Raw genomic sequence first — 115343 nt, forward strand, 5'->3', positions numbered from 1 at the left:
GTCGTTCCCTTTCGTTGCGTCTGTTTTTGGGTGACCGTTGCGCTTTCCTCCCCCCCCCACCGCCCCTCCCCCCCCCCTCCCCCCCCTCCCCCGCCGTTGGGGCGCGGCTCGGCAGAGTCAGCCATCGTGAACTACCTGATTTCCTCGTCTCGCGTGAATCTGCCGAACCGGCAGGCCGCCCGGGGCCTACTTCGCGGCGTTGACGATCGCGGCGGACATGTCCGCCGCGGCCTGGTCGACCGTCACCTTGCCGGTCAGCGCGGCGGTCGCGTTGTCCTGGATCGCCTTCGAAATCTGGCTGTAGTACGGCGTCACCGGGCGCGGCTGCGCGTTCTCCAGCGCCGCCTTCAGCGCGGGCAGGTACGGGTACTTCGCGATCAGCGCCGGATCGTCGTACACCGAGGCCAGGACCGGCGGGAACGAGGCGTCAGCGAACGACATCTGGTTCTCCGGGTTCTGGATGAACGCGACGAAGTCCCGCGCGGTGGCCTTGCTCTTCGAGAAGACGTTGATGCCGTCGTTGTAGCCGCCGAGGGTGGAGGCACCGGCGCCTGCCGGGCCGACGATCGGGGCGACGGCAACCTTGCCCTGCACCGCGGACCCGTCCTTCTCCGCGTTGGTGTACATGTACGGCCAGTTGTATGCGTACAGCGACTCGCCGCCGACGAACGCGAGGTTGGTCTCCTCCTCGGTGAACGAGGTGGACCGCTTCGCGATCTGCCCTGCGGTGTACGCGTCGACCATCGCCTGCAGACCGGCCTTCGACTCCGACGACTCGACCTCGGGGGTCTTGCCGTCGTCGGCGACGACCGAGCCGCCCCACGAGTTGATGAACTGGGTGCTGTTGACGGTCAGGCCCTCGTACTGCTTGAGCTGGGTGACCAGGCAGTCGACGGACTTCTCCGTCGCGACGGCGCAGCTGTCGGTGAGCGCCTTCCAGTCCGCGGGGGCGGCGGGCACCAGGTCGGTGCGGTAGTACAGCAGCTGGGCGTTGGTGTTCTGCGGCGCGGCGAACAGGGTGCCGCGGTAGGTGGCGCTGTCGACGGTCGCGGGCAGCAGCGCCGCCGTGTCGATTGCCAGCTCGCCCTCCAGCGGCTGCAGCCAGCCGTTCGCGGCGAACTCCGCGGTCCAGGTGACGTCGAGTGCCATCACGTCGTAGTCGGCGTTGCCCGCCTGCAGGGACTGCACCAGCTGGTTGCGCTGGTCGTCGGCCTCACCCGCGAGTTCCTTGAGGGTGACCTGCTCGTCGGGGTGCGCGGCGTTCCACTTCTCGATCACCGGCTGCAGCTTGTCGACGTCGTTCTTGCCCATCGCGAACGTGATCGCGCCGCGGCCGTCGAGGTTCTGGCCGACGGCCTCGTCGACGCTGCCGCCGCCGCTCGACCCGTTGTCACTGGAACAGCCGGCGAGCGCGAGCAGCAGGGCGGCCGATGCCGCCACCGCGATCCGCGACCGCGTGTTGAAAGAACGCATGGTCCACCTTTCGAAAGGGACGTGTCTCCGGCCTCGGGCCGGGGCGTGTGTCGTCGCCTACTGTGGCACGACACGCGGGCGATTTCGGCGATTACCCCCGCACTGGATCGGTGCGGTCACCCGAGCCGTCGGCCGTCGGCGACGGAGAACAGGTGGATCTCGGCCGGGTCGAGATGCAACCGCACCCGGGCGCCCGGCCGCGGCGGCCGCCGCCAGTCCGCGCGGGCGACGATGGTCTGGCTCGCCCCCGCCCCGGCCGCGCGACCGTAGACGTAGGCGTCGGACCCGAGTTCCTCGACCACGTCGACCTCCATCTCGACGCCGGTGTCGGTGCCGCCGTCGGTCGGCTCCAGGTGTTCGGGCCGCACCCCGAGGATCACCTCGGCCGCGCGGGCCCGACCGAGGGTGTCGCGGGGCACCGGCACCACGATCTCCCCGAACCGGACGCCGCCGTCGGCGACGGGCAGGGTGAACAGGTTCATCGACGGCGACCCCATGAACCCGGCGACGAAGACGTTCGCCGGCCGGGAGTACAGCTCCCGCGGCGAGGCGCACTGCTGCAGCACCCCGTCCTTGAGGACCGCGACCCGATCGCCCATCGTCATCGCCTCCACCTGGTCGTGGGTGACGTAGACGGTGGTGGTGCCGAGACGACGCTGCAGCTGCGCGATCTGGGTGCGGGTCTGCACCCGGAGCTTCGCGTCGAGGTTGGACAGCGGCTCGTCCATCAGGAACACCTGCGGTTGCCGGACGATCGCCCGACCCATCGCGACCCGCTGCCGCTGGCCACCGGAGAGGGCCTTCGGCTTGCGGTCCAGGTACGGCTCGAGGTCGAGCATCGTCGCCGCCTCCTTGACGCGGCGCGCGATCTCGTCCTTCGGGGTCTTCGCCAGCTTGAGCGCGAAGCCCATGTTCTCCGCGACCGACATGTGCGGGTACAGGGCGTAGTTCTGGAACACCATCGCGATGTCCCGGTCCTTCGGTTCCGCGCCGGTGACGTCCCGGTCGCCGATCAGGATCCGCCCGGAGTGCACGTCCTCGAGGCCGGCGAGCATCCGCAGCGAGGTGGACTTGCCGCAGCCAGACGGCCCGACCAGGACGAGGAACTCGCCGTCCGCGATGTCGAGTTGCAGGCGGTCCACGGCCGGAGTGTCGGAGCCGGGGAACAGGCAGGTGGTCGAGTCGTAGGTGACTGTCGCCATCGGGTGCGTCGTTCCCTTCACCGGCGGCGTACGCGCCGGACGATCCATGGTCGTGGTGCTGCGCCGGACAGTATCGCAGGGCAGCGCCGCGGCGCAGTCGGTCCCGTGCGCGGGGTTCACGCGGGACGTTCCGCGACGGACAATGGACATGGCCGGATCGGCCCGCGGGCGCGGGCCGCAGCACAGGAGGCAACGACCATGAAACCGGACCTCGACGCCCCCGCGGACACCCGGGTAATGGGGATCGTCCACTCCGCCCTTCGGCGGGACCTGCTCCGCCTGCAGATTGTTCTCGGTTCCGGACCTCCGGACGACGATCGCCGCGTCGAGTTGGCCGATCACGCGCTGTGGATGATGGAGTTCCTGCGACACCACCACGAGGGGGAGGACACCGTCCTCTACCCGAGGGTCGTCGAGCACAACCCCGAGTCGGCGGACCTGGTCGCCCAGATGCAGCGCGATCACGCCCTCATCGATCCGGCGATCGACGACGTGGACGCGGCCGCGCACGACCTCCGCGACGGTGTCCCGGGGGCGCAGGACGTCCTGGAGGCGGCCCTCACCCGGCTGTCGGCGGTGCTGCTCCCGCACCTGGACCGCGAGGAACGCCAAATGATGCCGGTCGTGTCGGCCAGCATCACCGACGGCGAGTGGCGCGCGTGGGACGACGAATGCAACATCAAGCCCAAGTCGATCCGGCAACTGGGCCGGGAGGGGGTGTGGATCCTCGACGGGTTGGACGCGGTGGGCAGCGACCACCTCGTCCACCTGGTCGGTCCGGTGCCGCGCTTTGTGATGCTGCACGTGCTCGGGCCGCACAACCGGCACCACTTCGCGGACCTGTGGAAGGGCACCGCCGCCGCCGACGTTCCGTCGCAGCAGCTCGACTCGGGGCGCTGACCGAAAACGGCGGCGCGGCGGCGCCGCCCGGGGTCAGCCGCGGATCACCTCCCGCAACTCCCCGGCCAGCTCCGGGGTCGCGGCGACGATGCCGCTCCAGCGGCGCGTGAGGTCAGTGTCGAACTCGATCGGCCTGTCGAACGCGTCGAGGACCGCGCCGCCGGAGGCGCCGACGAGGACGGTCGCGGCGGCGATGTCCATCAGGCGGTGCGTGTCGCTGCCCGCGTCGACGAACGCGTCCACCGCACCGGTTGCGACGAACGCCGCGTCGATGGTGCTGCAGCTCAGAATCCGGATCCGCTTCGCGGCATCCGCGACCCGCGTCCAGGCCTGCCAGTTGCGCGCGTGCGGCCGCAGCACCGACACCGCGGCGCCGCGCAGATCCCGGCAACCGCTGGTGGTGAACTCGGACCGGTTCCGCGCCGCCCACCACTGCTGGCCGGTGTGCAGCCACACGGTGAGCGCTTCGGTGAACTCGCCGTCGACGACCACGGCCGCGCTGAAGCAGGACAGCGGGACCCCCGCCGCCGCGTTCGCGGAGCCGTCGACGGGATCGACGACGAGGGAGACGGCCGATCCGACGTCCACCCAGCCACGCTCCTCGGAGAGCACGTTGACGCCCGCCGCGGTCGCCGCGGCGATGATCGCGTCCTCGACGAGGACGTCGACGAACATGGTGGGGGTGCCGTCGGCGCCGTCCATCGCGACGGCGGCGAGCGTGGCAGGCGGATAGCTGGCGACCGCGTCATGATAGGCGCGAACCGCTGCTGCGGCGGCGGAACGGAGCGCCGGGTTCGCTTCCGCGGGAAGCATTTCCGTGTGGATCATCGAAACTCTCCGGGTCGGGGTTCGGTCAGGATAGGGCGCGCCGCATCCACATCGCGATGCCCTCGACGACCATCACCACGGCGAAGACCATCAGGACGATCATGGTGACGACGTCGAACTGCATCACCCGGGCGGCGTTCATCAGGTAGAACCCGATGCCTCCCGCGCCGACGACGCCGAGCAGGGTTGCGGCGCGGATGTTCACGTCGAGTTGGTAGAACAGGTGCGTCACCAGGGGCGGTGCACACTGCCGCAGGGTGGCGGCCCCGAACACCTGGATCCGGGTCGCACCGCCGGCGGACACCGCCTGCTGCACCCGCACGTCGGATTCCTCGAGCGAATCCGCGATCAGCTTGCCGAGCAGGCCGACCGCGCCAACGGACAGCGCGAGAGCGCCTGCGGTGGCGCCGAGGCCGGTGATGACGATGAAGATGATCGCGAAGATCAGGTCCGGGATGCCCCGCACCAGCACGATGACGATTCGGAAGAATCGCGCAACACCGGGGGTGGGGGCCACATTCCGGGCCGCGAGCACCCCGATCGGCAGCGCGAGTACCAAACCGAGAAACGTTGCGGCGAACGCGATCTGGACGGTGACGAGAAGCTGCGCGAGCAACTCGTCACCGATTCCGCCGGTAGACGGGGGCACGAACAGGCCGAGGATCGACCACAGCGAGGAGAAGCCCTCCGACATCCGGGAGAGGTCGATGCCCGCACCGACCGTTGCGGCAACCAGCACGGTCGCGGTGACAACGAGGTACGCGGTGCGGCGGATCCGCTCCGCGGTCCACGGCGGGCTGATTCGGTAGCCCCCGGTCGGGGTCCGCAGCGCCTGCCCGGACACCGATCCGGGTCGGGCATCCACCCAGCCACCGCCCGCGCCGGTGACCCGCGCCGCGATCCTGACCCGCAACCCCGCGCGGACCGGGGTCGCCGGGCCGAGCAGCGACCTCCGCGCGGCGCCGGAGATCATCTCGACGATGATGCACAGCGCCATCACGAAGAGCGCAAGCGCCATACCTCGTTGGTAGTCGAGGGTTTTCATGGCCAGCGACAGTTCCATGCCGATGCCGCCAACACCGACATAGCCGAGGATCACCGAGGCCCGCAGGTTGATGTCGAAGCGGTGCAACGCCGTTGCGACGAACGCGGGCATCGCCTGCGGGACCACGGCGCCGGTGACCTGTTGGGACCAGCTGGCTCCCGCCGCGCGCAGCGCGTCCCTGGGGCCAGCGTCGGTGTCCTCGATCGCATCGGCGTACAGCTTGCCGACCATCCCGACCGAGTGGATCCCCAACGCGAGAATACCGGCGACCGGGCCGAGCCCGAACAGCCGCAGGAACAGGATGGCGAGCACGATCTCGGGGATGGCGCGGGTGATCACGATGACCGCGCGGGCGGCCCAGCGCAGGGCGGGGGACCGGCTGGTGTTGCGGGCGGCGGCGAGGGACACCGGCGCGCTCAGCACGACGCTGAGCACCGTGGCGCAGGTGACGATCGCCAGGGTCTGCCCCGTCATCCGCATCAGATCAGCGAAGGGTGGAAAGTCCAGCGGCAGCGTTCTGGACACGAAATCGACTGCGTTGCCGATACTGTCGGCAAAGGTGGCGAGGTTGATCCGCAGCGACGCGATCGACCACAGTGAGGCTCCCAGCCATCCGGCCAGCACGAGGGCCACCCCGATTGCCGTCGGGGACGGCCGGTTCAGGGTCCGTCGCAGCCGACGATCGCCGGCGTGCCGGGGAGTGGGGGAGGTCAGGACGGCCACGGCGGTCAGACCAGCTGCGGTGCGGCGTCGGCCGAGGCAACGGACGCGTAGATCGACATGGTCTCGTCCCTGCCGATCGTCGACACCGGCTTGTCGAGCACCACCCTCCCGGACCGCAACCCCACCACGCGGTGCCCCCAGGACAGCGCCAGCTCCACCTGGTGCAGGCTGCACACGACGGTGAGGTTGTCCTCGGCGGCGACCCGGGAGATCAGCGCCATCACCTGCGCCGCCGACTCCGGGTCCAGTGAGGCGACCGGCTCGTCGGCGAGCAGGATCCGGGGCCGCTGCACCAGTGCCCGCGCCACCGCGACCCGCTGCTGCTGCCCGCCGGAGAGCGTGTCGGCCCGCTGAAAGGGACGGTCCGCCAAACCGACCCGATCCAACTGCTCCATCGCGGCCCGGCGCACCGACCTCGGGTACATGAACAGGCCAGCGCGGGGACCGCGCAGCGTGCCGAGTGCGCCGGTGCACACGTTCTCCAGCACCGACATGCTGCCGATCAGGTGAAACTGCTGGAACACGAACCCGACCTGACGGCGCAGCGCCCGCAGTCGCGCGCCCCGCGCCGTCTCCACGTCCCGTCCGAGCACCGTAACGGTGCCCGAGGTCGGCAGGTTGAGCCCGTCGAGCATCCGCAGCAGGGTGGACTTGCCCGACCCGGACAGTCCGAGCAGCGCCACCACCTCACCCGGGTACACCTGGAGGGACACGTCGTCGAGGGCTCGTACCGCTGGCCCGAACTCCTTGGTCACCCGGTCGAGGGTGATCGTCGGGGTGAGGATGCGGTCGATGGTCGCGCCGAGGGTGGAATGGGCGGGGTCGGGCATGGTGATCTCCCTGGATGGGTGGGGTGGGGGTGCCTGCTCGTCAGTTGTTGCAGGCCGCGGCGCGGGTGATGTCGCAGACCTTGCGGACCCCGTCGTAGAGCGAGTCCTCCACCGCCACATAGCCGTACTCGGCGTCCTCGGGCAGCGCGCAGGACGCCTCGTCGGCGCACAATCCGGCCTGCACCAGCGCCGGGCGGGTCAGCTGCTCACGAAAGATGGTGGTCAGCTTTGCCTGCAGCTCCGGCGAAAGGGTGGCGCTGATTGCGATGGGGCTGGCGGCGATGGTCTCCGACTTCCACACGACGGTGACGTCGCCGGGCTCGATCTGGTCCTTCTCGATGAGTGTCCGGTCGACGATGGTGTCGTATGCGAATCCGGCGTCGCACTGACCGCTGTTGACGGCGAGCACCGATGCGTCGTGGCCGCCCGCGAAGACCGGCGTGATGTCCTTCTCCGGGTCGATGCCCGCCTCCTTCAGCCCGGCGGACGGGTAGAGGTATCCGGACGTCGAGGAGGGGTCGACGAAGCAGACGGTCTTGCCGCGGAAGTCGGCGAGGGAGGTGATGTCCGATCCGGCCTTGGTGATCGCGTAGGACGTGTAGCCGGGTTCGGCATCGGCCGCGTCGACGGGGGCGGCGACGGGGATGGTCTCGACCCCGCTGTCCCGTGCGGTGATGTAGGAGAAGGGGCCGTAGCCGGCGATCTGTACCTTGCCCGCCCGCTGGCCCTCGATGACCGCGGCGTAGTCGGTGGCGTTCTGGAACTCGACGGCGTGCCCGGTCTCCTGCTCGATGACCTCGGCGACCAACCGGTACTGCTGCTGCAGGCTCTCGGAGTCCTCGGAGGGGATGGCGGCGAGCACCAGCGTCTGCGGGTCACCCGCGGCGGCCGCAGCGTCGTCGGCGCTGGCACTCGATCCGCATCCGGCAAGACCGAGGACGGCGACCGCGGCGGCCGCGGCGACACCGAGTGAACGGCGCATGTTGCTACCCATGGGAAGTCGTCTCCTTCTGTTCCCGCGCTGGCGGGCTGTCGTACGGTCGCGTGCTGACTCGGGTAGAGCGTCCGCGACGGCCGTGACCGCGGCTCCAACCTCAGATGAACCCCGGCGAAACGGGCAAGGGCGGGGAAGACGGCTTGTTCACCTGCCGGCTCGTCGCACTGCCGGGTGGTCGCACTGCCGGGTGGTCGCACTGCCGGGTGGTCGCACTGCCGGGTGAAGGGCACATTCGCCCGGTCTACCGGGGCAAAGGTGCCCTTCACCCGGTCGGGTGGCGGGTGCTCAGTGTGCGCGCAACACTGCCCGCACGACCGGACAGGTGTGCTCGAGGCCGACGAGCACTAGGTCCGCGCGGTGTCCGGGTTCGAGGGCACCGCGGTCGGCCAGGCCGACCGCCGTGGCAGGCCCGCTGGTGACCAGCGCCGCGGCGTCGGGCAGCGACATCACCTGCGCCCCGGCGAGCGTGAAGACAGCGCCGAGCAGCGACGACGGTAGGTAGTCCGACGCCAACGCCGTGACCAGCCCCCGTTCGGCGAGTTCCCGCCCGGACACATTCCCGGAATGCGACCTGCCGCGCAGGATGTTCGGCCCGCCCATCACCACCGACATGCCCCGCGACCGCGCCTCCCGCGCCGCCTCGACGGTGGTCGGGAACTCGGCGACGTCGCCGCCGCGGCGCGCCAGATCCGCGATCTCCACTGCCGACTCCGGGTCATGGCCGAAGATCCGGACCCGCCCGGTGCCGGACTGCCGCGCGAGCCAGTCCATCGACTCCTCACGGACCGGCAGGTTGCCCTCCCGTTCGATGAGCAGCGCGTCCACCCGTGCACGCGCCTCGTCCTGCGAGATTCCCGAAGTTCCAGCCACATACGTCTCATAGAAGGTGCGGTCCGCGTACTGCCCGATCCCCGGGGTGTGGTCCTCGTGGGAGATCACCGCGGGGCGCTCCGCGCTGATCGTGCCTGCCGCAGCCAACGCGTCGAGATGCCGTTGCAGGGCGACCAGACCCGGCCTGGACCGGACATCGAGCCGGTGCAGCACCCGATGGTCGACGAGTTGGCCGTCGACCGCACGCGCATTCCAGTCCGCGACCGCGCCACACATCTGCATCGCGGAATGCACGCTGCGCCCGTCCTTGGCGGCCTGACGGTCCGAGAACGACGCCCCGTGAAAGACGGTCGTGACTCCCGCCGCGCGGAGCTTGCCCTCGAACGACATCATCGAGAACATCCACGGCAGCTCGGCTCCCGGTCGGGGCAGGCGCTCCCGCTCGAGGCCGTCGGAGTGCACGTCCACCAGGCCGGGCAGGCAGAACAGCCCGCCGCCGTCAACGTCGACGCGGGTGCCGGGGCGCCCGACCCCGATCTCCGCGATCCGGCCGTCGCGCACCACGATCCGGGCGTCGTCGAGCACCCGGTCCGGGAGGACGGCGCGAACGTGGCCGAGAACGTAGTCCCGCGGCGAGTGCGGCAGGGACCAGGCCCTTGGCTGTTCCAGCGTGGTCGTCTCGCTCATGCCGCCACCCCAAGGACCTCGGTCGCGGTGCCCTGCTGGGCGATGCGGCCGTCACTGAAACGGATCACCCGGGTGGCCAACCGGTGCATCGCGTCCAGGTCGTGGAACACCGCAAGCACGGCCACCCCCTGAGCGGTCAGCGATGCGATCAACTCAAGGGCCCGTTCCCGATTGGCCGGGTCGAGCGCGGAGACCGGTTCGTCGAGGAGCAACAACCGGGGCGGGTGTACGGTGCCCGCGGCAAGGTTGACGCGCTGCCGCTCACCACCGGAGAGCACGCTGCAGTCGACATCCCACAGCGCCTCGTCCAGCGCCAGCCTGCGCAGCGAGTCGACGGCCGCATCCTGGGCCTCGTCCCGGTCGAGTCCCCGTCGACGACCCGTTGCCGCAACCACTTCCAGCGGTCCGGTCCGCGGCGGCGCGGACAGGAACTGGGAGACGTAGCCGAGTTCCCTGCCGCGCAGCCGGGCCATCTCCCGGTCCGGCAGCGAGGTGAGCTCCACCGGCCCGGCGTCGGTGCCGAGGGTGATGGTGCCGCCGTCCGGCAGGTAGCTGCGGTGCACGCACCGCAGCAGACTCGACTTGCCAGCGCCGCTGGGCCCGGCGAGCGCGACGTGTTCGCCTGTCGCGACGTCGAGGTCGACCCCATGCAGGGATGTCACGGTGCGCCCGTCGATCGTGTGCAGGGTGAAGGTCTTGCGCAGGTTGCGTACGGACAGAACGGTAGTCGTCATCGTGCTCTCACCTTCGTGCGGCCGCGACGAGCCGCTGGGTGTAGGGGTGGTGCGGGTCCTGGAACAGCTGATCGGTCAGGCCGGCCTCGACCACCCGGCCAACGTTCATCACCAGACAGCGATCGGTCAGCGTCTCGATGACGGCGAAGTCGTGGCTGACCACCACCGCGGCGGTGTCTCGTTCGGCGAGAAGCCTGCGCAGCAGGTCGAGCACCCCGGCGGCAACGGACGCGTCGAGACCGGTGGTCGGCTCGTCGAGCAGCAGCACCCGGGGGTCGGTGGCGAGGGCCTTGGCGATCTGCACGCGCTGGCGCATCCCGCCGGAGAAGGTGTGCACGGGGTCGTCCATCCGATCCAGGGGCACCTCCACCTTCTCCAGCAGGTGCGCCGCGCGGTCCCGGATCTCGCGGTAGTTCCGCCAGCCTGCTGCGGTGAGCCGCTCGGCGATGTTGCCGCCGGCGGACACCGTCAGGGTGAGTCCGTCGGCGGGGTTCTGGTGCACCAGGCCGATGGTGTCGACACGCAACGCCCGGCGGGCGGCGGCGTCCAACCCGAACACGTCCGTCCGGCCGCCCCCGACGGTGGTCAGGTACATCGACCCGGCGGTGGCGTTCTCCTCCCCGACGAGGCAGCGCAGCACCGTTGACTTACCGGAACCCGATTCCCCGATCAGGCCGAGCGCCTCCCCGGGTGCCACATCGAAGCCGACGTCCCAGGCCGCGACGACGGCGCCGGTGCGGGGGCTGATCGCGGTGCCGGTATCGGGGCCGGTGCCCGGTACGGCGTCCGCCCCGCCCGGGCCGTGTACCTTGCCGACGCCGCGGACGGCAAGCGTCCACCCCGCATCGGACGCCGGGACCGGGCGGGCCTGCTGGTCGGCGGGGTCACGCCTCCCTGCCGGCGCCGTTCCGCGCACCCGGCGGGTCGGGTCGGGGAGGAACCGCAGCGGCGCGTGCCCGCGGTGCCACGCCGCGTCCACGTCACCGTCCCTGGTGCGGGTGCACCATTCGATGTCACTGCACGCGGTGCGGCCGCCGGGCGCCTCGACCAGGAACGTGTCAACGGAACCACAACGGTGGCAACTCTGTTCGGCAGCGCCTTCCACCTCGAACGGGACGTCGTCGAAGGTGAGTGGGCGCACATCGGTGTACGGGGGGACCGCGAAGATGCGCTTCTCCCGGCCCGCGCCAAACAGCGACAGGTGCGGCGCGTCGTTCAGCCGCGGCACGTCCCAGCGCGGGATCGGGGTGGTGATCATGACGTAGCGACCGTTCACCAGGACGGGGTAGCCGGTGGTCTTGGTGATCACACCGTTGCGGACCAGGTCCTCGTACAGGCTCACCCAGATCATCGAGTAGTCGGCCTCGGCGTGCATCCGGGCGCACTCACGAACCGACTTCTCCACGCCGCGAAGCGGTTCCGCAACCGGAACTTGCAGCACCAGGGTCTGTCCCTCGACGAGGGGCTCCTCGGGGATCCGGTGCCTGCTCTGCACGACCGTGCAGTCGCGGCTGTCCTGGGTCTGCTCGCAGCGTTCACTGGTCACGATCAGGCGGCGCAGATTGGTGGCGTTGACGCCGTCGTCGTCACCCTGGTCGATGACCTTGACGGTGTCGGACGCACCGAGCAACCCGAGGGTGACCTGTAGTCCGCCGGAACCCCAGCCGCGGGCGACGGGCATCTCCCGGGACCCGAACGGCACCTGGTAGCCGGGGACGCACACGGCGGTCAGGGTCGCGCGGCGGATCTCCCGCTTGGAGCCCTCGTCGAGGATGCCGCGGCGGAAGGTCGCGGCGTCGAGGGAGTCGAGCACCGCCGCGGTGGTGACGGTGCGGCGGGTGTCGGTGATGGTCATCAGCAGGTCCTTCCGATGGGGTCGGCGTGACGACCGGTGATCTCGTCACCGTCGACGGCGCCGCGTACGGCCCGTTTCCGGTCGATCATCGACCGGAAGGTCACGTAGTGCGGCAGCTTGAGATGCTCGAGGAAGCCGCAGGAGTCGAGGCCGTCGGTGGTCAGCAGCAGCACCTGCTCGAGGCCGTCTGCGTCGCCGAAGCGTCGGCAGGCGATGTCGAGATTCGCCATCGCGATGGCCTTACGTTCGTTGTGTCCGAAGCACAGTCCGTACCCGACGTCGAACCGGCTGCGGTCCTCGTCGGGGCCGTTCAGGTCCTCGATCGCCTCACACTCTGAGGCCCGAATGTGGCCGAGCTGCACCGGGTTCCCGGTGTGCGGGTGAGCCACCCGCAGCGGCAACCGACCGTGCCGAACCTCGCCGAGGGTGACCTCGTGGATGTTGCCCTCGGGGCCGCGGATCGAGCGGTACCAGGTGCCGATCAACGATCCGGTCTCGGCGCGAGCCATGCTGGCCAGAATCGCCGACCGGGGAGCTGGCGGCCCGGCGGGATGCCGCGCGATGTCGAACGGCTCCGTCGGGGCCGCATCGGCAGCGGGACGGCTGTCCACCATCAGGTCCAGCTCGCGCAGCATCTCCGAGAACCTCCGCGGGCGGCGTTGCGGCTCGGTGCGTTCGGCAGCGGACGCCGTCACATCCGCATCGACGACCGACTCCGGGCGCGGGTCCCGGTCCAGTATCCGTCCGGTGTAGTCGCTGGTCCTGCCGAGCAGCTGCGGGCCGTCCGGGGTGCGATGCGCGGGCACGATGCGGCGCAGCACCACCATCTCGTCGGGGTCGATCGGCTCGCTGATCGCCAGCCGCGGCAGGGTCGACTGGTGCGCGCGGACCAGATGAGTGGCCTCGATGACGTCCCCCTCGGCCTGGCGCAGCGCGTCCGCGGCGGTGTCCTCGTGGTACAGGCTGCCCTCGCCCATCACCCGGTCGACCGCGAGGCGCATGCGACCGGTGATCTGCTGCGTGGTCAGCCACGGCGCCGGGTCGTCGTTCCTGGCATCACGCACCAGGGACTCGGCGGCGAGGATCGCGTCGAGTCCGCCGCGTGCTCCCGAATAACCCATCTCAGTTGTCCCTTTCGATCTCGATGACGGTGGTGCGCGGGATCCCCACCGCGGCGCCGTCGGGTGCGACGAGGAGCAGGTCGATTCCTGCGGGGAACCCGGAGACGAGCCGACCTCGAACCGACCAGAGGGCGGTGTCGAACCCGATCGGTGCGCATTCGACAACGTGCCGGACACCGGGTCCGGTCAGCCGGACCACCTCGCCGCCGGTGAGAGCCTCGACCGCGCAGACCACTGTTGCACCCGACTCGGGTCGCAATGCCATTCCGGCCGTGACGGACCCGAGTTCTAGCTCGGTCGGGCAGCGCAACGAGGTGACGAGCCGGGCGTCACCGAGCGCGGTGATCGGCGCACCCGTCGCGACCGCGACGACGGCCGCCCAATCCTCGGCGCCGAGCAGGTGCGCCGACGTCTCGAGGTCGGCCAATGCAAGCATCGGCAACAGCGCCGCGGGAAACGCGGTGTCGGGCAGGGACACCGGAAGCCCAGGGCGAGCGAAGGCGTCGAGCATGGCTCGGTACACCTGCTGCGACTGGTCGGGATTCAGGCCACCGCACAGCGTTGCGGCGGTGAGGGTCTCGCTCATCTAGGTCAGCTCCTCAAACTGGACGATGGTGGGGGCCAGCCGTGCCCACTCGTCGGCATCGGCCTGGCGGCGGGCGTCCTCGATCCGGGCGCAGAGCTCGAGAACCCGCTGCGTCTGCGGGCGCCGGGCCTGGACCTCGGCGTCGCACACCGCGGCGGCAAGGGTGGCGGTCCGGTTGTCGCCCAACCGCATCGCCCATCCCCGCGCACCGTCGAGGCTGACCTCTGCACGGCACGCGAGGACGTCGCCGAGGAAGAAGTGGTCGTGCGCGATCGGTTCTTTAACCTGCGCGGCGACCGACCCGACCTCCGGCGCGGTGAGCACCGCGAGCTCGGCGCCGTCGGCGAGGCAGGCATCGGCCAGGTCGACGAGATCACGCTCCGGCGCCGACGCGAGGAGTTCGGCGATCCTCTCGCGCCTCGACTCGTTGGGAATCACAGTGGTTCGACCTCTTTCGTGTTGGGGGCACCCGTCGGGTGGGGGGCTGGGGTATCGCCGATCTCCATCACGACCCGGACGGCGTCGCCGCGCATCCAGGCCTTGCTGTAGGTGAGTGCCGCGCCGGTGTCGGCGTCCCGGTTGACCGACTCCACCACCCACACCGGAACGGCGGTGGTCAGTTCGAGCCGATCCTGCACGTCGGGCGGCGGGATATCGGATGCGGTGCGGCACCAGGACCGGACGGACCGGACGTGCCCCATCTGCCGCAGCACCTCGTCGAGGGACTCCTCGACCCGCAGGCCGGCGGCCAGGTCGGGCACCGCCGGGTGCGCGATCCACTCGGACGTCAGGCCGGCGACCGCGTCGTTGATGAAGCTGAGCCGGAGCAGGCGGTGCGCGAGGGTACCCGCAGGCACCTCGAGGTGGCGGGCCCCGTCCGGGGGGAGCGGGGCGAGCGCGTGATCGAGAACCACCGCGCGCGGCACCGCGCCCGCGTCCCGAACGGTGCGGTGCCAGGACGGGCGCCGGTCCAGGGAGATGACGTAGTCGATTCGATTGCTCACGAAGGTTCCCGACCCCTGGACGCGGCGGACCCGCTGTCTACGTTCGAGTTCCTGAACCGCTCCGCGGGCGGCGGACCGCCCGACACCGAACCGCCGCATCAGGGTGTGTTCGCTGTCCAACCGGGCGCCGGGACGCAGGTGGGCGATCTCGGACTCCAGCTCGTCCGCGATGGCGCGGTAGCGGGGTTCGGTCATGCCACGACTGTGAGGGCACGGGTTGTACGGACAACTGCACCGCAGGTAACCGCGGGGGAAACGCCCGTGAACGGGTGCGAAAGTTGTCGGGAATCAGGGCGCGGCGGGCACCAGCCGCACGAACGGGATCAGCCGTCCCGCTGCGGCGAAGTCAGCGGGCGTGCCGTCCACCTCGAACCCCATCAGCCGGCACAGCGCCCGCCCCGCGCGGGGATGGCGGGTCGCATAGCGCGCCATCAGGTCGGCGCCGGTGTCCGGGTCGATCGTCGCCGCGTGCACCGCGAGGGTGCGGCGGCCGACCTGGATGGTGGTGTCCGGGGCGGCGAGCAGATTGCGATACCAGTCCGACCCCTTCCCGAATCCCGATGCGATGACGTAGCTGCCGTCCGGGGAGTGCTCGACCACCTCGAGCACCACCTCACGGGGCAGTCCGCTCTTCCTGCCGCGGTGGTGCAGCAGCAGGAATCGGCCGCCGAGCAGCCACCCCAGGCGGGCGCGATACAGCCGGATCGGGGTTCGGAACAGCAGCCTGCGGACACCGGTCGGGGGCCCGGGTTGCGCGACGACCTTCATGGCTGCACCTCTTCCTGGGTTGGACACGAACCACCATCGACGGTAGACCGCAGCGACCCCTGCGGCAGGTGACGCGCGGGGCTACCGTGAGAGGTCCCCGGAGTTCACCGTCCAGCCGCGGTCCTCACCACCAGGAGTGCCCATGCCCCGACCCGTCCGCATCGGTGTCCAACTCCAACCCCAGCACGCCCCGGAGTATCAGCTGCTCCGGGATGCGGTGCTCCGGGCCGAGGACCTCGGCGTGGACATCGTCTTCACCTGGGACCACTTCTATCCCCTCACCGGCGACCCCGACGGCGCGCACTTCGAATGCTGGACGATGCTCGGCGCGTGGGCCGAGCAGACCGAGCGGGTCGAGATCGGGGCGCTCGTCTCGGGCGGCGGCTACCGCAACCCGGACCTGCTCGCCGACATGGCCCGCACCGTCGACCACATCAGCCGCGGCAGGCTGATCCTCGGCATCGGCGGCGGCTGGTTCGAACGGGACTACACCGAGTACGGCTACGACTTCGGCACCGCGGGCAGCCGCCTGCGGCTGCTCGGGGAGTACCTGGCCCGGATCCGGGCCCGCATAGGGAAGCTGAATCCCGCCCCGACACGCCACATTCCGGTCCTGATCGGGGGCGGAGGGGAACGCAAGACGCTGCGGCTGGTCGCCGAGTACGCCGACATCTGGCACAGCTTCGCCGACCTCGACGCGCTGCGGCACAAGTCGCGGGTGCTCGCCGGGCATGCGGGCGACGTCGGGCGGGACGCCGAACACATCGAGCGGTCCGTCCCGTGGCCGGGTGCCGCCGAGGCCCAGGCCTTCGTCGACGCGGGCGTCACCCTGTTCACGGTCGGGACCGGCGGGCCCGGCTACGACCTGAGCGTCGTCGCGGAGGCCGTGCGCTGGCGCGACGACCGGTTTCCGCAGGCTCTCGCCGGGCTGGCGTGAGCGCCGCGCCCCGAAGCCGAGCAACGTGAGGCGCGACCCGGTGCCCGTCGACCGACTCGAAGCGGACCTGCGCAGCGCCATCGCGGGCGAGGTGGACTTCTCCGCCCGGCGTCGCGCCGAATACTCCACCGACGCCTCGAACTACCGCGTGGTCCCGCGCGGGGTGGTCGCCCCCCGCGACGCCGCGGACGTGCTCGCGGTCCGCGAGATCTGCGCGGCCCACCGGATCCCGCTGACCGGCCGGGGCGCGGGCACCTCCGTCGCCGGGAACGCGATCGGGCCTGGGCTGGTGCTCGACTTCAGTCGCCACATGAACGGGATCCTCGACGTCGACCCGGTGGCCCGCACCGCCCGCGTGCAGCCGGGCGTCGTCCTGGCTCGGCTCGCGGCGGCCGCCGCCCCGCACGGCCTCCGGTTCGGGCCCGACCCGTCCACCCACACCCGGTGCACGGTCGGTGGAACGTTGGGCAACAACGCCTGCGGCCCCCACGCCCTCGCCTACGGCCGGACCTCCGACAATGTCGTCGAGATGGACTGGCTGACCGGTGACGGCCGCCGGTTCGTCGCGGCCGACGACCCGTCCGTCGTCGACGGGCTGGACCGGTTCACCACGGCCAACCTCGCGGTGTTGCGCACCGAGCTGGGCCGGTTCTCCCGGCAGGTGTCCGGATACTCGCTCGAGCACCTGCTGCCCGAGCGCGGGCACCACCTGGCCCGCGCGTTGGTCGGCACCGAGGGCACCTGCGGCCTCGCGCTGGAGGCGACGGTGCGGCTGCACCCCGCCTCGGCGGCACCCGCCCTGGCGGTGCTCGGCTACGACAGCATGCCCGATGCCGCCGACGACGTGCCGAACCTGTTGCCGTTCAAGCCGCTTGCGATGGAGGGCATGGATTCCCGGCTGGTGGACGTGGTGCGCCGCGTGCACGGCAACGGCGCGGTCCCTGCGCTGCCGCGTGGCCGCGGCTGGTTGTTCGTCGAGATGGCGGGCGACACCGTGGCGGACGGGCTGGACGCGGGACGCCTGCTGATCGCGGCGAGCAACGCCGTCGACGCGGCGGTGCTCCCCCCGGGCCCGGACGCCGCGCGGCTGTGGAAGATCCGCGCCGACGGCGCCGGGCTCGCCGGTCGCACCGCGTCGGGCGGTCAGGCGTGGCCCGGCTGGGAGGATGCCGCGGTCCCGCCGGAACGGCTCGGCCGGTACCTGCGCGAGTTCGACGACCTGATGACCGATCACGGCGTCGAGGGGCTCGTCTACGGGCACTTCGGGGACGGGTGCGTGCACGTGCGGATCGACCTGCCGCTCGAGGACCGTCCGGAGGAGATGCGGCCGTTCATCCGGGCCGCCTCGCATCTCGTCCTCGGGCACGGCGGGTCGCCGTCCGGGGAGCACGGCGATGGCCGCGCCCGCGGCGAGCTGCTCGCCGACATGTACTCCCCGGCAGCGCTGGCGGCGTTCCGCGCGTTCAAGGCCCTGTTCGACCCCGACAATCTGTGCAACCCCGGCGTCATCGTCGACCCGGAACCGTTCGGCCACAACCTGCGCAGGCCAGCGGCACTTCCCCTGCCCGCGACGGGCGGGTTCGGGTTCACATCCGACGGGGGTGACCTGTCGAGGGCGGTGCACCGCTGCGTCGGTGTCGGGAAGTGCCGCGCCGACGACGGGTTCATGTGCCCGTCGTACCGGGCCACCCGCGACGAGAAGGACTCCACCCGCGGCCGCGCCCGGGTGCTGCAGGACATGGCGAACGGCAGCCTGATCCGCGGCTGGAACGCCACCGAGGTCCGCGACTCGCTGGACCTGTGCCTGTCCTGCAAGGCGTGCGGCAGCGAGTGCCCGACCGGCATCGACATGGCCAGCTACAAGTCCGAGACCCTGTACCGCGCCTACCGGGGCAGGGTCCGGCCGATCAGCCACTACACGCTGGGCCGGCTGCCGACCTGGGCGAGACTGGCGTCACCGGTCGCGGCCCTGGTCAACGCCGCGACCCGGCGCCGGGCGGTCGCGAGGCCGATGCTGGCGCTGGCGGGCGTCGACACCCGCCGGTCGATGGTCGAGCTCGCCCGCCGCCGGTTCACGGCGTCGACGGCCGACCCTCGCCGAGACGGCCCAGCTCCCCTTGGTTCCATTGTGCTGTGGTCGGATTCGTTCACCGAGTACTTCCGTCCCGGACCCGGACACGCGGCCGTCCGGCTGCTTGAGGACGCGGGCTACGGCGTCGAGATCGCCGCTCCCGGCGCCTGCTGCGGACTGACACTGATCACCACCGGGCAGCTCGACGCCGCGAAACGCAGGCTGCGGGATACCGTGCACCGGCTCGGCGGCCACGTCGCGGCGGGCCGGGCCATCGTCGGGGTGGAACCGTCGTGCACCGCGGTGCTGCGGTCGGACCTGACCGAACTGCTGCCCGGCGACCCGCGGGCCGCCGCCGTGGCGGAATCGGTCCGCACCCTCGGCGAGCTGCTCGACGCCGCGATGCGGGCCGGTTGGCGCCCGCCCCGCCTGGACGGGCTGCCGGTGGTCGTGCAGCCGCACTGCCATCAGCACGCGGTGATGGGCTACGACGCCGACCTCCGGGTCCTGCGCGCCGCGGGCGCGGACGTCGTCACCGTGGCGGGCTGCTGCGGGCTGGCCGGCAACTTCGGCATGGAGAAGGGTCACTACGAGATTTCCGTCCGCATCGCCGAAGCGGGTGTCCTGCAGCAGATCCGGGACCACCCCGGCGCGACGGTGCTGGCCGACGGATTTTCCTGCAGTACTCAGATCCGGGACCTCGCCGGGATCCGCAGCCTGCACCTGGCCGAACTGCTGGACGGCGCGGGCGGGTCGGGCGCTGCCACCCGGTGAGACGGCGCCGATGCGATTAGGCTCACGCCATGACCCGATCGGTCAGGCTGTGGGTACTCGCGCTGCTGATGGTGCTGGTGGCGGGGGCCGTCACCGCGTGCGGCGCGGGATCGGGTGGCTCGACCACCGACCTGTGCTCGCCGCCCGGGGTCGGTGCGGCTGCGGCGGCCCCGACGAACCTGGACGCCGCTGCCGCCGCGGCGGGGGAGGACCGGTACACCACCGCGACGACGACGCCCCTCGACCGGATCGACACCGCCGCGCTTGGGCTGATCGTGCCGGGAACGATCAGCGTCGGGACCCTCTCCGACGCGCCGCCGAGCATCTGCGTCAACTCCGCGGGCACCTTCACCGGTTTCGACAACGAGCTGCTGCGGGCGATCGCCGCGAAGCTCGGCCTGCAGATCCAGTTCTCGGGCACCGAATTCGCCGGTCTGCTCTCCCAGGTCGCGAACCGCCGGTTCGACGTCGGCTCGTCGTCGATCACCACCACCGACGACCGCCGCAGGACCGTCGGCTTCACCAACGGCTACGATTTCGGCTACTTCTCCCTGGTCGCCCCGAACGGCGGGCCGGTCCGATCGTTCTCGGACCTGAACGCGGGCACCAGGATCGGGGTGGTGCAGGGCACCGTGCAGGACGACTACGTCGTCAACACGCTGAAGCTGGACCCGGTGAAATTCCCGGATTACAACACCGCGTACGCGAACCTCAAGTCCGGGCAGATCGACGCCTGGGTGGCCCCGTCGCAGCAGGCGGAGGGCGCGATCAAACCCGGCGACGCCACCTCGATCGTGCAGAACACCTTCAGCCTCAACAACTTCGTCGGGTGGGCGGTGGCGCCGGGCAACCAGCCCCTGATCGACGCGCTGAACTCCGGCCTCGATGCAGTCATCGCCGACGGCACCTGGTCGCGGCTGTACTCGGAGTGGGTGCCGCGTCAGCTGCCGCCCGGCTGGAAGCCCGGCAGTCGGGCAGCACCGGAGCCGGTGCTGCCCGACTTCGCGGCGTTGGCCGCCGAACACGCGCAGGATCCCGCCGCCGAGCAGACCGCCCCGAAATCGACGGCCGCGCAGCTCCGGGACACGTTCTTCAACTGGGAGTTGTACCGCAAGGCGATCCCCGACCTGCTCACGACCGGGCTCCCGAACACGGTGATCCTCGCCCTCACCTCCGGCATCGTCGGCACCATCCTCGGGATGCTGCTCGCGATGGCAGGCATCTCCCGGACCCGGTGGCTGCGGTGGCCTGCCCGCGTCTACACCGACGTCTTCCGCGGCCTGCCCGCGGTGGTGATCATCCTGATCGTCGGTCTCGGGGTCGGCCCCCTGGTCAAGAACCTCACCGGGAACAACCCCTACTGGCTCGGCGCCGCGGCGCTGGCGCTGCTGGCCGCCGCCTACATCGGGGAGATCTTCCGGTCCGGGATCCAGAGCGTCGAACCGGGACAGATGGAGGCCGCGCGGGCCATCGGATTCGGCTACCGCAGGGCGATGACCCTGGTGGTGATCCCGCAGGGGGTGCGCCGGGTGCTGCCCGCGTTGATGAACCAGTTCATCGCGCTGATCAAGGACTCGTCACTGATCTACTTCCTCGGCCTGCTCGCCACCCAGCGGGAACTGTTCGCCGTCGGCCGGGATCTGAACGCGCAGACCGGGAACCTGTCGCCGCTCGTCGCGGCCGGCCTGTTCTACCTGGTGTTGACGATTCCGCTCACGCACCTGGTGAACCACATCGACAAGCGGCTGCGAACCGGGAAGGCCGACACCTCCGGCACCCTCGACGAGCTCGACCAGGCGATCGTCGTGGAGAGGGGATAGGACGTTGACCGCACCCACCGCCGACACCCGCTCCGGAAACCTGACCGGGACCGGACTGCACCTCGCGTTCGGCAGCAACAAGATCCTGCGCGGCGTGGACGTCCATGTCGACGCCGGGGCAACCACGTCGGTCATCGGCCCGTCCGGGTCCGGGAAGTCGACGCTGCTGCGGGTGCTCAACCGGCTCCACGAACCCGACGCCGGCGACATCCTCCTCGACGGCCGCTCGGTGCTGCGCGACGACCCCGACGCGCTGCGGCAGCGGATCGGCATGGTGTTCCAACAGTTCAACCTGTTCCCGCACCGCACCGTCGCCGACAACGTCGCCCTCGGACCCAGGAAGCTGCGGGGCCTGACCAGGGACGCGGCGCGCGAACTGGCCCTCGAACAGCTCGACCTAGTCGGGCTGCGCGCGAAGGCGGATTCGCGGCCGGCGAACCTGTCCGGTGGGCAGCAGCAGCGGGTCGCGATCGCGCGGGCGCTGGCGATGCGGCCGGAGATCATGTTCTTCGACGAGGCCACCTCCGCACTCGACCCCGAACTCGTCAAGGGGGTCCTCGCGCTGATGAGCGACCTGGCCGCGGGCGGCATGTCGATGATCGTCGTCACCCACGAAATGGGTTTCGCGCGAACGGTGTCCGATACCGTCCTGTTCATGGACGGCGGCGTCGCGGTGGAGACGGGTGCACCCGACGCACTGTTCGACGATCCGCAGACCGAACGGCTGCAGAACTTCCTCTCGCAGGTGCTGTAACCGCGGTCCCCGGCAGTCGGACCCACGTTGGGTGCGCGTTCACCCGGACGTTCCCATTCCATTACTTGCGCCTTCTACGGTCGCCGGGTCGTCGCCCTTCTGCCAGGAGTACCTGTGAAGCTCAAGCCCCTTGCCCTTTTCGTGACTCACGACGGCCAGTCCTCGCGGTCGAACGTGACCTGCCGCTACAAGTGCGGCGACGCCTGTTCCCACGACGTGCCCAACACCTCGGGCGGCGAGTATTTCGGCGACATCGTGCGCACCGTCCTGTCGCGGCGCGGGGCACTCAAGGCGGGCGCGACCACCGTCCTTGCGGTCGGGGCGGGTGGTGTCCTCGCCGGGTGCTCGAACGACGCGACGGCGCAGACCGGTTCGCTGGGCGGTGGCTCACTCGAAGGCGGCAGCTCCGCGCCGGGAATGGGGTTCGCCGCGGTCGCGCCGAACACCCTCGACGAGGTCGTCGTCCCCGCCGGATACGAGCAGGCCGTCGTCATCCGCTGGGGTGACCCGGTGCTGCCGGACGCGCCCGCCTTCGACTTCGCGAACCAGACTGCCGCGGCACAGGAGCGGCAGTTCGGCTTCAACAACGACTTCGCCGGCCTGCTCCCGATCCCCGGGGAGCCGCTCGCCTACCTGCTCGTCGTCAATCACGAGTACAGCACCGAGCCGTTCATGTTCCACGGCTACGACCCCGAGAACCCGACCGACGAGCAGATCCGGATCGGGCTCGCCGCGCACGGCCTGTCGGTCGTCAAGGTCCGCGGCGACTTTCAGTCCGGCCGTCTCACCCCGGAATTCGGCCCGCAGAACCGCCGCATCACCGCGACCACCGAATTCCACGTCACCGGTCCGGCGGCCGGCTCGGCACTGCTCAGGACGTCCGCCGACCCGACCGGAACCAAGGTCCTCGGCACCCTGAACAACTGCGCGGGCGGGCTCACCCCGTGGGGCACCGTGCTGTCCGGCGAGGAGAACTTCAACCAGTATTTCGCGAACGCCGCACAGGTCACCGACGCCACCGCGGCCGCGCGCCTCAAGCGGTACGGCCTGTCCGGCGACGCCAGCGAACGCAAGTGGGAACGCCTCGACCACCGCTTCGACCTCACGCAGGAACCCAACGAGGCCAACCGGTTCGGCTATGTCGTCGAGGTCAACCCGTGGGATCCGGCGTCGACGCCGATCAAGCACACCGCCCTAGGACGGTTCAAGCACGAGGCGGCGACCATCCACGTCACCGGTGACGGCACCGTCGTCGCGTACAGCGGCGACGACGAGCGGTTCGACTACATGTACAAGTTTGTCTCCAGCCGCAAGATGGTGCCCGGCGGCGGACAGGCCAGCATGCGGCACAACCTGACGATCCTCGATGCGGGCACCCTGTACGTCGCGAAGCTCAGCGGTGACTCACCCGACGAGGTCGACGGTTCTGGGAAGCTGCCGTCCGACGGCCGGTTCTCCGGCAAGGGAGAGTGGATCCCGATCCTGCGCACCGGGGAGGACGGCCGCGGCGAGTCCCTCGTCGACGACATGTCGGCCGAGGAAGTGGCGGTCTTCACCCGGATCGCCGGGGACAAGGTCGGCGCAACCAAGATGGACCGGCCCGAGGACTTCGAGCCCAACCCGAAGACCGGCAAGGTGTACGTCGCCCTGACGAACAACAGCCAGCGCGGCACCGACGGGAAGGCGCAGGCGGACGAGGCGAACCCGCGCAGCAACAACAAGAACGGCCAGGTGCTCGAGATCGAGGACGACCACGCGGGCACCGACTTCGTGTGGAACCTGCTGCTGGTGTGTGGTGACCCGGCCGCCGCCGACACCTACTTCGGCGGCTTCGACAAGACACAGGTCAGCCCGATCTCCTGCCCGGACAACCTGGCGTTCGACCCGCACGGCAACCTGTGGATCTCCACCGACGGCAACGCACTCAAGTCGAACGATGGCCTGTTCGCGGTCGCGTTGGAGGGGGAGCGGCGCGGCGAGACCAAGCAGTTCCTCACCGTCCCGAAGGGCGGCGAAACGTGCGGCCCCATCGTCGACGGCCGGCGGGTCGTGTTGTGTGTGCAGCATCCTGGCGAGGTCGACGGAGCAAGCGCCGACAGGCCTCAGTCACACTGGCCCGACGGCGGCGCCGCGCAGCCGCGACCGTCCGTGGTCGCCGTGTGGCGCGGCGCGGGCGGCGCGGTCGGGTCGTAGCGCACCTGAGTTACGAGCCGAACGGGTTCGAGAACCGGTTGATGTCGCCGAGGCCGCCGCCGTAGATGTTCAGGTCGATCGCGGCGTTGACGCCGGGAATGCGGCCGGAGTCGGTGTACTGCCAGAACGTCCAGTGCGACCACCCGCCGGGTAGCGGTCCCGGCTGGTTCTTGCCGTTGTAGTCGGCGATCCACAGCGGATAGTTCGAGAACTCGGTGGTGTTCGCCATCGCGGTCCGCCAGAAGTGCGGGTACGTGTAGATGATCGGCTTGTCCCCGGTGAGCGACTCGACCGCCCTCAGGTAGCGGCGGGTCCAGTCGATCACCGCGGCCGGCGGCAGCCCCTTGGCGTCCTCGAGGTCCAGCACCGGCGGAAGGCCGCCGCTGACCACCGGGAACGCGGTCGCCGCGAAGAACGCGGCCTGCGCCTCCGGGGACGCCCGGACGTCGGCGTAGTGGTAGGCGCCGCGGACCATGCCCGCGAGCCGCATCCCGATCCCGTCCTGCACGAAGTACGGGTTGACGTAGTTCAGGCCCTCGGTGGCCTTGACCATCGCGAACTGATGCCCCGACGCGCGGACGGCGAACCAATCGATGCCCGCGCCGCCCGGGTGCTGCCAGGACGCGACGTCCGGCCCCTTGACGGGTCCGGCGGCCGCCACCCCGGGCAGGCCCATCGCAAGCGCCCCCGCCACCACCAGTGGCGCGAACCGGATGACATGTCGGATACGACGGGCAGGTCGGATACGACCACGGCGCGGCGACGTCATGGCACGACCCTAGACCGATACCCGAACCGTGATGTGGCGGCCGACACAATCGTTATCGCCTGTTCGAACGCGGCCCGCCCAGCCCAGCCAGTCCCCGCTCAGCCCAGCCAGTCCCCGCTCAGCCCAGCCAGTCCAGGACCGCCGCCGCCGTCCACGACTGCTGCATGCTGCCGAGGGGCTCCCCGGTGAACGGCTCGTAGTACTCGGCGAAGCTGCCGTCACTGGCCTGACGGAGACCCTCGGCGCGCAGCTGCCGGGACCGCTCGGCCCAGCCGCGACGCGCGAACGCCCAGGAGAACAGCCACGTCATCACCGGCCACACCGGCCCGCGCCAGTACTCGCTGGCCCGGAAGTCCGCGGACACCGGGGACGTCGACGGGGGCACCGCGTACTTCAGGTCCGGATGCCCACAGAAGCGGGGCCCCTCGAAGATCCGAAGCAGGGCCCGTTCGCTGTCGCGGGGCAGGCCGCCGCATAGCAGCGGCGCGAACGTCGCGAGCGTGTCGGTGCCGATCCACCGTCCGGACCGCAGGTCGAGGTCGCGGGCCGCGCCGGACCGCGGGTCGGTGGTCGCGACGACCCCGGCGCGGAACCGGGCCGCCCACTCGTGCAGGTCGCGGACGTCGGCGCGCGGGGCCGCATGCTCCTCGCCAATGGTGGCGAGCACGTCGCAGGCGAGCGCGAAGATCGCGCTGACGAACACGTCCTCGACCGCGAAGCTCATCGCCGACGCCAGGTCCGTGTCGTCGTAGCTGACCTGCTTCATCTCCTCAAGCAGCCACAGGTAGCGGTCGTATTCGGCGTCGCTGGGCCGCTGCGCCGGGTCCTCGACGATGATGGTGTCGGCGCGCCGATAGGCCGGCACCGGCCCGGGAATCACGTTGGCGTACGGCATATCCCAGCGCGGGGAGTTGTCCATACCGGACTCCCAGCCGTGGTAGAGCGTCACCCGGCCCGACCCCTTCGGGTCGCGGGCGTGTGCGAGCCAGCGGTGCCAGCGCATCAGGTCGGGCCACCGGCGATCGAGGAACTCCTCGGCGACCGCGCGGGTGCTGCGGCCGTGCCTGCGGGAGTGGTCGAGGATCCGCTGCACCGCGATGGCGTGCACCGGGGGTTGGGTGATCCCGGAGGTCCGGGGTGTCGATGGGGCGGCCGCGGCCAGCTCGGTCGCCCAGCGGTCCGGCCCGGGGAAGTAGCCGTCGACACCGTTCGCGAACACGATGTGCGGGATCATTCCGTTGCGCCACTGCGCGGAGAGCAGGGTGTCGAGCTCGACAACGGCCCGCTCGACGCTCAGCGGCGCCAGCCCCACCGCGACGAAGGCCGCGTCCCAGCTCCACATGTGCGGGTACAGGCGGGGAGCGGCGCTGGTCATCGTTCCCAGATCATTGCCCCGCAGCAGGTAGGCGGCGCGCGCCGCGAGCTGGGTTGGCGTGAAACCGGGATCCGACATGCCCACCAGTGTGCGGCCCGCCGGGGCGCCATGCCCGCCGGGCCGGGGAGTTGCCGGTGCGTCAGCCCTTGGGCCGGGACACCTCGTCGGAGCTGCGGAACACCAGCCGCCCGTCGTCGAGCTTGATCGCCCACCGCTTGGCGAGCGCCCAGTCGCGGCCGTAGTCGGCCTCATCCTCGACCAGCGCACCACCGAAATCGTCGACGATGACGCCGGATTCCTGCGTCGGATCACCCTTGCCCGACACCGGGTCGGCCCTGGTCACCACGCTGTCGCCGACGGCGAACGGGACGCCCCCGGACTTCCCGCCCGGTGCTGCACCGGACCCCTTCGATTCCTTGCCGGATCCCATGTTCGCGACTTCCTTCCTGCTCGCCCGGGTCCGCACGGTCCGGTGGAACAACACGGACCACGGCGCCGATACGGCACCAGACTCGTAACCAGAATGTAGCTGACGCGCTACCTCCTTCGCCCGTCGGCGCGGGGTGATCATGGCCTCTCGAGTCTAGGTACGACCCGGCCACCCCGCAGCGCGCGACATGCGCCGTCGACGCGATCGACCGAGTCCCGCTCCGGGGGCCTATCGTTCGACCCATGCGCCCGACAGCACTGATCACCGGGGCAGGCCGCGGCCTCGGCGCCGCCATCGCCCGTGAGCTCGCCCCGACCCACGACCTCCTCCTCGGTGCCCGCACGGCGGATTCGCTGACCGCGATCGTCGCCGAACTCGACTCGGCCCGCGGATGGCCGGTGGACCTGACCGATCATGCCGCCGTTGCCGCTGCGGTCGCGGGCATCGACCGGCTGGACGTTCTGGTGCACAACGCAGGCGTCGCGGAGATCGGCACCGTCGAGGACACCCCGATCGCGGCGTGGCGGGACATGTACGAGGCCAATGTGCTTGCCGTCGTCGAGCTGACCCGGCTGCTACTTCCCGCGCTCCGTTCCGCGAATGGCCATGTGGTGCTGATCAATTCGGGTGCGGGCCTACGCGCCAACCCGGGATGGGGCGGCTATGCGGCGAGCAAGTTCGCGCTGCGTGCGTTCGGCGATGCCCTGCGCGCGGAGGAACCGGCACTGCGCGTCACCTCCGTCCACCCGGGGCGGATCGACACCGACATGCAGCGCGCGATCGTCGCCGCGGAGGGCGAAACCTACGATCCCGCGCGGTTCCTCGCGACCGCCTCGGTCGCGCGGGCGGTCCGGGGCGCCGTGGACGCGCCGCGCGACGCGCACCCGACGGAGATCGTGCTGCGCCCGACCGGGCGCTGACCGGCCAACCGCGCAGGGCGGCGGCTACTTCCGTTCCACCAGCACGCAGCGAGCGCCGGAGAAGATCGTCGGCATGCACTTGTTGCAGTGGATGCACAGCGACCGGGTGCGCTCGTCCGCGGCGATCCGGTTGACCAGGTCGGGTTCGCGGAGCAGGGCGCGGGCCATCGCGACGAACTGGAACCCCTCCGCCATCGCGGTGTCCATGCCCGCCCGGTCGGTGACGCCGCCGAGCAGCACGAGCGGCAGGTCGACGGCGGCGCGGATCTGCCTGGCGGACTCGAGCATAAACAGCGGCTCGTACGGGTACGTGCGGATGAACTTCTTGCCGACTGCCTTCACCCCGGCCCGGAGCAGCGGCTGCGACATCGCCTGCGCGAACTCGTGCACCGGGGCGTCGCCGCGGAACAGGTACATCGGGTTGAGCAGCGAGCTGCCCATCGTCAGCTCCAGCGCGTCCAGCCCGCCGTCGGCCTCGAGCCACTGCGCGACCTGGATCGCCTCGTCGACCCAGAAGCCGCCGGGGACACCGTCATCGATGTTCAGTTTCGCGAGGATCGCGATTCGGTCGCCGACCGCCTCCCGGACGGCGAGCGCGATGTCCCGGACGATGCGGGCCCGGTTCTCCAGCGACCCGCCGTAGCCGTCCTTGCGATGGTTCGTCGCCCGGCTGAGGAACGAGCTGGCGAAGTAGTTGTGCCCGAAGTGGATCTCGACGGCGTCGAAGCCGCCCTCGATCACGTGCCGCGCGGCGTCCGCGTGCGCGGCGGTGATCCGGGCGATGTCGTCCCGGGTCGCGGACCGCGTCATCTTCATGCTCAGCGGATTGAAGGAGGGGGACGGAGCGAGGGCGGGATACCCGTTCGACTTCGCGTTGGCCACCGGCCCGGCGTGGCCGATCTGGGCGGACGCGGCGGCCCCCTCGGCGTGGATAGCGTCGGTGAGCCTGCGCAGTCCGGGCACCACCTCGGGCCGCATCCACAGCTGCCCGTACTCGGTGCGGCCCTCGGGCGCGACCGCGCAGTAGGCCACGGTCGACATCCCGACCCCGCCGGCGGCGGGGCGCCGGTGGAACTCGATGAGGTCGTCGGTGACCAGGGCGTTCGGGGTCTTCCCCTCGAAGGTGGCCGACTTGATGATGCGGTTGCGCAGGGTGATCGGGCCGAGCTTGGCTGGCGCAAGCACGTCGGGGTTGGTCACGTCGATGTCCTCCGGTCGCGGGTCACCCGAGCCTAGGACAATTCCGTTACCAGTGGAACCGTAATTGTCGTTTCGGTGCGCGCGGGGCGGTAACGATTCCGCGCGAACGTCGGCGGACACCGCGGGCGGGGCCTAGCCTCGCGGGCAGCCCACCCACGGAGGTTCGCCCATGCGTCACACCCTGATCACCCTCGCATCCGCGGCCGCCGCCGCGCTCCTGCTCTCGGTCGCGCCCGCCGGGGCGGACCCGACGCCCGCCCCGACCTACTACGTCTCGCTCGGGGACTCCCTGGCCACCGGATACCAGCCGGACACCGCCACCAACGAGGACTTCGCGTACACCGACCGGATCTACGCCGCACTGCGCGCCGAGGAGCCGACCCTGCAGCACGTCCGGCTCGGCTGCGCCGGCGAGACCACCGAGACGATGATGAACGGCGGCAGGTGCGTGTACCCGGATGCGACCTCGCAACTCGACGCGGCAACACGGTTCCTCACCGAGCATCGCGGGCAGGTCCGGTACGTCAGCGAGGGGATCGGCGGCAATGACGTCAACCACTGCCTCAGCGGATCGGGGTCCGGCGGGCTACCCGACATCGGGTGCATCACAGACGAACTCGCGACGATTCGGCAGAACATCGCCACGATGAAAAGTCAGCTGACGGAGGCGGGCGGCCCGGACGTCCGCTACGTCGGGATGACCTACTACGACCCGGCCCTCGCCGGCTGGATCGGCGGCGGCACCGGCAGGCTCGTCGCCAACGCCACCGCCGTCGCCAACAACGTGCTCAGCGCCACCATCGCCGACGCCAACGCGTCCGCCGACTGGAAGACCGCCGACGTCGCAGCGGCGTTCGCCAACAACGATTTCGGCAACCCCGTCACCCTCCCCGGCATCGGGGAGGTGCCGCACAATGTCGCCCAGATCTGCCGGTGGACATGGATGTGCACCCCGTACAAGGACATTCACGCCAACAGGGAGGGACACCAGGTGATCGCCGACACGTTCCTGCCGGTATTGACCGGAGCCGAGCCCGGACTCGGATCCGGGTCGGCGGCCGGATCGCTCGCCGACGGCTCCTGACCGGGGCCGGGCCGGTCAGTGCGCGGCGAAGTCTCCGTAGCCGCCCTTGAAGAAGAGCAGCGGCTGACGATCGACGTCGGCGGTCAGATCGGTGATGCGGGCGATCACGATGGTGTGGTCACCGGCGTCGTGCTCGACCTCGACGGTCGCGTCGATCCGGGCCAGCGTGCCGTCCAGCGCGGGCGCACCGTTCGGGGCCGTCGACCAGGAGACGCCGGCGAACTTGTCGGCGCCGCTGGTCGCGAACTGGCCGCAGATGTCCTTCTGGTCGTGCGCGAGCACGTTGATGCACAGGTGCCGGGCCTCGCGCAGCAGCGGCCAGCTCTTCGACGTCTTCGTCGGGCAGAACGAGACGAACGGCGGCTCGAGCGACAGCGACACCACGGACTGGCAGGTGAACCCGAGGGGGCGCTCGCCGTCGTGCGCGGTGATCACCGCGACGCCCGTGCAGAAGTGGCTCATCACCTTGCGCAAGGTGGCGGCGTCGGGACCGGACAGCTCGATGTGCTCGGCGACAGCGGTCTGTTCTGCACTCATGTGTGATTCCTCCTGACGAAACGGGCCCCGACAGGATCGAGTGCCAGCAGGCACTATGCCATCCGCTGTCCCGGTCAGTGGGCTCGCTCCCGGTATTCGGCGGCCAGCCCGGTTTCCGGCCGACGTCGGCGGGCGGAAGCGACAGTGCCGGGCTCCCGATCAGCGGGAACCGGGCGACGGCCTGCGCGGCGCCGGGCCTAGCGTCGGTCATCGGCACCGATTGGAGGCAACGCATGGAGACCCTGCAGCACGAGGACGGCCGGTTCGTCGTCGACCCCGACAGGATTCGCGCGTTCGCGGACGCGACCGGGTGCACCAACACCGCCTACCGGGACTCCCGGCCCGTCGTCCCCCCGACCTACCTGTGCGGCACCGACCCCGTCGCCGGCGGGCACGACCTGCCGCTCGAACGCGACTGCCGGTTCTTCGGGCTGCCTCCCCGCGCGGGCGACCTGCTCCGGGTCACCGTCCGCGACGGCGACCACGACCGCCTCACCGAGTACCGGGACGCGGACGGCAGGCTGATCGCGGACGCCTGGACCCAGGGGTCGGGCGGGGACACCGCGGCCGTCGGGCTGCTCGCGAACTACGCCACCGACTGGCTCGGCGCCGAGTCGGTCCGCCGGTTCCGGACCCGGCTGGTCGAGCCGGTCGCCGCGGGCGAGGCGCTCTCCTGCACCGGGGAGGTGCTGCAGGAGTACACCGCGGACGGGGAGCCGCGCATCGACGTGGTGCTCACCGCCGTCGCGGGCGGGGGACGGATCGCGGCCCGCGCCTGGGCCACCTTCGCCCGCGCCGCCTGACACCCCGTTCGGGTTCCGTAATGTCACATTGGCTCACGTGACGTTCCCCAATGTGACATTACGGAACCTCGGGTTGGTCAGCGGGCGACCATGTCCTCGGGGCCCCAGATCGCCTTCATGCTGGTGATCTTGGCGTCGTCGTCGAAGGTCATCACGTCGATGACGGAGATCTCGACCTTCTGCTCACCCATGTGGGTGGTGAGGGTGAAGTTGAACGCGGCGTGGTCGGCGGCGATCTTGACGATGCCGAGCTCGACGGTCTGCTCGAGCGGCTCGATGATGCCGTAGAACTCGCGCAGCGCCGCCTCGGTGGTGCGCGGCTCGGTGCCGACCGGATCCTCGACGGTCGCGCCCGGCGCGTACAGCGCGAGCACGTCGTCGACGGTGCCCCCGGCGACCGACTTCACGTACGACTCGATGGTGGCCTGAATGCTCTCGCGTGACGGTGCCATGCCGGTTTCCCTTCGATTTCTAGAACACGTTTCAGAATCGAAGAGTACCGGCACGACACGCGCCCCGCCGCCCGTTGAATGGGGGTTCATGGGTCATTCGCCTGCCGGACGTGACGCATGAACCCCCATTCATCGGATGCGGCGGCTCGCCTACTTGACGACGTTCACCATCTTGCCCGGGACGACGATCACCTTGCGGGGGGCGTTGCCCTCCAGGAACGCGACGATCTTCTCGTCCGCGAGGGCGGCGGCCTCGATGGTCTTCGGGTCGGCGTCCGCGGCAACGGTGATGCGGCTGCGAACCTTGCCGTTGACCTGGATCGGGTACTCGACGGAATCCAGGGCCAGCCACCTCTCGTCCGCGGTCGGGAACGGCCCGTGCGCCAGCGAGATCTCGTTACCGAGCCGGGACCACAGCTCCTCCGCGACGTGCGGCGCGACCGGTGCCAGCATCAGCACCAGCGGCTCCACCGCGGCCCGCGGCGCCCCGTCCGGGTACGCCTTGGTGAGGTGGTTGGTCAGCTCGATCAGCTTCGCGATCGCGGTGTTGTCGCGCAGCGCCGTGTAGTCGGCGGTGACCCCGTCGATCGCCCGGTGCACCGCCCGCAGGGTGTCCTCGGTCGGCTCGGCGTCGGTGACGCGCAGCGCCCCGGTCTCCTCGTCGACGACGGTGCGCCACGCGCGCTGCAGGAACCGCTGCGCGCCGACGACGTCCTTGGTGGCCCACGGCCGGGAGGTGTCCAGCGGGCCCATCGACATCTCGTAGACGCGCAGCGTGTCGGCGCCGTAGTCGTCGCAGATCTCGTCCGGCGCAACGGCGTTCTTCAGGGACTTGCCCATCTTGCCGTACTCGCGGTTAACCTCGGCACCCTCGTAGAAGTACTTGCCGCCCTCCTCCACGACGTCCGCGGCAGGCACGTACACGCCGCGGCTGTCGGTGTACGCGTACGCCTGGATGTAGCCCTGGTTGTACAGGCGTCGGTACGGCTCGGACGAGCTGACGTGCCCGAGGTCGAAGAGCACCTTGTGCCAGAACCGCGAGTACAGCAGGTGCAGCACCGCATGCTCGACGCCGCCGACGTACAGGTCGAGGCCGCCGGGATCGTTCGGGCCGTGCAGCTCCGGCCGCGGACCCATCCAGTACTGCTCGTTCTCCTTGGCGCAGAACGCATCCGAGTTTGTGGGGTCGATGTAGCGCAGCTGGTACCAGGAGCTGCCCGCCCACTGCGGCATCACGTTGGTGTCGCGGTGGTAGCTCTGCATGCCGTCGCCGAGGTCGAGCTCGACGTTCACCCAGTCCGACGCCTTCGCCAGCGGCGGGGACGGCTCGGAGCTCGCGTCGTCCGGGTCGAAGGACACCGGGGCGTAGTCCTCGACCTCCGGAAGTTCCACCGGCAGCGCGGAATCCGGCAGCGCGTGCGCGAGCCCCTGCTCGTCGTAGACGACCGGGAACGGCTCACCCCAGTACCGCTGCCGGGCGAACAGCCAGTCCCGCAGCTTGTACTGGATGGTGCCCTCGCCGCGGCCGTCGGCCTCGAGTCGGGCGATGACGGCCTTCTTCGCCTCGGCGATGCTCAGCCCGTCGAGATAGTCGGAATTCACCAGCGGGCCGTCGCCGGAGTACGCGACCTCGGTGATGTCGCCGCCCGCGATGACCTCGACGATCGGCAGGCCCAGTTCGGTGGCGAACTCCCAGTCGCGGTGGTCGTGGCCGGGCACGGCCATCACGGCGCCGGTGCCGTACCCGGTGAGCACGTAGTCGGCGATGAACACCGGAACCTTGTGCCCGTTCACCGGATTGACCGCGTAGGAACCGAGGAAGACGCCGGTCTTCTCCTTGCTTTCCTGCCGCTCGAGGTCCGACTTCGCGGCGATCGCGGCGCGGTAGGCGGCGACCGCCTCGGTCGGGGTCGCGGCGCCACCAGTCCAGCGCGGGTCGGTGCCGTCGGGGTACACGTCGGCGACGAGCGTGTCGACGAGGTCATGCTCGGGGGCGAGCGCGACGTAGGTGGCTCCGAACAGGGTGTCGGCGCGGGTGGTGAACACCTCGATGTCGTAGTCCGGGGCAACGGAGGCTTGCTCCCGATGCGCGGCGAACTTGACCCGGGCGCCCTGGCTGCGTCCAATCCAGTTGCGCTGCATGGACTTGACCTTCTCCGGCCAGTCCAGGTACTCGAGGTCGTCGGTGAGCCGGTCGGAGTAGGCGGTGATCCGCATCATCCACTGCCGCAGGTGCTTCCGGAAGACTGGGAAGTTGCCGCGCTCGGAGCGTCCGTCGGCGGTGACCTCCTCGTTGGCCAGTACCGTACCCAGTCCGGGGCACCAGTTGACCATCGAATCCGACTGGTAGACAAGGCGGTACGAGTCGAGTTCGGCATGCTTCTCGGCGGCCGACAGGTCCGCCCAGGCGCGGCCGTCGGCGGGAGAGCGGGTGCCCGCGGCGAACTCCGCCTCCAACTCGGCAACCGGGCGGGCCCGATTCAGCTCGGTGTCGTACCAGGCGTTGTAGATCTGCAGGAAGATCCACTGCGTCCAGTGGTAGAAGTCGACGTCGGTGGTGGCGACGGACCGGCGCTCGTCGTGCCCGAGACCGAGACGGCGCAACTGCCGCGTCATGTTCGCGATGTTCGCCTCGGTGGTGGTGCGGGGGTGGGTGCCGGTCTGCACCGCGTACTGCTCGGCGGGCAGTCCGAACGCGTCGTACCCGAGGGTGTGCAGCACGTTGTGCCCGTTCATCCGGTGGAACCGGGCGAACACGTCCGTCGCGATGTAGCCGAGCGGGTGACCCACGTGCAGGCCCGCACCGGACGGGTACGGGAACATGTCCTGCACGAACAGCTTGTCCGCGGGCAGCTCACCGGCGAGATCACCGACCGGGTTGGGGGCGTTGAAGGTGCCCCGCTCGCGCCACTGGTCCTGCCAGTGCGCCTCGATACGGCCCGCGAGGTCCGCGGTGTAGCGGTGCTGGGGGGTCGCGTCGCCGCCTGGCTGCTGCACTGACTCGGTCACTGTTCGCTGTCTTCTCTGCGCGGGGGTCTGAGGAGCCTGCGAGGGTGGACACGGCTGCGGCCGGTCGCCGCGGGCTCCGCGGTCAGGGGCGTCCGCGCCCGGATTCCGGGCAGGATTTCCCGAGACCAGCTTAGGGCGTCACCCTCGGACGCCCACGGGACGGCCCCCGACGTACCCTGGTGGTCGTGCTCATCGTTGCAAGCGTGCTGTTCGTCGTCGCCGTCGTCGTCGGAGGCGTCGCGGTCGCCGGGATGACCGGGCGACTGCCGCGCAACCGCTGGGCCGGGGTCCGCACCCCCGACACCCTCGCCTCCGAGGAGACCTTCACCCTCGCCAATCGGATCGCCGGGCCGACGCTGGCCGCGGCCGCGTTGCTACTGGTCATCGGCGGGGTCGGCGCGCTGGCTCTGCCCACCGTCGGTGGCCTCGCGGTCGCGGCGGTCGCCGTCGTCGCCGCGCTGGTGACCGCCGGCTACGGCGGCGCCATCGGAGCCAGGGCCGCCGCGGCGGCAGCTCCCGCGGGCTGCGGTGACGCCTGCGGCTGCGGGCACGAGGCCACCGCGCCCGACGCCACCGTCTCGGTGTGCGCAACCGAGTCGCCCGCGGACGCCGCGGCCGCCGCGGACTGCGGCACCGACTCCTGCGGTTCCTGCTCCCTCAAGGGCGCCTGCCTGCCGCACTGACTCCCCTCCGGCAACCGGACGCCGGTTGATCGCCCAGGCACCGCGCCGGAGGACCTCCCTAGACTTCCGAATATATTCCGAATAGCATTGCTGCATGACCAGCGCAGCCATGACGACCAGGCGTTCCTCGGACCTGAGCAAGCACTCCGCCGAGGTCTTCGCCGAGGCCGAGGAGCACCCCGTGACGGTGACCCGGCGCGACGGCGAAGCGCTGGTGTTGATGTCGCAGCGCGAGGCGGAGGGTCGTACTCGTTTGCTGAACTTCGCCGCCCAACTCATCACGGTCACCCTTGACGACACCGGTTCTCTCGCCGACCGAATGAGCAGGGCCTTCCCCTGGATGCTTGCGCTGTCGCCGGCGGATCGGGAGTCCTGCGCCCAAGACCTCGTCGATGCCGCGCGCGCCTCGTTCTCCACCAACCAGCCGCATCTGGCGATGGCCGAGCTGACATCGTGGAAGGAGACGGCCACGGCTGTGGCGGCGGGGCTTGGCGGCGCCGACGTCGAATGGCTCGACGAGGAGAAGAGCGTGGAGCGTCCCTGATCGTGGTGGCAGCGAAGAAGGGCGAGTTGGTTTCCCGACCTCCGAAGAAGAGTGAGTACGAGCTCCGGTTTGCGACCTCGGATGCGCGTAGAGGCTGGCAGGACCTCGTCGCGACCATCCGCAACCCGATGACAGAGACCTGGGACTTCCTGACGCGGACACCCCTGTCCACGACACCAACGAACTATCGACTCAAGGGTGAGCTCGGGGTGATCTCGCGCGGCGGCACGAGCCACCAACGTTGGCAGCACAAGCCGACTGCGAGGGGTACCGCGCGCATTTGGTTTTACGTCCAGGAGCGCACGGTGTTCCTGGAGCAGGTGCACACGAGCCATCCGAACGAGACCAAGTAGGCGCGGGGCGCATAATCCGGCCATGAGCGAATCGCGGTCGTTCGACCCGGCCGGTGTGGTGTTCGGGGTCGCGGTGCCCCTGCTGTCCGCGGCAACGGTGCTGGTCACCGAGCTGACCTTGCGGTCCCGGCTGCCGGACACCCTCGCGATCCACTGGGGTGTCGGCGGCAGCGCCGACAGTTTCACCGCGACCGGGTCGGCGGCATGGACGTTCGTGCTGGTCATCGTCCTGGTCGGGGGCGGCTCCAGCGCGGTCGCCGCGCTCGCGCAGGCGATGCTGATGATGCGCCGCACCATGGTCATCGTGGGGTCCGCCGTCACCGGGCTGATGCTGACGCTGTGGCTCGGCCTGCTGGCCGCGAATCTGGATCTCACCGATCCGGCCGACGCGCGACTGTCCACCACGACGATCGTGGTCGGGATCCTGGTCGGTGGGGCGGTCGGCGTGGTCGGGGCGTCCCTGCTGCGGGACCATCGGGAACGGCGGTCGGCGACGGCGGCGCCCGACGCCCGGTTGCCGCGCGGGCCGGTGGACCTGCCGATCGTGGCCCGGGTCGGCCTGGGGACCGGCACCACGGCGGTGCTGGTCGGTGTCGCCGCCCTGGTGACGGTCGGGTTGTGCCGACTGGCGGGGTCGTGGTGGCTGATGGCGGTGTTCCTGCCGGTGAGCGCGCTGGTGATCGGGCTGCTGCGGTTCCGGGTGGTGGTCGACGAGTCGGGGCTGCGGGTGTTCAACATGGGCATGTGCGCGCTCGGGTACGGCGTCGACGAGCTCGAGGGCGCGAAGGTCACCGAGGTGGCGCCGTTCCGCGACTTCGGTGGCTGGGGTCTGCGGGCCAAGGGTCGCGGTAACTACGGCGTCGTCACCGAGACCGGGCCTGCTCTCGTCTTCACCGCCGCGAACGGGCAGCGGCTGACGGTCACCACGGATCGGGCGCCGGCGATGGCCGGTGCGCTCAACGCGCTCGCCGACCGTCGACACGGGTAGGCGGCACCGGCCGGAAACTGTCGCCGTGCGTGGGACCCCGACTTGACAGCTCAAGGGTCCGCGACGAACTCTTTAGCGCAGGCTGCCCTGCATTTGGGTACCCTCACCTAATTGCCGAGCTTCGCCGCCCACCCGAGGAGTGCACCCCCGTGCGACACCGTTCCACGCCGATCGCCGCAGCCCTCGTCTGCCTCGCCGCCCTCGCCGGGGCCACCGCCTGCGGCAGCGACGCGCCCGCGTCGACCGCGGCCGCCGCCACCAGCACCGCGACCGCCGCCGAGGACACCGCGCGCCGGGACGCGGCCCTCGCGCAGTTCCCGGCGACCCCGCCGGCCACGGTGGTCACCGCCTCGGTGCCGCTGGCGGAGGTGCTCACCCTGCTCGGTGTCCCGGTCGCCGGTGTGCCGTCCACCACGACGCAGCAGCTGCCGACGACGCTGGACTCCGTGCCGCGCATCGGCACCGTGAAGGCGCTCGACGTGGAGAAGATCGTCAGCCTCGGCCCGGACCTGGTGGTCGCGGCCGAGGGCGCGCGGGAGGCGGTCGCGGCCACCCTGACGTCGACCGGCATCCCCGGCGCCTACCTCGAGACCGAGAGCTTCGGCGACCTGCGGTTCGCGGTGCAGGTGCTGGGCGAGGCCTTCGGCCGGCAGGACCGCGCCGCCGAGGTCCTGGCCACGATGGATACCCACGCCGCGCGGCTCGCCGAGTCCGGGACCCCGGGCGAGAAGGTGCTGGTCCTGATCGGCGCCGCGGACTCCTTCATGGTGATGAACAACAACTCCTTCCTCGGAAGCCTGATCCAGCTGGCCGGCGCCGACAACGTCGCCGACTCGGCGCTCGGCGCGACGGAAACCTTCAGCGCGGTGAACCTGGAGAACATCATCGCCGCGGCGCCGGACGTGGTGCTGGTGCTGCGCTCCGGCGACGTCGCCGCCGGCCAGGCCGCGTTCGACGCGGAGGTCGCGAAGAACCCGGCGTGGACGAGCCTGCCCGCGTACGCGAACGACCGCATCCACGTCCTCGATTACGCGACCTTCGGCTACACCTCGGTGACCGGACTCGACAGGGCCGTGCCGACCCTCGCGGGCGTGCTCACCCCGTGAGCGCCCCGCCGACCGCGAAGGCCGCGCCGCCCGCGGGTGACCCGTCGACCGCGGGGTCGGCCCCGACCCCTACCCGCGGCCGGTCCCGGTGGGCGCTGCCCGCCGCCTGGATCCTGCTCGCCGTGGCCACCGTCGTCAGCCTGGGCCTGGGCAGCGTGCACATCTCGCCCGCGGAGATCCTCGGCATCCTGTCGGGGGCGGGCGAGCCGGGGTCGTTCGACACGATCGTGTGGGACGTGCGGCTGCCGCGGGTCCTGCTGGCGCTGCTGGTGGGGTCGGCGATCGCGGTCTCGGGTGTGCTGCTGCAGACGGTGATGGGCAATCCGCTGGCGGATCCGGGGCTGACCGGGGTCACCAGCGGGGCCGCGGCCCTGGTCCTGGTGATCCTGCTGGCCGCCCCCGCCTACCACTCGATGATCCCGGTGGCCGCCTTCGTCGGCGGCGTGGTCGCCGCGACGATCGTGTACGCGTTGGCATGGCGGCGCGATGGCATCAAACCGCTGAACATCATCCTCGCCGGTGTCGCGGTCAACGCGCTCGCGGGCGCGTTCATCGCGTTCCTGTCGCTGCGCTACAGCGAACGCCTGCCCGCCGCGATCCAGTGGATGAACGGCAGCCTCGCCGCGAAGAGCATGAGCTCGGTCTGGATGATCCTGCCCTACATCGCGATCGGTCTCGCCGTCTCGCTGCTGTGCGTCCGCTCGGCGAACGTGATGCGGCTCGGCGACGACGTCGCCCGCAACCTCGGCGAGGGCGTGAACCTCACCCGCATCCTGCTGTCGCTGGTTGCGGTGTTCCTGGCCGCGATCGCGGTGTCCGCGGTCGGCATCATCGGCTTCGTCGGCCTCGTCGTCCCGCACATCGCCCGGATGATCGTCGGCTCGAATCACGCCGTGCTGATCCCGATGAGCATCGCCGTCGGCGCCCTGTTGGTGTTGATCTCGGACACCGTGGGGCGAACCGCGTTCAGCCCCACCGAGATCCCCGCGGGCATCATCATGGCGGCGATCGGCGCCCCCTACTTCCTCTACCTGATGCGTCGACAGGGAGCGCGGTAATGCTGCTCGAGGGGCGGGGCCTGGGAATCTGGTACGGCGACAAGCGGATCGTCGACGACGTCTCGATCGCGGTGGGGTCGAACGAGGTGGTCACCCTGATCGGGCCGAACGGGTCCGGCAAGTCCACCATCTTCAAGGCGCTGAGCGGCCGGCTCGCCCCGCGCACCGGAGCCGTCCTGTTGGAGGGTGCGGACCTGACGTCGTGGTCGGCCCGCAGGCGGGCCAGGGCGATCGGCATGCTCAACCAGAAGAACACCGCGCCAGAGGACATGACGGTCCGCGAACTCGTCGGCTACGGCAGGCACCCGCACCGCCGCTGGTACGAACGGTCCACCGCCGACGACGGGGAGGCCGTCGACTGGGCGATCGCGCACACCGAACTGAAGGCTCTCGCGGAGCGTCCGGTGTCGCAGCTGTCCGGCGGCGAGGCGCAACGGGCGTGGCTGGCAATGGTTCTCGCGCAACGGCCGCGGGTGCTGCTGCTCGACGAGCCGACGACCTACCTCGACATCGCGCACCAGCACGAGGTGCTCGAGGTGGTCACCTCGCTGAACCGGACCCTGGGCATCTCGGTGCTGATGGTGCTGCACGACCTGAACCAGGCGGCGACGTTCAGCGACCGCATCGTCGCGCTGTCCGGGGGTCGGGTCGTCGCCGACGGCGCCCCGGCCGCGGTGCTCACCCCCGACCTGATCCGCGACGTGTACGGCATGGAGGCCGAGGTGCAGGCGCATCCCGGCACCGGCCACCCCCGAATTCACCTGGTCCGGCGGCAATGGACCATTGCCGCGAATGTCCCCACCCCCGAGGAGAACCGATGCTGACCGATACCGAACTCGAGAAGTCGCTGACCGGCTACCGCGACTTCCTCGCCACCCGCAAGACCGTCGTCATCGCGACGAAGGACGAGACCGGGGAGCCGTTCCAGTCGATCGCCCCGTTCGTCGCGGACGACGGCGCCCTGTACGTCTACGTCAGCGAGGTCGCCGACCACTACCGGTACCTGCGGGACGCGGACACCGCGCGGGTGATGATCCACGGCGACGAGTCGACGGCCGCCAACATCTTCGGGGTCGAGCGGGCCAGCTTCGTCTGCGACGTCGAGCAGCAGCCGGAGGAGGGGAACGAGGGCGTCTTCGAGAAGTTCGGTGAGAGCACCAACCCGAAGATGGTCCAGTTGCTCCGCGGCCTCGACTTCCACCTGTTCCGGCTGACCCCGCGCGCCGGCCGCTACGTCGTCGGCTTCGGCAAGGCCTTCGAGGTCAGCTTCGACGGCAGCCGCTTCGAGCACGTCGTCATCGACAAGAAGCCGGGCGCCGCGCAGAACGCCTGACCGGACCGGGCGGCCACCGACACCCCGTGCCGGTGGGTGTCGGCGCCACCGGCACGGCAGAGGTCACGGCGTCAACGGTGTGGCCGCTGCCCGGTGCGCCGCCGCAGCCGCGTCCCGTCGAGGGTGTGGTCGCGGCCGATCAGGTCGATCTGCCGTTCGGTGAGCCCGACGCCGGCCGCCCGGACGAGCGCGTCGTCGTACGACCAGGACTCGGTGGGCGGCCGGAAGTCCCTGCCCGACAGGTCCGTTGCCAACTCCCGCACCGTGCGAGCCGTGACGTTGGCGGCGTGGAACAGTACGCCGCGGTCGACGTCGGTGGCGGTGCGGGCGAGGTGCGCGATCAGCGCGCCGAGGTCGTCGAACGCGATGGTGGACAGCCGGGCGGTCCCGTCGTCGACCCACGCACCGAGCGTGCCGAGCAGGTGCCGCAGCCCGGGCGCGAACCAGCGGTCGCCCGGGCCGTGCACGAAGCCGGGGAGGACGACGGTGCCGCCCGCATCGCGGGCGAGACGGTCCGCGGCGGCGCGGGTGGCGCTGAGGGCCGTCACCGGGTTCGGCTCCCGATCCTCCTCGGCGATGCCGCGGAACGGTCCGGGGCCGTAGACGCCGACGGTGCTGACGGTGACGATGCGGGTGATGCCGAGGGTGTCGGCGGCGGCGAGGACGTTCGCCGTTCCGGTGAGGTTGACGGCGCGGCAATGTTGTTCGTCGGGGCCGGTGTAGCTGACGGCGTGCACGACCGCGTCAGCGCCACGCAGCGCCGCGAGCAGCGCCTCCCGGTCGGGGACGTCGGACCGGACATACCTGGCATCCGGTTCGGGTGCCGGGGGCGCGGTTCGGGTGATCGCGACTGGCCGGTGCCCCGATGCCAGGAGAGCCCGTAGAGTGGCGGCACCGATGAAGCCGGACGCCCCCACCACCGCGACGCGTCGAGCACCGTCACCGTGACCGGAGGCGCCGGGCGTCGTCACCGTGGACGTCCGGTCCGCAGTCGAACCGAGAGAGGGTTGTCGTAGTGGTCAGGCAGGAACGGGCAGTGGTCACCAGGCAGCAGATCCTGATGGCGGCCGCCGAACGGTTCGACGAGGCGGGATACGAGCGGGCCAGCCTGTCGGAGATCGTCGACCAGTCCGGAGTGACCAAGGGCGCGTTGTACTTCCACTTCAAGTCGAAGGACGATCTCGCGACGGTGGTGATCGAGGAGCAGCACGCGATCTCGATGCGGGCGGTCGCGGCGATCCTGGAATCGGATGCGCCTGCGTTGGAGCAGGTGGTGATGTTCTCGCACGAGATGGCGCGGGAGATCGTGGAGGATCCGATCGTGCGGGCCGGGATCCGGCTCACGTTGGAGGCGAGCGCGGAGGTGGGGCCGCCGCAGCCGTATCTGGACTGGATCGAGGCGTGCGAGCACACCTTCCGGAACGCGATCGAGGAGGGCGACGTCCTCGACACCGTCGACCCGGCCGAGCTGGCCCGGTACTTCGTCGGCGCCTTCACCGGCGTGCAGCTGGTGGCGAACGTGCTCACACAGCGTTCCGATCTGGCGGAGCGGCTCGACCAGATGTTCGGCTTCCTGCTGCCGTCGATCGTGCCGCCGCGGCGTCGCCACAAGATCGACCGGTTCCGTCATGCGCGGTGGGCTTCCGCCACTGAGTGACGGTGGGCGATGGTGCGGGGCGGTTCGAGCCGCACCGTGCCGCGAGCCTTGGTGACACCCCACTGGGCGAAGTCGACGTCGACGGCGTCCACCCCTCCCGCCGCGGGGGCAGCGGTGACGGTGGTGGGCTCGTCGAGTTCGACGAAGCGCTGGAACTCGAGGTCGATCGATTCGACGTCCGCGCAGGGGGTTCCGAGCACTAGCCGGGCGATCTGACGCGCAGCTTCGAGGAGGACCGCGCCCGGCACGTGATCGGAGGGGTGGTCGAACAGCACGGGGTGGGTGAGGTCGGTGCGGAGCATCCATCGATCGGAACCGGATGGATGTGCACTGAGGGCAACGGCTGCGTGATCCGCGACGCCGACTCTGCTGGGTGAAACGGGTGGCGGCAGCGGTACCTGACCGACGACCGGGTCGCGGTCGCCGCGCCAGCGGGCGCGCCGGTATTGGTCGGTAGTGAGAATATTCGCCGCGGTGACGCCGCTACCGACGACCCGTCCGTCGAGTTGGAAGTCCACGTTGACAGTTAACGCCGTCGGGTGACGGCGATTGCGGGATTGCACGGTCACCCGGGAACTGAGAATGACTTCGGCGGCTTGACGGCCGATCAGCAGTCGATCGAGGTTCACATCGACGTGCATCCTCTGCATCGTGAACTTCCGGTCGAGCGGCACCGCGAAATGCCGGTGCGCAACATAGATGGCGCACTGTCGGAGGTCTCCGCCAGGAGCATGGTGTCGTACCGACCTACACAGCTGTGGTAGAACGCATGCTGCCGTGGCCACTGCGCACCAACGTCGAACCTTTCGCTCGTGCCAGATGGCGCACTGTCCGTGAGGTACACCTCGGAAACCGCCTGACGGTGCACGAGCTGCCTCGACACTGTCCGGTCAAAATTCAACGGCTGCAACATCTCACGAAGAATGGGGCGCGCGGATCCGATTCGTGCACTTTTGTGCAACGCGGGAACTTGCCGACACGGTCACGGGCACCAGCCACGGCGCCCCAAGTTCTGACAGAGGGCAGGTCAGGACCCGGCTGGACACGACTCTCACGCAACTACGAATCCACAGTGTCCAGCACTAGCCGATCACCTGGACATCCGCTCACATACCGGTCCCCCGGTTATTTTCCCGTTTCGCACACACGCGACCGCACGATGAGTACTCTGCCCAGTCAGATCGATTGAAGATCGACCACATACCTGAGTGTGACCAGTAACAACTCAGAACGTCGAGGAGCGCCGTGGACAACCAACCTTCGCGAAGGAGACCTGGCGCGGGGTATCGGATGTCTGCGTTCCCTACGGGATCCGTCATCCCGTCAACGAGCTGCCGATAGGGGAACAGCCGTTTTCCTGCGGAGTATCAAACCAGCAATGGTGGGCGTGCAAACCGAGGCAATCCTCAAGCCGCACAACAAGTACTACCGAATCGCAAGTCGAACGGAAGGTTTGACATGGGTACCAGGAAGTCTCTATTTCGACCCTCGCCGCAATGATCGGCGCCACGGCATTGCTTGGCGCCGGAGTTGCGCATGCCGTCGTCGCAGAACCCAGCGCCGGTGCACACCAGCTGTGCGGCACTGTCTACAGTGGTGCACCACTCGCAGACAACCATCCCTCACCGGACAGCGGAGTCCCGGACAACGCTGTCCCCGCCGAGGGAGTCCAGGTCGTGGGAACGCTTGTGCCGTCCACAGGTACGCCGACCACCTTCCCTGCAGTTGCGACCAACAGCAGCGGCCAGTACTGCCTTCAAGGTAACGCAGGCCTCGTTGCCACCATTCTCGGCGGCGGGCACGTTACCCTGACCACAGCTGGCGTCACGCCGATCGCCGTTTCGCATCCGACGGGCATCTACCAAGCCGACTTCCAGAATCATCAGGTCGGCCTGACAGGTGCGACGGGATTCAACATCGTTGTTCCGTAACACCTTCAAGGTGTGGTGGTACCCAGGCGACATGCCTGGGTACCACACCAACCACCTTCGACGGGTGGGAGTTAGACGCCAGTCCGCACAGTAAGGAGTCCTGATGCTGGCCGAGTTTCTTCGAGCCCTCAACGCCCTGGTCACCGGCATTACCCCCGGACTATCCGGGTCCGCCGATGGTCTGAACACCATGTCCTCCACCTACTCGAGTGAGGAGTAGCGAAATGGGATCCGCAGCCGAATCAACTTCCTCTTTGGGAGAAACGCTCGAGCAGATGTTGCCCATGCTGTTTTACGGCATCATCGTCGCGCCGATCGAACTTTCGACCGGCATCAAGGTTTAGGAAGGAGCTGTCATGCAGGCATTTTCCGCAGACTTGGTAAGTCTGGTCTGGCAGAGCTGGATCCCGATGGCCGGTCCGGTCACCGAGTTCCTTGTCGCTCTGTCCTAACCTTCGAAAGGAAACAACATGTGGGGAAACTTCTGGGGTGGAATGGTGAATCACATTTCCTCCCTCTTCACCATCACGCTCTTCGGCTTGGATTCGGCGTCCGCTGAGGGTGCTGGCTGGTCGAGCGCAGAATCGGCGAGCGGCTAGCACGCGCGTTTGCGAAGCAACGGTTCGGGGTCTGTGTCAGTTCATATCTGACACAGACCCCGGACTGGGCTGTGGGGCGAGTCCCAGCCACCGGGAACCACCCTGATGTGACGTTACCCACGTCATAACGTCCGAACAATGGATCGGAATATCGAAGCGCACGACCAGATCTCGACCATCCTCGATCGTCAGCGGACGGCCCGGATCGCCGCCGGGGAGCCCGACGCCGCGGAGCGTCGGGCTCGGATCCAGCAGGTGATCGACCTACTCGTCGACCGCGCCGACGACCTGGCCAAGGCCCTCGACGTCGATTTCGGCGGACGTCCCGAGGGTTACTCGCTGATGAACGACGTGGTCGGCTCGATCACCGCGCTCAAGTACTCCCGCGACCACCTCGAGACGTGGATGGCCCCCGACGAGCGGCCCGTGTTCGCGCCCTACGACCAGCTCGGCGCGACGGCCCGGGTGCTGCACCAGCCGAAGGGCACCGTCGGCATCATCGGCACCTGGAACGCCCCCGTCTACACGCTGATGAGCCCGCTGGCCGGGGTGTTCGCCGCGGGCAACCGGGCGGTGCTCAAGCCGTCCGAGCTGGTGCCGCGCACCGCCGAGGTGCTCGCCGACGCGGTCTCCGCCGCGTTCGACCCCGAGGTCCTCGCGATCGTCACCGGCGGTCCCGACGTCGCGGACGCCCTGACCTCGCTGCCGTTCGACCACCTCGTCTTCACCGGCAGCAGCGCGGTCGGCAAACTCGTGATGGCCAACGCCGCAACGAATCTGGTGCCCGTCACCCTCGAACTCGGCGGCAAGTCCCCGACCATCATCGGCGCCGGCGCCGACCTCGCCGACGCCGCGCACCGCATCGCCGTCGGCAAGGCCACCAACGGCGGCCAGATCTGCGTCAGCCCCGACACCGTCCACGTGCCCGCCGACCGGCTCGACGACTTCGTCGACGAACTCCGCGCCGCCTACACCGCCCTCCATCCGACCGTGGAGGACAACCCGGACGTCGTCGCGATCGTCGACGACCGGCACGCCGCCCGCGTCGACGGCTACGTCGCGGACGCCGCCCGGCTCGGCGCCCGCATCGAGACCGCACCGGACGTCGCGGTCCCGCAGTCGACTCGGCGTCGCCCGCTGCGCATGGTGATCGACCCGCCCGCCGAGGCCGTGATCCGTCGGGAGGAGGTCTTCGGCCCCGCGCTGGTGCTGCTCGGCTACGACGACATCGACGAGGTGATCGACGCGATCAATGCGGGTCCGAACCCGTTGGCGCTGTACTACTTCGGCACCGACCCAGCCGAGCAGGCCGCCGTCGTCGACCGCACCCTGTCCGGCGGCGTCACGGTGGGCGACGTGATGATGCATCCCGGCCTGCAGGACGCCCCGTTCGGCGGCGTCGGCTCGTCCGGCATGGGGCACTACAACGGGCGCGAGGGCTTCCTCCAGTTCAGCCACGCGCGCTCCGTCTTCCGCTCGGCCGGTCCGGACCTGCGCGGCGAGTGGGGCATGCTGCCGCCGTACACCGAGCAGTTCCGCGCCATGATGGCCGCCCAGGTCACCCGATAGCCCATCGATTCCGTTGTGAAGGAGCGCATGTGAAGACTCGCGGTGCCATCATCCGCAGCACCCCCGGCCGCTACGAGGTCGTCGAGATGGATCTCGACGCGCCCCGGCGCGGCGAGATCACCGTCAAGATGGTCGCGTCGGGCCTGTGCCATTCCGACGACCACGTCGCCCAGGGCGACCACGCCGTCGGCGTGTACCCGATCTGCGGTGGGCACGAGGGCGCGGGCGTCGTCGTCGAGGTGGGTCCGGAGACAACCGGGTTCGCCGAGGGCGACCACGTCCTGTTCTCGTTCGTCTCCGGATGCGGACGCTGCCGCTGGTGCGCGAAGGGGATGCAGAACCTGTGCGACCGGGGCGCGGCGATCATGACCGGTAGCCGCCCGGACGACCCGACGAGCTTCCGCCTCAGCCTCGACGGTGCCCCCGTCGCCCAGACCTGTGGGCTGTCGACGTTCAGCGAGTACACCACCGTCAGCATCGATTCCGCCGTCAAGGTGCACGACAAGAGCCTGCCGCTGGAGACGCTGTGCCTGCTCGGCTGCGGCGTCGGCACCGGGTGGGGCGCCGCGGTGAACTCCGCGCAGGTGTACCCCGGCCAGACCGTCATCGTGATGGGCGTCGGCGGCATCGGCATCAACGCCGTCCAGGGCGCCGCGCACGCCGGTGCCGCGCACATCCTGGCCGTCGACCCGGTCGCGTTCAAGCGGGACAGCGCGCTGAAGTTCGGTGCCACCCAGGCATTCTCGACGATGGAGGAGGCCACCGATGTGGCCCGCTCGCTGACCAATGGTCAGGGCGCGGACGCGGCCATCGTCACCGTCGGCGTCACCACCGGCGAGCACATCGCGCAGGCGTTCTCCGCCATCCGCAAGGCTGGCGTGTGCGTGGTCACCGGTCTCGGCAAGATGACCGACGTCGGCATCCCGATCAACCCGATGGAGCTGACGCTGTACCAGAAGCGGCTGCAGGGCTCGCTGTTCGGCGCGTCCGCCCCGTCCGCGGACATCCCGTGGCTGATCGACCTGTACACCGCTGGCAAGCTCGAACTCGACGGCCTCGTCACCTCCACCTACGCCCTCGACGAGGTGGCGCAGGGGTTCGACGACATGCACGCGGGCCGCAACCTGCGCGGCGTCATCCGCTTCTGACCCCTTCCGCGAGTTCCCTAATGTCACATTCGGTATCACCAAGTGAGCCGATGTGACATTAGGGAACCCCCCGGCAGGGGTCAGGTGCGGCGCAGGCGGCGCTCGTTGGCGACGATGAGCGCCGTCAGCGCCGCCTCCGGGCCGGAGGCGGGGCGGGGGCGGCGCATCAGCACGAAGTCGGCGTCACCGGGATCGGGCAGCGCGGACACGGGCAGCGGCACCAGGCCGTCCGGCAACAGCGACTCCGCGTGCACGATGACCCCGAGCCCGGCCAGCACCGCCGCCCGCAACCCGAGCAGGCTGTCCGTCACGCACGTCGTCCGCCACACCCGTCCGGCGCGTTCGAGGGTCTCCATCGCCGCCCGGCGGGTGATGGACGGCGGGGGGTAGGTCACCAGCGGCACCGGCCCGGACTCCTCGACCGGGTCGCCAGCGGGAGATCCCGCCCACACCAGCCGGTCCCGCCACACCAGTTCGCCGTGCCGCTCCCCTGGCCGCCGCATGCCGAACGCGAGGTCCAGTTCGCCCGCCGCGACCCGCGCACCCAGGGTCTCGCTGAGCCCGACCGTCAGCTCCAGGTCGATCCGCGGGTGGCTGCGGCGGAACTCCAGCAGCACCTCCGGCAGCTGCGCGGCGACCAGGTCGTCGGACGCGCCGAACCGCAGCACCCCGGACATCTCCGACTCCGCGAAGTACACCTCCGCCTGCTGCGATGCGTCCAGGATGGTGCGCGCGAAGCCGAGCATCGCGGCGCCGTCGGCGGTCAGTTCCAGGTTGCGGGTGTCGCGGCGCAGCAGTTCCCGGCCGACGGACCTCTCCAGCCGCGCCACGTGACCGCTGACCGTCGACTGGCTCAGCCCGAGGACGGCCGCCGCGGCGGTGAAGCCGCCCTCGCGGTCGACGGCGACGAACGAACGCAGCAGCACCGGATCGAGCATCCCCGATATCTATCACGTTTCGCGATGCCAGTAATCACTCTGATCGACTTCTCCGATAGCGGACTGTCGAACTACCGTGGTCGGGTGAAGTTTCTGAGCAGGTTCTACATCGACGGGTTCATCCTGTCGATCATCGCGGTGGCGATCGTCGCCAGCATCTTCCCGGCGTCCGGTACCGGCGCCACCGTCCTGGACTGGGCAACGAAGATCGCGATCGCGTTCCTGTTCCTGCTCTACGGCGCCCGGCTGCACCCCCGCGAGGCCCTCGACGGCCTCAAGCACTGGCGGCTGCACTCGGTGGTGTTCGCGTCGACCTTCGTGCTGTTCCCGCTGATCGGCCTGGCCCTGCGGATCCTGGTGCCGACCGTGCTCACCGACGAGCTGTACACCGGGATCCTGTACCTGTGCCTGGTGCCGTCGACGGTGCAGTCGTCGATCGCGTTCACCTCGATCGCCCGCGGCAACGTCGCCGGCGCGATCGTCAGCGCGTCCGCGTCCAACCTGCTTGGCGTGTTTCTCACCCCGCTGCTGGTGATCCTGCTGATGAACACCACCGGCGAGGCACACGTGGACGCGTCGTCGATCGTCGACATCGTGGTGCAGTTGCTGATCCCGTTCATCGTCGGGCAGCTGATCCGGCCGTGGGTCACCGGGTTCCTCAAGAAGTACGCCGAGCCGACCAAGCTCGTCGACCGCGGCTCGATCCTGCTCGTCGTCTACGCCGCGTTCAGCGCGGGCATGGTCGAGCACGCCTGGGACGGGCTCACCGCCTGGAACATCGTCGCGCTGGTCGCGGTGTGCTGCCTGATCCTGGCGATCGTGATGACCGCGACCGCCTACGCGGGCCGGGCACTCGGCTTCTCGCTGCCGGACCGGATCGTCATCGTGTTCTGCGGGTCGAAGAAGTCGCTCGCCACCGGGCTGCCGATGGCGGCGGTGCTGTTCGCCGGGCAGCCGATCGGGCTGATCGTGTTGCCGCTGATGATCTTCCACCAGATCCAACTGATCGTCTGCGCGGCGCTCGCGCAGCGGTACGCGAGGCGCACCGACCCCGTCACCGCCTGACCCCTGCCGAGGGTTCCGTCGTGTCACATCGGGCGTCGCCAGGTGAGCGGATGTGACCTTCGGGAACCACGGGCGGAGGGCGGCGGTCAGAAGGTGCTCGTCAGCAGCACCCGGTCCGCCGGGACCGCCCGGATGTCGACGCGGGTGATCCACAGCATCGGCAGCTCGGTGGACGTGGACGGTGTCACCGTCTCACCGGCCACCGCCGTCCAGGTGGCGAGGGTGGTGCGGGCACCGGTGTGATCGGTGAGGACCATCTCGTACCCGGACGGGTCGGTGCCGAAACCGCCGCCGGGCGGGGCCGGGTAGCGCACCACCGCGTCGATTCGCGAACCCCAATCCTGTTGGATCACCGACACATCGGCCGATACCGGGGACGCGGCCACCGGCTGCATCGGCTGACCGGTCACCGGCGCGGACGGACCCTGCGGCATGGTCGGTGACGGTCCGGTCGGTTCGGGCTTCGGCAGCAGTGCGACCACCGCAACCACTGCGGTGGCGACCGCGACCACCCCGACCGCCGTCGCTGCCGTGCGGATCCGATGCGGCGGCGGGCCCACCCGGCCGAGCAGGGTCGGCAGCAGGTCCGGTGGAGGGTCCCCGACGGCGTCCGCCCGGAGCGGCACCTCCGCGGCAGGCTCACCGCGCTCCGTATCCGGGACCTGCGCGACGCGGCGGGCGACGGCAAACAGCCACTCCCGGACGAACTGCGGATCCCGGCCCGCGACCACGGGACTGCGCGCCGCCCGCAGCAACGCCTCCCCGGTGACCTCCTCCGCCCGCACCCGGTCGCCGGTCAGCCGCATCGCGTACCCCCACAGCGGCGCCGCGTGGTCCCCGTACAGGGCCGCCACCCGTTCCGCGTCGTCCTGCGGCATTCGACTCCTCCCCACCCGTCCACGGTATCGGGGTGGGCGGTGTTCGGCAGGACCTCCGTGTCACCTAGTTGCGGTCGATCTCGATCGGATGAGTGGCGAGCAGCGACACCGGCAACGGTTGCCGGCGCAGCACCTGTGCCCACAGGTCGACGCGCGGCGGGCCGATCACATCGGACGGCAGCGCCGAGACCACCATCCAGTCGTCGCGTTGCAGTTCCCCGTCGAGCTGACCCATCGTCCAGCCGGCATAGCCCGCGAACACCCGTACCCCCTCGATGTGCGGTCCCACCTGGTCCGGGTCGCTATCGAGGTCGACCATCACGACCCGGCCGTGAACGCGGCGCAGGCCGGGGACGCCGTCGATGTTCACCCCGGTCCGCAGGGTCGCCAGGCACAGCGCGGAGTCGAGTTTGACCGGACCCCCGACGTGCAATGCCTTCGGCCGGGCACACAGTTGTGCCCACTGCGGCAGCACCGTGTGCACCGCGGCGTCGCTGGGCCGGTTGAGGACGACACCGAGGCTGCCGGCGTCGTTGTGCTCGATCATGTAGACGACCGTGCGCCGGAAGGTGGGTTCGGTGAGTGCGGTGGCGGACACCAGCAGACTTCCCGGTCGGACCACGGGTTCCGTCGGGGCCGTGCGGTCGTCGGGGTCGTCAGCGGGTTCCACCGGACAATCATTGCACCGCGGTGGCCGACTCGGGCCCCACGCGCGGGCGCTCCAGCCCGACGGTCTCGGCCAGCACGTCCAGGTGGTGGTCGAACAGCGCCTGGGGGTCGGTGAACGTGTCCGCGCCGTACTGGCCGAACACCTCGAAACTCACCGTCCCGAACAGCGATGCCCACATCAGCACCCCCCGCAGCAGCGCCTCGTCGGGCAGGTCGCCGGACACCTGCGCGCGGATCCGCGCGGCGTCCTCGTGCAGATGTCGCCCCGGCGCCGGGTCGGGGATCTCTCGCAGCAGTCCCCGGCGGTGCGCGTCGTCGACGATCCGGACCAGGGCGACCGCGACGCGGATGCCCGGCCCGGTGGTCCGTTCCGCGGGCGCGCGGTAGCCGGGGACCGGCGTCCCGTACAGCAGGGCATAGCTCGCCGGTTCCCGCAGCGCCCAGTCCCGGACCGCGTGACCCAGCGCCCGCCACCGGGCCGCCGGGTCGCCGTGGTCCACGCCGCCGACCGCGGCGTCGACGGCGTCCCCGAGCTCGGTGTAGCACTCGACGACCAGCAGTGTCAGCAACTCGTCCCGACTCGCCACGTACCGGTAGACCGCGGACGACACGACGCCGAGATCGCGGGCGACGGCCCGCAGCGACAGGGCCGCCGCGCCGTCGCGGGCGAGGTGCTGACGTCCGATGCGGGTGATGTCGGCGAGGGTCCGTTCGCGGGCACGCTGGCGCGGGGTTGCGGTCACCTCCCCAGCCTCACCCCCGCCGCGAGCACTGTCAACTTTAGAGAGCGGTGCTCTTGACTCGATCCGCGGTGTCGGTGCATGCTGAAAACGAGAGCGGTGCTCTCGCACCGTGAAGTCGCAGCTCGGAGGAGAACTGACATGTCGACACTGCACGTGGTGACCGGCGCCGGACCGGTCGGCTGGACCGTCGCGACCCGACTCGCGGACCGCGGCGACCGGGTCCGGCTGCTGACCCGCTCCGGATCCGGACCCGACCATCCCGCCATCGAGCGCCGCCGCGTCGACGTCGCACGGCCCGGCGCCATCGACGACGCCCTCACCGGCGCGGCATCGGTGTTCCACGCCGCGCACGGCTCCGCCTACGCCGCCGACGCCTGGCGACGCGAACTGCCCGCCACCGAGGCAGCGGTCCTCGCTGCCGCGGGCCGCGCGGGCGCGGTCGTGGTGTTCCCGGAGAGCCTCTATTCGTATGGTCCGGTCGACGGGCCGATCACCGAGGACACCCCGCGAACCGCGACCACCGGCAAGCTCGGGATCCGTGCCGACCTACTCCGGGCCCGCCAGCGGTCTGCGACCCCGACCGTCAGCGTCGCCGCGTCCGACTTCTTCGGGCCGCGGGTCCGCACCGCGCACGGCGGCGAGCGCGTCGTTGCACCCCTGCTCGCGGGAAGGCGGGTGCGGGTGATGGGCGCGTTGGACGTGCCGCACGCGTTCACCTACGTCCCCGATCTCGCCGCCGCGATGATCGCTGCCGCCGACGACCCGGCGCTGTGGAACAGCGTGCTGCACGCGCCCACCGGGCCCGCGGTGACGCAACGGCAGCTGGTGCAGGCCCTCGCGGACGCCGCCGGGATCGCGAACCCGCGGATCGGGGTGCTTCCCGGCTGGGCGCTGCGGGGCCTCGGCCGGGTGCACCCACCGACCAGGGAGCTCGCGGAGATGCTGTACCAGTTCGAACGTCCGTTCCTGCTGGACTCGCGGCGCAGCGAACGCCTTCTCGCCCTGACCCCGACGCCGCTGCCGCAGGCCGCGGCCACGACGATCGCCTGGTGGCGGGACCGGGCCGCGGCACCCGCCGCGGTAGGGTCCGGCGGTGGGCCTCACTGACGACCCGGACGACGCCGGTCGCCCGCACCGGCGACTGCGGGCAACGATCCGCGCCACCCCCGACCTCGGTCGCCTGGTCACGGTCCGCTTCGCCAGCCAGTTCGGGGACGGCATGTTCCAGGCCGCCCTCGGCGGGGCGATCCTGTTCAACCCGGAACGGCACACCGATCCCCTCGCCATCGCCGCCGGGTTCGCGGTCCTGCTGCTGCCGTACTCCGTGATCGGCCCGTTCGCCGGGGCGCTCCTCGACCGCTGGGATCGGCGGGCGGTGCTGCAGTGGGCAAATCTGCTGCGCGGCAGCCTCATTCTCGCCGCGGCGCTGTGCCTGCTGTCCGGTGCGCCGAACGCCCCGGTGCTGCTGCTCGCCCTCGCCGCCGTCGGCGTTAGCCGGTTCGTCCTGGCCGGGGTGTCCGCGTCCCTGCCGCACGTGGTGCGCGAATCCTGGCTGGTATCCACCAATTCGGTGCTCGCCACCGTCGGTTCCGGGGTGTCCGCGGCGGGCGCGGGCACCGCCGTCGCCGTGATCGGCGTGCTCGGCACCGGTGACCGCGGCTCCGGCATCGCCGTCGCCGTCGCCGCCCTCGCCTCCGCCGTCGGCGCAGCAGCCGCGGCCGGATTCGCACCGCACCGGCTCGGTCCCGGAGCCGATGCCGCCGGGACAGTGGCGGGCACCGCCGCGGTCCGCGCGGTCGCGGCGGGCCTGCGGGTCGGCGCGACCGCGGTGTGGCGGGCCCCCGGCGTCACCACCGCCATGATCGGAATCGGCGCGCACCGCATCGTGTTCGGTATCGACACGCTGATCATGGTGCTGGTGCTGCGAGCCCCGGACACCGAGGCCGCACTGCCCGCCGGGCTCGCTGGCTTCGGGGTGGCGGTCGGGGCAACGGCTGGCGGGATGCTGCTCGCCGCGGTCGCGACGCCGCTGCTGATCCCGTGGATCGGCCGCACCCGCACCGTGGTCCTCGGCCTGTCGACGGCGCTCGTCGTGCAGGCGACGCTCATCGCGACCCTGACCCAGGGGTCCCTGCTGGTCGGCGCGTTCCTGCTCGGGCTCGCCGGGCAGACGGTCAAGCTGACCGGTGACGCGGCGATGCAGATCGACATCGACGACACCCGCCGCGGCCAGGTGTTCGCGCTGCAGGACACCGTCTTCAACGTCGCGTTCCTCGCCGCGCTCGCCGCCGCCGCGACCGTCGTCGCCCCCGACGGACGCACCCCGGCGCTCGCGGTTGCCGGTGCCGGGGTGTACGCGCTCGGCCTCGCCGCGGTGGCCCTCAACGCCCGCCGCTGACGGGCGCCCCAGCTCACCCCGCGGAGTCGGTCGGCGGCGTGTCGAGGCGCCCGTCGCCGTCGGTGTCCGCCAGCACCAGATCCAGCACTCCGTCGCCGTCGGTGTCGATGTGCAGCTCCGTGCTCCGCCCCCACGTCATCAGCATCGCGTCGACCCGGCCGTCACCGTCGGTGTCGATCCCGGTGTCGGTCCCGCCGTCGTCCGGTGCTGCGCCCGCCGCCGCGGGGGTCCGCGCCGCGGGAGCGGGGAGGTCCGGTGACCCGGTTTCCGACGCCCACGTCCCCGCCCCACCCGGGTCGGTGAAGTACCGCGCCGTCTCCGTTCCGACATCGAGGACGGAGAACTCGGCCACGCCGTCCCCGTCGCGGTCCCACAGCGCGTCGTCACGCCACCCGTCACCGTCGAAATCGAGTGCGACGGCGTCGAGTCCGCCCGGTGGGCCGAGGTCGAGGTCCGCCGGCGACACCCACGCGTGCGGGTCGCCGACCCCGGTCCCGAACACGTACTCCACCAACTCCATGTCGATATCGACGCGCGGCGGACGGGTCCGGTTCCGTCGCGCGGCCGTCCACCAAACGGTCGCCGAACCGAGAGATGGGCACCGACCGCTGTTAGATTCGATCCACGTTCGTCACGCCACCGGATCGAGAAGGGGGCACGATGTATCGACGCATCGGCGCACCGCTGTTGGTGCTCACGCTCGCCGCGACAAGCCCGCTGTTGTCCATGTCTGCCGCCGTCGCGGGACCGAATGCCCCGACGAATGCCTGCGGCGAAACGGGTTTCGACCCGTCCGCGTCGGCGGGGGGAGGCCCGGCCCCGGTGGGCAACATCGACATCCGGTACCCGTGGCCGCAGCTCGTGCCGGTGCCGCTGCCGGATCCGCCGCAGGACCAGACGCGGGTCCCGCAGGCACCGCTGCCCGCCGACCCCTGCGCCGACCCGTGCCCGGACCTCACCGACACCGCACCCGACGAGCCGGCACCCGAGTCCGACGGGTCGTCCTTCGGGTCGGAGGGGTCGTCCGGGTCGTCGTTCGGGTCGACCCCCGGATCGTCCGGATCGTCGGTACCGCGGTTCTCGATCCGCCCCGACCCGGAGCCCATTCCGATCCCGATTCCCGGTCCGGCACAACCGCTTCCACCCGCTCCCGATCCGCAGTCGCCGCCGGTCGAACCGGCACCGGTGGCACCGGCTCCCGCCGCAGCGACCGTCGACTTCACCTCCCTGGTCGCGCAGCTGACCGGGCCCGGCTCGATCAACCGCACCGACAAGCGGTGGCAGGTGAACGGCACCGATCTCGGCATCATGTGGGAATCCAAGCCGGGGGAGGTGGCGATCGCATTCGGAGACACCTTCGGCAAGGACTGGGCGCCGCCCGGCGCGAACGGCACCGACTGGCGCTCGAATGTGGTGGGGCACAGCACCGATCGGAACCTTGCCGACGGGCTTACGATCGACTCAATGGTGCAGGACAGCCGCTGTCATGCCGCCGAGGTGCTCGGCAGCAGGAAGATCAAGAATTGGGAGACCACCACGATCCCCACCTCCGGTTTCGCGTTGGGGGATCGGCAGTACATGAGCTACATGTCGGTGCGACGGTGGAGCGTGGTTCCCGGGATGTGGTACACGAACTACGGCGGCATCGCCTACTCGGACGACGACGGCCAGACCTGGTCCAAGGACCCGCACGCCAGGTGGGAAAACATCTTCGGCCTCAACAATTTCCAGGTCGCGAGCATGGTCCCGGCCGGTGAGCACGTCTACCTATTCGGCACCCCGAACGGGCGGATGGGCACGGTCGCCGTCGCGCGCGTCCCGAAGGCCCAGGTGCTCAACAAGACCGCGTACCAGTACTGGGTGGACGGGCAGTGGACGCCGGTCGGGGAGGCGTGGCCGACGCCGATCCTGCACGACACCGCGGCCGAGCTGTCGGTGCGGTACGACGAGACCCGCGACCTGTGGCAGATGAGCTACCTCGACACCCTCGCCGGGGCGATCGTGCTACGCCAGGCGTCCAGCCCGCAGGGCAGCTGGACCGAGGGCGTCCCCGTCGTCCGGTCCGCCGACTATCCGGCCCTCTACGGCGGGTTTATCCACCCGTGGTCCACCGAACACGACCTGTACTTCACGATGTCCGAGTGGGACAGCTACAACGTCTACCTCATGCGCGCGACACTGAAATAGTGGAACTGTGCGTTATTTTCACCCCTACTGGGGTAAAAGTCACGCACGGGCGCGAAGCGCAGCGGAGCCGCCTCTCTGCACGGGCGCGTCAGCGCATACTCCACCACTTCAGCAGCTCGGCCTCGGCCTCCTCGCGGGACAGGGGGCCGCGGTCCAGGCGCAACTCCTTGAGGAACGTCCACGCCTCGCCGACCTCGCGACCCGGCTTCAGGCCGAGCAGGGTCATGATCGCGTTGCCGTCGAGGTCGGGGCGCACCCGCGCCAGGTCCTCCTGCTCGGCGAGCCGGGCGATCCGGCCCTCGAGGTCGTCGTAGTTGGCGCGCAGCCGCGCGGCCCGCCGCTTGTTGCGGGTGGTGCAGTCGGCGCGGACCAGCTTGTTCAGCTGCGGCAGCAGGTCGCCGGCGTCGGTGACGTAGCGGCGGACCGCCGAGTCGGTCCACTGACCGTCCCCGTAGCCGTGGAACCGCAGGTGCAGAAACACCAGCCGGGACACGTCCTCGATCATCTGCTTGGAATACTTCAGCGCCCGCATCCGCTTGCGGACCATCTTCGCGCCGACCACCTCGTGGTGGTGGAAGCTGACGCCGCCGCCCGCCTCGTTGCGCTTGGTGTCCGGCTTGCCAATGTCGTGCAGGATCGCCGCCCAGCGCAGCACCAGGTCCGGGTCGCCGTCCTCGAGGTCGATCGCCTGCTGCAGCACGGTCAGCGAATGCTGGTAGACGTCCTTGTGCTGGTGGTGCTCGTCGATCTCCAGGGTCAGTGCCGGGATCTCCGGCAGCACCCGCGCCGCGAGCCTGGTCGTGCACATCACCTCGATGCCGTCGCCCGGGTACTCGCCGAGGATCAGCTTGTCGAGTTCGGCGCGGACCCGCTCGGCGGTGATCCGGTCGATCTGCCCGGCCATCGCCACGATCGCGTCGTGCACCCGGGGGGCGAGGGTGAATCCGAGCTGGGAGACGAACCGGGCGGCCCGCAGCATCCGCAGCGGGTCGTCGTTGAACGAGACCTCCGGCGCCGCGGGGGTGTCCAGCAGGCCGGCGAGCAGCGCGTCCATCCCGTGCAGCGGGTCGACGAACTCCTGCTCGCCGTCGGCGCCGATCCGCACGGCCATCGCGTTGACGGTGAAGTCGCGGCGCACCAGGTCCTCCCCGAGGCTGGTGCCGTACACCACCTCGGGGTTCCGGGTGACGCCGTCGTAGGCGTCGGTGCGGTAGGTGGTGATCTCGATCTGCTGGTCGCCCTTGGCCGCGCTGACCGTCCCGAACGCGATGCCGGTGTCCCACTGGTTGTCGGCCCAGCCCTTGAGCAGGGCCTGCACCTGCTCGGGGCGGGCGTCGGTGGTGAAGTCGAGATCGGTGCCGAGCCTGCCGAGGACCGCGTCCCGCACGCTGCCGCCGACCAGGTACAGCTCGTGCCCGGCGGCGGCGAACCGGGCGCCGAGGGGGGTGAGCACGTCCGAGAGGCCGCGCAGGGTCACGGTCGCGGAGGCGAGCAGGCGTGCGCGTCGGTCGGCGTCGGGAGTCGGGGAAACCACGACTGTGCAGCTTACCGACCCGCGGCGCCGCCTTCGGAGCCCGCCGACCGTGGACGGCGAATGCCGCCGCCGCCCGCGCGGTGTGGGATTCGGGACCACTGTCGGGTGACAACTAGTATCGATTGGGTGTCTCCAGCCGAACGCGCGAACCGCAGCCGCCGCAACCCGCGGCGTCGCGGTGGGCACGGCGACCGCACCAACGCGCGGATGCGGACGGTGCGGGAGACCTCCGCAGGTGGGCTCGTCGTCGACGGCCTCGACGGTCCCCGTGAGCTGCAGTGCGCGGCGCTGATCGGTCGTACCGACCGCCGCGGCCGGCTGCTGTGGTCGCTGCCGAAGGGGCACATCGAGGCGGGGGAGACGGCGGAGCAGACCGCGATCCGGGAGGTGGCGGAGGAGACCGGCATCCGCGGCAGCGTCCTCGCATCGCTCGGCAGCATCGACTACTGGTTCGTCACCGAGGGCAGGCGTGTCCACAAGACCGTGCACCACTACCTGCTGCGGTTCCAGGGCGGGGAACTGTCCGACGAGGACGTCGAGGTGACCGAGGTGGCGTGGGTGCCGTTGACGGAGCTCGGCTCGCGGCTCGCGTACGCCGACGAGCGTCGTCTCGCGGAGGTCGCGGGCGAACTGATCGACCGGATGACCTCCGGGCAGGACATCCGGCGGACCCCCGACGGTGACAGGACCCGAGAGAACGGATGAGGACGGCTCTACGACGGCTTGCCGCGACCACCCTGACAGCACTGGCTCTCGCCGCCCCGCTCGGGCACCCCGCCCTCGCGGGCGCGGCCCCGGCCGGCACCGCAGCGGGCCACACCCAACGCGCCGACCAGTCGCAGCAGTTCGTGTCGCTGTCGGTCGACTCCGTCACCCCGGGCACGGTGACCACGTCCAGCGTGCCGACCGTGACGGTGACCGGCACCATCAGGAACGTCGGCGACCGCGCCGTCTCCGATCTTCAGATGCGGCTGCAACGCGGCCCGATGGTGGCGACGCCCACCGCCCTGCGCACGGTGCTCACCGCGGGACAGGACGACTTCGACACCGTCGGGCCGTTCACCCGGATCCGGGACCGGCTCGACGTCGGGCAGTCCGCCGGTTTCACCGTCGCGCTGCCGCTGCGGTCCACCGAGTCAGCATCGCTGAACATCGACGAACCCGGCGTGTATCCGCTGCTGGTGAACGTCAACGGCACCCCCGAGTACGGCGGCACCGCCCGCCTCGACGACGCCCGCTTCCTGCTGCCGGTCCTCGGGGTGCCGCGCGACCCGACGGTGTCCGACTCGGACGCGGGGCCGGTGCCGCCGTCGACGTCGGACCCGGTCGCGGTGACGTTGATGTGGCCGCTCGCGGACCGACCCCGGCTGGCGGCCGGGATCACCGGGTCCGCGGACGAGAAGCCGCGACTGGTGGACGACGAATTGGCCGCGTCGCTGGCCCAGGGCGGCAGGCTCGAGCAGCTCGTCGCGGCCGCCGACTTCGCGACCGGCGACGACCTGGACCGGGATCAGCGGCTGCGGCAGAGCATGTGCCTGGCGGTCGACCCGGATCTGCTGGTCACGGTCGACGCGATGTCCCGCGGCTATCTCGTCGTCGACGATCCGGCGGACCCGACCGGCCCGGCCCGCGAGGGCACCGGGCAGGCCGCGGCGACCGAATGGCTGGGCACGCTCCGGCAGTTGGCGTCCCGGATGTGCGTGACCGCGCTGCCGTACGCGCAGACCGACCTGACCGCGCTGCACCGGGTCGGCGATGCGACGCTCACCGCGCGCGCACTCTCCCGGCCTGCCGACCTCGTCGACGGCCTCCTCGGGGTGACCTCCGTCCGCGGCCTGACCTGGCCGGACTCCGGCGTCCTCGACCCGGCGGCGGCGGCGGAACTGTCCGGCCTCGGGCCGACGGCGCTGCTCGCGGCGAACACCGTCCCGGATGCGACCGGGCAACCCAAGGTGCCCCTCGACGGCGGCAACAACGGCGACCCGCTGTACGCGGCGCTGTTCGACGTGTCCGCCGCGACCGCCCTCGCCGCGGTCGGTGCGACCCCGCAGACCCCGACGTTCACCCCCGACGCCGCACGCTACGACCTGACCGAGGATTCCCGCACCGCCCGCCTGCAGGACGCCATCGGCGCGATGACCTGGGAGGCGCTCACCGCGCGGAGCACCGGCGCCCGGATGGCCGACGCGGCACCGCGATCGCTGCTGCTGGTGCCGCCGCAGCAGTGGACACCCGACGGCGACGAGGCCCGCGCGGTGCTGTCCGTCACGTCGACGATGCTGCGGTCCGGGTTGGCGGTGCCCCGTTCGGTGCCGGAGATCCTCGACCATCCCGCGTCGCCGCCGCCGCTGCGCCTGACCTACCCGGACCAGGCGGTCAAGGATGGGGCGCCCGCCACGGTCGCCGACGCCGCGGCGGCGTCCGCGCCCGAGATCGACGCGCTGACCGAGACGCTGGTCTATGACCCGCAGTCGACGTTGACCCCGGACGGGTTCACCGGACCGCTCGAGGCGGACCTGCTGCGGGCGATGAGCACCTCGGGTCGCCGCGACAGCGACCGGAGCATCGCGACGGCGACCGCGGAGCAACGCGTCGCGCAGGTGCGGTCGGCCCTGGACCGGGTGTACGGATCGGTGACGGTGCTGGCGCCGGGCGGCGCGTACACCCTCGCGTCGGAGCAGAGTCCGCTGCTGTTCGTCGCCCGCAACGACCTGCCGGTGGGAATCACCGTCCGGCTGCGGCTGTCGGCCCCGGACGGCATGACCATCACCGATATCGGCGATCAGCAGCTGCCCGCGCGCGGCAGCCGCGCCCTGCAGGTTCCGGCGCAGGTGACCGAGACCGGCAAGATGGTGGTCGACGTCGCGCTGACCACCGTGACCGGACGCGAGCTCGGCGAGCCGACGTCGGTGTCGGTCCGGTCGAACTCGTACGGCAAGTTGTTGGCGATCATCACCGGCTGCGCGGGCGCACTACTGTTGTTGCTTGCCGGACGGCGGCTCTGGCACCGATTCCGGGGTCAGCCGGACCCGGCGGACGAAGGGTACGAGGGGCCATGACGGGTAGCACGCGACGACCACCGGGCGGCGGCCCGGAGCAGGCGCGGCAACCGGCCGATCCCGGACGCGACCAGCATCCCCACCCGGCGCGGCCCGCCCGCGAGGCAGGTCCATCCGGGGTCGCCCCGTGGGAGCGGCACCCGGCCGGCCCGCCGCCGGATCCGCGGCGCCAACCACCCACCGGGCCCGTGCCGCGGCCCCACCCGCCGCAGCAGGCCCGGCCGTATCCGCCCCGGCCCCAGCAGCCCAACCAGCCCCACCAGCCGCGGCCGTATCCGCCGCAGCCGTATCCCCAGCAGCCGCCTCCGCAGCAGGCCCCCCCGCAGCGGCCCGCGCCGCCCGCCGGCGCCGGCGTCCCGCAGCCGACGCGGGCGGAGCCGCGGCGGGTCGAGCCCGCGCCGCAGGTCGCTGCGCCCGCCGCACCCCGCCCGGCCGGTGCGGTCGCGACCGCGCCCCAACCGATCGCGGACCCCGACGCCCCCGACGACCAGGACGGGCCCGACAATTCGAACTCCGGGCTGATCGCGTCGACCGGGTCCATCGCGATCGCGACGCTCGTCAGCCGGATCACCGGCTTCCTCAAGCAGGTGCTGCTGCTCACCACCCTCGGCGCCGCCGCGGCCAGCTCGTTCACGGTCGCGTTCACAATGCCGAACATGATCTCCGAGCTGGTGCTCGGCGCGGTGCTGACCGCGATCGTGGTGCCGGTGCTGGTGCGGGCGGAGAAGGAGGACGACGACCACGGCGCGGCGTTCGTCCGCAGGCTGTTCACGCTGTCCGTCGCGACGCTCGGCACGGTGACCGTCGCCGCGGTGCTCGCGGCGCCGCTGCTAACCCGGCTGTTCCTGCCCGAGCACGGCAAGGTCGACGAGCAGCTCGCCACCCATTTCGCGTACCTGCTGCTCCCGGCGATCCTGTTCTACGGCCTGTCCGCGCTGCTCACCGCGATCCTCAACACCAGGCAGGTGTTCAAGCCGGGTGCCTGGGCTCCGGTGCTGAACAACGTGACCGTGCTGGTCGTCCTCGCGGTGTACTGGCTGCTGCCCGGCGGCGACGAGGTGACCACCGTCCGGCTCCTGGTCCTCGGTCTCGGCTTCACCCTCGGCGTCGTGGTGCAGGTGCTGACGCTGCTGCCCGCGATTCGCAGGCAGGGCATCAGCCTGCGCCCCCTCTGGGGGATCGACAACCGGCTGAAGATGTTCGCCGGCATGGGCGTTGCGATCGTGCTGTACGTGCTGATCAGCCAGATCGGCCTGATGATCGGCACCCGGGTCGCCGCCGACGTCGACGCCGCAGGCCCGGTCATCTACCAGCAGGCGTGGATCCTGCTGCAGCTGCCGTACGGCATCCTTGGCGTCACCGTGCTCACCGCGATCATGCCGCGGCTGAGTCGCAACGCTGCCGACGAGGACATCCCCGCCGTCGTCGACGACCTGTCGGTGGCGACCCGGCTGACGATGGTGGCGCTGGTCCCGATGGTCGCCTTCCTGACCTTCGCGGGCCCACAGGTGGGCCACGCGCTGTTCGGCTACGGCAATTTCGGCGCCGACGACGCCGAACGCCTCGGCCACGCCGTCAGCTGGTCGGCGTTCACCCTGATCCCGTACGCGTTGGTGCTGATCCATCTGCGGGTGTTCTACGCCCGCGAGCAGGCCTGGACCCCGACCTGGATCATCCTGGGTATCACCGGGGTGAAGGTCGTGCTGTCCCTGCTCGCGCCCAGCATCGCGACCGACGACCAGCAGGTCGTCAGCCTGCTCGGCGTCGCGAACGGACTCGGGTTCACCGCGGGCGCGGTGATCGGCGCCGTCCTGCTGCGCCGCAGCCTCGGGTCGCTGCGGATGGCGAACGTCGGCAAGACCGTGGTGCTGGTGGTCGTCGCCTCGCTGGCGGGCGGGATCGCGATGCTCGCCGCCGAGGAGGTCCTCGGCCTCGATCGACTCGGGGACCGGTTCGGCGGGCCCGGCGCGTTCGTCCAGGTCGGGGCCTGCGCGATCCTGATGCTCGGGGTCACGTTCACGCTGCTGCGGTTCGCTGGCGTCCCCGAGGTCGTCGCGGGGACGGTCGCGGTGACCCGGCTGGTGAACCGGGTCCTCCGTCGGGGCTCGGGCCAGGCGGACACCGAGCCGCCCGCGCAGCAGACCACCCCCGCCGCGGCGCCGCGGAGGGCGACCCTGGACTCGGTGTCGATCTACGAAGCCGACACCGAACTGCTCCCCGTGATCGGGCGTCCTCTGGTAGAACGCGGCGGCGGCACACAACTCCCGTACCCTGGTGCCCGACGTACCGGGGCGCCGACCACGGGTGATTCCGACGAGCTGCACGAAGGAGCGAGGGTGAGCGACGAAAGTGTTGCCGGCGGCCAGTCCGGCAGTTCCACGGTGGAGGCGTCCACGCCGACACCTCGCGCATCCGACTCGGAGTCCAGCCGTCCCGCCGACAGCACCCGCCCGGACCCGCAGCCTGCGGCCGAGGCACCGAAGCGCCCGGCGGACAAGCGCACCGCCGACGGCCGGATCATCCGCCCCGAACGGGACCTCACGGTCGACACTGGCGTCATCCCGATCGGGTCGCCGCAGCTGCCCCCGATCCGGATCGGTGACGGCACCGGGGCGCCCCGCCGCCGGGCCCCCCGCGGCCCGCAGCTGATCGCCGGTGCATCGGTCGCCGGCGGCCGATACCGCCTGCTCGCCCCGCACGGCGGTGCCCGCGGCCTGAAGTTCTGGCAGGCGCACGACACCAAGCTCGACCGTGAGGTCGCGTTGACCTTCGTTGACGCGGAGCAGCGCGCCTCCGCGGACCTGTCCGACACCGAGGGCCCGCAGGCCGTGCTCTCCCGCACCCTGCGCCTGGGCCGGATCAACTCGCCCGGCCTGGCCCGGGTCCTCGACGTGGTCCGCGGCAGCTCCGGCGGCATCGTCGTCGCCGAATGGACCCCGGGCCGGTCGCTGCGCGAGATGGCCGACACGACGCCGTCCCCGATCGGCGCCGCCCGCGCCATTCGGGCGCTGGCCGCCGCGGCCGAGGCCGCGCACCGCGGCGGGGGCGCGCTGTCCATCGACCACCCGGACCGGGTGCGGATCTCCGTCGACGGGAACGCGGTCCTCGCCTTCCCCGCAACCCTCTCCGACGCGGACGCCCCGTCCGACGTGCGCGGGCTCGGCGCCATGCTGTACGCGCTGATCACGGCGCGCTGGCCGCTCGGCGAGCCGGCCCCGGCCCCCGAGTCGGGCACCCCGCCCGCCGCGCCCGACGCGCGGCCCGCCAACACCGTCGGTGGCATGAAGCTCGCCGATCGGGGCGGTGACGGGCAGCCGGTGGAGCCGCGCGCGGTGCGGTCGGAGGTGCCGTTCGAGATTTCCGCGGTCGCGGTGCGCGCGATGGAGACCGACGGCGGCATCCGCACCGCCGCGACCGTCCAGCACGTGCTGGACCAGGCGTCCGTGGTCGATCAGCAGACCGACATGATGCCCGCGCTGCGGCTCGGGCAGCGCCCAGCGGGGACGAGCGGGCACGCGCTGTCCGAGGAGGAGACCGCCGAGGTCGCGAAGGCGCGCGGCAACCGGATGATGATCGCGCTGTCCACCCTCGGTGTGCTCACCGTGATCGTGGTGGCGCTCGCCGTCTGGTGGCTGACGAACCTGTTGGCAGGCGGCAGCTCCGACGAGCCGCTCACCGAGCAGAACATCGGTCTCACCACGGGTGCGGAGGCGCCAGCGACGGAGGCACCCGCCGTGCCCGCGCCTGCTCCGGCGGCACCGCTGCCGGTGGTCCCGGCGGGCGCGACGGTGTTCTCCCCACAGGGGTCGGCCGACAATCCGACGTCGGCGGGACTGGCGGTGGACGGCGACCCGGCGACCGAGTGGACCACCGACGCGTACTTCGACCAGTTCCCCAGCTTCAAGAACGGGGTCGGTCTGCTCGTCGCGCTCGACGAGCCGTCCCGGCTGAACGAGGTCACGATCACGTCGCCGAGCGTCGGGACCCAGGTCGAGATCCGGACCGCGCCCAGCGATCGGCCGACGCTCGACCAGACCCAGGTGGTCGGGCGGGGGACGCTCACCAGCGGGGTGACGACCATTCCGGTGACGATGGACGGCAGCACCGGCCGGGTGCTGGTGTGGATCACCAAGCTCGGCACGGACGGTGGGAAGAACCAGAGCGCGATCGCGGAGATCGGACTCAGCTCCACTCGTTAGACACTTCGCCCGCAAAGGGGTGACTGGAGACCTCCTGGTCGGTTAACATCGCGCGTGCGAATCAACAGGGGGATCGCCGCGGCGGGCATGTCCGATGCCCAGCTGCTGGCGGCGCACGCGGCTGGGGAGCCGCGTGCATTTGCTGAGTTATTGAGTAGACACCAGGACCACTTGTGGCAGACGGCACGCCGGACCAGCTACAGCATCCAGGACGCCGAGGACGCGTTGCAGGAGGCGCTGCTGTCGGCGCACCGGACGGCCGCGACGTTCCGTGAGGATGCCGCCGTCCGCAGCTGGCTACACAAGATCGTGGTCAACGCCTGTCTCGACCGGATCCGGCGCAATCGGGCCCGCCCGACGGTGCCGCTGACCGAGGGAGACGGGTCCGAACCCGCGGAACCCCGCGACCCGATGGCGGACCGGGAGACGACGCTGACGATCGGGGAGGCCCTCGATACCCTCCCGCCCGAGCAGCGCGCCGCTGTCGTCGCCGTCGACCTCGAGGGCTACTCGGTCGCGGACGCCGCCGCGCTGCTCGGGGTGCCGGAGGGCACCGTGAAGAGCAGGTGCTCGCGGGCACGGAACAAACTGGCGCAACAGTTGAAATACATTCGGCCGGAGCGGAACCAAATCGGCTCGCCCGGAGTCTAATCCAGTGACGCGCGGTGCGAACCTGCGCCGCCGCTGGGATCCGCAGTTCACGATCGCAAGAAGGAGGTGTCATGGTCACCGAGGGTGAGGACGCGCGTCGCCCCCCGCTCACTCCCGAACAGCTCGCCGATCTGCACGGTGACGTGCTATCCGACGACGAGGCGGACCGGATCCGGACCGCCGCAATGAACGACCCCGACGCCATCGCCACCCTCGCCGCACTGGACCGCGTCCGGACCGAACTCGGCGCGCTGCGGACGGATCCGGCGCCGGCGCCGCCCGCGCCACCCGAGGTGATCGACCGCCTGCACGCCGCGCTCGGGCTCACCGCCACCGACGAAGACCGGTCGCCGATCCCTGCGGTGTCCTCCCGACGACGCGATCCCGTCCGGATCGCGGCCGCCGCTGCCGCCGCCCTCGTGGTGTTCGCGCTCGGCGCGATCGGCATCACGCGCCTCGGCGACGACGGGCCGTCCTCCGCACCGGAGGAGACGGTGCTCGCCGACCCGGCGGCCATCCAGCTCGGCGACGAACTGCGGCCCGACGCCGCGCTCGCCGTCCTCGGTCGGACCGAGAACGGCAGCCTGACCGACCCGATCCGCAGATCGGATTGCCTGCGGGCCAACGGAATTGACCCGGCGACCCCGCTACTCGGGTCGGGGCCGGTCCGGCTGCGTGGCGCCGCCGGTGTGCTCCTCCTCGTCGCCGGACCCCGCCCCCCGCAGATCACCGCCCTCGTCGTCGGGTCCGGTTGCAGCGCATCCAATCCCGAGACCCTGGCCCGAACCGACATCGGTTGACCGACACCGGGGGGCGTCGGCGCCCGCACCGGGCAGCAGGATCGACAGGATCGCGCCGCGCACGCCCTCGGTGTCCTCGCTCGGCGCGATCAGCGACAGGAACATCGCCGCGCCTGCGCCGAGCGCGATGAGGGCGCGCGCGGTGTCCGGGTCGGTTCCGGCGCCGGGAGTGGGTCCGGGGAGCAGCGCGGTCGCCGGGCCAGCGAAGTTGCGCCACAGCGCGGCGCGCAGGTCGTCGTGGTCGCGGAGGGTGGCCAGCAGTCCGGGCACCGCGGCCCGCACCTCCGGCCGCCGGAACAGTTCGGAGCTGCCGGTGACCACCCAGCGGATCCAGCCCTCCCGGTCGGCGCCGTCGAAGGGCGTCAGGTCCGGGGTCACGCCGAGCACTGCGTCGAGCACCAACTGGGCCTTCGAGTCCCAGCGGCGGGCGATCGCGGCACGGCTCACGCCGGCGCGAACCGCGATGGCACGGACACTGAGGCCGTCGAAACCCAACTCCAGCAACAGCTCTCGCGTCGCTGTGAGCACCTGTGTGTCGATGCGGGGGTCACGGGGTCGGCCCGAAGCGGTGGCATTCATTGCCCGTCATTGTCGACCACCGGGGCCGGTCCGACCACCGGACACGACCCGCCGCGGCGGGCCGGGTCACCCGTCCCTGCCTCGACATCGGGCGCCGGCCATCGGTGCCGGGGCACCCGACTACGATGTCCTCGACCACTGCGGCCCGGTCACGACGCGAATCGGGGGCGCACCACCACCGTCCGGACGACCCGGACCGGCCCACCGGGAGGGACGGCGTTGCCGCGTATCACTGCACCGACCGTCGCCGAGCACCGGGCCGCCCAGCAGCGGGCCCTTCTCGACGCCGCTCGCGAGGTGCTCGCCGAAGGCACCCCGGAGATCCCCGGGTTCGCGGAGGTCGCCGCCCGCGCCGGACTGGCCCGATCGAGCATGTACCAGTACTTCAAGTCCCGCCAGCACCTCCTCGACGCGCTGATCGAGGATTCCTTTCCGCGCTGGTCCACCCGAGTCGAACGGGAGATGGCGGCGGCCGGGTCGGCGGACCGGCGGGTGCTCGCGTACGTCCGGGTCAACCTCGACCTGGTCGCCGAGGGGGAGCATGCGATCGCCTCCGCGATCTCGTCGATCGCCCCGAGCGAGAAGGTCGGCGCGGCCGGGGCGGAAATGCACGCCCGCCTTGCCGCGCCGTTGGTGACCGCGCTGGCCGAGCTTGGAGTCCCCGATGCGGCCGAGACCGCGGACCTGGTGAACGCGATCGTGCACGCCGCGACCCGCCAGATCGAGGCGGGCAGCGACGCCACCGGCGTGCAGTCGCGGGCCGCCGCCCTCGTCGAGCCCTATGTGGCGTTCATCGCCGGACGGGCCGTACCGGGGAACATCACCCCATAATCTGGTGTTGAGCCAGACGACGTCCACTACCTGGAAGGCCCGCATGACTACCCCGACCTCGGTTCGTGACCTGATCATCGTCGGTTCCGGACCCGCCGGATACACCGCAGCCGTCTACGCCTCCCGCGCCGAACTCCAGCCGCTGCTGTTCGAGGGCACCCAGTTCGGCGGCGCCCTGATGACCACCACCGAGGTGGAGAACTTCCCCGGGTTCCGGGAGGGCATCATGGGCCCCGACCTGATGGACGAGATGCGTGAGCAGGCGAAGCGGTTCGGCGCCGACATCCGCACCGAGGACGTCGAGGAGCTCGACGTGACCGGTCCGGTGAAGAAGGTCGTCGCGAACGGCGAGACCTACTACGCGCACGCGGTGGTGCTCGCGATGGGCGCGGCCGCCCGCTACCTCGGCATTCCCGGCGAGGAGACGCTGCTGGGCCGCGGCGTGTCGGCCTGCGCCACCTGCGACGGCTTCTTCTTCAAGGACCAGGACATCGCGGTGATCGGCGGTGGCGACTCCGCGATGGAGGAGGCCACCTTCCTGACCCGGTTCGCCCGTTCGGTCACCCTGGTGCACCGCCGCGAGGAGTTCCGCGCGTCCCGGATCATGCTCGAGCGCGCGAAGGCCAACGAGAAGATCCGGATCGTCACGAACGCCGAGCCCGTCGAGGTGCTCGGCGAGAGCAGTGTCACCGGTCTGGTGCTCCGCGACACCGTCACCGGTGAGCAGTCGACGCTGCCGGTGACCGGCATGTTCGTCGCGATCGGTCACGATCCGCGCAGCGAACTCGTCGCGGGTCAGGTCGACATCGACGACGAGGGGTACGTGCGGGTGCAGTCCCCGACCACGCACACCGCGGTGGAGGGCGTGTTCGCCGCCGGTGACCTCGTCGACCACACCTACCGGCAGGCGATCACCGCGGCGGGCACCGGCGCCTCCGCCGCGATCGATGCCGAGCGGTGGCTCGCCGAACGCGGCGACATCACCGGCAACACCGTCGACGCGGCCGGTCGCCCCGTCGCCGTCGACGCCTGACCTGGCCACACCACCCACCCGTCCCCGAGGAGACACCATGGCGAACACCATCACCATCACCGACGACTCGTTCCAGCAGGACGTGCTCGACTCCGAGAAGCCCGTTCTGGTCGACTTCTGGGCGACCTGGTGCGGACCGTGCAAGATGGTCGCACCCGTGCTCGAGGAGATCGCCGGGGAACACGCCGAGAAGCTGACCGTCGCGAAGCTCGACATCGACGCCAACCCGTCCGCTGCGCGGGACTTCCAGGTCATGTCGATTCCGACGATGATCCTGTTCCAGGGCGGCAAGCCGGTGAAGCAAATCGTCGGCGCGAAGGGCAAGGCTGCACTGCTCAAGGACCTTTCCGACGTACTGTAGCGATCGCAACAGCCCCCGGGATTCCCGATATCCCGGGGGCTTCTGCGAGAATCACCCACTGGGTATTGCCGTCAGGACGAGGAAGGGTTCCCACGTATGCATCGACTCCGTCACGGCGATCACGGTCCCGCCGTTGCCGAGATTCGAGGCACCCTGTCCGCCCTCGGATATCTCCGCGGCGGCGTGTCGCTGACCTCCCGTGAGCCGGTGAACGGCTCGCAGTGGGTGGCCCCCGACGCCGTGTTCGACCATCACCTCGATAGCGCGGTACGCGCGTTCCAGCAGCAGCGCGGCCTGCTCGTCGACGGCGTCGTCGGCACCGCGACGTACCGGGCGCTGCGGGAGGCCTCGTACCGGCTCGGCGCGCGCACCCTCGCGTACCAGCTGTCCGCGCCGCAGTACGGCGACGACGTCGCCGCGCTGCAGACCCGGCTGCAGGACCTCGGTTTCTACTCCAGCCGGGTGGACGGCTACTTCGGCCCGAAGACGCACGAGGGGTTGTCCTCGTTCCAGCGGGAGATCGGCATCGCGTCCGACGGCATCTGCGGACCGCAGACGCTGCGCTCGCTCGATCTGCTCGGCACCCGGGTCACCGGGGGTTCGCCGCACGCGATCACCGAGGAGGAGTCGGTCCGACGGTCCGGACCGCAGCTGAGCGGCAAGCGGATCGTGATCGACCCCGATCTCGGCGGCGCAACGACCGGCATGGTGCTGGCGACGCCGAACGGCCCGATCACCGAGGCCGAGATCCTGTGGGACGTTGCGAGCCGGCTCGAGGGGCGGATGGCCGCCACCGGCATGGAGACGTTCCTGTCGCACCCAGCGAGCAGCAACCCGTCGACCGCGGAGCGCGCGGCAACCTCCAACTCGTTCGACGCGGACCTGATGATCTCGCTGCGCTGTGCGAGCAGCCCGAGCCGCAACGCGAACGGGGTCGCCAGCTTCCACTTCGGCAACTCACACGGCGCCACCTCCCGGATCGGGCAGGTCCTCGCCAACTTCATTCAGCGTGAAATCGTTGCGCGCGCACCACTTCAGGATTGCCGATCGCACGGTCGATCCTGGGACCTGTTGCGCCTCACCACGATGCCGACCGTTCAGATCGACATCGGTTATCTCACAAACGATTCCGACGTCAAAACCTTGATCAATCCGCGGAATCGCGACATCATCGCCGAGGCCATCCTGATCGCGGTCAAGCGCCTGTACCTGCTGGGTCAGGACGATCAGCCGACCGGCACCTACACCTTCAAGGAACTGCTCGCCGAGGAGCTCGCGAAGGCCGAACGGGCCTGACGGTCCGGTTCCGTTGCCCGGCGAGCGGGGCGGCGGTGCGGGTCAGACACCGATGGTGGACCGCGCGCCGCTGTCGGCGGTGGTCACCGCTGCGGACATCAGCAGCCGTTCCAGGGCGGACTCGACGTCGGCCTTCCAGCCGTGATCGCGGTCCAGTTCGAGACGCATCCGCGGATAGCGGTGGTGCGCCGCGACCACCTCGAAGCCCATGTCGGCGAGGAACCCGGCGTCGATCATGCACTCGGTCGGCCCGCACTGGTGAGTGCTGCCCGGCGTCCGGTCGTCGTCGGGTCCACGGACGATGCCAAACGCCTCCAGCGCACGCACGCCGCGCCGCACCAGATCGCTCACGACGGCCTGAATCAGGCTCGGCCCCACCCCGTCCAGCTCGGCGGCCGGTTCGAGCCGCATCGTGGTCAGCAGGACCGCGTCCGGGCTCACCGGGGAGGTGGGGAACAGGGTGGATCGGGGCACGTTGCCCGGCGGCGAGTAGAGCGCACACCCGGCGGGCCGCCCCTCGAGGGTCGCGACCTGCCCGCAGGAGCCCCACTCGAGCATGACCATCGACAGCCAGGCTTCCTTCTCGAACTCGGGGTCCGCGTACACGCGGGAGTTGCGCAGCGCGTCCGGGTCCATCTCCCAGAAGATGCAGCGGCGGGAGTGCCGGGGAAGCCGATCGAAGCCGTCGAGGGTGAGCGGACTGATGCGCATCGACACCCTGTCTCTCGCCTCCACGACGTCACGTCTCGGACCCGGGGTCGGCGACCGCGGGTCATCACCACATCCAGGATAGGCGATCCCGATCGTCCTGGCCGTTCCCGACCGGAGGCGCATCGGATGACGTTGGGGGGCACTGCATTTCAGTGCGTCCGGCGGGACAGGTAGAGGAAACCCCGGCGTGAAACGTCACGGTGACGTTTCACGCCGGGGTCCCTGACGGCACTATTCCGCGCCGGAGGTCTCCATCATCTCCACGATCCGCTGCAGATCGTCCACCGAGCCGAACTCGACGACGATCTTGCCCTTCCGCTTCCCGAGACTGACGGTAACGCGGGTGTCGAAGGCGCCGGACAGCCGGTCCGCGACGTCCTGCAGACCCGGCATCTGGATCGGCTTGCGCTTGACCGGGGGAGTGGGCAATTCCCCACCGTCCCGGTTCGCGAGCGTCACCGCCTCCTCGGTGGCGCGGACGGACAGGCCCTCTGCCACGATCCGGGCGGCGAGCAGGTCCTGCGCCTCGGCGCCCGCCTCGAGCGACAGCAGCGCCCTGGCATGCCCCGCGGACAGCACCCCCGCGGCGACCCGGCGCTGCACCGGAATCGGCAGCTTGAGCAGCCGGATCATGTTGGTCACCACGGGGCGCGAGCGCCCGATGCGGGCAGCCAGCTCCTCGTGGGTGACCTCGAACTCCTCGAGCAACTGCTGGTACGCCGCCGCCTCCTCGAGCGGATTCAGCTGCACCCGGTGAATGTTCTCGAGCAGGGCGTCCCGCAGCATGTCGCCGTCGCCCGTCTCGCGCACGATGGCGGGGATCGACTCGAGCCCGGCGGCCTGGCTGGCCCGCCACCGCCGTTCACCCATCACCAGCTGATAGGTGTCCGTCCCGGTCGCCCGCACGACGATCGGCTGCATCAGACCGAACTCGCGGATGGAATGCACCAGCTCGGCGAGCGCCTCCTCGTCGAACACCGACCGCGGCTGCTTCGGGTTGGGCTGGATCTGTGCCGCCGGGATCTCCCGGTAGACGGCGCCGTCCACCGGGGCCAACTCCGGGGTCTTGGCCGTCGCAGCGGTCTTGCCGGTGGTCTTCGCCTGCGTCTTGCCGGACGCCTTGGCCTGCGGCCGACCCGATCTGGTGGCCTTCCCTGCGCCGTCGGCGGGTGCCGCCTCGGTGGGGGAGGGGACCGCCGGGGCGGTTCCGTTGCCGATGATGATGTCGGCTGCGGCGTTGCCGAGACGCGGACCCGCGTCGGGGCCGGGCGGGATGAGCGACGCGAGCCCGCGACCGAGACCGCCCTTGCTTCTCTGTGCCACTAGTTCTCCTGCGATGTGATCGATGCGGTACGGGCGGCAAGTTCACGTCCGGCGTCGAGATAGCTCATGGCGCCGCGTGATCCGGGATCGTAGTCGAGAACGGTCATCCCGTAGCCGGGAGCCTCGGAGACCTTCACGCTGCGGGGGATCACCGACCGCAGCACCGCCTCCCCGAAGTGGTTCCGCACCTCCTCGGCGACCTGGTCGGCCAGCTTGGTCCGGCCGTCGTACATGGTCAGCAGCACCGTCGACACGTGCAGGTCGGGATTGAGATGCGACTTGACCATCTCGATGTTGCGGAGCAGCTGGCCAACCCCCTCGAGCGCGTAGTACTCGCACTGGATCGGGATGAGGACCTCGTTGACCGCGACGAGGGCGTTGACGGTGAGCAGCCCGAGCGACGGCGGGCAGTCGATCAGCACGAAGTCGACGTCCAGGTCGGATAGGAACGCATCGGACAGGGCGCTCTTGAGTCGGTTCTCGCGGGCGACCATCGACACCAGCTCAATCTCGGCGCCGGCGAGGTCGATCGTCGCGGGAATGCAGTACAGCCGCTCGCTGTGCGGGCTCTGCTGGACAGCTTCCTTCGCGCTGACCTCCCCGATGAGCAGCTCGTAGCTGGACGGCACCCCGGAGTGGTGCGGGATGCCGAGCGCGGTGCTGGCATTGCCCTGCGGGTCGAGGTCGACGACGAGGACGGTGAGCCCCTGAACGGAGAGCGCGGACGCCAGGTTGACCGCGGTGGTGGTCTTCCCGACGCCACCCTTCTGGTTCGCGACGGTAAGCATGCGCCGCCGGCTCGGTTTCGGCAGGGTCACACTCCCCGGATGCAGGACCTGGCTGGCGCGCTGCGCGGCGGCCCCGATCGGGGTCTCCTCGAGGGAGATGCCGTCGTATGGGCCGGGGGCGTGGGCACTCGGGTCGGTCGAGGGTGCGGTGTCGGTGGAACGCGAGGGATTGGGGTCCGTTTCATGTGAAACAGTTGCTTCGGGTCCACCCGACATGTATTGCTCCTCACTCGAAGTCACTCGACCGCCGGTCCCACCGATCCTCGACGTCATCGGCGATGCGATCGCTTTGGAATCCGTTCCGCCCGAACCACGGTCGTCGGTGTCGGAAGGACGTCGGCGCCGCATTCGACGATCTCCAGCTTGCCAGCCCCCAGGCGGGTGAGGGAAGCGCGATCGCGCTCGATCTCCTCGGCCGCACTGGACCCCTTCATCGCCAGCATCCGGCCGTGCTCGTGGATCAACGGCAGCGACCACCGCGCCAGCTTCTCCAGCGGGGCGACGGCGCGGGAGGTGACCACATCGGCGCCGCCCGCCTCCTGCACCACCCCGGCCTGCTCCGCCCGACCCCGAACCACCCGCACATCCAGGCCGACCGATTCGATGAACTCGGCGAGGTAGACCGAGCGCCGCAGCAGCGGCTCGACCAGGGTGATCCGCAGGTCGGGTCGGGCGATCGCGAGCGGGATGCCGGGCAGACCCGCACCGCTTCCGACGTCGACGACCGACTCGCCCTCACCGATCAGTTCACCGAGCACGGCGCAGTTGAGCAGGTGCCGTTCCCACAGCCGCGGGACCTCCCGTGGCCCGATCAGACCACGTTCGACGCCATCCGTCGCGAGGGATTCGTGATACTTCTGGGCCAGCGCGAAACGCTCCCCGAACACACGGTGCGCGGCGTCGGTGAGGTCGATGGGGTCGGTGGGTTCCACGTGAAACATCTTCCCGTGTGCACTCGGGATTCCACAAACCAACAGGCCGTGTCTCGCCGACCGACATCAGATGCTCCCGGGCCGCCGACGGACCGTGCTCGGTTCGGGTGTCACAGCGACAGCGTGGACCCCGTGCTTGCGATGCACCCCGGCCGATGGGACGCGACAACGTCCGGTCGATCCGGCGGTGGGGGAGGGGAGGGCGCCGCCCCGGAACACGCGGCGTCGGCAACCCACCGCCATCGGGGGACGAGCGCCCCGGGACGCCGGACCGCGGGCGGCTGAGCGGATCCGGGATGGCAACCGGAGGACCGAGGGCTGGCGCGCCCGCCGACCACGTCGCACGGTGACGGACCGACACGGTGTCGGCGGTGCGCCTTCCAGGCCTCGCGACGCGGCCATGTTTCACGTGAAGCAGGGACCCACCGCCGGGGCGGAGGAATCGGCGCCGGCCCGGTTCATTCGCGGGGACCCCCATGTTGGCGCCCGGGCATTCAATCACCGCCCGGGGCGTTGTCGTCGGCACCAATGCCGTAACGGCTTCGCCTCCGCGCACGGTGCGGAGCCAGCGGGAGCGACATTCTCCGGACGGCGATGGTCCGGCCCGGCTCATCCGAGCGGGACGGGGACACGTGCCCAGGCGCCGGACACCGTCCCGGAGGCACCGGCATGACGGCGTCGCGGTCGGCGTCAGCGGGGGTCGGGCGGTCGAGGCGGTCGTCGGGTGGGTGCCGGGGCGCCCGTCTGCCCGCGGCGGTGCCCGACCGATCGATCGGGGATGCCAGCCGCCGGTCGCGCAAAACCCGAAACAGCGTGGACTCGACCGCAGCGAACCGGTTGGGCGGGACACCGGGCCGTCTTCGCAGTCGGCGCCGGCGGGACGCGGGACGTCGAGACGGCCGTCGGGTGGGAGCCGGGGCGCCCTCCTGCCCGCGCGGCCGGGCCCGGCCGATCGATCGGGATGCCGACCGCCGGTCGCGCACCACCCGAAACAGCGTGGGCTCGACCGCAGCGAACCGGTTGGACCGACGGGGCAGGAGGCACGGCCCGGCGGCCCGGGCGCGACGTCCACGCTGCGGGTTGATCCCACGAGCCTGACGGCGGGACACCATCCGGCCAGCGCGCTGCCGGTAGACCTGGTCCCGGTCGAAGCCGTCGACCACGGGCGCACACGGCGTCCGCCACGCCTGCGTATCCGCACCGAACTCCGCGGGAACACCGCCGGTCCGGTAGCCGGAACGGCCCACCAGCCCGGTCCCCGCCCAGATGGAGAGTTCGGCCCGGGGTTTTGGTGCTGTCGTGGGGTGGGTCGGGCGCGGATGCCGTCGGGCTGGCAGCGGCGCCTTCCGCCCCGGCGGCGCCCGGCGGACTGGGTCACCGCACCGGATCCCGACGGCGGGCGCGGGCACGCCACACCACCCGCGCCGACCTGGTCACCCTCGACAAGCGCGGTGGAACGGGCGCCCCGCATGCGGCGACCGGACCGGACGAATCGTGACACGGGTCGACGACGTGAGGTGCGGGCCACCCGGATGCGCGGTGGCGCCCGGACGCGCTGGCGCGGTCGGCCTGCGGTACCGCTGCACCGCGGACACCCAGCTGACGCAGCACGGTCGACCACGCAGCCAGCGTGGAAGCTGCCGACCGCGACGTGCCGGTCGGGCTGACCGCCGGACTGGCGCCGTTCCCAGCCGACGAGGGGTCGCCGGTCAGGCGTACCCGGCTCCCGCTCGACACGCGCAGGGCCCTCGATTCACGTGAAACATGGCGACCGGCCACCGGAGTGGGGGAGGGGAGGGCCAAGGGAGGGGAGGGGCCGACCGCGACCCTGGCCGAGCACGGACCCTTAGCCAAGGGCCGGGCGACCCCTCGAATGTTTCACGTGAATCGGCGGCGCCCGGCGCGAGCCCGTCCATCCCGTCGCGGTGCGGTACGCAAACCCGCAGGGTCATCCTTCGCAACGCCCGAGGACGCAATCCCGGGAGAGTCGCGGCCCCCACCTGGAAGCATTCGGCCGGTCGTGTACGAGCACCGCCCGCGACGCCGCTCGGAGCGCGTGCGACGACATGCATTCGCACTCCCATCCACCGACCCGAACGGCGGCAGGCGAGCCCATCCGGGTCGCGCAATTCAGCACGGCCGACGGTGCCGCCTCAGCCACGTGGTCGTGCGCGGGATCCGTTCCGGCGTGCCACCGGCCGACGCAGGGATGCGCCTCGCCTCCCTCGGTGCCGTACCTGGCGCACCGATCGTCATCGGATGCGCGACGGGAGCCCCTCCACGGACCCCGCTCCGGCGCGGACCGCATCTGCCGCAGCGGCGGCGACGTCAGGAGGCGGGGCTGAACGCCGGTGTGGCTGGTGCCCAGTCGGCCGCGCCCGCACCCGACACGGCCGGGTTCCCCGGGGGCACCTGATCCGACGGGACGTCCGCCCCGGCCGGTCCTGCCGGGGACCACCCCCGATGTTTCACGTGAATCACGCCCGCAGCGGACGCGACCCGCATGGGCGCGGGTCGCGCAGATGCCTGGGGAGCCAATCCGCGGGCACGACCCGTGCACGGGCTGGGCCGGCCCACCGTCGCGTCGGCGCCGGCGACGACACCGCCGGCGAAGATCGAGCACCGGGGCCGCTCACCGCGGAGGGCGCCGGCGCGCATCACCCCGCACCCACCGCGCGGGTGATGCCCGGTGGACATCGGCCGGGCGAGGGACGAGCACACACCGCAGTGTTCCGCCTCCCGCGGCAGCGCACTACCGTCACAGTGACGGAATGTGCCCATGTCGAGATAACCGGCCGGACACCGAAGGACACGAATCACCTCCCATCGGGCGACCCGTCCGCGCCGGTCACCGAAGCGCACCCGAATTGCCCTGTACTGCAGCACCATTCGACGTTCGGTCCGCGAAGCGGCGCGGGGAGTGGGGAGGCGCCGCATCCGGGCGGACCCGACCGCGGCGTCGACGCCCGAAATCGAGGTTATCCACAGGCGATCACCACCCCGGCGTCACGGAAACACGCCCGATCATGGGGATCCCCGAGACCATCCGAGAATTCCACAGGCCTCGCCCCACCCTGTGGATGAATTCTCGGTCCAGGCCGTCCCGGTGCGCTCGGACCGACCACCGGACTCCGCGCGCCGGACGCGGGCCCGCGGGTGTGAGGCAAGGGTTGGAACGCCAGCGCGCCGTGCACTGATTCACGTGAAACACCGCACAACGACGAGGGGCTCCCGACCATCCGGTCGGGAGCCCCTCGTGAGGTGAAGCGTCAGCCCTTGATGACGACCACGCGACGGGACGGCTCGGCGCCCTCGCTCTCGCTGGAGACGCCCTCGACCGACGCGACCGCGTCGTGCACGATCTTGCGCTCGAACGGTGTCATGGGGGAGAGGGACTCGGATTCGCCGGAGTCGAGAACCCGCTTGGCGGCGGCAAGTCCGATCTCCGTGAGCTCCGCGCGCCTGCCCGCGCGCCAGCCGGCGATGTCGAGCATCAGACGGCTGCGGTCACCGGTGGCCTGCTGCACGGCGAGCCGGGTGAGCTCCTGCAGGGCGTCGAGAACCTCGCCCTTGCGCCCGACCAGCTTCGCCAGGTCCTCGCCGCCGTCGATGCTCACGACCGCACGATCGCCCTCGACGTCGAGGTCGATGTCGCCGTCGAAGTCCAGGACGTCCAGCAGCTGCTCGAGGTAGTCGCCCGCGATCTCGCCCTCCTCGACGAGCGCGTCCTCCTCGTCGATCTCGTCCACGGGCGCTTCCACTGTCACGTCCGCCACGACCTCGTCATCTCCGTCCCGTCCGGTAGCCGGATCGTTCGCCATCGTCGTTCTCTTCTCTGTGAAGGGGAGCGCTGCCGCGCTCAGAAGTCGGGTGCCGCCTCAGCGTTTGCGCTTGTTCTTGCCGCGGTTTCCGGTCGGTTTCGCACCGGGCTTGGGCTTCGAGTCGGACGCGGTCGGGGCGGGAGAGTCCGGACCGTCCGACGGCTCCGCCGCATCCGTTCCGGCGTCAACGGCCTGCGCGGCCGCCGCACCCTTGCGCTTGACCGGCTTCGCACCCGGCTTCGGCGCGTTCTCGGCACGCCGCTCGAGCGCCTTGGCCTTCTTTTCTTCCTCTTCCGCATCGATGCGCCGGAACACCAGGTGCTGCTGAGCGTAGGTCCAGATGTTGTTCGACACCCAGTACAGCAGGATCGCGATCATCAGGAACGGGCCGCCGACGAGCACGCCGAGCGGGAAGACCCACAGGGACAGCTTGTTCATGATCGCGGCCTGCGGGTTCGCCGCCGCCGCCTCGCTCTGGCGGGCCACCGACGCACGGGAGTTGAAGTGGGTTGCCACCGACGCGATGATCATCAGCGGAATCGCGACGGCCGCGATGGTCCACACCGTCGGGATCGGCACACCGTAGGCCTCGAGCTGCGCCTTCGGGGTGGTCATCGCGGCGGCGATCGGGGCACCAAACAGGCGTGCATCGAGGAACGACTGGACGTCCGCCGCCGAGAACGCGTAGTTCGCGGTGTTGGCGTTCTCCTCCACCGTCATCCCGAGCTGGCCGAACCCGGTGCCGGTGCGGTTGAAGGATCGCAGGACGTGGAACAGGCCGATGAACACCGGCGCCTGCAGCAGCACCGGCAGGCAACCCATCAGCGGATTGAACCCGTGCTCCTTCTGGAGCTTCTGCATCTCCAGCGCCATCCGCTGGCGATCATTGGAGTACTTCTTCTGCAGCGCCTTGATCTGCGGCTGCAACTCCTGCATCTGCCGGGTGGTGCGGACCTGCTTGACGAAGGGCACGTACAGGATCGCGCGCAGGGTGAACACCAGGAACATCACCGACAGCGCCCACGCGAAGCCGTTGTCTGCCCCGAGGAAGGAGCCGAACACCTTGTGCCAGACCCACAGGATCCAGGACACCGGGTAATAGATGAAGTCGAGCACGGCTCTAGGTACTCCTCTGTTCGCCCACGTTCAGCAGATCGTGGGGTTGCTTACCAGTGTCCAGGTCCGCGGCACCGCGCTCGCGGTGACGACCGGATCCGCGCGGTGGCACCGGATCCCAGCCGCCAGGATGCCAGGGCCCGCACTTGAGCAGGCGCACCACGGTCAGGATCATTCCCACCGCGGCGCCACGCTCACGCAGCGCGTCGACCGCGTACTCGCTGCAGGTCGGGGCAAACCGGCAGGTCGGCATCCGGGTCGGCGAGACATAGCTGCGGTACAGCTCGATGCAGAAGATCAGGCCCCGCGCGGGGGCGCGCCGGATCATGCCGAACGGCCCCGTCCCTGTCGAGAGGTTGCGAGTCATTGGGGCCTACCCACCGATGAGGTTCAGCTTGCGCAGCCCGGATCGGAGTTGCCGATCCAGGTCGGCGGACGAGGCGGTTGCCGCCCCGGGAAGTGCCCGGATCACCACGAACGTCCCCTCGGACACATCGTCGACCAGGCTCGCGCAGATATGACGAAGCCGGCGCGCGACTCGATGTCGAATCACCGCCGGCCCGACAGCCTTGCTCACAACCAAACCGAAACGCGGACCCGGATCCCCGACGAGCGACTCGTGCGTGGCCTCGGTCAGGGCGTGGACGACCACATCCCGACGGGCCGCGCGGCGTCCACGGCGAACCGTGGACGCGAAGTCCGCACGACGACGTAACCGGTGCGGCTCAGGAAGCACCCCGAGCTCCCGCGCTCTACGCGGTCAGGCGGAGAGGGTAGCGCGGCCCTTTTGGCGACGCGCAGAGATGATGGAGCGGCCCGCACGGGTCCGCATCCGGAGACGGAAGCCGTGAACACGCGCGCGGCGGCGATTGTTCGGCTGGAACGTCCGCTTGCCCTTGGCCACGGTCGACACTCCTTGTAAATCGTCGGCGCCGGGAGACGCCATCTGTAGCTGAGATTCGGGTGTTCCCCGATCGGCGACGGCACGCGGAGGCACGCGCGTTCTCGTGAACAACACGTGGCCAGCATGAGACCGCCACCTCGAACTCGGGTGACTGTACGAGAGTACGCAGCGCCGCCGGTCAGGTCAAACCGCGACGGGTCCCGACACGCCACGTGACCCGAGATGCTTGCCCGGTCTTGACATCTGTGCACAGGTCCGGCCCCGAGGTGTGGCACGCGGCACCATCGGCGAGCGGACCGGATCAGCAGAGGACCGCATCATCGCAGGTGGGAGGCGCATTGAGCTGGGGTTTCCCGGCCCAGTCCGGACCCGACCCGATACCGGAAAACGTTATCCACACTTGTGGATAATTGTGTGGAAACACTGTTCAGGTGGCATATTCGTAGCCTTGTGCGGGGAAGTTATCCCCAGGGGTGAACAGCCCGCGATCGTCGACGCAACCGAGCGGCGGCGACTCCCCACGCACCGATCCGGGAGGGCCGACGTTGAACGAGGAAGCGAACACCCTGGCACGGGTGTGGGTGGACGTCCTCGACGAGTTGACCGCGGACGCTGCAGGCCACCCGCTCACCAAGGCGCAGAAGGCGATGCTGGCGCTCGTCCGGCCGCTGACGCTTGCCCAGGGATTCGCGCTGCTGTCGGTGCCCTCGTCGTTCGTCCAGGAGGCGATCGAACGCGATCTGCGCGAACCGATCCTGCAGACCCTCAACCGGCACATCGACGAGGGGGTCGCGGGACTCGGTGTCCGCGTCGCCCCGCCCACCGATGCCCAGCCCGCTCCGGCCCCGCCCGCCCCGGCCCCGGAGCCCGCGCCCGCGCCGCCGCCCTCGGTCCGGCAGGCCGAAGCCGAGTCCGCGAACGCGGGAGCGGTGAGCGTGGAGGCCTTCCGTCGACGCAGGCCCGGCATCGGTGACGCCGACCTCTTCGAACCCGACCCGGGCGAACACGACGAGGTGGACGAGGACGGCGAGGCCATCGCCAGCGTCAACGAGTCGTGGCCCGCGTACTTCACCAAGCCGCCCGCCCCGGCCCCCGCCGGCTCCGACGGCAACAGCCTCAACGCCAAGTACACGTTCGACACCTTCGTGATCGGTGCGTCCAACCGGTTCGCGCACGCCGCGGCGGTCGCCTGCGCGGAGGCACCTGCCCGCGCATACAACCCCCTGTTCGTGTGGGGTTCGTCGGGCCTCGGCAAGACGCACCTGCTGCACGCCGCCGGCCACTACTCCCAGCGACTGTTCCCCGGCATCCGGGTCCGGTACGTCTCCACCGAGGAGTTCACGAACGACTTCATCAACAGCCTGCGCGACGACCGCAAGGTCGCGTTCAAGCGCCGCTACCGGGAGACCGACGTCCTGCTCGTCGACGACATCCAGTTCATCGAGGGCAAGGAGGGCATCCAGGAGGAGTTCTTCTACACCTTCGAGGCGCTCCACAACGCCAACAAGCAGATCGTCATCACCTCCGACCGGCCGCCCAAGCAACTGGCGACGCTCGAGGAGCGGCTCCGCACCCGGTTCGAGTGGGGCCTGATCACCGACGTGCAGCCGCCCGAACTTGAGACCCGCATCGCGATCCTCAGCAAGAAGGCGCGGATGGACCGGCTCGACGTTCCGCACGACGTCCTCGAGTTGATCGCGAGCAGGCTCGACCGCAACATCCGCGAACTCGAGGGCGCGCTGATCCGCGTCACGGCGTTCGCGTCCCTCAACCGCCAGCCCCTCGACCTCGCCCTCGCCGAGGTGGTCTTGCGGGACCTGCTGCCGGACTCGACCCCCCTCGAGATCGACGCGCCGACCATCATCGCGGCCACCTCCGAGTACTTCGGGATGGCGATCGAGGATCTGTGCGGCCCCGGCAAGACCCGGCCGCTGTCCCAGGCCAGGCAGATCGCCATGTACCTCTGCCGGGAGCTGACCGACCTATCGTTGCCGAAGATCGGCAACGCGTTCGGACGCGACCACACCACGGTCATGTATGCCGACAAGAAGATCCGCAAGGAGATGACCGAACGGCGCAAGGTCTACGACCAGGTGCAGGAACTCACCGCCAGGATCAAGCAGCGCGCCAAGCGCTGACCGCACCCCGCTCGCCCCTCGGCGGTTCGTCCACCCGGACGGACCGCCGATTTCGTGTGCCGTGCACAACTCCGCACAAACACCGTCCGACTGTGGACAACCCGGTGTACAACTAGGGAATCGCTGTGGACAGTGTGGGAACAACGATGAACAACTCAGCGGTTCTCCACAACCGTCCCCAATTCGTCCCCCGTCGATCCACACGGGCTCCCCAGGCCGACACGGTCAGCGACCAGCGAGGAAGGGGACTTCTGCACAGTTTTCACAGGACCTACTACTACTGCTTGTATTTCTCTCCAGTTCTCCCTTTGAAAACAGGTTCTGTGGAGTCCGTTCGTACACAGCCGCTCCGCGCCGCCCGGACGGGCGAGGTGACGCGCCGGTTTCGGCTTTAAACTTCGACCGGAAGGGCCTACGGTGGGCTTCTGCCCCGTCGTGTGAGACGGACGGTGGCACGGTGATGCATCTACGGAGAGGATCAGCCCAGCGATGGAGCTCGGGAGCATGAAATTTCGGGTCGCCCGGGAAGACTTTGCAGAGTCCGTCGCATGGGTGGCCCGCAGTCTCCCGTCACGGCCTCCGGTCCCGGTTCTCGGTGGTGTGCTGATCTCCGCGGACGAGCAGGGCCTGACGATCTCCGGATTCGACTACGAGGTCTCTGCACAGGTTCGGATCTCGGCAGAGGTGTCCGATCCCGGTCAGGCCCTGGTGTCCGGCAAGCTGCTCGCCGACATCACCCGGTCCCTGCCGCTGAAGCCGGTCGACCTGGTCGTTGACGGTGCTCGAGTGCTCATCACCTGCGGCAGCGCCAAGTTCTCCCTCCCGACGATGCCGGTCGAGGACTATCCACAGCTTCCCGAACTGCCGCAGCAGACCGGTTCGTTGCCCGTCGACGTGTTCTCCGAGGCAATCGGTCAGGTCGCGATCGCAGCGGGCAAGGACGACACCCTGCCGATGCTCACCGGCATCCGGGTCGAGATCGAGGGCAGCAACGTGGTCCTCGCCGCCACCGACCGGTTCCGGCTCGCGGTCCGTCAGATCGAATGGACCCCGACCAACCCCGACACCAGCGCCGCGGTGCTGATCCCCGCGAAGACCCTGTCGGAGGCAGCGAAAACTCTTGGGGGAAGCTCCAATTCGCCGGTTGAGTTGGCCTTCGGTGCGGGATCGTCGGTTGGGTCGGAAGGCCTGCTCGGCATCGTCGGTGAGGGCCGACGCACCACCACCCGCCTGCTGGATGCGGAGTTCCCGAAGTTCCGGCAGCTGCTGCCGCCCGAGCACACCGCCATCGCCACCGTCGAGGTCGCCCCGCTCGTCGACGCGATCAAGCGCGTCGCACTCGTCGCCGAACGCGGCGCCCAGGTCCGCCTGCAGTTCTCCGAGGATGGGCTGCTGCTCGCCGCAGGCGGGGAGGACGCCGGACGCGCCGAGGAGGCCCTTGAGGCCCGGTTCCAGGGCGAGTCGCTCACCATCGCGTTCAACCCGACGTACCTGACCGAGGGGCTGACCTCGCTGCACAGCGACCGGGTCACCTTCGGCTTCACCACGCCGAGCCGCCCCGCCGTGCTCCGGCCTGCCGAGGACGAGGAACCCCAGCCCGGCGACGGCGGCACCTTCGCAGCCCCGGACAGCGCCTATACCTACCTGCTGATGCCGGTCCGGCTTCCCGGCTGATTCCCGCGGCCCGAGACCGTCACCGCACGTCCACCACCGAAGGGAGCCACCCGATGCAGCTGGGATTGGTCGGCCTCGGAAAAATGGGCTTCAACATGCGGGAGCGGTTGCGGGCGGCCGGCCACCAGGTGGTGGGGTACGACCCGCGACCCGAGGTCACGGACGTGGCCTCGCTCGCGGACCTGGCGGCCGCGCTCGATACACCCCGGGTGGTGTGGGTGATGGTCCCGTCCGGGCAGATCACCCGGGATACCATCGCCGCTCTGACCGACGTGCTGACGAGCGGCGACCTGGTGATCGACGGCGGGAACTCGCGGTTCACCGAGGACCGGCCACACGCAGAACTGCTGGCGCAGAAGGAGATCGGCTACGTCGATTGCGGTGTCTCCGGTGGCGTGTGGGGCCTGGAAAACGGGTACGGCCTGATGGTCGGTGGCGCGGACGACGACGTCGCACGAGCCATGCCGATCTTCGATGCCCTTCGTCCGGACGGGGAACGCGCCGACGGCTTCGTGCACGCGGGGCCGGTTGGCGCGGGCCACTACGCGAAGATGATCCACAACGGCATCGAGTACGGGCTGATGCACGCCTACGCCGAGGGCTACGAACTGCTCGAGGCAGAAGACCTGATCACCGATGTGCACGGCGTGCTACGGGCCTGGACCACGGGCACCGTGGTGCGGTCGTGGCTGCTGGACCTGCTCGTCAAGGCGCTTGCGGAGGACCCCGACCTGGCGGCGATCTCCGGGTATACCCAGGACTCCGGTGAGGGTCGGTGGACCGTCGAGGAGGCGATCAACCACGCCGTCCCGGCTCCGGTTATTTCGGCGGCACTGTTCGCGCGGTTTGCGTCAAGGCAGGCCGACTCGCCCGCGATGAAGGCAGTGTCGGCACTCCGCAACCAGTTCGGTGGTCATGCGGTGCAACGCGTTTCGGAATCCGGGCAGCCATAGGGTGTTCGTCCGCAAGTTCTCGCTCCGCAACTTCCGATCGTGGGACGCCGTCACCCTCGAACCCGGACCGGGCATCACCCTGTTCCTCGGTCCGAACGGGCACGGCAAGACCAACCTGCTCGAGTCGCTCGGCTACCTCGCGACCCTGTCGTCGCATCGGGTGTCGACGGATGCCCCGCTGATCCGGGCCGGGGCGACGGCGGCCCAGATCGGCGCCGTGGTGGTCAACGACGGCCGCGAACTCTCGATCGATGTGGAGATCAACGACGGCAGGGCCAACCGGGCCCGGATGAACACCTCACCGCTGCGCAGGCCCCGAGAGATCCTCGGGGTGCTGCGCGGGGTGTTGTTCGCGCCCGAGGACCTGTCCCTGGTCCGCGGCGACCCGGGTGACCGTCGCCGGTTCGTCGACGAGTTGCTCAGCAGCCGGATTCCGCGGATGGCGGCGGTCCGTTCGGACTACGACAAGGTGCTGCGGCAGCGGTCCGCGCTACTCAAGACCGCCAGCGGCGCGCTGCGTCGCGGGAATAGGTCGACCGACGGCACGAGTGCCCTTGCCACACTTGATGTTTGGGACGGCCATCTGGCCGCGCACGGCGCCGAGCTGCTGGCCGGGCGGATGCGGCTGATCGCCGAGTTGGGGCCGCACGTCGCGGAGTCGTACGCGCGGATCGCACCCGAGTCCCGCCCGGCCTCGATCGGGTACCGGTCGAGTCTCGGTGCGTCGCTGCCGCCGGAACTCGCCGATCCACAGCATCGGTGGACCCGCGACGACGTCGAATTGGTGGAGGCGTGCTTCCTCAACGAACTCGCCCAGGCCAGGCAGCGGGAGATTGAGCGCGGCGTCTGCCTTGTCGGACCGCATCGCGACGACCTGGAACTCCGGCTCGGGGACCAGCCAGCGAAGGGGTTTGCCAGTCATGGCGAGTCGTGGTCGTTCGCGCTGTCGCTGCGCCTTGCCGCGTTCGCGCTGCTCCGCTCCGACGGCACCGACCCGGTGCTGATGCTCGACGACGTGTTCGCCGAACTGGACCGCAAGCGTCGGCGGGCGCTCGCCGAGGTGGCGGCCGACGCCGAGCAGGTGCTGATCACCGCCGCCGTCGCCGAGGACGTTCCCGAGGAGCTGCACGCGACCAGGTTCGCGGTCGAGGCCGTCGACCGCCCCGACGGCCGCACCTCCACCGTCCGCTGACCCCACCCCACCAGCACCCCACCCCTCTACTTCCCTGACCGAATGTGGGATTCGGTCACTTAGACCGACCGAATCCCACATTCGGTCAGGGGGCGGGGTGGTCAGTGAGGTGGGTGGTCAGGGGGCGGGGTGGTGCGGCGGGACGCGGGCGGGGCGGAGTGCTGGGATGATCGACGGAGAAGGGAGTCGCGATGAGTGAGCAGGCGGATGCTCCGGGTGCACGACCCGGAAGCGGGGAGCCCGAACTGCGCGGCATCGACCTGGCCCGCCGGGCGCTTGAGGAGGCGCGGGCCGCGGCGAAGGCCAGCGGCAAGTCGGTCGGCCAGGGCCGGTCGTCGCCGAAGCCCAGGACGCGCGGCACGGGCCGACGGGGCTGGTCCGGCGCCCGACCCGATGCCAGGGATCCGCAACCGTTTGGGGCGTTGGCCAGTACGGTCGCGAAGAGTCGCGGCTGGTCGCCGCGGGTGTCGGAGGGGACCGTATTCGGCAGGTGGCAGCAGGTGGTCGGGGTGGACATCTCCGCGCACGCCGAGCCGGTGGCGTTGAAGGACGGGGTGCTCAGCGTTTCCGCCGAATCCACCGCGTGGGCGACGCAGCTGCGGCTGATGCAGGCCCAGATCCTCGCGAAGATTGCGGCCGCGGTCGGGGACGGGGTGGTCACCAGCCTGCGGATCGCCGGGCCGACCGCGCCGAGCTGGCGCAAGGGGGAACGGCACGTGCGCGGACGCGGCCCGCGCGACACCTACGGGTAACCGGAGGCTCCACAGGCCAGGGATTGCCTATTACGCAGTGTTACAGTTACCTTCTTCTGGAGTGAACTGTGTCACCGCGATGCAGTCGCGTCGCCGAAGGGAGCCCGATGGCCGTCGACACCACCGCGTCCGCGCTCGAACCCGACAACATCCTGCTGCAGGCGCGCAACGTCCGCTTCGACTGGTCGGACCTGCCGATGCACTGGGTCGAGGGTGACCCCTTCACGACGCACGTGTTCAACGTGATGCACATCCTGCTGCCCGCGGGCGAGGACTGGTTCGTGGAGACCTTCAAGGAGGCACTCCCGCTGATCGAGGACGAGAAGCTGCGCGGCGACGTCGCCGGGTTCATCGGACAGGAGGCGATGCACTCAAACGCGCACTCCGGCGTCCTCGACCATCTGAAGGCCAAGGGTCTCGACACCACGCCGTACACCGATCAGATGCACTGGGTCTTCACCCACCTGCTCGGTCCGCGCCCGCTCACCTCGGGCCGGAAGGAAAACTACCTCGTCGAGCGGCTCGCGCTGATCGCGGCGATCGAGCACGTCACCGCCTTCCTCGGCGACTGGGTGCTGAACGCCCGGGCGCTCGACGGTGCGGGCGTGCACCCGACGATGCTGGACCTGCTGCGCTGGCACGGGTCCGAGGAGGTCGAGCACCGCTCGGTCGCCTATGACGTCATGCGCTACTTCGACAAGCGTGAAAGCCGAAGGCTGCGAACGCAATTGATCGCAACTCCGGCACTGGTGTACCTCTGGATCCGGGGCACCCGGTTCCTGATGGCCAACGATCCCGAGCTCGCGAACTGGTCACATCACCGCCGCCGCCCGCACTGGTCGGACTTCCGGGCGGCGGGCAGGCGGGGCGTGCTCCCGACAACGACCGATCTGGTCAGCCGGATGAGCCGCTACTTCCGTCGCGACTACCACCCGTCCAGCGAGGGATCCACCGCACAGGCCGTCGCCTACCTGGCCTCCTCTCCTGCGGCGCAGGCCGCGGTCCGCTGATTCGTCGAACGCGAGAAGTCATGCCGTCCATCATTAATCGCCGCACACCCGGGCCGGTGCCCGCAGACCTGCGCGGGCGGGGCCGCCCGGATCGGATGATGGCCGCCCTCGGGGCGGTCGCCGAGCGCTACGTCGGGGTCCTCGCCGGCCACGACTACAACCGTGACCATGCCGGGCACAACCCGGATTCCGCCATGACCCTCGAGGTCGTCGACCGCCGGATCGTCGCGCGGGATGAGCAGGTTGTTGCACTGGCGTTCGGCACGATCGACGGCGGCGACCTGCCCGCCTGGCAGCCGGGGTGTCACCTCGACTTCCACCTGCCGTCGGGCAGGAGAAGGCAGTACTCACTGTGCGGGGACCCGGCGGACCGGTCCCGGTACACGGTTGCCGTGCGGGCGATCCCGGACGGCGGGGGTGGGTCGCTCGAGATGCACGCGCTCCAGCCGGGGGCGAGGGTGACGGTGCGTGGTCCGCGCAACGGGTTCCCGTTCGTCGGCGGCGGCAGCGCGCTGTTCGTGGCAGGTGGGATCGGGATCACCCCGATCCTCTCGATGGTGCGGGCCGCGCGGGCAGCCGGCATGGACTGGCAGTTCGTCTACTCCGGCCGCTCCCGGGACACGATGCCGTTCCTCGATGAGATCGAATCATGGGAACAGGACCGGGTTTTCGTGCGAACCGACGACGAGCACGGCGTGCCGGCCGCGGCCGACCTGCTGGGACGGGCCGCGCCGGGGGGTGCGGTGTACTGCTGTGGCCCGGCGCCGATGCTCGACCTGGTCCGCGCGAGCTTCCCGCACACCCCGGCCACCGCCCTGCACATCGAAAGATTCGGCGCCCCAGATGTTCTCGACGGAACACCGTTCGACGTCGAGCTCGCCCGCACCGGTGAGGTGTTGACCGTCCCCGCGGATCGCACCGCACTGCAGGTGGTCCGGGAGCGACTGCCGGGGATCGGCTACTCGTGCCAGCAGGGCTTCTGCGGCACCTGCCGCGTCCGGGTTCTCGAGGGTGTCCCCGACCATCGGGAAGCCCGGCTCACGCCGGACGAGCAGCGGACCGACATGCTGCTCTGCGTGTCCCGGGCTGCGGGCGAGCGTCTCGTGCTCGATCTCTGACCCGTCGAAGGAGTATCAATGACCCACCCCGCCAACGGTTTCCTCGCTCCCGCCGTTGCCACCACGGTGCGCAACGGCGACATCGAGCTCGCGGTATTCGAGCAGGGGAACCCGGACGGCCCGACGATCGTGCTGGTGCACGGCTGGCCGGACACCCACCTGCTCTGGGACCACGTGGTTGCCGAACTCGGCAGCGACTTTCGGGTCGTCACCTACGACACTCGGGGAGCGGGCCGGTCGACCTCGCCGACCCGGGTCGCGGACTACGACCTGGAGTTGCTTGCGGCCGACCTGTTCGCGGTCGTCGATGCCGTCGGCCGCGGTGAACCCGTGCACGTGCTCGCGCACGACTGGGGGTCGCTGGAGTCGTGGGAGGCGGTGTGCGCGCCGGGCGCGGGGGATCGGATCGCCTCGTTCACGTCCACCTCGGGGTGGTGCTTCGATCACCTCGGCCACTGGATGTGGCGAAACCTGCGGAACCCGACACCCAGGGGGCTGGCCCGGGTCGCGGCGCAGTGGGCGGCCTCCTTCTACGCCCTGCTTTTCCACATCCCGGTCGTGCCGGAGCTGGTCACCGGACGCCTGCTTGCTCCGCGCTGGCCGCTGTTTTTGTCGCTGTTCGACCGGATGGAACCGACCCTGGCCCGGCCGGCGGTCACGATCGGCCGGGATGCCGCGAATGGACTCAAGCGGTACCGCGCGAACACCAGGCAGCGGATCCTGCGTCCGCGGGACCGGCGGACCGACATCCCGGTCCAGCTGATCGTCAACACCAGGGACAAGGCGGTGCTGCCCTTCGCGTTCGAGGACACCGACCACTGGGTCACCGACCTGCGGCACAGCGAGACCGCCGCCGGGCACTGGGCACCGCTCTCGCATGCGCCCGAGATCGCCCGGCTGACGGCGAACTTCGTGCGCGACGTGATCGGCCGCACGTCGCCCGGCGACACCGCGATCCGCGCCTGACGGTATCCGCGGTGTGGCGCGGCCGCCGAAACTGCGTCTACGGGCAGCTCAGGGGTGTCGCAGATGCCCTGCTGTCCGGCTCTACCAGTAGGATGGTGCGGTAACTCGCGGCCACGTCGTCGGCCGCGATCGCCATGCCGGCGAAACCGTTCGCGCGATGGACGTCGTGCGGGGGACCGTCGTGTGAACGAGAAGGAGAGCACACCTCCCGTGGCTGCCCAGAAGTCAGACAAGAGCACTGGAAACAAGGAGTACGGCGCCTCTTCGATCACCGTCCTCGAGGGACTCGAGGCGGTCCGGAAGCGTCCCGGCATGTACATCGGCTCCACCGGTGAGCGCGGCCTGCACCACCTCATCTGGGAGGTCGTCGACAACTCGGTCGACGAGGCGATGGCCGGACACGCGTCCAAGGTCGAGGTGACAATGCTCGCCGACGGCGGCATCGAGGTCGTCGACGACGGCCGCGGCATCCCGGTGGGAATGCACGCCTCCGGCGCGCCGACCGTCGAGGTCGTGCTCACCCAGCTGCACGCGGGCGGCAAGTTCGACTCCGACGCGTACGCGGTCTCCGGCGGCCTGCACGGCGTCGGCATCTCCGTGGTGAACGCCCTGTCGACGAAGCTCGAGGTTGAGATCGACACCGACGGGCACCACTGGTTCCAGACCTACACGAATGCGGTTCCGGGGGAGCTGATCCAGGGCGAGCCGACGAAGCGGACCGGCACCACCGTCCGGTTCTGGGCGGATCCGGAGGTCTTCGAGACCACGAACTACAACTTCGAGACCGTCGCGCGCCGGCTGCAGGAGATGGCCTTCCTGAACAAGGGCCTGACCATCACCCTCACCGACGAGCGGGTCGCGGACGAGGAGATCACCGACGAGGTCGTCAGCACGACGGCCGATGCGCCCAAGACCGCCACCGAGACCGAGGCCGAGGCCAGCGCGCCGGTGCACAAGGTCAAGTCGCGCGTCTACCACTACCCGGGTGGCCTCGAGGACTACGTGCGGTTCATCAACCGCACGAAGCAGCCGATCCACAACTCGGTCGTCGGTTTCACCGCGAAGGGCACCGGCCACGAGCTCGAGATCGCGATGCAGTGGAACTCCGGGTACTCGGAGTCGGTGCACACCTTCGCGAACACCATCAACACCCACGAGGGCGGTACCCACGAGGAGGGCTTCCGCGCTGCGCTGACCGCGACGGTGAAGAAGTACGCCAAGGAAAAGAAGCTGGTCAAGGACAAGGACCCGGAGCTGTCCGGAGACGACATCCGCGAGGGTCTGGCCGCGATCATTTCGGTGAAGGTCGGCGAGCCGCAGTTCGAGGGCCAGACCAAGACCAAGCTCGGCAACACCGAGGTCAAGTCGTTCGTGCAGAAGGCGTGCAACGAGCATCTCGCGCACTGGTTCGAGTCGAACCCGGCCGACGCGAAGACGATCGTGAGCAAGGCGGTGTCGTCCGCGCAGGCCCGCACCGCCGCCCGCAAGGCGCGTGAGCTGGTCCGACGCAAGAGCGCCACCGACATCGGCGGCCTGCCCGGCAAGCTGGCGGACTGCCGGTCCAACGATCCGAGCAAGTGCGAGATCTACATCGTCGAGGGCGACTCCGCCGGTGGCTCGGCGAAGTCCGGCCGCGACTCGATGTACCAGGCGATCCTCCCGCTGCGCGGCAAGATCATCAACGTCGAGAAGGCCCGCATCGACCGGGTCCTCAAGAACGCCGAGGTCCAGTCGATCATCACCGCGTTCGGCACCGGCATCCACGACGAGTTCGACATCGCCAAGCTGCGGTACCACAAGATCGTGCTGATGGCCGACGCCGACGTCGACGGCCAGCACATCTCGACGCTGCTGATGACGCTGCTCTTCCGGTTCATGCGCCCGCTGATCGAGCACGGTCACGTCTATCTCGCGATGCCGCCGCTGTACAAGCTCAAGTGGCAGCGCTCCGAGCCGGAGTTCGCCTACTCGGATCGCGAGCGGGATGGCCTGCTTGAGGCCGGGTTGGGCGCGGGCAAGAAGATCAACAAGGACGACGGCATTCAGCGCTACAAGGGCCTCGGCGAGATGAACGCCAAGGAACTGTGGGAGACCACGATGGACCCGTCGGTCCGGATCCTGCGCCAGGTCACCCTGGACGATGCTGCGGCGGCCGACGAGCTGTTCAGCGTCCTGATGGGTGAGGACGTGGAGGCTCGACGCAGCTTCATCACCCGAAACGCGAAGGATGTCCGTTTCCTCGACGTGTAGCGGTACCGCCGCAGGCCGGGCGCCCGTGTGATCTCACTCACGCTGGCGCCCGGCCTGTGGCGTATCGATCGGTCACGCAAGCCCGCGTCCTCTGTGACCGGTGTGACGGGTGATGTCCTGGTGTCCAGTTCTGGCGTCGTGACCGACGAATTTGGTCACGACGACATAACCGAATGGGTACATTCGCACTTCTGGCCCGGGGGCGCAGCCTCTACACTCCGGTATCGCCCAGCAAACAGCTTTCGGCGCCCGTGCGAACACTCGGGGGTGGGGGAGGACGGTGCAGGTCGGCAACCCGCATCGGACCTGGGTGGAAAGTGAGCGTTGGAGAGATGAACGAACAAGCACCGCCTGCGAGCAGGCTCTGGAACCTCGAGGGCTGGGGTCTGCGGTGGAAGGTCACCGCAGTGCTCGCGATCCCGGTCACCGTCGCGATGGTGCTCGGTGGGCTGCGCGTGCAGGAGGAGCTGAGCCGAGCGGTCCGGTACAGCACCGCGGCCGACCAGGTCTCCAGCATCCCGGACATCGTCAAGCTCGGTACCGACTTCGGCCTCGCCTCCGCGGGCTTCAGCGTCGGCGCGCTCATGCCGGAGGATCTCGTCGGCCTGGAGGGGTCGATCGAGCAGGTCCGCACCGCGGCCGAGAACCCCGAACTGCCCGACGACCTGACCGACCGGTTGCGTGCGTCGCTCGGCGCCATCGAGGGAATCCAGACCGAGATGGAGGCCAAGGCTCCCGTCCGGCCCGACCTGCCCGAGCAGACCTCCGCGATCCGCGCCGACCTGACCAGGATCGTCGACGACATCGTCTCGCCGATCGACGACACCGGTGTGATGACCGCGCATCGTCAGCTGGTCGACGCGTGGTCGGCGCAGCGCCGGATGGCCGACCAGGTCACGGGCGCGCTCGAGATGATGACGAACCCCAACGCGTCGTCCACCGACTTCATCACTGCGTCCGGTGCCGAGATCGCGATGATCGACTCCCTGGCCCGCTCGTTCCCCGCGGCGGCGCCGCGGCTCGACGCGCTGACCGAGGCGGTGCACACCCGACTGGCCACCGTCGACGCGGCGCAGGGAGGCGCCTGGCCGCTGCTCGAACTGCGCCAGTCCATGGTGGAGAGCGTCGGAACCTACAGCGACCTCGTCGCCGAGTCCGCCGAGGCCATCACCTCCACCGTCGCCGCCCGCGCCGACGAGACCCGATCGTCGGCCCTGCGCGACGCCGCCCTCGTCCTCGCGACGCTGCTCGCGGCGCTGGTCCTGGCGCTGCTCGTGTCCCGATCCCTGGTCGGGCCGATCCGCAGGCTCCGCTACGGCGCGCTGCGGGTCGCCCGTAAGGATCTGCCGGAGGCGATTGACCGGGTCAAGGCGGGTGACACCGACGCGGTCAAGCACTTCGAACCCGTGCCCGTGCACACCACGGAGGAGATCGGCCAGCTCGCCCGCGCGGTCGACGACATCCACGCGCAGGCACTCAAGCTCGCCGGTGAGCAGGCCAGCCTGCGGCTGCAGATCGGCGACATGTTCGAGACCCTCGCGCGCCGGTCGAAGTCGCTCGTCGACCAGCAGCTCGGCCTGATCGAGGCCCTCGAGTTCGAGGAAAAGGACCCGAAGCGACTCGAAAGCCTGTTCCGGCTCGACCACCTCGCCGCGCGCATGCGCCGCAACGGCGACAACCTGCTGATCCTCTCCGGAACTCAGACGCGTCGCGGCCAGTCCGCGCCCGTTCAACTGGGCGACGTGGTTCGCGCGGCGATGTCCGAGGTCGAGGAGTACCAGCGGGTCCAGGTCGGATCCACCCCGAACGGCGCCCTCGGCGGCGGCGTCGCGACGGACATCATGCACGTGCTCGCGGAGCTGCTCGACAACGCGCTGCGCGCCTCCCCGCCGGACACGAAGGTGCGGATCGCCTTCGCCCGCGCGGTCGACGGCGGCGTCCTCCTCGAGGTCACCGACCAGGGCATCGGCATCCCGGCCGCCGACCTCGCGGTGATCAACGAGCGGCTCGCGTCCGGTGGTCAGGTCGGACCCGAAACCGCACGCCACATGGGCCTGTTCGTGGCCAGTCGGCTCTCGGAACGGCACGGCCTGACCGTCCGGCTGCGGCACGCCATGAGCGAGGGCCGGGAGCAGGGCATCACCGCGAGCGTGCACATTCCGGCGAGCCTGCTGATGTCACCGGTCGAGATGGAACTCACCGGACCCCAGGCCAGGGTCGACACCGGCTCGATCCCCGAGGTGACCGTCGTCGAGTCCGGTCAGATGCCGCAGCTGGTGACGGGGTCGCACCCGGCGCTGTCGAGGCGCGCCCTGCCGACGCCGCTCACGCCGGACCCGTACGGCGAGGCCCCCGTCGCCCCGGCCGTCGTCACCCCGGAATCGCCAGCCCCGGAACCGGTCGCGGGGGAGCAGTCCGCACCCCCGACGGCCCTGACCGCGCAGAACGGCCTGCCGCAGCGTGTTCCCGGCTCGACTCCCGGTCTGCCGCAGCGCACCCCCGGGGCATCCGGGGCGCCGCGCCCGGCGTCCGCCGGCGCGGGGATTCCGCCCGCACCGGTTCCCGACCTGCCCCCGCCTGCCCCGGCCGCTCCGCCAGCCGCTCCGCTTGCGGCTCCGCCCGAGCCGGACCTGCCAAGCAGGCACCGCTATCGCAGCAACCCGGTCAAGACCGCGTCGTTCTTCCAGAACCGGCCCAATCCGGGTGCGACGCAGGACGTCACGAGCACGGGCACCCCGATCTTCTCCGGCATGGTGTCGGACTGGTTGACCGATCCCACCGAGCCGCACGGCATCGGACGGGACTGGACGTCGGCGGCGGACGAGGGGTGGCGGGCCGCGGACCGCGCCGCCGAGGCCCCGATCGACGGCAGGACCGAGTCCGGCCTGCCGCAGCGGACACCGGGGCGGCGGCTCGTGCCCGGCCACGCGGAGTCTGCGGCGGCGCGGAGTCGGTTGCGTGACCCTGAGGCGGTACGTGAGAACCTCAGCCGTCACCAAATGGGAATTCGCGCGGGTCGTGCCGCCGGCACGGCCGAACGCAACAGCAACGGAGGAGACAAATGAGCAGCGAACAGGTGTCCGAGGGCCATCCGCTGGACTGGCTCGTGTCGAACTTCGCCCGCGACGTGCCGGGGGTCTCGCATGCCGTCCTGGTCTCCGCGGACGGCCTGCTGATGGCCGGGAGTGCGCACCTGCCGACCGACCGCGCCGAGCAGCTCGCCGCGGTCACCTCCGGACTGGCCAGCCTGTCCGCGGGCGTGTCGAACCTGTTCGACGGCGGCGGCGTCCTGCAGTCGGTCGTCGAGATGCAGCAGGGATACCTGCTGCTGATGAGCGTCGGCGACGGATCGCATCTGGCCGCGCTGACCTCCACCAACTGCGACATCGGACAGGTCGGCTACGAGATGGCGCTCCTGGTCGACCGGGTCGGCGCCTCCGTCCAGGCGGTGCCGCGGTCGGCGATGGGCACCTGAGCCGAGGTTGGCCATGAACGAGCAGTACACCGACGGCCCCGGCGGAGGCGGGCCGAGCCTGGTCCGGCCCTACTCACTGACCTCGGGACGCACGAAACCCGCGGTGGAGTTGGCCATCGAGGCATTGATCCAGACGTTACCGGACCCCGAGAACCGGACTCTCGAACTCGGTGACGTCGACGCGGCGATCGTGGCATTGTGTGCCCAGTCGCCGTCCGTGGCCGAGATCGCCGCCCGCGTCGGCGTGCCGATCGGTGTCGCCCGGGTGCTGGTGGCCGACCTCGTCGAGGCTGGTCATGTCCGGATCCTGGCAACCCTTCAGGACGATTCGAGCGAGAGCGAACGTCGTGAACTCATCGAAAGGGTCCTCGGTGGACTTCGGAAGCTCTGAACCTCGGCCCGGTGGCCGGGTCACCTCGACCAAGATCGTCGTTGCCGGCGGCTTTGGTGTCGGCAAGACCACGCTCGTCGGCGCGGTGTCCGAGATCGTGCCGCTGCGGACCGAGGCGCTGGTCACCAACGCCTCGGACGGGGTCGACAACATCAGCGCAACGCCGAACAAGGCCACGACGACGGTCGCGATGGACTTCGGTCGGATCAGCCTCGCTCAGGACCTGGTGCTGTACCTGTTCGGCACCCCGGGGCAGAACCGCTTCTGGTTCATGTGGGACGACCTGATCCGCGGTGCGATCGGGGCGGTCGTGCTCATCGACACCCGACGCCTCGACGAATCGTTCGCGGCGGTGGACTTCTTCGAGGCCCGCAACCTGCCGTTCCTGGTGGCGATCAACGAGTTCGACGACTCGCCGCGCTACCCGCTGGAGGAGATCCGGCAGGCGCTCGCGGTCTCGCCGGACGTGCCGATCATGTCGATCGACGCCCGCAACCGGGAATCCGCGAAGGGCGCGCTGGTCGCCGTCACCGAATACGCATTGCGGCGCCTGGGACAGCCGGTCGCCTGAGCCAGGTCCACACCACCCCGAAGGACGGCGAGCTGCAACATGTCGGATCAAGTGCATCACCTGTCGATGGGAATCTGGGTCGTCCTCCTCGCCGTCGGGACCGCGGCGATCGGCACCTACGTCGGCGTCGCCTGCGCCCGACGGGCCGCGTTCGCGCCGAACCGCCGGGCGATGTGGACCGCGATCGCGGTGCTGGCGATCGGGGGCGTTGCGTTCTGGCTCGCGAACATCGTGGTGCTGGCCGGGTTTGAGGTCGACGACAGTGCGGTCCGGTACGAGTCGGTCCGGATCGTCGGATCGCTGATCCTGTGCCTGGCCGCCGCGTTCGCCGGATTGCTGATCAGTAGATCGCGCGGCGGCAACCGGCACGTGTCCACCGGGGACCGGCTGATCATCAAGGTGATGGCCGGTGCTGCGGCGATGGGTCTCGGCATGACCGCGGGCTTTTACCTCGTGATGACCTCCATCGAGGTGCAGGGGCGGACCTACATGGACGGGGCCCTGATCGCGGTCGCCGCCGTTGCCGCCGTCCTTGCCTCGATCGGCGTGCTGTGGATGGCGACCGCCGACGTCCCGCGGGTGGTGCTCGCCTGCGGATCGGTCGCGGTCGGGCTCGCACCGGTCGCGATGCACGCCGCAATGATGGCGGCACTGCGGGTCCGCCTCGACGGGGTGTCCACCACGCCGCCGGGTGTCGAGGTGTTCGCCATCCTGTTCCCCGCCTTCGTGATCGGCATGCTGATCCTCGCGGTGCCCACCGTCGCGCTGCTGCTCGCGCCGGATCGGCTCACCGCGGAACTCGAGGAACAGGCCCGGATGTGGGTGCGGCAGGAGGAGTCGCCGCGTCACGGCTGACCGTCGGGCGCGCCGCGGGGACGGTGTTCGGCGACAAGTCGCCACGGCTGCCGGTTCTGGCTGACCAGCACCTATAGACTTGTGTGGTTGTGCGACGCGGGACGAAGGGAGCATGGGCTTTCGATGTCGACCGTCGCCCCGGGTTCGCGGGTTCCGCCCGCGGCCGTCGCACCCGGCACCACAGAAGCTGAGAAGAAGAGGAGCCGATGACTGACACCACGTTGCCGCCGGACGAACCGGGGCACGATCGCGTCGAGCCGGTGGACATCCAGCAGGAGATGCAGTCCAGCTACATCGACTACGCGATGAGCGTGATCGTGGGCCGCGCCCTACCGGACGTGCGTGACGGTCTCAAGCCCGTGCATCGCCGCGTGCTGTACGCGATGTACGACAACGGCTATCGCCCGGACCGCGGATACGTGAAGTCCGCCCGACCGGTCGCCGACACGATGGGCAACTACCACCCGCACGGTGACACGTCGATCTACGACACCCTGGTCCGCATGGCGCAGCCGTGGTCGCTGCGCTACCCGCTCGTCGACGGCCAGGGCAACTTCGGTTCCCGCGGCAACGACGGCGCGGCCGCGATGCGCTACACCGAGTGCCGGATGACGCCGCTGGCGATGGAGATGCTCCGCGAGATCGACCACGAGACGGTCGACTTCGCGCCCAACTACGACGGCAAGACGCAGGAACCGACGGTCCTGCCGAGCCGCATCCCCAACCTGCTGGTCAACGGCTCCAACGGCATCGCCGTCGGCATGGCCACCAACATCCCGCCGCACAACCTGCGGGAGGTCGCGGACGCCGTGTACTGGGCGCTCGACAACCCGGAGGCCGACGAGGAGAGCACCCTCGAGGCCGTGATGGAACGGGTCAAGGGCCCGGACTTCCCGACCGCGGGCCTGATCGTCGGCGGCCAGGGCATCCAGGACGCCTACCGCACCGGCCGCGGCTCGGTCCGGATGCGCGGCGTGGTGGAGATCGAGGAAAACGCCAAGGGCCAGACGATCATCGTCATCACCGAGCTGCCCTACCAGGTCAACACCGACAACTTCGTCAACGCGATCGCCGAGCAGGTCAAGGACGCGAAGATCGCCGGGATCTCCGACATCCACGACGAGTCCTCGGACCGCGTCGGCCTGCGGATCGTCGTCACCGTCAAGCGGGACGCGGTCGCGAAGGTCGTGCTCAACAACCTGTACAAGCACACGCAGCTGCAGACCACGTTCGGGTGCAACATGCTCTCGATCGTCGACGGGGTGCCGCGCACGCTGCGCCTCGATCAGATGATCCGGCTGTACACCGTCCACCAGCTCGAGGTCATCGTCCGGCGCACCAAGTACCTGCTCCGCAAGGCGGAGGAGCGCGCCCACATCCTGCGCGGTCTGGTCAAGGCACTCGACGCCCTCGACGAGGTCATCGCGCTGATCCGCGCGTCGCAGACCGTCGACATCGCCCGCGCGGGCCTGATCAACCTGCTTGACGTCGATGACATCCAGGCCGACGCGATCCTCGCGATGCAGCTGCGTCGCCTCGCCGCGCTCGAACGCCAAAAGATCATCGACGAACTCGCCGAGATCGAGCGTGAGATCGCCGACTACCAGGACATTCTCGCCAAGCCGGAGCGGCAGCGCGCGATCGTCCGCGACGAGCTCAAGGAGATCGTCGACAAGTACGGCGACGATCGCCGCACCCGGATCATCGCCGCCGACGGCGACGTGTCCGACGAGGACCTGATCGCGCGCGAGGACGTCGTCGTCACGATCACCGAGACCGGGTACGCCAAGCGCACCAAGACCGACCTGTACCGCTCGCAGAAGCGCGGCGGCAAGGGCGTCAAGGGTGCCGAACTCAAGCAGGACGACCTGGTCCGGCACTTCTTCGTCACGTCCACCCACGACTGGCTGCTGTTCTTCACCACGAAGGGCCGCGTCTACCGGGCGAAGGCGTACGAGCTGCCCGAGACCGGGCGCACCGCCCGCGGTCAGCACGTCGCGAACCTGTTGGCGTTCCAGCCGGACGAGCGGATCCAGGGCGTGATCCGGCTGCAGTCCTACGAGGACGCGCCCTACCTGGTGCTCGCGACCCGCAACGGCCTGGTGAAGAAGTCGAAGCTGTCGGACTTCGACTCGAACCGGTCCGGCGGCATCGTCGCGATCAACCTGCGTGGCGAGGACGAGCTGGTCGGTGCGGTGCTGTGCTCCGCGGAGGACGATCTGCTTCTCGTGTCCGAGCAGGGGCAGTCGATTCGCTTCTCCGCCACCGACGAGGCGCTGCGCCCGATGGGCCGTGCCACGTCCGGTGTGCAGGGCATGCGGTTCAACGGTGACGACGCCCTGCTGTCGCTGAACGTGGTCAAGGAGGGGACGTACCTGCTGGTCGCGACCTCCGGCGGCTACTCGAAGCGCACCCCGATGGAGGACTACCCGGTGCAGGGTCGCGGCGGCAAGGGCGTACTGACGATCCAGTACGACCGCAAGCGTGGCACCCTGGTCGGAGCGCTCATCGTCGACGACGACGACGAGGTGTACGCCATCACCTCCGGCGGTGGTGTGATCCGCACGGCGGCCAAGCAGGTGCGCAAGGCCGGCCGACAGACCAAGGGCGTGCGGTTGATGAACCTGGGGGACGGCGACAACCTGCTCGCGATCGCGCGCAACGCCGACGAACCCGAGGAGTCCGACGCCGCCGCGACCGATGCAGCGAAGGAGTCGTAAGTGAGCACTCCCCACCAGTCCGGCAGCGACCGGCCCACCCCGGCGGGCCCCGGCCCGTCGGGGCAGCCGCAGGCAGCGAAGACCGGAACCAATGGGGTCTCGGACGGGGCCGCGTCGACGGCCCCGCCCGTGAACGGCGGTTCGGCACAGCCCGTGAACGGCGGTTCGGTACAGCCCGTGAACGGCGGTTCGGCACAGCCCGCAAACGGGTCGGCGCGGCCAACGCCCGCGAAGCCGGACACCGCGGCGGCGACACCCGCCGGTCCCGCGGTGAAGCCGGATGCTGCGTCGACGTCGCCCACCGCGGCACCGGCCGCGGGCAAGCAGGCCACGCCGGCAGCCAAGGAGGCGTCCGCGCCGTCCGCCGCGTCGGAGTCGGCGAAGCCCGCCGCGTCGAAGCCGTCCGCGGGGGAGTCGGCGAAGCCCCCGGCCGCGGCACCGACCTCGGGAACCGGCCCCGGCGCTGCCGGGCGTCCGGCGGCCGCAGGTGCCTCGGGTGAGCCGTCGGGTTCCGGCGCGCAGGCCAGCGGCCGCTCCGCCTCGTCCACCCCGGCCGCATCGCGTCCGGACCAGGGCGCGACGAGCGGGCAGCAGGCCGACCGCCCCGGCCAGGGGCGGCCCGCCGCGGCCGCCCGGCCCGGTGCGCAGACCCCGCCGTGGCAGCGCGGCACGCAGTCCGCCGCTGCGCCCGCGACACCCGCCAAGACCCCGCCCGCAAGCGGCAAGGCAGCGGCAGCGCAGGCAGGTACGGGCACGCCCGCCGCGGCACGACCGGCCGCCCAGCAGGCCGCCACCGCTCAGCAGCCCGCTGCCCGGCAGGCCGGGCAGCGGCCCGCCGACCCCACCCGGGCCGCGAAGAAGCAGGCAGCGCAGGCGAAGGCCGCCGTGATCGACGGCCCGACCCGGCACATCGACCGGGAGGACCTCGCGAAGGACCTCCCCGACCTGTCGGAGATCAAGCATCCGACGCCGGTCGCGACGGAGAAGGTGCCTGCGCGGAAGCCCCCCGTCGTCGTCGCGGCCACCACCCCGATCGGGGACCCGTTGCGGGCGTCCGTGCAGGTCCGCAAGATCGACCCGTGGTCCGCGCTCAAGGTGGCCCTCGTGCTGTCGGTGGCGATGTTCTTCGTGTGGATGTTCGCGATCGGATTCCTGTACCTCGTGCTGGACGGCATGGGCGTGTGGGATCGGCTGAACAACGCGTTCACCGACATCATCTCGGAGTCGTCCGACTCCGGTCTGGTGACGGCCGGACAGGTGTTCGGGTACTCGGCGCTGATCGGTGGCATCAACATCGTCCTGTTCACCGCGCTCGCGACGGTCGGGGCCTTCATCTACAACCTCTGCACCGATCTCGTCGGCGGTGTCGAGGTGACCCTGGCGGATCGGGACTGACCTGGGCTTTCGCTACTCCACCGGCCCGATTTTGGTGGCCGCGGGTCGGTGGGGTAGTGTCATGCCTCGGTTCGAGAGAGTGATCTTCCGGGCCGATCACGGGCCTATAGCTCAGGCGGTTAGAGCGCTTCCCTGATAAGGAAGAGGTCGGAGGTTCAAGTCCTCCTAGGCCCACTCCCCGTGCCGACGAAGGGTTCGAGCATGAAGATTCTGGTGGTCATCGCGACCGCGGCAGCAGTGATCTTCGGACTCACCAAGCTGCGCTCACAGCAACGCGGCGAGGACGTCTGGCACGAGGTCACCAGCCGCTGACGCGGACGGGGCCTTAGCTCAGTTGGTAGAGCGCTGCCTTTGCAAGGCAGATGTCAGGAGTTCGAATCTCCTAGGCTCCACAAGTTCACAGGCTTTCCCGCGACACCCCGCACCCGAATGGTGCGGGGTGTCGTGCATTGCGCGGGCGTGAGCCGGTCGCCCGGGCCGGGCGCGGTGTTGTGTTAATCTCCCCGACGATCTGTTACCACCGGTAACAGGCATCCGTTCCTTCGGGGGTTCTCCACGTGATCAACAGCAGGGGAGTGCGCGGCGCCGTCACGGCCGCACTGGTCGCTGGCGCCGCCGTCGCGATGTCGGGTCAGGCCGCGGCGGCCCCGGACTTCTACCGCGCCCCGACCGAGCTGCCCGACACCGCCGGCGCGCTGATCCGGACCGAGCAGGCGGTTCTCGTGCCGAGCGTGCCGACCTCGACCGGCGGCTTCCCCGCGGACAGCACCCGGATCATGTACCGCAGCGCCGACGCCAACGGGAAGCCGATCGCGGTCACCGGCACCTACTTCGACCCGCAGGCGCCGTGGACCGGAGCGGGGGAGCGGCCACTGGTCTCGCTCGCCGTCGGAACCCACGGCCAGGGTGACCAGTGCGCCCCGTCGAAGCTCTTCGGGCAGCCGCTCAACGTCGACGAGCACCTCGCCCCGATGGTCGAGTACGAGACGCTCGCCGTCGACAACCTCCTGCTGCGCGGCATCGCCGTCGTCGTCACCGACTACGAGGGGCTCGGCACCGACGGTGTCCACACCTACGTCAACCGCGCAGCGCAGGCACACGCGGTGATCGACGCCGCCCGTGCGGCCCGCGCCCTGCCCGACACCGCGATCACCGCCGACGGCCCGGTCGGCTTCTGGGGCTATTCGCAGGGCGGCGGCGCGGCGGCGGCCGCCGCCGAACTCGCGCCGCAGTACGCGCCGGACCTCGACGTCAGGGGCGCATACGCGGGCGCGCCCCCCGCCGACCTCGAGGCCACGCTGGAGGAGATCGACGGCTCGTCGCTGACCGGCGCGATCGGCTACTCGATCAACAGCCTCGTGCAGGCCTACCCGGAGCTGTTGGAGCTGCTCGACACCGAGATCAACGACCGCGGCCGGGACATGCTGGCCCGGACCGCGACCCAGTGCGTTCCCGAGACCGCCGCCGCGTTCGGTTTCCAGCGGACCAGCGACTACACCCGCAGCGGCGAGCCGCTGTCGGTGGTGCTGGAGCGGATGCCGCTCGCGAAGGACCTCCTGGACCGGCAGCGCATCGGCCGGTTGACGCCGGCAGCCCCGGTGCTGATCCAATCGGGCGTGCACGACGACGTGGTGCCGTTCGGGCAGGCCGCTCAGCTCGCCGCCGACTGGTGCGACCGGGGCGCGACCGTCCGGTTCACCGAGAACCCGCTGCCCGCGCTCGGACCGGGTGTCGGCGTGAACCACGCCGCCCCGATGCTGCTCGGCCTGCCCGAGGCGTCCCAGTTCATGGTGGACCGCTTCAACGGAGTTCCCGCCGCGGGCACCTGCTGACGGCCGTCCACCGGTCGGGTTCGGCCCGGCACCTCCCGCGATGACCGGGGGTGCCGGGCCGTTCCACGTGAAACCGCTACTCGACGACCTCGACGTCGCGCAGGCTCGGCGGCTGGTCCGCGACCGGCGCCGGCTCGGGGCGTCGCAGGCGCCACGCCGCCACCGCGGCGGCGGCCGCGGCGCCGACCGCGCCGAACACCAGCACCCGCCGCAGCAGGCGGCCCCGGTGCTTGTCGGTCGCGGCGACGACGACGAGGTCCTCGGTGTGCGGGGCGGCGGCCCGCCGCTTCGCGCGGGACGCCGCGGTCTTCGCGAGCGTGTAGCCGTTGCCGAACAGGTAGGTGCCGACGGAGGCGCCGCCCTTGGCCAGTCCGCTCGCGCCCCGCAACACGCCGAGCGCGGAGGATTTCGCGAGCCGGAGGGCGGTGTCCGATGCGCTCGGGGCGGTCGCATCCGGTGAGGTGGCGTCGGTTTCGGCGTCATGGGGGGCGGCGGTGTGGGCGGTCGCGCGGGTCATTGGTCCACTGTCGCATATGTTCCGGTCGAGTGAATGGCACCATGGAGGGGTGACTTCACCGAATCAGACCGCAACCGCAACGCTGCACACCAACCGTGGCGACATCAAGATCGCCCTGTTCGGCAACCACGCGCCGAAGACGGTCGCCAACTTCGTCGGCCTCGCCGACGGCTCCGCCGACTACACCACCCAGAATGCGAAGGGCGAGAAGTCCGGCCCCTTCTACGACGGCGCCGTCTTCCACCGCGTCATCGACGGCTTCATGATCCAGGGCGGCGACCCGACCGGCACCGGGCGCGGCGGCCCGGGCTACCAGTTCGCGGACGAGTTCCACCCGGAACTGCAGTTCGACCGCGCCTACCTGCTCGCGATGGCGAACGCGGGTCCGGGCACCAACGGATCCCAGTTCTTCATCACCACCGGGAAGACCCCGCACCTCAACCGTCGCCACACCATCTTCGGTGAGGTCGTCGACGCGGAGTCGCAGAAGGTCGTCGACGCCATCTCGGCCACCCCGGTCGACCGTTCGGACCGCCCGGTCGAGCCGGTCGTGATCAACGGCATCACCATCTCCTGATTCCCCGAGGACACCGATGACCAACCCCGGTTGGGGCGGCGGGCCCGGCGAGGGTCTCCCGCCCCAGCCGCGGTGCGTGCGGCATCCGGATCGACCGACCGGACTGTCCTGCACCCGCTGCGGCCGCCCCGCCTGCCCCGACTGCCTGCGCTCGGCCCCGGTCGGCCAACACTGCGTCGACTGCGTCGCTGCGGCGAACCGACAGACGGCGACCGTGCGGACCGTCGCGGGCGCGCCGGTGCGGTCCGGGACGCCGACGCCGATCGTCACCTACGTGTTGATGGGGATCAACATCCTCGTGTTCCTGGTGACGGCGCTGCAGGCGAAGTCGCTGATGGACAACGGCCGCGGCTTCATCAACCCGTTCACCGGGACGGCCGTCTTCGACTCGTCCCTGTTCGGTTGGTGGGTGCTGTCCCCGGTCGACGTGGCATCCGGCGACTGGATCCGGCTGGTGGGCAGCGGGTTCCTGCACTTTGGGCTCGTGCATCTCGCGGTCAACATGTTCGCGCTGTACGTCCTCGGGCGGGACACCGAACTCGTGCTCGGGCGGGCCCGGTACGGCGCGGTGTACCTGATCTCCCTGCTCGGTGGGTCCGCCTCGGTGATGGCGTTCGAGGGCAGCGGCTTCACCGCCGGGGCGTCCGGCGCGATCTTCGGCATCATGGGCGCGCAGGCCGTGCTCCTCCTGCGGATGCGGCGCAGTCCGGGACCGGTGCTCGCGGTCATCGCGATCAACGTCGTGATCAGCGTGACGCTGCCGGGCATCTCGTTCTGGGGACACTTCGGTGGTCTCGCCGCCGGCGCGGCGGCGACCGCCGCGCTGCTCTACGCGCCGCAGTGGTTCGGCGCCGGGCAGGACCGGGACAAGATCGTCCGGATCGGCTGGATCGGGCTGGGGGTGGTCGCCGTCGTTACCCTCGGCGTCATCGGCATGCGCGTGGCGCAGCTGCGCAGCGAGTACGGGCTGTAGCCCCGGGTCACGGGGTGGCGGAGCGGCGGTCCGGGGGGACCAGGCCGCGGGCGTCGAGCTCCTCGAAAACCGTGGCCGGGTCGGTGCCGAGGTCCCAGCGGCCGAAGATCAGCAGCCGGTCGTCGTCGACGCCGGGTGGCCGGATGTCGATCTCCAGCATCGGCACCCGGCGGCCGAGCCGCGGATAGCGGACGACCCGGATCCGGCTCACCTCGGTGCGGTCGACGTCGAGGCGGCCGAGGAGCCGCTGCATTGTCAGTCCCCGGTCCCCGTCCTGGATCGCGAGCCGCGGACGCTGCCGCGCGCCGAGCGCGGTGATGGTGAGCAGACCGAGCGCGGCCAACCCGATCAGGACCCGGCCCGCGGGATCCGCGGGGACGGCGAGCGCGGCGATCGCCATCGCCACCCCGCCGACCCCGGTCGCGGCGAGCGCCGCGGCGGGGGTCGACCACCCGGTTGCCGGACCGTTCAACGCACCCTCCCCAGAGTTATCCACAGGCGCTATCCACAGTGGGGATGAATGACATGGGTGTAATCGCGTCCGGGGATTTGAGCAAAACCGCAGGTCATCGCCAGCGCATCGTCATGATCAACCCGGCAACCATGAAACCGAACCCGATCAGGAAGTTGTACGCGCCCAGGTTGTTGATGAAATCGATCTGCTCGCCGGCGAGGTAGTACACGATCAGCCAGGCCAGGCCGATCACCATCAGGCCGAGCATCACCGTCACGTAGATCGGGCTCGACGGCCCGGCCTTGACCTTCACGGGAGTGCGGTTCGCGGGGTTGACGGTGTAGTCCGTCTTCTTACGGACCTTCGACTTCGGCATGACGTCCTCGGGTGATGTGTGCAGGGCAGGTAGATTCGAGCCTACGGTAGCGGCATTCGCACCGGTCCGGCACCGATCCGTCGGGCGCGGATCACGACGACTTCGCCGGGAGGCACCGCGATGACCGAACGCCCCCGCCGGTCCGGGCTCTGGCTGGTGTGCGTGCCGATCGTGTGCCTGGTTGCCGGGCTGCTGTTCGCGACCGCGCGCGAGGCGTCCTCCGGAGACGAGCTGCGCCGCGGCGACACCACCAGGCTGTCGGATCTGGTGCGGGCCGCCCAGTCCGACCTCGACCACATCACCGCCGACCGCGACGTGCTCGCCGCGCAGGTCGACGCGCTGCAGGCGGGTGCCGCCGATTCCGATGCTGGCGTTGCGCAGGTCCTCGACCGGGTTCGTGGCCTGGAGGGTCCCGCCGGGCTGGCCGCGGCGAGCGGACCGGGGGTGACCGTCACCCTCACCGACGCGCCCCGCGACTCCGACGGCAACTATCCGGCGGGCGTGCGCCCCGACGACCTGGTGGTGCACCAACAGGATGTCCAGTCCGTCCTCAACGCGCTGTGGGCGGGCGGCGCGACGGCGGTCGGGTTGCAGGATCAGCGGGTCGTCGCGACCACCGCGCCCCGCTGCATCGGCAACACGCTGCTGCTGCACGGACGCACCTATAGCCCGCCCTACGTGATGACCGCGCTCGGCGACCCCGCCCGGCTGACCGCCGCGTTGGACGGGGAACCTGGGGTGCGGCTGTTCAAGCAGTACGCGGTCCGCTACGGGCTTGGCTTCGTCCAGGAACCGTCGGACGACCTGTCCGTCCCGGCCTACGACGGGCAGATGCGGACCAGGTTCGCGCGCTGAACCGACGCCCGTACCCGCCGTGCGGGCCGGTGCGCCTATCCTGACGCCATGCGCATCCTCGTCGTCGACAACTACGACAGCTTCGTGTTCAACCTGGTCCAGTACCTGGGCCAGCTCGGCACCACGGCGACGGTGTGGCGCAACGACGACCCGCGGCTCGACGATCGGGCCGCGGTCGCATCCGACTTCGACGGGATCCTGCTCAGCCCCGGACCGGGCACCCCACAACGGGCAGGGGCCAGCATGGACCTGGTCGCGGCGTGTGCGGCGGCGTCGACGCCGCTGCTCGGGGTGTGCCTGGGGCATCAGTCGATCGGTGCCGCGTTCGGCGCGACCGTCGACCGGGCACCGGAGCTGCTGCACGGCAAGACCAGTCAGGTCACCCACGACGGCACCGGGGTGCTCGCCGGGCTTCCCAGCCCGTTCACCGCGACCCGCTACCACTCGCTGACGGTGCTGCCGGAGACGCTGCCCGACGTGCTGATCCCGACCGCGCACACCGACTCCGGCATCGTGATGGCGCTGCGGCACCGGGATCTGCCGATCCACGGCGTCCAATTCCACCCGGAGTCGGTGTTGACCCAGGGCGGGCACCGGATGCTCGCGAACTGGCTCGAGGTGTGCGGCGAGCGGCCCGCGGAGGGCCTGATCGAGACCCTTGAGGCGGAGATGGCCCGCGCTCTCGGCGACGCGCTCACCCACTCCTGACCGACCCGCCCCTGACCGAATGTGGGATTCGGTCAGTTGAACTGATCGAATCCCACATTCGGTCAGGCCGGGCGGGCGGGTCAGGCCGGGCGGGGTTGGTTGGGTCGGCCGGGCGGGGTTGGGCTAGCGGTTGCCGCTCGGGATGCCGAGCTGGCCGATGCCGACCGTGATGGACGCGGTCTTCGACACCTCGGACCCCGGCGGCTGCGTCTGCGTGACCACCTTCCCGACCTGATCGGTTTCGAGGGTCGCCTCCGGATGTTGCACCAGCTGGCTGGTCGAGCCGGTCCACCCTGCTCGGCGCAGCGAGTCGAGCGCCTTCGACACGGTCTGGTTCGACAGGTCCGGCATCTGGATCATGTTGCCGTTGGACACCTTCAGCTTGACGGTGCTGCCGCGGGCCGCGGTCCCGCCGCCGGTCGGGTCGGTGGACACCACCTGCCCCTTCGGCCTGCCGGAGTCGACGTTCTCCACCTCGACCTTGAACCCGGCGCCCTCGACGTTGGGCTGCGCGACCTCGAGGGTCTGCCCGACGACGTTCGGGACGCGGACCTGTTCGGGGCCGCTGCCGAGGGTCACCTGCACGGTGCCGTTGAGGTCGACGGTGGCACCCGACGCGGGCTGCTGGGCGGTGACCTTGTCGAGTTCGTCGGCGGACGACGGCGCCCGCTCCACGCTCGGGTCGAGCGCCAACCCGGCCGCGTTCAGCGCCTGCGCGGCCTGCGACTGGGTCATCCCGGTCAGCTTCGGCACCTCCACCTGCTGCGGTCCCGACGACACGTCGAGGGTGACGACCGTGCCCTCGTCGGCGCGGGAGCCTGCGACCGGGATGGTGGCGACGACGTTGCCGGTCGCGACGACATCACTGGGCTTCTGCTGCGTCTGCACCCGGAAGCCGAGGTTCTGCAGTTCGGTCTGCGCGGCCTGCGACGCCTGGTTGGTGACGTCGGGGATGGTGACCTGCGCGGCCTTCGACCCGGGGCCGAGCGACCACAGGAATGCACCGACGATGCCGATCACCGCGAGCGCGGCGACCGCGAGCAGCGTCATCTTCAGCGCCTTGCGGGAGCCGTCCTGCTGCTGCGGCGGCACCGCGGCAGCAGCGGCGGTGGGGGTCGCTGCGGCAGGCGGGGTCGCCGCGTACCGGCCGGAGTTGGTGTCGACGGCACCGAGGATGGTGGTGCGGTCCTCGTCGTTCATCACCATCGGCGCGGAGGGGCGCTGCCCGCCGAGCACCCGCACCAGGTCGCTGCGCATCTCGGCGGCGCTCTGGTACCGGTTGGCGGGGTTCTTGCTCATCGCCTTGAGGATCACCGAGTCCAGCTCGCGCGGAATGTCGGGGTTCACCGACGACGGCAGCGCCGGATCCTCCTTGACGTGCTGGTAGGCGACCGCGACCGGGGAGTCGCCCTTGAACGGCGGTTCCCCGGTGAGGACCTCGAACAGCACGCAGCCGAGCGAGTACACGTCGGAGCGGGCGTCGACCTGCTCGCCGCGGGCCTGCTCGGGCGAGAGGTACTGCGCGGTGCCGATCACCGCGGCGGTCTGCGTCATCGGGCTGGAGCTGTCCGAGATCGCGCGGGCGATGCCGAAGTCCATCACCTTCACCGCACCGGAACGGTTGATCATGATGTTCGCGGGCTTGATGTCGCGGTGCACGATGCCGTTGCGGTGGCTGAAGTCGAGCGCCGCGCACACGTCGGCGATGACCTCCATCGCGCGGCGCGGCGCCATCGGGCCCTCGCCGCGGACGATGTCACGCAGGGTGACGCCGTCGACGTACTCCATCACGATGTACGGCAGCGGACCGCCGTCGGTCTCGGCCTCGCCGGTGTCGTAGACGGCGACGATCGCCGGATGGTTCAACGCGGCCGCGTTCTGTGCCTCGCGGCGGAACCGCAGGTAGAACGTGGGGTCGCGGGCCAGGTCGGCGCGCAGCACCTTGATCGCGACGTCGCGGCTGAGCCGCAGGTCGCGGGCCAGGTGCACCTCGGACATGCCACCGAAGCCGAGAATCTCGCCCAGCTCGTAGCGGGAGGAGAGTTTGCGCGGTGTGGTCATGGCTGTCCTTGGGAAGCCGAGGTCGTCGTCTCGGTCGTGGTCTCGGTGGTGGTCTCGGTCGTGGTGGTCGGCGGCTCGGTGGTCGTCGTCGTGGTCCGTTCCAGCGTGGTGGTCGGCGGCTCGGTGGTCGTCGTCGGTTCCGTCGTCCACAGGGTCGTCGGTTCCGTCGTCTGCTCCGTGGTCCACTCCGTTGTTCGTTCGGTGGTCGTCGGCCGGGTGGTCGTCGGTGCGTGGGTGGTGGTCACCGGCGTCCGGGTGGTCGTCGGTGCGCCCGGGCTCGGCGGTTGCCCGTCACCCCCGGTCAGCAGCACCCAGCCGCCCAGCAGCAGTGCCAGCAGCACCAGGGCGCCGCCGCCCCAGGCCAGGGCCCGCTGACCGGGGGTCAGCCCGGATGGTGGCGGGTCCGCCACCGGATCGGGCCCAGCATAGGCATCGGTCGACGAGGTCAGCACCTGGGTGGCCGCGGTGGGTGGTGCGACCGCGACGGTCGGTGCGCCGGAGCCCGGCATCGGCGGCCGGGCACCGGCCCGGACGGCGGCGACGGCGTCCCCGAACTCGCCGCCGCTGTGGTAGCGGGCGGCGGGGTCCTTCGCCATCGTGATCTCGATCAGTTCCCGCACGTTCGGTGGCAGGTCCGCGGGCAGCGGCGCTGGCACCTCCTGCACGTGCTTCATCGCGACGGTCAGCGCGCCGTCCCCGCTGAACGGGCGGTGCCCGGACAGCGCCTCGTAGCCGACGACGCCGAGCGCGTACACGTCGCTGGCCGGGGTGGCGTCCTGCCCGAGGGCCTGCTCCGGGGCGATGTACTGCGCGGTGCCCATCACCATGCCGGTGCGGGTGACCGGGGACGCCTCGACCGCCTTCGCGATCCCGAAGTCGGTGATCTTCACCTGCCCGGTCGGGGTGATCAGGATGTTGCCGGGTTTGACGTCGCGGTGCACGACGCCGCCCGCGTGCGCCGCCTCCAGCGCGCGACCGGTCTGCTCGAGCATGTCCAGCGCGTGCGGCAGCGACAGCCGTCCGACCCGCGCGAGGACCGCGTTGAGCGGCTCCCCGTTGACCAGCTCCATCACCAGGTAGGCGGTGGCCGCGCCCGCCGCGTCGCGGGTCTCGCCGTAGTCGTAGATGCCCGCGATCCCCGGATGGTTCAGCTGGGCGGTGGTGCGGGCCTCGATGCGAAACCGCTCCAGGAACTCGGGGTCGGAGGAGAACTCCGACTTGAGGACCTTGACGGCGACGCGGCGGTGCAGCCGGTTGTCTGTCGCCTCCCACACCTGGCCCATGCCGCCGGTGGCGATCAGGCGGAGCAGCCGGTACCGGTTCGCGATGACCGCGCCGTTCTGCAGACTCATCGTTCCCCCTCCCGCTGCAGGGCAGCGGCGATCACGGCCCGGCCGATCGGTGCGGCCACCGAGCCGCCGGTGGCCGCGGCGCCGCGGTCGCCGCCGTCCTCGACGATGACCGCGATCGCGACCGTCGGGTTCGCGGCGGGCGCGAACCCGATGTACCAGGCGTGCGGCGGCGTGTTCCGCGGGTCGTTGCCGTGCTCGGCGGTGCCGGTCTTGGACGCGATCTGCACGCCCGGGATCTTGTTCCCGCCGCCGGTGTTGTTCTCCGACCCGATCATCAGGTCGGTCAGGGTGGCCGCGACCTGCGGGGACACCGCCTGTCCCTTCGATTCGGGCGCGGTGGTGGCCAGGTCGGACAGGTCCGGGCTCTGCAGCTGCGCGACGAGGTGCGGCTGCATCCGGACGCCGCCGTTGGCGACGGTCGCCGCGATCACCGCGTTCTCGAGCGGGGTGAGCGCCACGTCCCGCTGCCCGATGCTGGACTGGCCGAGCGCGGCGTCGTCGGGGATCGATCCGACGGTGCCGTCCGCGACCGGGATCGGGATGCCCGGCGAGTCCGCGGTGATCCCGAACGCCGACGCCTGATCCTTCAACGCGTCGGCGCCGGTGCGGATGCCGAGCTCGACGAACGCGGTGTTGCAGGACCGCGCGAACGCCTCCCGCAGCGACGCGGTTGGGCCGCCGCCGCAGGTGGTGCCGTCGTAGTTCTCCAGGGTGGTCGTGGTGCCGGGCAGGGTGATGTTCGGCGCCGCGGTCAGCTGCTCGTCGGGGGTCGTTCCGTTCGCCAGCGCGGCGGCGGTGACGACCACCTTGAACGTCGACCCCGGCGGGTAGGTCTGCGACACGGCCCGGTTGAGCAACGGCTTGTCCGGGTCGGCGTTGAGGTCCTCCCACGCCTGCGTGCTGACCTTGCCGTCGTGGCTGGCGAGCAGGTTCGGGTCGTAGCTGGGGGTGCTGGCCATCGCGAGGACCTGCCCGGTGCTCGGTTCGATCGCGACGACGGACCCGGTGTAGCCCTTCGCGGTGAGCTGGTCGTAGGCGACCTGCTGGACCACCGGGTCGATGGTGGTGACGACGTTGCCGCCGCGCGGGTCGCGGCCGGAGACCAGGTCGAAGAAGCGGCGCCCGAACAGCCGGTTGTCGGAGCCGTTGAGGATCGCGTCCTCGGCGCGTTCGAGGCCGGTGTTGCCGTAGAGCATCGAGTAGAAGCCGGTGACGGGGGCGTTCGCGAACGGGCTGGACGGCGACGACGGGTTCGGCGGGTAGGTGCGCAGGTACTTGTACCGGTCGTCGGTGGGGACGGACGCGGCCAGCACCTGCCCGCCCGCCGAGATCTGCCCGCGCTGGCGGGAGTACTCGTCGAGCAGCACCCGCGAGTTCCGCGGGTCGGTGCGCAGGTCGTCGGCCTTGATGACCTGCACGTAGGTGGCGTTGGCGAGGAGCGCGACGACCATCACCATCACGGCCATCGCGACCCGGCGCAGCGGGGTGTTCATGTGCGCCTCAGCATTTCCGTCGGTGCGTCCGCGATCGGTGCGGGTCCCTTCTGCTTCGGTTCCGGTGGGGTGCGGGCGGCGTCGGAGATCTTCATCAGCAGCGCCAGCAGCAGGTAGTTCGCCAGCAGCGACGAGCCGCCGTACGACATGAACGGGGTGGTCAGACCGGTCAGCGGGATCAGCTTGGTGACGCCGCCGACGACGACGAACAGCTGGATCGCGATCGTGAACGACAGGCCAGCGGCGAGCAGCTTGCCGAAGCTGTCCCGGACCGCGAGCGCGGTGCGCAGGCCGCGGATGACGAAGATCAGGAACAGCATCAGCACCGCGGCGAGCCCGATCAGGCCGAGTTCCTCACCGATCGTGGCGACGATGAAGTCGGTCTTCGCGAACGGGACCTGCGACGGCCTGCCGCTGCCCAGCCCGGTGCCGGCGACGCCGCCGGTGGCGAGCCCGAACAGCGACTGGGAAATCTGGTAGCCGGTGTTGTTGTAGTCGGCGAGCGGGTCGAGCCAGGTGTGCACGCGGACCCGGACGTGCCCGAACATCTGGTAGGCGAGGACGAAGCCGAGCGCGAGCAGGCCGCCGCCGATCACCAGCCAGCCGGCCCGTTCCGTCGCGACGTACAGCATCACCAGCACGGTGCCGAACAGCAGCAGCGAGGTGCCGAGGTCCTTCTCGAGCACCAGCACGCCGATCGACACCACCCAGGCGACGAGGATCGGGCCGAGGTCGCGGGCGCGCGGCAGGTCGAGGCCGAAGACGTGCTTGCCCGCGGTGGTGAACAGTTCGCGTTTCGACACCAGGACCGACGCGAAGAAAATGATCAGCAGGATCTTCGCGAACTCGCCCGGCTGAATGCTGAAGAACGGCAGCTTGATCCAGATCTTGGCGCCGTTCACCTCGGACATCGACGACGGCAGGATCGCGGGGATCGCGAGCAGCACCAGCCCGGCGAGGCCGAGGGTGTAGCTGTACCGCGCGAGCAGCCGGTAGTCACGCAGCAGCACCAGCACCGCGATGAACCCGGCGATCGCGAGCGCCGTCCACAGCACCTGCTGGGTGGCGTCCGGGGACGGCGCCTCCCTGCCGAAGTAGGCGGCGCTGGACGCGTCCGCGAGGTCGAGCCGGTGGATCAGGACCAGGCCGAGGCCGTTGAGCAGCGCGACGATCGGCAGCAGCAGCGGGTCGGCGTGCGGCGCGAACCGGCGGACCGCGGCGTGCGCGACGAGGAACAGGACCGCGTACGCGATCGCGTACTTGGCGAGGTCCCAGGTGAGGGCCTGTTCCTGGCTGATCTCGACGAGCACCAGCGACAGGGTGGTGATCGCGATGGCGGCGCCGATCAGCAGCAGTTCCACACCGCGGCGGTTCGACGGAGGGGGTGCGGGGGCGAAACCGCCGGGTGGGCTCGGGAAGGAGGCACCCGAGGGTGCCGAGGACACGGACATCAGCTACCGGTCCTGCAATTCTGTCCCGGGACCTGGGGCAGCGTCGTCTCCGTCGGCGGGGCCGCTTCCGTGGTCGGTGCGGGTGCCGGGGCGGGCGGCGCCGGGGGCGCGGGGGGCGCGGGGGGTGCTCCCGGCGCGGGGACCGGGGTGGGCGCCGGTGCCGGGGCCGGGGCGGGCGCGGGGGTCGGGGTGGGTTGCGTGCTGGTGGTCAGCGGCGTGCACACCGGGAGGAGGTCCCCGTCGGTGAGCCGGTGCATCTGGTCCTTCGCATCGGCGAGCGACCCGGACGGCAACCCGGCCCGGACCTGTTCCCGCGCGGACGGCTGCAGGTCATCGACCATCAGCGCCGTGCAGGACGTGGGGGTGATATCGGTGGCGACCAGCGTCAGGTCGCCGTCCTCGGTGACGCAGCCGACGAGGTCGACCTCCTGCAGCGAGTACCCGAGGACGGAGCCGGGCACCCCGCGCAGCACGGCGACGCGACCGTCGTCGGCGCCGACGTAGTAGTTGTTGCGGATCAGGGCCCGCCCGATGAGCAGCCCGACCGCGAGCGCAACGACCAGGCCGAGCGAGATCAGGGTCCACCGCATCCGGTGACTCTTCTTCGGTTCCGGTTCGGTGACGGTCACCCGGCGCGGGGTGGCCCGCGGCGGACGCATCGCGGCGGCGCGGCCCGCTGCGGTGTCCGGCGGCGGGGTGTCCTCCTCCTCGTCGGAGGCGGCGCCCCCGACGATCGG

102 protein-coding genes, 2 tRNA genes and 2 pseudogenes (1 of these 106 running past the window's edge) are annotated in these 115343 nt (G+C 70.4%); 58 read left to right on the top strand and 48 right to left on the bottom strand.

The genetic code is table 11. The features are described from left to right. Positions 1–186 precede the first annotated feature (186 nt). Both ACFWQG_RS16005 and ACFWQG_RS16010 read right to left on the bottom strand, forming a co-directional pair. Positions 187–1473: an ABC transporter substrate-binding protein gene (locus ACFWQG_RS16005; protein ID WP_378508616.1), complete on the bottom strand. Its 1287-nt coding sequence runs from the start codon at positions 1471–1473 to the stop codon at positions 187–189. A 116-nt stretch (positions 1474–1589) separates the two neighbouring features. Further along, positions 1590–2675, bottom strand: a complete 1086-nt coding sequence (locus tag ACFWQG_RS16010; RefSeq protein WP_378508617.1) for an ABC transporter ATP-binding protein — start codon at positions 2673–2675, stop codon at positions 1590–1592. A 198-nt stretch (positions 2676–2873) separates the two neighbouring features. Here ACFWQG_RS16010 and ACFWQG_RS16015 point away from each other — a divergent pair, with 198 nt between their 5' ends. Beyond that, complete coding sequence (locus tag ACFWQG_RS16015; protein ID WP_378508618.1) at positions 2874–3575, top strand: hemerythrin domain-containing protein; 702 nt, start codon at positions 2874–2876, stop codon at positions 3573–3575. A gap of 33 nt (positions 3576–3608) precedes the next feature. On the opposite strand, the gene ACFWQG_RS16020 is transcribed toward ACFWQG_RS16015, so the two are convergent. The 12 genes from ACFWQG_RS16020 to ACFWQG_RS16075 all read right to left on the bottom strand — a co-directional run bounded on the left by ACFWQG_RS16020 (position 3609) and on the right by ACFWQG_RS16075 (position 15584). Then, positions 3609–4403 carry an inositol monophosphatase family protein gene (locus tag ACFWQG_RS16020; RefSeq protein WP_378508619.1) on the bottom strand — a complete coding sequence of 265 codons (795 nt, stop codon included), beginning with the start codon at positions 4401–4403 and terminating at the stop codon, positions 3609–3611. 25 nt (positions 4404–4428) lie between these two features. Then, positions 4429–6162, bottom strand: a complete 1734-nt coding sequence (phnE, locus tag ACFWQG_RS16025) for a phosphonate ABC transporter, permease protein PhnE (protein ID WP_378508723.1) — start codon at positions 6160–6162, stop codon at positions 4429–4431. 14 nt (positions 6163–6176) lie between these two features. After that, the gene (phnC, locus tag ACFWQG_RS16030) at positions 6177–7001 is read right to left on the bottom strand and encodes a phosphonate ABC transporter ATP-binding protein (RefSeq protein ID WP_378508620.1); all 825 of its coding nucleotides are present in this window, start codon (positions 6999–7001) and stop codon (positions 6177–6179) included. A 40-nt stretch (positions 7002–7041) separates the two neighbouring features. Then, positions 7042–7995, bottom strand: coding sequence for a phosphate/phosphite/phosphonate ABC transporter substrate-binding protein (locus tag ACFWQG_RS16035; protein ID WP_378508621.1), 954 nt, complete (start codon positions 7993–7995; stop codon positions 7042–7044). 288 nt (positions 7996–8283) lie between these two features. Next, positions 8284–9516, bottom strand: a complete 1233-nt coding sequence (locus tag ACFWQG_RS16040) for an alpha-D-ribose 1-methylphosphonate 5-triphosphate diphosphatase (RefSeq protein ID WP_378508622.1) — start codon at positions 9514–9516, stop codon at positions 8284–8286. After that, positions 9513–10250 carry a phosphonate C-P lyase system protein PhnL gene (locus ACFWQG_RS16045; protein WP_378508623.1) on the bottom strand — a complete coding sequence of 246 codons (738 nt, stop codon included), beginning with the start codon at positions 10248–10250 and terminating at the stop codon, positions 9513–9515. The genes ACFWQG_RS16040 and ACFWQG_RS16045 overlap by 4 nt, the downstream gene beginning before the upstream one ends. 7 nt (positions 10251–10257) lie before the next feature. Next, positions 10258–12105 carry an alpha-D-ribose 1-methylphosphonate 5-phosphate C-P-lyase PhnJ gene (locus ACFWQG_RS16050; protein ID WP_378508624.1) on the bottom strand — a complete coding sequence of 616 codons (1848 nt, stop codon included), beginning with the start codon at positions 12103–12105 and terminating at the stop codon, positions 10258–10260. Next, the gene (locus ACFWQG_RS16055) at positions 12105–13226 is read right to left on the bottom strand and encodes a carbon-phosphorus lyase complex subunit PhnI (protein WP_378508625.1); all 1122 of its coding nucleotides are present in this window, start codon (positions 13224–13226) and stop codon (positions 12105–12107) included. Before ACFWQG_RS16055 ends, ACFWQG_RS16050 begins: the two co-directional genes overlap by 1 nt. Before the next feature lies 1 nt (position 13227). Then, positions 13228–13812, bottom strand: a complete 585-nt coding sequence (gene phnH, locus ACFWQG_RS16060) for a phosphonate C-P lyase system protein PhnH (protein WP_378508626.1) — start codon at positions 13810–13812, stop codon at positions 13228–13230. Next, positions 13813–14250, bottom strand: a complete 438-nt coding sequence (locus ACFWQG_RS16065; protein WP_378508627.1) for a phosphonate C-P lyase system protein PhnG — start codon at positions 14248–14250, stop codon at positions 13813–13815. Further along, complete coding sequence (locus ACFWQG_RS16070; RefSeq protein ID WP_378508628.1) at positions 14247–15011, bottom strand: GntR family transcriptional regulator; 765 nt, start codon at positions 15009–15011, stop codon at positions 14247–14249. Before ACFWQG_RS16070 ends, ACFWQG_RS16065 begins: the two co-directional genes overlap by 4 nt. Before the next feature lie 93 nt (positions 15012–15104). After that, entirely contained in the window at positions 15105–15584 is a 480-nt protein-coding gene (locus ACFWQG_RS16075; protein ID WP_378508629.1) for a nitroreductase family deazaflavin-dependent oxidoreductase, read from the bottom strand. A 142-nt stretch (positions 15585–15726) separates the two neighbouring features. Between ACFWQG_RS16075 and ACFWQG_RS16080 the strand changes: the two genes are divergently transcribed. From ACFWQG_RS16080 to ACFWQG_RS16100, 5 genes are all read left to right on the top strand, one after another. Then, positions 15727–16521, top strand: coding sequence for an LLM class F420-dependent oxidoreductase (locus ACFWQG_RS16080; protein ID WP_378508630.1), 795 nt, complete (start codon positions 15727–15729; stop codon positions 16519–16521). Between the two features lie 40 nt (positions 16522–16561). Next, the gene (locus tag ACFWQG_RS16085; RefSeq protein WP_378508631.1) at positions 16562–19366 is read left to right on the top strand and encodes an FAD-binding and (Fe-S)-binding domain-containing protein; all 2805 of its coding nucleotides are present in this window, start codon (positions 16562–16564) and stop codon (positions 19364–19366) included. Positions 19367–19395: 29 nt separating this feature from the next. Further along, complete coding sequence (locus ACFWQG_RS16090; protein WP_378508632.1) at positions 19396–21186, top strand: ABC transporter substrate-binding protein/permease; 1791 nt, start codon at positions 19396–19398, stop codon at positions 21184–21186. A 4-nt stretch (positions 21187–21190) separates the two neighbouring features. After that, entirely contained in the window at positions 21191–21940 is a 750-nt protein-coding gene (locus tag ACFWQG_RS16095) for an amino acid ABC transporter ATP-binding protein (RefSeq protein WP_378508633.1), read from the top strand. 114 nt (positions 21941–22054) lie between these two features. Then, positions 22055–24133, top strand: a complete 2079-nt coding sequence (locus tag ACFWQG_RS16100) for a PhoX family protein (protein WP_378508634.1) — start codon at positions 22055–22057, stop codon at positions 24131–24133. A gap of 10 nt (positions 24134–24143) precedes the next feature. Here ACFWQG_RS16100 and ACFWQG_RS16105 read toward each other — a convergent pair whose 3' ends face one another. The 3 genes from ACFWQG_RS16105 to ACFWQG_RS16115 all read right to left on the bottom strand — a co-directional run bounded on the left by ACFWQG_RS16105 (position 24144) and on the right by ACFWQG_RS16115 (position 26707). Then, positions 24144–24902, bottom strand: a complete 759-nt coding sequence (locus ACFWQG_RS16105; RefSeq protein WP_378508635.1) for a glycoside hydrolase family 25 protein — start codon at positions 24900–24902, stop codon at positions 24144–24146. Between the two features lie 118 nt (positions 24903–25020). Further along, complete coding sequence (locus tag ACFWQG_RS16110) at positions 25021–26355, bottom strand: glycogen debranching protein (RefSeq protein ID WP_378508636.1); 1335 nt, start codon at positions 26353–26355, stop codon at positions 25021–25023. Positions 26356–26416: 61 nt separating this feature from the next. After that, a complete protein-coding gene (locus ACFWQG_RS16115) occupies positions 26417–26707 on the bottom strand; it encodes a hypothetical protein (RefSeq protein WP_378508637.1) in 291 nt (96 codons plus the stop codon). Between the two features lie 242 nt (positions 26708–26949). Between ACFWQG_RS16115 and ACFWQG_RS16120 the strand changes: the two genes are divergently transcribed. Continuing rightward, positions 26950–27627 (top strand): SDR family oxidoreductase, encoded by a 678-nt coding sequence (locus ACFWQG_RS16120; protein ID WP_378508638.1) that lies wholly within the window; start codon positions 26950–26952, stop codon positions 27625–27627. A 24-nt stretch (positions 27628–27651) separates the two neighbouring features. Here ACFWQG_RS16120 and ACFWQG_RS16125 read toward each other — a convergent pair whose 3' ends face one another. Then, entirely contained in the window at positions 27652–28827 is a 1176-nt protein-coding gene (locus ACFWQG_RS16125; RefSeq protein ID WP_378508639.1) for an NADH:flavin oxidoreductase, read from the bottom strand. A gap of 169 nt (positions 28828–28996) precedes the next feature. On the opposite strand from ACFWQG_RS16125, the gene ACFWQG_RS16130 reads away from it, so the two are divergent. Beyond that, positions 28997–29911 carry an SGNH/GDSL hydrolase family protein gene (locus tag ACFWQG_RS16130; RefSeq protein WP_378508640.1) on the top strand — a complete coding sequence of 305 codons (915 nt, stop codon included), beginning with the start codon at positions 28997–28999 and terminating at the stop codon, positions 29909–29911. A 15-nt stretch (positions 29912–29926) separates the two neighbouring features. Here ACFWQG_RS16130 and ACFWQG_RS16135 read toward each other — a convergent pair whose 3' ends face one another. Further along, a complete protein-coding gene (locus ACFWQG_RS16135) occupies positions 29927–30448 on the bottom strand; it encodes a flavin reductase family protein (RefSeq protein WP_378508641.1) in 522 nt (173 codons plus the stop codon). A gap of 233 nt (positions 30449–30681) precedes the next feature. On the opposite strand from ACFWQG_RS16135, the gene ACFWQG_RS16140 reads away from it, so the two are divergent. Next, positions 30682–31251: a hypothetical protein gene (locus ACFWQG_RS16140; protein WP_378508642.1), complete on the top strand. Its 570-nt coding sequence runs from the start codon at positions 30682–30684 to the stop codon at positions 31249–31251. A gap of 77 nt (positions 31252–31328) precedes the next feature. Here the strand turns inward: ACFWQG_RS16140 and ACFWQG_RS16145 are convergent, their stop codons facing one another. Next, the gene (locus ACFWQG_RS16145) at positions 31329–31703 is read right to left on the bottom strand and encodes a nuclear transport factor 2 family protein (RefSeq protein WP_378508643.1); all 375 of its coding nucleotides are present in this window, start codon (positions 31701–31703) and stop codon (positions 31329–31331) included. 150 nt (positions 31704–31853) lie between these two features. Then, on the bottom strand, positions 31854–34712 hold the full coding sequence (gene leuS / locus ACFWQG_RS16150) for a leucine--tRNA ligase (RefSeq protein WP_378508644.1): 2859 nt from the start codon (positions 34710–34712) through the stop codon (positions 31854–31856). Between the two features lie 185 nt (positions 34713–34897). Here leuS and ACFWQG_RS16155 point away from each other — a divergent pair, with 185 nt between their 5' ends. The 8 genes from ACFWQG_RS16155 to ACFWQG_RS16190 all read left to right on the top strand — a co-directional run bounded on the left by ACFWQG_RS16155 (position 34898) and on the right by ACFWQG_RS16190 (position 40777). Continuing rightward, positions 34898–35395 (top strand): SdpI family protein, encoded by a 498-nt coding sequence (locus ACFWQG_RS16155; RefSeq protein ID WP_378508645.1) that lies wholly within the window; start codon positions 34898–34900, stop codon positions 35393–35395. A gap of 94 nt (positions 35396–35489) precedes the next feature. Beyond that, entirely contained in the window at positions 35490–35939 is a 450-nt protein-coding gene (locus ACFWQG_RS16160; RefSeq protein ID WP_378508646.1) for a prevent-host-death protein, read from the top strand. Further along, on the top strand, positions 35903–36292 hold the full coding sequence (locus ACFWQG_RS16165) for a hypothetical protein (protein WP_378508647.1): 390 nt from the start codon (positions 35903–35905) through the stop codon (positions 36290–36292). The genes ACFWQG_RS16160 and ACFWQG_RS16165 overlap by 37 nt, the downstream gene beginning before the upstream one ends. Before the next feature lie 22 nt (positions 36293–36314). Beyond that, positions 36315–37280 (top strand): DUF1648 domain-containing protein, encoded by a 966-nt coding sequence (locus ACFWQG_RS16170; protein ID WP_378508648.1) that lies wholly within the window; start codon positions 36315–36317, stop codon positions 37278–37280. Positions 37281–37429: 149 nt separating this feature from the next. Continuing rightward, positions 37430–38386, top strand: coding sequence for an ABC transporter substrate-binding protein (locus ACFWQG_RS16175; RefSeq protein ID WP_378508649.1), 957 nt, complete (start codon positions 37430–37432; stop codon positions 38384–38386). Continuing rightward, positions 38383–39444, top strand: a complete 1062-nt coding sequence (locus tag ACFWQG_RS16180) for a FecCD family ABC transporter permease (protein WP_378508650.1) — start codon at positions 38383–38385, stop codon at positions 39442–39444. Before ACFWQG_RS16175 ends, ACFWQG_RS16180 begins: the two co-directional genes overlap by 4 nt. Continuing rightward, positions 39444–40268: an ABC transporter ATP-binding protein gene (locus ACFWQG_RS16185; protein WP_378508651.1), complete on the top strand. Its 825-nt coding sequence runs from the start codon at positions 39444–39446 to the stop codon at positions 40266–40268. Before ACFWQG_RS16180 ends, ACFWQG_RS16185 begins: the two co-directional genes overlap by 1 nt. Then, positions 40262–40777, top strand: a complete 516-nt coding sequence (locus tag ACFWQG_RS16190) for a HugZ family protein (protein ID WP_378508652.1) — start codon at positions 40262–40264, stop codon at positions 40775–40777. The genes ACFWQG_RS16185 and ACFWQG_RS16190 overlap by 7 nt, the downstream gene beginning before the upstream one ends. 71 nt (positions 40778–40848) lie before the next feature. Here ACFWQG_RS16190 and ACFWQG_RS16195 read toward each other — a convergent pair whose 3' ends face one another. After that, positions 40849–41748, bottom strand: a complete 900-nt coding sequence (locus ACFWQG_RS16195) for an NAD-dependent epimerase/dehydratase family protein (protein ID WP_378508653.1) — start codon at positions 41746–41748, stop codon at positions 40849–40851. 44 nt (positions 41749–41792) lie between these two features. Between ACFWQG_RS16195 and ACFWQG_RS16200 the strand changes: the two genes are divergently transcribed. After that, complete coding sequence (locus ACFWQG_RS16200) at positions 41793–42434, top strand: ScbR family autoregulator-binding transcription factor (protein ID WP_378508654.1); 642 nt, start codon at positions 41793–41795, stop codon at positions 42432–42434. Here ACFWQG_RS16200 and ACFWQG_RS16205 read toward each other — a convergent pair. Together ACFWQG_RS16205 and ACFWQG_RS16210 are read right to left on the bottom strand one after the other, a co-directional pair. Then, positions 42404–42736 (bottom strand): AfsA-related hotdog domain-containing protein, encoded by a 333-nt coding sequence (locus tag ACFWQG_RS16205; RefSeq protein ID WP_378508724.1) that lies wholly within the window; start codon positions 42734–42736, stop codon positions 42404–42406. The genes ACFWQG_RS16200 and ACFWQG_RS16205 overlap by 31 nt on opposite strands. Positions 42737–42967: 231 nt before the next feature. Next, positions 42968–43347, bottom strand: a pseudogene (locus ACFWQG_RS16210) (AfsA-related hotdog domain-containing protein); the annotation flags it as partial. A gap of 583 nt (positions 43348–43930) precedes the next feature. Between ACFWQG_RS16210 and ACFWQG_RS16215 the strand changes: the two are divergent. From ACFWQG_RS16215 to ACFWQG_RS16225, 3 genes are all read left to right on the top strand, one after another. Continuing rightward, positions 43931–44365 (top strand): hypothetical protein, encoded by a 435-nt coding sequence (locus ACFWQG_RS16215; RefSeq protein WP_378508655.1) that lies wholly within the window; start codon positions 43931–43933, stop codon positions 44363–44365. Between the two features lie 737 nt (positions 44366–45102). After that, a complete protein-coding gene (locus ACFWQG_RS16220; protein WP_378508656.1) occupies positions 45103–46533 on the top strand; it encodes an aldehyde dehydrogenase family protein in 1431 nt (476 codons plus the stop codon). Between the two features lie 29 nt (positions 46534–46562). Continuing rightward, positions 46563–47681, top strand: a complete 1119-nt coding sequence (locus ACFWQG_RS16225; RefSeq protein WP_378508657.1) for an NDMA-dependent alcohol dehydrogenase — start codon at positions 46563–46565, stop codon at positions 47679–47681. Positions 47682–47761: 80 nt separating this feature from the next. Here ACFWQG_RS16225 and ACFWQG_RS16230 read toward each other — a convergent pair whose 3' ends face one another. After that, on the bottom strand, positions 47762–48619 hold the full coding sequence (locus ACFWQG_RS16230; RefSeq protein WP_378508658.1) for a LysR substrate-binding domain-containing protein: 858 nt from the start codon (positions 48617–48619) through the stop codon (positions 47762–47764). A gap of 84 nt (positions 48620–48703) precedes the next feature. Between ACFWQG_RS16230 and ACFWQG_RS16235 the strand changes: the two genes are divergently transcribed. After that, positions 48704–49684 (top strand): bile acid:sodium symporter family protein, encoded by a 981-nt coding sequence (locus ACFWQG_RS16235; RefSeq protein ID WP_378508725.1) that lies wholly within the window; start codon positions 48704–48706, stop codon positions 49682–49684. Between the two features lie 86 nt (positions 49685–49770). Here ACFWQG_RS16235 and ACFWQG_RS16240 read toward each other — a convergent pair whose 3' ends face one another. The 3 genes from ACFWQG_RS16240 to ACFWQG_RS16250 form a co-directional block, all read right to left on the bottom strand. Next, positions 49771–50562 (bottom strand): sigma factor, encoded by a 792-nt coding sequence (locus tag ACFWQG_RS16240; RefSeq protein WP_378508659.1) that lies wholly within the window; start codon positions 50560–50562, stop codon positions 49771–49773. A gap of 64 nt (positions 50563–50626) precedes the next feature. After that, on the bottom strand, positions 50627–51232 hold the full coding sequence (locus tag ACFWQG_RS16245; RefSeq protein WP_378508660.1) for a YqgE/AlgH family protein: 606 nt from the start codon (positions 51230–51232) through the stop codon (positions 50627–50629). 7 nt (positions 51233–51239) lie between these two features. After that, on the bottom strand, positions 51240–51974 hold the full coding sequence (locus ACFWQG_RS16250) for a TetR/AcrR family transcriptional regulator (protein WP_378508661.1): 735 nt from the start codon (positions 51972–51974) through the stop codon (positions 51240–51242). A gap of 138 nt (positions 51975–52112) precedes the next feature. Between ACFWQG_RS16250 and ACFWQG_RS16255 the strand changes: the two genes are divergently transcribed. Continuing rightward, positions 52113–53081: an NAD-dependent epimerase/dehydratase family protein gene (locus ACFWQG_RS16255; RefSeq protein WP_378508662.1), complete on the top strand. Its 969-nt coding sequence runs from the start codon at positions 52113–52115 to the stop codon at positions 53079–53081. Next, the gene (locus tag ACFWQG_RS16260; RefSeq protein ID WP_378508663.1) at positions 53068–54372 is read left to right on the top strand and encodes a hypothetical protein; all 1305 of its coding nucleotides are present in this window, start codon (positions 53068–53070) and stop codon (positions 54370–54372) included. Before ACFWQG_RS16255 ends, ACFWQG_RS16260 begins: the two co-directional genes overlap by 14 nt. Positions 54373–54385: 13 nt before the next feature. On the opposite strand, the gene ACFWQG_RS16265 is transcribed toward ACFWQG_RS16260, so the two are convergent. Continuing rightward, entirely contained in the window at positions 54386–54892 is a 507-nt protein-coding gene (locus ACFWQG_RS16265) for a hypothetical protein (protein ID WP_378508664.1), read from the bottom strand. Positions 54893–55032: 140 nt separating this feature from the next. Here ACFWQG_RS16265 and ACFWQG_RS16270 point away from each other — a divergent pair, with 140 nt between their 5' ends. Further along, entirely contained in the window at positions 55033–56559 is a 1527-nt protein-coding gene (locus ACFWQG_RS16270; RefSeq protein ID WP_378508665.1) for a DUF4185 domain-containing protein, read from the top strand. Between the two features lie 88 nt (positions 56560–56647). Here ACFWQG_RS16270 and ACFWQG_RS16275 read toward each other — a convergent pair whose 3' ends face one another. Beyond that, positions 56648–58093 (bottom strand): CCA tRNA nucleotidyltransferase, encoded by a 1446-nt coding sequence (locus ACFWQG_RS16275; RefSeq protein WP_378508666.1) that lies wholly within the window; start codon positions 58091–58093, stop codon positions 56648–56650. A gap of 126 nt (positions 58094–58219) precedes the next feature. Between ACFWQG_RS16275 and ACFWQG_RS16280 the strand changes: the two genes are divergently transcribed. The 5 genes from ACFWQG_RS16280 (at position 58220) to ACFWQG_RS16300 (ending at position 66802) form a co-directional block, all read left to right on the top strand. Then, on the top strand, positions 58220–58798 hold the full coding sequence (locus ACFWQG_RS16280; RefSeq protein ID WP_378508667.1) for an NUDIX hydrolase: 579 nt from the start codon (positions 58220–58222) through the stop codon (positions 58796–58798). Further along, entirely contained in the window at positions 58795–61152 is a 2358-nt protein-coding gene (locus ACFWQG_RS16285) for a glycoprotein (protein ID WP_378508668.1), read from the top strand. Before ACFWQG_RS16280 ends, ACFWQG_RS16285 begins: the two co-directional genes overlap by 4 nt. Next, positions 61149–65351: a murein biosynthesis integral membrane protein MurJ gene (gene murJ / locus ACFWQG_RS16290; RefSeq protein WP_378508669.1), complete on the top strand. Its 4203-nt coding sequence runs from the start codon at positions 61149–61151 to the stop codon at positions 65349–65351. Before ACFWQG_RS16285 ends, murJ begins: the two co-directional genes overlap by 4 nt. Positions 65352–65405: 54 nt before the next feature. Then, on the top strand, positions 65406–66002 hold the full coding sequence (sigM, locus tag ACFWQG_RS16295; protein ID WP_378508670.1) for an RNA polymerase sigma factor SigM: 597 nt from the start codon (positions 65406–65408) through the stop codon (positions 66000–66002). A gap of 71 nt (positions 66003–66073) precedes the next feature. After that, the gene (locus tag ACFWQG_RS16300) at positions 66074–66802 is read left to right on the top strand and encodes a hypothetical protein (RefSeq protein WP_378508671.1); all 729 of its coding nucleotides are present in this window, start codon (positions 66074–66076) and stop codon (positions 66800–66802) included. 15 nt (positions 66803–66817) lie between these two features. On the opposite strand, the pseudogene ACFWQG_RS16305 reads toward ACFWQG_RS16300, so the two are convergent. Then, a pseudogene (locus tag ACFWQG_RS16305) lies at positions 66818–67381 on the bottom strand (helix-turn-helix domain-containing protein); the annotation flags it as partial. A 219-nt stretch (positions 67382–67600) separates the two neighbouring features. Here ACFWQG_RS16305 and ACFWQG_RS16310 point away from each other — a divergent pair. The 4 genes from ACFWQG_RS16310 to ACFWQG_RS16325 all read left to right on the top strand — a co-directional run bounded on the left by ACFWQG_RS16310 (position 67601) and on the right by ACFWQG_RS16325 (position 70902). Then, positions 67601–68212: a TetR/AcrR family transcriptional regulator gene (locus ACFWQG_RS16310; RefSeq protein WP_378508672.1), complete on the top strand. Its 612-nt coding sequence runs from the start codon at positions 67601–67603 to the stop codon at positions 68210–68212. Positions 68213–68255: 43 nt separating this feature from the next. Next, a complete protein-coding gene (gene trxB / locus ACFWQG_RS16315) occupies positions 68256–69245 on the top strand; it encodes a thioredoxin-disulfide reductase (RefSeq protein WP_378508673.1) in 990 nt (329 codons plus the stop codon). 37 nt (positions 69246–69282) lie between these two features. Continuing rightward, a complete protein-coding gene (trxA, locus tag ACFWQG_RS16320) occupies positions 69283–69606 on the top strand; it encodes a thioredoxin (RefSeq protein WP_378508674.1) in 324 nt (107 codons plus the stop codon). Positions 69607–69702: 96 nt separating this feature from the next. Further along, positions 69703–70902 (top strand): N-acetylmuramoyl-L-alanine amidase, encoded by a 1200-nt coding sequence (locus tag ACFWQG_RS16325; RefSeq protein ID WP_378508675.1) that lies wholly within the window; start codon positions 69703–69705, stop codon positions 70900–70902. A gap of 42 nt (positions 70903–70944) precedes the next feature. Here ACFWQG_RS16325 and ACFWQG_RS16330 read toward each other — a convergent pair whose 3' ends face one another. The 9 genes from ACFWQG_RS16330 to rpmH form a co-directional block, all read right to left on the bottom strand. Continuing rightward, positions 70945–71619: a GNAT family N-acetyltransferase gene (locus tag ACFWQG_RS16330; protein WP_378508676.1), complete on the bottom strand. Its 675-nt coding sequence runs from the start codon at positions 71617–71619 to the stop codon at positions 70945–70947. A 225-nt stretch (positions 71620–71844) separates the two neighbouring features. Beyond that, positions 71845–72936 (bottom strand): ParB/RepB/Spo0J family partition protein, encoded by a 1092-nt coding sequence (locus tag ACFWQG_RS16335; RefSeq protein WP_378508677.1) that lies wholly within the window; start codon positions 72934–72936, stop codon positions 71845–71847. Further along, entirely contained in the window at positions 72936–73940 is a 1005-nt protein-coding gene (locus ACFWQG_RS16340; RefSeq protein ID WP_378508678.1) for a ParA family protein, read from the bottom strand. The genes ACFWQG_RS16335 and ACFWQG_RS16340 overlap by 1 nt, the downstream gene beginning before the upstream one ends. A gap of 53 nt (positions 73941–73993) precedes the next feature. Continuing rightward, a complete protein-coding gene (rsmG, locus tag ACFWQG_RS16345) occupies positions 73994–74665 on the bottom strand; it encodes a 16S rRNA (guanine(527)-N(7))-methyltransferase RsmG (RefSeq protein WP_378508679.1) in 672 nt (223 codons plus the stop codon). Positions 74666–77925: 3260 nt separating this feature from the next. After that, positions 77926–78477 (bottom strand): protein jag, encoded by a 552-nt coding sequence (locus tag ACFWQG_RS16350; protein ID WP_378508680.1) that lies wholly within the window; start codon positions 78475–78477, stop codon positions 77926–77928. 57 nt (positions 78478–78534) lie between these two features. Next, positions 78535–79593 (bottom strand): membrane protein insertase YidC, encoded by a 1059-nt coding sequence (gene yidC / locus ACFWQG_RS16355; protein WP_378508681.1) that lies wholly within the window; start codon positions 79591–79593, stop codon positions 78535–78537. Between the two features lie 4 nt (positions 79594–79597). Next, the gene (gene yidD / locus ACFWQG_RS16360) at positions 79598–79960 is read right to left on the bottom strand and encodes a membrane protein insertion efficiency factor YidD (RefSeq protein ID WP_378508682.1); all 363 of its coding nucleotides are present in this window, start codon (positions 79958–79960) and stop codon (positions 79598–79600) included. A 6-nt stretch (positions 79961–79966) separates the two neighbouring features. Further along, on the bottom strand, positions 79967–80329 hold the full coding sequence (gene rnpA / locus ACFWQG_RS16365; RefSeq protein WP_378508683.1) for a ribonuclease P protein component: 363 nt from the start codon (positions 80327–80329) through the stop codon (positions 79967–79969). Positions 80330–80353: 24 nt separating this feature from the next. Then, on the bottom strand, positions 80354–80497 hold the full coding sequence (gene rpmH / locus ACFWQG_RS16370) for a 50S ribosomal protein L34 (protein WP_137876442.1): 144 nt from the start codon (positions 80495–80497) through the stop codon (positions 80354–80356). A gap of 545 nt (positions 80498–81042) precedes the next feature. Between rpmH and dnaA the strand changes: the two genes are divergently transcribed. The 20 genes from dnaA to ACFWQG_RS16470 all read left to right on the top strand — a co-directional run bounded on the left by dnaA (position 81043) and on the right by ACFWQG_RS16470 (position 103789). Then, on the top strand, positions 81043–82635 hold the full coding sequence (gene dnaA, locus ACFWQG_RS16375; RefSeq protein WP_378508684.1) for a chromosomal replication initiator protein DnaA: 1593 nt from the start codon (positions 81043–81045) through the stop codon (positions 82633–82635). A gap of 489 nt (positions 82636–83124) precedes the next feature. After that, positions 83125–84309 carry a DNA polymerase III subunit beta gene (gene dnaN / locus ACFWQG_RS16380; RefSeq protein WP_378508685.1) on the top strand — a complete coding sequence of 395 codons (1185 nt, stop codon included), beginning with the start codon at positions 83125–83127 and terminating at the stop codon, positions 84307–84309. Continuing rightward, complete coding sequence (gene gnd / locus ACFWQG_RS16385) at positions 84309–85262, top strand: phosphogluconate dehydrogenase (NAD(+)-dependent, decarboxylating) (protein ID WP_378508726.1); 954 nt, start codon at positions 84309–84311, stop codon at positions 85260–85262. Before dnaN ends, gnd begins: the two co-directional genes overlap by 1 nt. Before the next feature lies 1 nt (position 85263). After that, positions 85264–86454: a DNA replication/repair protein RecF gene (gene recF / locus ACFWQG_RS16390; protein WP_378508686.1), complete on the top strand. Its 1191-nt coding sequence runs from the start codon at positions 85264–85266 to the stop codon at positions 86452–86454. A 191-nt stretch (positions 86455–86645) separates the two neighbouring features. Further along, on the top strand, positions 86646–87206 hold the full coding sequence (locus ACFWQG_RS16395; protein ID WP_378508687.1) for a DUF721 family protein: 561 nt from the start codon (positions 86646–86648) through the stop codon (positions 87204–87206). A gap of 107 nt (positions 87207–87313) precedes the next feature. After that, positions 87314–88216 (top strand): metal-dependent hydrolase, encoded by a 903-nt coding sequence (locus ACFWQG_RS16400; RefSeq protein WP_378508688.1) that lies wholly within the window; start codon positions 87314–87316, stop codon positions 88214–88216. Positions 88217–88236: 20 nt separating this feature from the next. Continuing rightward, on the top strand, positions 88237–89334 hold the full coding sequence (locus ACFWQG_RS16405) for a PDR/VanB family oxidoreductase (RefSeq protein ID WP_378508689.1): 1098 nt from the start codon (positions 88237–88239) through the stop codon (positions 89332–89334). 18 nt (positions 89335–89352) lie between these two features. Beyond that, on the top strand, positions 89353–90300 hold the full coding sequence (locus tag ACFWQG_RS16410) for an alpha/beta fold hydrolase (RefSeq protein WP_378508690.1): 948 nt from the start codon (positions 89353–89355) through the stop codon (positions 90298–90300). A 210-nt stretch (positions 90301–90510) separates the two neighbouring features. Beyond that, positions 90511–92550 carry a DNA topoisomerase (ATP-hydrolyzing) subunit B gene (gyrB, locus tag ACFWQG_RS16415; protein ID WP_378508691.1) on the top strand — a complete coding sequence of 680 codons (2040 nt, stop codon included), beginning with the start codon at positions 90511–90513 and terminating at the stop codon, positions 92548–92550. A gap of 332 nt (positions 92551–92882) precedes the next feature. Beyond that, positions 92883–95615 (top strand): ATP-binding protein, encoded by a 2733-nt coding sequence (locus tag ACFWQG_RS16420; protein ID WP_378508692.1) that lies wholly within the window; start codon positions 92883–92885, stop codon positions 95613–95615. Continuing rightward, a complete protein-coding gene (locus ACFWQG_RS16425) occupies positions 95612–96025 on the top strand; it encodes a roadblock/LC7 domain-containing protein (protein WP_378508693.1) in 414 nt (137 codons plus the stop codon). Before ACFWQG_RS16420 ends, ACFWQG_RS16425 begins: the two co-directional genes overlap by 4 nt. A 13-nt stretch (positions 96026–96038) precedes the next feature. Continuing rightward, positions 96039–96416, top strand: a complete 378-nt coding sequence (locus ACFWQG_RS16430) for a DUF742 domain-containing protein (protein WP_378508694.1) — start codon at positions 96039–96041, stop codon at positions 96414–96416. Further along, positions 96397–96987 (top strand): ATP/GTP-binding protein, encoded by a 591-nt coding sequence (locus tag ACFWQG_RS16435; RefSeq protein ID WP_378508695.1) that lies wholly within the window; start codon positions 96397–96399, stop codon positions 96985–96987. Before ACFWQG_RS16430 ends, ACFWQG_RS16435 begins: the two co-directional genes overlap by 20 nt. Positions 96988–97026: 39 nt before the next feature. After that, positions 97027–97842, top strand: coding sequence for a hypothetical protein (locus tag ACFWQG_RS16440; protein ID WP_378508696.1), 816 nt, complete (start codon positions 97027–97029; stop codon positions 97840–97842). 206 nt (positions 97843–98048) lie between these two features. Further along, on the top strand, positions 98049–100562 hold the full coding sequence (gene gyrA, locus ACFWQG_RS16445; protein WP_378508697.1) for a DNA gyrase subunit A: 2514 nt from the start codon (positions 98049–98051) through the stop codon (positions 100560–100562). Then, entirely contained in the window at positions 100563–101957 is a 1395-nt protein-coding gene (locus ACFWQG_RS16450) for a DUF3566 domain-containing protein (protein ID WP_378508698.1), read from the top strand. A 100-nt stretch (positions 101958–102057) separates the two neighbouring features. Next, positions 102058–102131: transfer RNA gene (locus tag ACFWQG_RS16455), tRNA-Ile, on the top strand. Positions 102132–102158: 27 nt separating this feature from the next. Continuing rightward, the gene (locus ACFWQG_RS16460) at positions 102159–102269 is read left to right on the top strand and encodes a DLW-39 family protein (protein ID WP_378508699.1); all 111 of its coding nucleotides are present in this window, start codon (positions 102159–102161) and stop codon (positions 102267–102269) included. 7 nt (positions 102270–102276) lie between these two features. Then, a tRNA-Ala gene (locus ACFWQG_RS16465) sits at positions 102277–102349 on the top strand. Positions 102350–102517: 168 nt separating this feature from the next. Continuing rightward, positions 102518–103789, top strand: a complete 1272-nt coding sequence (locus tag ACFWQG_RS16470; protein WP_378508727.1) for a lipase family protein — start codon at positions 102518–102520, stop codon at positions 103787–103789. A 76-nt stretch (positions 103790–103865) separates the two neighbouring features. Here the strand turns inward: ACFWQG_RS16470 and ACFWQG_RS16475 are convergent, their stop codons facing one another. Further along, entirely contained in the window at positions 103866–104306 is a 441-nt protein-coding gene (locus ACFWQG_RS16475; protein WP_378508700.1) for a hypothetical protein, read from the bottom strand. 16 nt (positions 104307–104322) lie between these two features. On the opposite strand from ACFWQG_RS16475, the gene ACFWQG_RS16480 reads away from it, so the two are divergent. Next, the gene (locus tag ACFWQG_RS16480; RefSeq protein WP_378508701.1) at positions 104323–104883 is read left to right on the top strand and encodes a peptidylprolyl isomerase; all 561 of its coding nucleotides are present in this window, start codon (positions 104323–104325) and stop codon (positions 104881–104883) included. A 16-nt stretch (positions 104884–104899) separates the two neighbouring features. Continuing rightward, a complete protein-coding gene (locus ACFWQG_RS16485; protein WP_378508702.1) occupies positions 104900–105856 on the top strand; it encodes a rhomboid family intramembrane serine protease in 957 nt (318 codons plus the stop codon). 7 nt (positions 105857–105863) lie between these two features. Here ACFWQG_RS16485 and ACFWQG_RS16490 read toward each other — a convergent pair whose 3' ends face one another. Then, entirely contained in the window at positions 105864–106328 is a 465-nt protein-coding gene (locus tag ACFWQG_RS16490; protein ID WP_378508703.1) for a PH domain-containing protein, read from the bottom strand. Positions 106329–106422: 94 nt separating this feature from the next. After that, positions 106423–106686: a cell division protein CrgA gene (gene crgA / locus ACFWQG_RS16495; RefSeq protein ID WP_378508704.1), complete on the bottom strand. Its 264-nt coding sequence runs from the start codon at positions 106684–106686 to the stop codon at positions 106423–106425. Positions 106687–106806: 120 nt separating this feature from the next. Between crgA and ACFWQG_RS16500 the strand changes: the two genes are divergently transcribed. Both ACFWQG_RS16500 and ACFWQG_RS16505 read left to right on the top strand, forming a co-directional pair. After that, positions 106807–107541: a DUF881 domain-containing protein gene (locus tag ACFWQG_RS16500; protein ID WP_378508705.1), complete on the top strand. Its 735-nt coding sequence runs from the start codon at positions 106807–106809 to the stop codon at positions 107539–107541. A gap of 48 nt (positions 107542–107589) precedes the next feature. Continuing rightward, positions 107590–108249 (top strand): aminodeoxychorismate/anthranilate synthase component II, encoded by a 660-nt coding sequence (locus ACFWQG_RS16505; RefSeq protein ID WP_378508706.1) that lies wholly within the window; start codon positions 107590–107592, stop codon positions 108247–108249. A gap of 123 nt (positions 108250–108372) precedes the next feature. Here the strand turns inward: ACFWQG_RS16505 and pknB are convergent, their stop codons facing one another. The 5 genes in view from pknB to ACFWQG_RS16530 are tightly spaced (each overlapping or abutting the next) and all read right to left on the bottom strand, a layout consistent with a single transcriptional unit that may run on beyond the window. Continuing rightward, on the bottom strand, positions 108373–110310 hold the full coding sequence (gene pknB / locus ACFWQG_RS16510; protein ID WP_378508707.1) for a Stk1 family PASTA domain-containing Ser/Thr kinase: 1938 nt from the start codon (positions 110308–110310) through the stop codon (positions 108373–108375). Then, positions 110307–111662, bottom strand: a complete 1356-nt coding sequence (locus ACFWQG_RS16515; RefSeq protein ID WP_378508708.1) for a serine/threonine-protein kinase — start codon at positions 111660–111662, stop codon at positions 110307–110309. The genes pknB and ACFWQG_RS16515 overlap by 4 nt, the downstream gene beginning before the upstream one ends. Further along, entirely contained in the window at positions 111659–113155 is a 1497-nt protein-coding gene (locus tag ACFWQG_RS16520; protein WP_378508709.1) for a peptidoglycan D,D-transpeptidase FtsI family protein, read from the bottom strand. Before ACFWQG_RS16520 ends, ACFWQG_RS16515 begins: the two co-directional genes overlap by 4 nt. Beyond that, a complete protein-coding gene (locus ACFWQG_RS16525; RefSeq protein WP_378508710.1) occupies positions 113152–114606 on the bottom strand; it encodes an FtsW/RodA/SpoVE family cell cycle protein in 1455 nt (484 codons plus the stop codon). Before ACFWQG_RS16525 ends, ACFWQG_RS16520 begins: the two co-directional genes overlap by 4 nt. Next, a protein-coding gene (locus ACFWQG_RS16530; protein ID WP_378508711.1) for a PP2C family protein-serine/threonine phosphatase crosses the window boundary here: on the bottom strand, positions 114606–115343 show its 3' portion. 732 nt of this gene lie beyond the right edge of the window; 738 of the gene's 1470 nt are visible here — the last part of the coding sequence; its start codon lies off the right edge, out of view; its stop codon occupies positions 114606–114608. The genes ACFWQG_RS16525 and ACFWQG_RS16530 overlap by 1 nt, the downstream gene beginning before the upstream one ends.

This window comes from Rhodococcus sp. NPDC058532 (assembly GCF_042719255.1).
Taxonomy (GTDB): domain Bacteria; phylum Actinomycetota; class Actinomycetes; order Mycobacteriales; family Mycobacteriaceae; genus Rhodococcus_G.

What these genes read in the sequence shown, in the direction of transcription:
- ACFWQG_RS16405 (WP_378508689.1), top strand. Translation starts at nt 88,237, where the DNA reads ATGCCGTCCATCATTAATCGCCGCACACCCGGGCCGGTGCCCGCAGAC.
- ACFWQG_RS16215 (WP_378508655.1), top strand. Translation starts at nt 43,931, where the DNA reads ATGATCGGCGCCACGGCATTGCTTGGCGCCGGAGTTGCGCATGCCGTC.
- ACFWQG_RS16055 (WP_378508625.1), bottom strand. Translation starts at nt 13,226, where the DNA reads ATGGGTTATTCGGGAGCACGCGGCGGACTCGACGCGATCCTCGCCGCC.
- ACFWQG_RS16040 (WP_378508622.1), bottom strand. Translation starts at nt 9,516, where the DNA reads ATGAGCGAGACGACCACGCTGGAACAGCCAAGGGCCTGGTCCCTGCCG.
- rsmG (WP_378508679.1), bottom strand. Translation starts at nt 74,665, where the DNA reads ATGTTTCACGTGGAACCCACCGACCCCATCGACCTCACCGACGCCGCG.
- ACFWQG_RS16020 (WP_378508619.1), bottom strand. Translation starts at nt 4,403, where the DNA reads ATGATCCACACGGAAATGCTTCCCGCGGAAGCGAACCCGGCGCTCCGT.
- ACFWQG_RS16130 (WP_378508640.1), top strand. Translation starts at nt 28,997, where the DNA reads ATGCGTCACACCCTGATCACCCTCGCATCCGCGGCCGCCGCCGCGCTC.
- ACFWQG_RS16115 (WP_378508637.1), bottom strand. Translation starts at nt 26,707, where the DNA reads ATGGGATCCGGCAAGGAATCGAAGGGGTCCGGTGCAGCACCGGGCGGG.
- ACFWQG_RS16205 (WP_378508724.1), bottom strand. Translation starts at nt 42,736, where the DNA reads ATGCTCCGCACCGACCTCACCCACCCCGTGCTGTTCGACCACCCCTCC.
- gyrA (WP_378508697.1), top strand. Translation starts at nt 98,049, where the DNA reads ATGACTGACACCACGTTGCCGCCGGACGAACCGGGGCACGATCGCGTC.
- phnH (WP_378508626.1), bottom strand. Translation starts at nt 13,812, where the DNA reads ATGAGCGAGACCCTCACCGCCGCAACGCTGTGCGGTGGCCTGAATCCC.
- ACFWQG_RS16410 (WP_378508690.1), top strand. Translation starts at nt 89,353, where the DNA reads ATGACCCACCCCGCCAACGGTTTCCTCGCTCCCGCCGTTGCCACCACG.
- ACFWQG_RS16515 (WP_378508708.1), bottom strand. Translation starts at nt 111,662, where the DNA reads ATGAGTCTGCAGAACGGCGCGGTCATCGCGAACCGGTACCGGCTGCTC.
- ACFWQG_RS16285 (WP_378508668.1), top strand. Translation starts at nt 58,795, where the DNA reads ATGAGGACGGCTCTACGACGGCTTGCCGCGACCACCCTGACAGCACTG.
- ACFWQG_RS16005 (WP_378508616.1), bottom strand. Translation starts at nt 1,473, where the DNA reads ATGCGTTCTTTCAACACGCGGTCGCGGATCGCGGTGGCGGCATCGGCC.
- ACFWQG_RS16220 (WP_378508656.1), top strand. Translation starts at nt 45,103, where the DNA reads ATGGATCGGAATATCGAAGCGCACGACCAGATCTCGACCATCCTCGAT.
- ACFWQG_RS16430 (WP_378508694.1), top strand. Translation starts at nt 96,039, where the DNA reads ATGAACGAGCAGTACACCGACGGCCCCGGCGGAGGCGGGCCGAGCCTG.
- ACFWQG_RS16340 (WP_378508678.1), bottom strand. Translation starts at nt 73,940, where the DNA reads ATGTCGGGTGGACCCGAAGCAACTGTTTCACATGAAACGGACCCCAAT.
- ACFWQG_RS16350 (WP_378508680.1), bottom strand. Translation starts at nt 78,477, where the DNA reads ATGGCGAACGATCCGGCTACCGGACGGGACGGAGATGACGAGGTCGTG.
- crgA (WP_378508704.1), bottom strand. Translation starts at nt 106,686, where the DNA reads ATGCCGAAGTCGAAGGTCCGTAAGAAGACGGACTACACCGTCAACCCC.
- ACFWQG_RS16475 (WP_378508700.1), bottom strand. Translation starts at nt 104,306, where the DNA reads ATGACCCGCGCGACCGCCCACACCGCCGCCCCCCATGACGCCGAAACC.
- ACFWQG_RS16015 (WP_378508618.1), top strand. Translation starts at nt 2,874, where the DNA reads ATGAAACCGGACCTCGACGCCCCCGCGGACACCCGGGTAATGGGGATC.
- ACFWQG_RS16080 (WP_378508630.1), top strand. Translation starts at nt 15,727, where the DNA reads ATGCCCCGACCCGTCCGCATCGGTGTCCAACTCCAACCCCAGCACGCC.
- yidD (WP_378508682.1), bottom strand. Translation starts at nt 79,960, where the DNA reads ATGACTCGCAACCTCTCGACAGGGACGGGGCCGTTCGGCATGATCCGG.
- ACFWQG_RS16010 (WP_378508617.1), bottom strand. Translation starts at nt 2,675, where the DNA reads ATGGCGACAGTCACCTACGACTCGACCACCTGCCTGTTCCCCGGCTCC.
- ACFWQG_RS16460 (WP_378508699.1), top strand. Translation starts at nt 102,159, where the DNA reads ATGAAGATTCTGGTGGTCATCGCGACCGCGGCAGCAGTGATCTTCGGA.
- ACFWQG_RS16170 (WP_378508648.1), top strand. Translation starts at nt 36,315, where the DNA reads ATGAGCGAATCGCGGTCGTTCGACCCGGCCGGTGTGGTGTTCGGGGTC.
- ACFWQG_RS16265 (WP_378508664.1), bottom strand. Translation starts at nt 54,892, where the DNA reads ATGGAGTTGGTGGAGTACGTGTTCGGGACCGGGGTCGGCGACCCGCAC.
- ACFWQG_RS16050 (WP_378508624.1), bottom strand. Translation starts at nt 12,105, where the DNA reads ATGACCATCACCGACACCCGCCGCACCGTCACCACCGCGGCGGTGCTC.
- ACFWQG_RS16105 (WP_378508635.1), bottom strand. Translation starts at nt 24,902, where the DNA reads ATGACGTCGCCGCGCCGTGGTCGTATCCGACCTGCCCGTCGTATCCGA.
- ACFWQG_RS16120 (WP_378508638.1), top strand. Translation starts at nt 26,950, where the DNA reads ATGCGCCCGACAGCACTGATCACCGGGGCAGGCCGCGGCCTCGGCGCC.
- pknB (WP_378508707.1), bottom strand. Translation starts at nt 110,310, where the DNA reads ATGACCACACCGCGCAAACTCTCCTCCCGCTACGAGCTGGGCGAGATT.
- ACFWQG_RS16190 (WP_378508652.1), top strand. Translation starts at nt 40,262, where the DNA reads ATGCTGACCGATACCGAACTCGAGAAGTCGCTGACCGGCTACCGCGAC.
- ACFWQG_RS16270 (WP_378508665.1), top strand. Translation starts at nt 55,033, where the DNA reads ATGTATCGACGCATCGGCGCACCGCTGTTGGTGCTCACGCTCGCCGCG.
- ACFWQG_RS16110 (WP_378508636.1), bottom strand. Translation starts at nt 26,355, where the DNA reads ATGTCGGATCCCGGTTTCACGCCAACCCAGCTCGCGGCGCGCGCCGCC.
- ACFWQG_RS16440 (WP_378508696.1), top strand. Translation starts at nt 97,027, where the DNA reads ATGTCGGATCAAGTGCATCACCTGTCGATGGGAATCTGGGTCGTCCTC.
- ACFWQG_RS16325 (WP_378508675.1), top strand. Translation starts at nt 69,703, where the DNA reads ATGCATCGACTCCGTCACGGCGATCACGGTCCCGCCGTTGCCGAGATT.
- ACFWQG_RS16500 (WP_378508705.1), top strand. Translation starts at nt 106,807, where the DNA reads ATGACCGAACGCCCCCGCCGGTCCGGGCTCTGGCTGGTGTGCGTGCCG.
- ACFWQG_RS16070 (WP_378508628.1), bottom strand. Translation starts at nt 15,011, where the DNA reads ATGACCGAACCCCGCTACCGCGCCATCGCGGACGAGCTGGAGTCCGAG.
- ACFWQG_RS16185 (WP_378508651.1), top strand. Translation starts at nt 39,444, where the DNA reads ATGCTGCTCGAGGGGCGGGGCCTGGGAATCTGGTACGGCGACAAGCGG.
- trxB (WP_378508673.1), top strand. Translation starts at nt 68,256, where the DNA reads ATGACTACCCCGACCTCGGTTCGTGACCTGATCATCGTCGGTTCCGGA.
- ACFWQG_RS16045 (WP_378508623.1), bottom strand. Translation starts at nt 10,250, where the DNA reads ATGACGACTACCGTTCTGTCCGTACGCAACCTGCGCAAGACCTTCACC.
- ACFWQG_RS16240 (WP_378508659.1), bottom strand. Translation starts at nt 50,562, where the DNA reads ATGCCGCAGGACGACGCGGAACGGGTGGCGGCCCTGTACGGGGACCAC.
- ACFWQG_RS16140 (WP_378508642.1), top strand. Translation starts at nt 30,682, where the DNA reads ATGGAGACCCTGCAGCACGAGGACGGCCGGTTCGTCGTCGACCCCGAC.
- ACFWQG_RS16145 (WP_378508643.1), bottom strand. Translation starts at nt 31,703, where the DNA reads ATGGCACCGTCACGCGAGAGCATTCAGGCCACCATCGAGTCGTACGTG.
- ACFWQG_RS16090 (WP_378508632.1), top strand. Translation starts at nt 19,396, where the DNA reads ATGACCCGATCGGTCAGGCTGTGGGTACTCGCGCTGCTGATGGTGCTG.
- ACFWQG_RS16505 (WP_378508706.1), top strand. Translation starts at nt 107,590, where the DNA reads ATGCGCATCCTCGTCGTCGACAACTACGACAGCTTCGTGTTCAACCTG.
- ACFWQG_RS16165 (WP_378508647.1), top strand. Translation starts at nt 35,903, where the DNA reads ATGGCTCGACGAGGAGAAGAGCGTGGAGCGTCCCTGATCGTGGTGGCA.
- ACFWQG_RS16525 (WP_378508710.1), bottom strand. Translation starts at nt 114,606, where the DNA reads ATGTCCGTGTCCTCGGCACCCTCGGGTGCCTCCTTCCCGAGCCCACCC.
- phnC (WP_378508620.1), bottom strand. Translation starts at nt 7,001, where the DNA reads ATGCCCGACCCCGCCCATTCCACCCTCGGCGCGACCATCGACCGCATC.
- ACFWQG_RS16255 (WP_378508662.1), top strand. Translation starts at nt 52,113, where the DNA reads ATGTCGACACTGCACGTGGTGACCGGCGCCGGACCGGTCGGCTGGACC.
- ACFWQG_RS16035 (WP_378508621.1), bottom strand. Translation starts at nt 7,995, where the DNA reads ATGGGTAGCAACATGCGCCGTTCACTCGGTGTCGCCGCGGCCGCCGCG.
- ACFWQG_RS16230 (WP_378508658.1), bottom strand. Translation starts at nt 48,619, where the DNA reads ATGCTCGATCCGGTGCTGCTGCGTTCGTTCGTCGCCGTCGACCGCGAG.
- ACFWQG_RS16425 (WP_378508693.1), top strand. Translation starts at nt 95,612, where the DNA reads ATGAGCAGCGAACAGGTGTCCGAGGGCCATCCGCTGGACTGGCTCGTG.
- dnaN (WP_378508685.1), top strand. Translation starts at nt 83,125, where the DNA reads ATGGAGCTCGGGAGCATGAAATTTCGGGTCGCCCGGGAAGACTTTGCA.
- ACFWQG_RS16300 (WP_378508671.1), top strand. Translation starts at nt 66,074, where the DNA reads ATGGTCACCGAGGGTGAGGACGCGCGTCGCCCCCCGCTCACTCCCGAA.
- ACFWQG_RS16400 (WP_378508688.1), top strand. Translation starts at nt 87,314, where the DNA reads ATGGCCGTCGACACCACCGCGTCCGCGCTCGAACCCGACAACATCCTG.
- ACFWQG_RS16395 (WP_378508687.1), top strand. Translation starts at nt 86,646, where the DNA reads ATGAGTGAGCAGGCGGATGCTCCGGGTGCACGACCCGGAAGCGGGGAG.
- ACFWQG_RS16135 (WP_378508641.1), bottom strand. Translation starts at nt 30,448, where the DNA reads ATGAGTGCAGAACAGACCGCTGTCGCCGAGCACATCGAGCTGTCCGGT.
- ACFWQG_RS16520 (WP_378508709.1), bottom strand. Translation starts at nt 113,155, where the DNA reads ATGAACACCCCGCTGCGCCGGGTCGCGATGGCCGTGATGGTGATGGTC.
- ACFWQG_RS16420 (WP_378508692.1), top strand. Translation starts at nt 92,883, where the DNA reads ATGAACGAACAAGCACCGCCTGCGAGCAGGCTCTGGAACCTCGAGGGC.
- murJ (WP_378508669.1), top strand. Translation starts at nt 61,149, where the DNA reads ATGACGGGTAGCACGCGACGACCACCGGGCGGCGGCCCGGAGCAGGCG.
- ACFWQG_RS16480 (WP_378508701.1), top strand. Translation starts at nt 104,323, where the DNA reads ATGTTCCGGTCGAGTGAATGGCACCATGGAGGGGTGACTTCACCGAAT.
- ACFWQG_RS16160 (WP_378508646.1), top strand. Translation starts at nt 35,490, where the DNA reads ATGACCAGCGCAGCCATGACGACCAGGCGTTCCTCGGACCTGAGCAAG.
- ACFWQG_RS16485 (WP_378508702.1), top strand. Translation starts at nt 104,900, where the DNA reads ATGACCAACCCCGGTTGGGGCGGCGGGCCCGGCGAGGGTCTCCCGCCC.
- trxA (WP_378508674.1), top strand. Translation starts at nt 69,283, where the DNA reads ATGGCGAACACCATCACCATCACCGACGACTCGTTCCAGCAGGACGTG.
- ACFWQG_RS16075 (WP_378508629.1), bottom strand. Translation starts at nt 15,584, where the DNA reads ATGAAGGTCGTCGCGCAACCCGGGCCCCCGACCGGTGTCCGCAGGCTG.